This is a genomic window from Achromobacter sp. MYb9, assembly GCF_002975275.1.
Taxonomy (GTDB): domain Bacteria; phylum Pseudomonadota; class Gammaproteobacteria; order Burkholderiales; family Burkholderiaceae_B; genus Achromobacter.
In genome coordinates, this window is the sequence record NZ_PCOQ01000006.1 from 1 (window position 1) to 115,343 (window position 115,343).

93 protein-coding genes, 1 tRNA gene and 2 riboswitches are annotated in these 115,343 nt (G+C 65.7%); of the genes, 43 read left to right on the plus strand and 51 right to left on the minus strand.

The features are described from left to right. Window positions 1–76 precede the first annotated feature (76 nt). Window positions 77–2,284: a phosphocholine-specific phospholipase C gene (locus CQ050_RS11205; RefSeq protein WP_105556911.1), complete on the plus strand. Its 2,208-nt coding sequence runs from the start codon at window positions 77–79 to the stop codon at window positions 2,282–2,284. A gap of 104 nt (window positions 2,285–2,388) precedes the next feature. Here the strand turns inward: CQ050_RS11205 and ftsY are convergent, their stop codons facing one another. Beyond that, window positions 2,389–3,720, minus strand: coding sequence for a signal recognition particle-docking protein FtsY (gene ftsY, locus CQ050_RS11210; RefSeq protein WP_199196787.1), 1,332 nt, complete (start codon window positions 3,718–3,720; stop codon window positions 2,389–2,391). On the opposite strand from ftsY, the gene rsmD reads away from it, so the two are divergent. From rsmD to CQ050_RS11230, 4 genes are all read left to right on the plus strand, one after another. After that, window positions 3,719–4,285 carry a 16S rRNA (guanine(966)-N(2))-methyltransferase RsmD gene (rsmD, locus tag CQ050_RS11215; RefSeq protein WP_105556912.1) on the plus strand — a complete coding sequence of 189 codons (567 nt, stop codon included), beginning with the start codon at window positions 3,719–3,721 and terminating at the stop codon, window positions 4,283–4,285. The genes ftsY and rsmD overlap by 2 nt on opposite strands. A gap of 58 nt (window positions 4,286–4,343) precedes the next feature. Next, a complete protein-coding gene (gene coaD, locus CQ050_RS11220) occupies window positions 4,344–4,847 on the plus strand; it encodes a pantetheine-phosphate adenylyltransferase (protein ID WP_006227601.1) in 504 nt (167 codons plus the stop codon). Window positions 4,848–4,956: 109 nt separating this feature from the next. Beyond that, on the plus strand, window positions 4,957–5,208 hold the full coding sequence (locus tag CQ050_RS11225; RefSeq protein ID WP_006221659.1) for a YfhL family 4Fe-4S dicluster ferredoxin: 252 nt from the start codon (window positions 4,957–4,959) through the stop codon (window positions 5,206–5,208). After that, window positions 5,205–6,437, plus strand: coding sequence for a benzoate/H(+) symporter BenE family transporter (locus CQ050_RS11230; protein ID WP_105556913.1), 1,233 nt, complete (start codon window positions 5,205–5,207; stop codon window positions 6,435–6,437). The genes CQ050_RS11225 and CQ050_RS11230 overlap by 4 nt, the downstream gene beginning before the upstream one ends. Before the next feature lie 31 nt (window positions 6,438–6,468). Here the strand turns inward: CQ050_RS11230 and CQ050_RS11235 are convergent, their stop codons facing one another. Together CQ050_RS11235 and CQ050_RS11240 are read right to left on the minus strand one after the other, a co-directional pair. Then, window positions 6,469–6,855, minus strand: coding sequence for an MOSC N-terminal beta barrel domain-containing protein (locus tag CQ050_RS11235; RefSeq protein WP_105556914.1), 387 nt, complete (start codon window positions 6,853–6,855; stop codon window positions 6,469–6,471). Beyond that, complete coding sequence (locus CQ050_RS11240) at window positions 6,852–9,341, minus strand: AsmA family protein (RefSeq protein ID WP_105556915.1); 2,490 nt, start codon at window positions 9,339–9,341, stop codon at window positions 6,852–6,854. The genes CQ050_RS11235 and CQ050_RS11240 overlap by 4 nt, the downstream gene beginning before the upstream one ends. Window positions 9,342–9,738: 397 nt before the next feature. Here CQ050_RS11240 and CQ050_RS11245 point away from each other — a divergent pair, with 397 nt between their 5' ends. Next, entirely contained in the window at window positions 9,739–11,337 is a 1,599-nt protein-coding gene (locus CQ050_RS11245) for an MDR family MFS transporter (protein WP_105556916.1), read from the plus strand. Window positions 11,338–11,340: 3 nt separating this feature from the next. Next, the gene (locus CQ050_RS11250; RefSeq protein ID WP_105556917.1) at window positions 11,341–11,784 is read left to right on the plus strand and encodes a MarR family winged helix-turn-helix transcriptional regulator; all 444 of its coding nucleotides are present in this window, start codon (window positions 11,341–11,343) and stop codon (window positions 11,782–11,784) included. 57 nt (window positions 11,785–11,841) lie between these two features. Here the strand turns inward: CQ050_RS11250 and CQ050_RS11255 are convergent, their stop codons facing one another. Further along, window positions 11,842–12,780 carry a LysR family transcriptional regulator gene (locus CQ050_RS11255; protein WP_105556918.1) on the minus strand — a complete coding sequence of 313 codons (939 nt, stop codon included), beginning with the start codon at window positions 12,778–12,780 and terminating at the stop codon, window positions 11,842–11,844. An 89-nt stretch (window positions 12,781–12,869) separates the two neighbouring features. On the opposite strand from CQ050_RS11255, the gene CQ050_RS11260 reads away from it, so the two are divergent. The 3 genes from CQ050_RS11260 to CQ050_RS11270 are packed head-to-tail and all read left to right on the plus strand — an operon-like array spanning window position 12,870 to window position 16,125. Continuing rightward, on the plus strand, window positions 12,870–14,084 hold the full coding sequence (locus CQ050_RS11260; RefSeq protein WP_105557111.1) for a CaiB/BaiF CoA-transferase family protein: 1,215 nt from the start codon (window positions 12,870–12,872) through the stop codon (window positions 14,082–14,084). Then, window positions 14,084–15,136: an NADPH:quinone oxidoreductase family protein gene (locus tag CQ050_RS11265; RefSeq protein ID WP_105557112.1), complete on the plus strand. Its 1,053-nt coding sequence runs from the start codon at window positions 14,084–14,086 to the stop codon at window positions 15,134–15,136. Before CQ050_RS11260 ends, CQ050_RS11265 begins: the two co-directional genes overlap by 1 nt. 41 nt (window positions 15,137–15,177) lie before the next feature. Continuing rightward, complete coding sequence (locus tag CQ050_RS11270) at window positions 15,178–16,125, plus strand: tripartite tricarboxylate transporter substrate binding protein (RefSeq protein ID WP_105557113.1); 948 nt, start codon at window positions 15,178–15,180, stop codon at window positions 16,123–16,125. 72 nt (window positions 16,126–16,197) lie between these two features. Here CQ050_RS11270 and ychF read toward each other — a convergent pair whose 3' ends face one another. The 10 genes from ychF to CQ050_RS11320 form a co-directional block, all read right to left on the minus strand. Then, the gene (ychF, locus tag CQ050_RS11275) at window positions 16,198–17,289 is read right to left on the minus strand and encodes a redox-regulated ATPase YchF (RefSeq protein ID WP_105556919.1); all 1,092 of its coding nucleotides are present in this window, start codon (window positions 17,287–17,289) and stop codon (window positions 16,198–16,200) included. A gap of 95 nt (window positions 17,290–17,384) precedes the next feature. Then, window positions 17,385–18,164 carry a type II CAAX prenyl endopeptidase Rce1 family protein gene (locus tag CQ050_RS11280; RefSeq protein ID WP_105556920.1) on the minus strand — a complete coding sequence of 260 codons (780 nt, stop codon included), beginning with the start codon at window positions 18,162–18,164 and terminating at the stop codon, window positions 17,385–17,387. Continuing rightward, window positions 18,164–18,760, minus strand: coding sequence for an aminoacyl-tRNA hydrolase (pth, locus tag CQ050_RS11285; RefSeq protein WP_105556921.1), 597 nt, complete (start codon window positions 18,758–18,760; stop codon window positions 18,164–18,166). The genes CQ050_RS11280 and pth overlap by 1 nt, the downstream gene beginning before the upstream one ends. A gap of 100 nt (window positions 18,761–18,860) precedes the next feature. Then, on the minus strand, window positions 18,861–19,472 hold the full coding sequence (locus CQ050_RS11290; RefSeq protein WP_105556922.1) for a 50S ribosomal protein L25/general stress protein Ctc: 612 nt from the start codon (window positions 19,470–19,472) through the stop codon (window positions 18,861–18,863). Between the two features lie 146 nt (window positions 19,473–19,618). After that, window positions 19,619–20,569, minus strand: a complete 951-nt coding sequence (locus tag CQ050_RS11295; protein ID WP_006227587.1) for a ribose-phosphate pyrophosphokinase — start codon at window positions 20,567–20,569, stop codon at window positions 19,619–19,621. Between the two features lie 145 nt (window positions 20,570–20,714). Continuing rightward, window positions 20,715–20,791: transfer RNA gene (locus CQ050_RS11300), tRNA-Gln, on the minus strand. Between the two features lies 1 nt (window position 20,792). Further along, the gene (ispE, locus tag CQ050_RS11305; RefSeq protein ID WP_105556923.1) at window positions 20,793–21,692 is read right to left on the minus strand and encodes a 4-(cytidine 5'-diphospho)-2-C-methyl-D-erythritol kinase; all 900 of its coding nucleotides are present in this window, start codon (window positions 21,690–21,692) and stop codon (window positions 20,793–20,795) included. Between the two features lie 62 nt (window positions 21,693–21,754). Continuing rightward, on the minus strand, window positions 21,755–23,353 hold the full coding sequence (locus tag CQ050_RS11310; RefSeq protein ID WP_105556924.1) for a methyl-accepting chemotaxis protein: 1,599 nt from the start codon (window positions 23,351–23,353) through the stop codon (window positions 21,755–21,757). Window positions 23,354–23,604: 251 nt separating this feature from the next. Beyond that, complete coding sequence (lolB, locus tag CQ050_RS11315; RefSeq protein WP_233213994.1) at window positions 23,605–24,144, minus strand: lipoprotein insertase outer membrane protein LolB; 540 nt, start codon at window positions 24,142–24,144, stop codon at window positions 23,605–23,607. Window positions 24,145–24,203: 59 nt separating this feature from the next. Further along, window positions 24,204–26,090 (minus strand): lipopolysaccharide assembly protein LapB, encoded by a 1,887-nt coding sequence (locus CQ050_RS11320; protein ID WP_105556926.1) that lies wholly within the window; start codon window positions 26,088–26,090, stop codon window positions 24,204–24,206. Here CQ050_RS11320 and mutM point away from each other — a divergent pair. The 4 genes from mutM to CQ050_RS11340 all read left to right on the plus strand — a co-directional run bounded on the left by mutM (window position 26,089) and on the right by CQ050_RS11340 (window position 30,034). Then, window positions 26,089–26,916 carry a bifunctional DNA-formamidopyrimidine glycosylase/DNA-(apurinic or apyrimidinic site) lyase gene (gene mutM / locus CQ050_RS11325; RefSeq protein ID WP_105556927.1) on the plus strand — a complete coding sequence of 276 codons (828 nt, stop codon included), beginning with the start codon at window positions 26,089–26,091 and terminating at the stop codon, window positions 26,914–26,916. The two genes, CQ050_RS11320 and mutM, sit on opposite strands and share 2 nt — an antisense overlap. A 137-nt stretch (window positions 26,917–27,053) precedes the next feature. Next, a complete protein-coding gene (locus tag CQ050_RS11330) occupies window positions 27,054–28,007 on the plus strand; it encodes an MBL fold metallo-hydrolase (protein ID WP_105556928.1) in 954 nt (317 codons plus the stop codon). Between the two features lie 130 nt (window positions 28,008–28,137). After that, window positions 28,138–29,817: an FAD-dependent oxidoreductase gene (locus CQ050_RS11335; protein ID WP_105556929.1), complete on the plus strand. Its 1,680-nt coding sequence runs from the start codon at window positions 28,138–28,140 to the stop codon at window positions 29,815–29,817. A 19-nt stretch (window positions 29,818–29,836) separates the two neighbouring features. Next, window positions 29,837–30,034, plus strand: coding sequence for a DUF2783 domain-containing protein (locus tag CQ050_RS11340; protein ID WP_105556930.1), 198 nt, complete (start codon window positions 29,837–29,839; stop codon window positions 30,032–30,034). 4 nt (window positions 30,035–30,038) lie between these two features. On the opposite strand, the gene CQ050_RS11345 is transcribed toward CQ050_RS11340, so the two are convergent. After that, window positions 30,039–30,947: a LysR family transcriptional regulator gene (locus CQ050_RS11345; protein ID WP_105556931.1), complete on the minus strand. Its 909-nt coding sequence runs from the start codon at window positions 30,945–30,947 to the stop codon at window positions 30,039–30,041. Window positions 30,948–31,110: 163 nt separating this feature from the next. Between CQ050_RS11345 and hmgA the strand changes: the two genes are divergently transcribed. Together hmgA and fahA are read left to right on the plus strand one after the other, a co-directional pair. Then, on the plus strand, window positions 31,111–32,409 hold the full coding sequence (hmgA, locus tag CQ050_RS11350) for a homogentisate 1,2-dioxygenase (RefSeq protein ID WP_105556932.1): 1,299 nt from the start codon (window positions 31,111–31,113) through the stop codon (window positions 32,407–32,409). Between the two features lie 133 nt (window positions 32,410–32,542). Next, window positions 32,543–33,862, plus strand: a complete 1,320-nt coding sequence (gene fahA / locus CQ050_RS11355) for a fumarylacetoacetase (RefSeq protein ID WP_105556933.1) — start codon at window positions 32,543–32,545, stop codon at window positions 33,860–33,862. A 53-nt stretch (window positions 33,863–33,915) separates the two neighbouring features. Here fahA and CQ050_RS11360 read toward each other — a convergent pair whose 3' ends face one another. The 3 genes from CQ050_RS11360 to CQ050_RS11370 all read right to left on the minus strand — a co-directional run bounded on the left by CQ050_RS11360 (window position 33,916) and on the right by CQ050_RS11370 (window position 37,910). Continuing rightward, window positions 33,916–34,869 carry an acyltransferase gene (locus CQ050_RS11360; RefSeq protein WP_369868271.1) on the minus strand — a complete coding sequence of 318 codons (954 nt, stop codon included), beginning with the start codon at window positions 34,867–34,869 and terminating at the stop codon, window positions 33,916–33,918. Between the two features lie 138 nt (window positions 34,870–35,007). Then, complete coding sequence (locus CQ050_RS11365; RefSeq protein WP_105556934.1) at window positions 35,008–36,903, minus strand: LTA synthase family protein; 1,896 nt, start codon at window positions 36,901–36,903, stop codon at window positions 35,008–35,010. Window positions 36,904–37,181: 278 nt separating this feature from the next. Next, entirely contained in the window at window positions 37,182–37,910 is a 729-nt protein-coding gene (locus CQ050_RS11370; protein ID WP_105556935.1) for a FadR/GntR family transcriptional regulator, read from the minus strand. Window positions 37,911–38,041: 131 nt separating this feature from the next. Between CQ050_RS11370 and CQ050_RS11375 the strand changes: the two genes are divergently transcribed. The 5 genes from CQ050_RS11375 (at window position 38,042) to CQ050_RS11395 (ending at window position 42,722) form a co-directional block, all read left to right on the plus strand. Next, on the plus strand, window positions 38,042–38,893 hold the full coding sequence (locus tag CQ050_RS11375; RefSeq protein WP_105556936.1) for an NAD(P)-dependent oxidoreductase: 852 nt from the start codon (window positions 38,042–38,044) through the stop codon (window positions 38,891–38,893). A gap of 8 nt (window positions 38,894–38,901) precedes the next feature. Then, the gene (locus tag CQ050_RS11380) at window positions 38,902–39,780 is read left to right on the plus strand and encodes an SMP-30/gluconolactonase/LRE family protein (RefSeq protein ID WP_105556937.1); all 879 of its coding nucleotides are present in this window, start codon (window positions 38,902–38,904) and stop codon (window positions 39,778–39,780) included. Between the two features lie 119 nt (window positions 39,781–39,899). Continuing rightward, window positions 39,900–40,877 carry a TRAP transporter substrate-binding protein gene (locus tag CQ050_RS11385; protein WP_105556938.1) on the plus strand — a complete coding sequence of 326 codons (978 nt, stop codon included), beginning with the start codon at window positions 39,900–39,902 and terminating at the stop codon, window positions 40,875–40,877. Window positions 40,878–40,884: 7 nt separating this feature from the next. Beyond that, window positions 40,885–41,448 carry a TRAP transporter small permease gene (locus tag CQ050_RS11390; protein WP_105556939.1) on the plus strand — a complete coding sequence of 188 codons (564 nt, stop codon included), beginning with the start codon at window positions 40,885–40,887 and terminating at the stop codon, window positions 41,446–41,448. Next, window positions 41,439–42,722, plus strand: coding sequence for a TRAP transporter large permease (locus CQ050_RS11395; RefSeq protein WP_105556940.1), 1,284 nt, complete (start codon window positions 41,439–41,441; stop codon window positions 42,720–42,722). Before CQ050_RS11390 ends, CQ050_RS11395 begins: the two co-directional genes overlap by 10 nt. Here the strand turns inward: CQ050_RS11395 and CQ050_RS11400 are convergent. The 5 genes from CQ050_RS11400 to CQ050_RS11420 all read right to left on the minus strand — a co-directional run bounded on the left by CQ050_RS11400 (window position 42,715) and on the right by CQ050_RS11420 (window position 47,817). After that, entirely contained in the window at window positions 42,715–43,464 is a 750-nt protein-coding gene (locus CQ050_RS11400; RefSeq protein WP_105557115.1) for a phosphatase PAP2 family protein, read from the minus strand. The two genes, CQ050_RS11395 and CQ050_RS11400, sit on opposite strands and share 8 nt — an antisense overlap. A 65-nt stretch (window positions 43,465–43,529) precedes the next feature. Beyond that, complete coding sequence (locus CQ050_RS11405; RefSeq protein WP_105556941.1) at window positions 43,530–44,903, minus strand: HAMP domain-containing sensor histidine kinase; 1,374 nt, start codon at window positions 44,901–44,903, stop codon at window positions 43,530–43,532. Beyond that, window positions 44,900–45,613: a response regulator transcription factor gene (locus CQ050_RS11410; RefSeq protein ID WP_105556942.1), complete on the minus strand. Its 714-nt coding sequence runs from the start codon at window positions 45,611–45,613 to the stop codon at window positions 44,900–44,902. Before CQ050_RS11410 ends, CQ050_RS11405 begins: the two co-directional genes overlap by 4 nt. A gap of 47 nt (window positions 45,614–45,660) precedes the next feature. Continuing rightward, the gene (locus tag CQ050_RS11415) at window positions 45,661–47,076 is read right to left on the minus strand and encodes an FAD-binding oxidoreductase (RefSeq protein ID WP_105556943.1); all 1,416 of its coding nucleotides are present in this window, start codon (window positions 47,074–47,076) and stop codon (window positions 45,661–45,663) included. A 108-nt stretch (window positions 47,077–47,184) separates the two neighbouring features. Beyond that, window positions 47,185–47,817: a BPTD_3102 family carboxylase-like protein gene (locus tag CQ050_RS11420; RefSeq protein WP_105556944.1), complete on the minus strand. Its 633-nt coding sequence runs from the start codon at window positions 47,815–47,817 to the stop codon at window positions 47,185–47,187. 325 nt (window positions 47,818–48,142) lie between these two features. Between CQ050_RS11420 and CQ050_RS11425 the strand changes: the two genes are divergently transcribed. Next, window positions 48,143–49,537 carry a phosphomannomutase/phosphoglucomutase gene (locus CQ050_RS11425; RefSeq protein ID WP_105556945.1) on the plus strand — a complete coding sequence of 465 codons (1,395 nt, stop codon included), beginning with the start codon at window positions 48,143–48,145 and terminating at the stop codon, window positions 49,535–49,537. A gap of 7 nt (window positions 49,538–49,544) precedes the next feature. Next, window positions 49,545–51,098, plus strand: a complete 1,554-nt coding sequence (gene pgi / locus CQ050_RS11430) for a glucose-6-phosphate isomerase (RefSeq protein ID WP_105556946.1) — start codon at window positions 49,545–49,547, stop codon at window positions 51,096–51,098. A 23-nt stretch (window positions 51,099–51,121) separates the two neighbouring features. On the opposite strand, the gene CQ050_RS11435 is transcribed toward pgi, so the two are convergent. From CQ050_RS11435 to coq7, 10 genes are all read right to left on the minus strand, one after another. Further along, window positions 51,122–52,255 carry a glycosyltransferase family 4 protein gene (locus CQ050_RS11435; protein WP_105556947.1) on the minus strand — a complete coding sequence of 378 codons (1,134 nt, stop codon included), beginning with the start codon at window positions 52,253–52,255 and terminating at the stop codon, window positions 51,122–51,124. Continuing rightward, on the minus strand, window positions 52,252–53,409 hold the full coding sequence (locus CQ050_RS11440) for a glycosyltransferase (RefSeq protein ID WP_233213972.1): 1,158 nt from the start codon (window positions 53,407–53,409) through the stop codon (window positions 52,252–52,254). Before CQ050_RS11440 ends, CQ050_RS11435 begins: the two co-directional genes overlap by 4 nt. Then, a complete protein-coding gene (locus tag CQ050_RS11445) occupies window positions 53,406–54,521 on the minus strand; it encodes a glycosyltransferase family 4 protein (RefSeq protein ID WP_105556949.1) in 1,116 nt (371 codons plus the stop codon). Before CQ050_RS11445 ends, CQ050_RS11440 begins: the two co-directional genes overlap by 4 nt. A gap of 3 nt (window positions 54,522–54,524) precedes the next feature. Beyond that, a complete protein-coding gene (gene asnB / locus CQ050_RS11450) occupies window positions 54,525–56,456 on the minus strand; it encodes an asparagine synthase (glutamine-hydrolyzing) (protein ID WP_105556950.1) in 1,932 nt (643 codons plus the stop codon). 45 nt (window positions 56,457–56,501) lie between these two features. After that, the gene (locus CQ050_RS11455; protein WP_105556951.1) at window positions 56,502–57,644 is read right to left on the minus strand and encodes a glycosyltransferase family 4 protein; all 1,143 of its coding nucleotides are present in this window, start codon (window positions 57,642–57,644) and stop codon (window positions 56,502–56,504) included. Beyond that, the gene (gene murJ / locus CQ050_RS11460; RefSeq protein WP_105556952.1) at window positions 57,645–58,994 is read right to left on the minus strand and encodes a murein biosynthesis integral membrane protein MurJ; all 1,350 of its coding nucleotides are present in this window, start codon (window positions 58,992–58,994) and stop codon (window positions 57,645–57,647) included. 1 nt (window position 58,995) lies between these two features. After that, complete coding sequence (locus tag CQ050_RS11465) at window positions 58,996–60,021, minus strand: SDR family oxidoreductase (protein ID WP_105556953.1); 1,026 nt, start codon at window positions 60,019–60,021, stop codon at window positions 58,996–58,998. Between the two features lie 10 nt (window positions 60,022–60,031). Continuing rightward, window positions 60,032–61,309, minus strand: coding sequence for a Vi polysaccharide biosynthesis UDP-N-acetylglucosamine C-6 dehydrogenase TviB (tviB, locus tag CQ050_RS11470; protein WP_105556954.1), 1,278 nt, complete (start codon window positions 61,307–61,309; stop codon window positions 60,032–60,034). A 95-nt stretch (window positions 61,310–61,404) separates the two neighbouring features. After that, the gene (locus CQ050_RS11475; RefSeq protein WP_105556955.1) at window positions 61,405–62,511 is read right to left on the minus strand and encodes a glycosyltransferase; all 1,107 of its coding nucleotides are present in this window, start codon (window positions 62,509–62,511) and stop codon (window positions 61,405–61,407) included. 779 nt (window positions 62,512–63,290) lie between these two features. Continuing rightward, window positions 63,291–63,968 (minus strand): 2-polyprenyl-3-methyl-6-methoxy-1,4-benzoquinone monooxygenase, encoded by a 678-nt coding sequence (gene coq7, locus CQ050_RS11480; protein WP_105556956.1) that lies wholly within the window; start codon window positions 63,966–63,968, stop codon window positions 63,291–63,293. A gap of 124 nt (window positions 63,969–64,092) precedes the next feature. Here coq7 and CQ050_RS11485 point away from each other — a divergent pair, with 124 nt between their 5' ends. The 4 genes from CQ050_RS11485 (at window position 64,093) to CQ050_RS11500 (ending at window position 68,701) form a co-directional block, all read left to right on the plus strand. Further along, window positions 64,093–64,536, plus strand: a complete 444-nt coding sequence (locus CQ050_RS11485) for an OsmC family protein (RefSeq protein ID WP_105556957.1) — start codon at window positions 64,093–64,095, stop codon at window positions 64,534–64,536. Window positions 64,537–64,655: 119 nt separating this feature from the next. Next, complete coding sequence (locus CQ050_RS11490) at window positions 64,656–65,627, plus strand: thymidylate synthase (protein WP_105556958.1); 972 nt, start codon at window positions 64,656–64,658, stop codon at window positions 65,625–65,627. A gap of 426 nt (window positions 65,628–66,053) precedes the next feature. Then, complete coding sequence (locus CQ050_RS11495; RefSeq protein WP_105556959.1) at window positions 66,054–68,117, plus strand: bifunctional diguanylate cyclase/phosphodiesterase; 2,064 nt, start codon at window positions 66,054–66,056, stop codon at window positions 68,115–68,117. 101 nt (window positions 68,118–68,218) lie between these two features. After that, window positions 68,219–68,701 (plus strand): dihydrofolate reductase, encoded by a 483-nt coding sequence (locus CQ050_RS11500; RefSeq protein WP_105556960.1) that lies wholly within the window; start codon window positions 68,219–68,221, stop codon window positions 68,699–68,701. 8 nt (window positions 68,702–68,709) lie between these two features. Here CQ050_RS11500 and CQ050_RS11505 read toward each other — a convergent pair whose 3' ends face one another. Further along, window positions 68,710–70,128, minus strand: coding sequence for a PLP-dependent aminotransferase family protein (locus CQ050_RS11505; protein WP_105556961.1), 1,419 nt, complete (start codon window positions 70,126–70,128; stop codon window positions 68,710–68,712). Between the two features lie 161 nt (window positions 70,129–70,289). Between CQ050_RS11505 and CQ050_RS11510 the strand changes: the two genes are divergently transcribed. From CQ050_RS11510 to CQ050_RS11555, 10 genes are all read left to right on the plus strand, one after another. Continuing rightward, window positions 70,290–71,615 carry an aspartate aminotransferase family protein gene (locus CQ050_RS11510; protein ID WP_199196789.1) on the plus strand — a complete coding sequence of 442 codons (1,326 nt, stop codon included), beginning with the start codon at window positions 70,290–70,292 and terminating at the stop codon, window positions 71,613–71,615. A 116-nt stretch (window positions 71,616–71,731) separates the two neighbouring features. After that, on the plus strand, window positions 71,732–73,225 hold the full coding sequence (locus tag CQ050_RS11515; protein ID WP_105556962.1) for a CoA-acylating methylmalonate-semialdehyde dehydrogenase: 1,494 nt from the start codon (window positions 71,732–71,734) through the stop codon (window positions 73,223–73,225). A gap of 219 nt (window positions 73,226–73,444) precedes the next feature. Beyond that, window positions 73,445–74,953, plus strand: a complete 1,509-nt coding sequence (locus CQ050_RS11520) for a M81 family metallopeptidase (protein ID WP_105556963.1) — start codon at window positions 73,445–73,447, stop codon at window positions 74,951–74,953. 81 nt (window positions 74,954–75,034) lie between these two features. Further along, complete coding sequence (locus tag CQ050_RS11525; protein WP_105556964.1) at window positions 75,035–76,600, plus strand: ABC transporter substrate-binding protein; 1,566 nt, start codon at window positions 75,035–75,037, stop codon at window positions 76,598–76,600. Between the two features lie 27 nt (window positions 76,601–76,627). Continuing rightward, complete coding sequence (locus CQ050_RS11530) at window positions 76,628–77,569, plus strand: ABC transporter permease (RefSeq protein ID WP_105556965.1); 942 nt, start codon at window positions 76,628–76,630, stop codon at window positions 77,567–77,569. A gap of 9 nt (window positions 77,570–77,578) precedes the next feature. After that, a complete protein-coding gene (locus CQ050_RS11535) occupies window positions 77,579–78,484 on the plus strand; it encodes an ABC transporter permease (protein ID WP_105556966.1) in 906 nt (301 codons plus the stop codon). Between the two features lie 5 nt (window positions 78,485–78,489). Then, window positions 78,490–80,187, plus strand: a complete 1,698-nt coding sequence (locus tag CQ050_RS11540) for an ABC transporter ATP-binding protein (protein ID WP_105557117.1) — start codon at window positions 78,490–78,492, stop codon at window positions 80,185–80,187. 36 nt (window positions 80,188–80,223) lie between these two features. Beyond that, window positions 80,224–81,633: an amidase gene (locus tag CQ050_RS11545; RefSeq protein ID WP_105556967.1), complete on the plus strand. Its 1,410-nt coding sequence runs from the start codon at window positions 80,224–80,226 to the stop codon at window positions 81,631–81,633. Between the two features lie 28 nt (window positions 81,634–81,661). Then, window positions 81,662–83,137, plus strand: coding sequence for a M81 family metallopeptidase (locus CQ050_RS11550; protein ID WP_105556968.1), 1,476 nt, complete (start codon window positions 81,662–81,664; stop codon window positions 83,135–83,137). 287 nt (window positions 83,138–83,424) lie between these two features. Beyond that, the gene (locus tag CQ050_RS11555) at window positions 83,425–85,380 is read left to right on the plus strand and encodes a DUF945 family protein (RefSeq protein ID WP_105556969.1); all 1,956 of its coding nucleotides are present in this window, start codon (window positions 83,425–83,427) and stop codon (window positions 85,378–85,380) included. 117 nt (window positions 85,381–85,497) lie between these two features. Here CQ050_RS11555 and gcvP read toward each other — a convergent pair whose 3' ends face one another. The 8 genes from gcvP to CQ050_RS11595 all read right to left on the minus strand — a co-directional run bounded on the left by gcvP (window position 85,498) and on the right by CQ050_RS11595 (window position 96,387). Then, the gene (gene gcvP / locus CQ050_RS11560) at window positions 85,498–88,371 is read right to left on the minus strand and encodes an aminomethyl-transferring glycine dehydrogenase (protein ID WP_105556970.1); all 2,874 of its coding nucleotides are present in this window, start codon (window positions 88,369–88,371) and stop codon (window positions 85,498–85,500) included. A gap of 68 nt (window positions 88,372–88,439) precedes the next feature. Further along, window positions 88,440–88,817, minus strand: a complete 378-nt coding sequence (gene gcvH / locus CQ050_RS11565; RefSeq protein ID WP_006221737.1) for a glycine cleavage system protein GcvH — start codon at window positions 88,815–88,817, stop codon at window positions 88,440–88,442. A 99-nt stretch (window positions 88,818–88,916) separates the two neighbouring features. Continuing rightward, window positions 88,917–90,017, minus strand: coding sequence for a glycine cleavage system aminomethyltransferase GcvT (gcvT, locus tag CQ050_RS11570; RefSeq protein WP_105556971.1), 1,101 nt, complete (start codon window positions 90,015–90,017; stop codon window positions 88,917–88,919). 89 nt (window positions 90,018–90,106) lie between these two features. Next, window positions 90,107–90,231, minus strand: a riboswitch (glycine riboswitch). Window positions 90,232–90,266: 35 nt separating this feature from the next. Further along, a riboswitch (glycine riboswitch) is annotated at window positions 90,267–90,363 on the minus strand. 163 nt (window positions 90,364–90,526) lie between these two features. Then, a complete protein-coding gene (locus CQ050_RS11575) occupies window positions 90,527–91,420 on the minus strand; it encodes a ZIP family metal transporter (protein ID WP_105556972.1) in 894 nt (297 codons plus the stop codon). Between the two features lie 31 nt (window positions 91,421–91,451). Continuing rightward, on the minus strand, window positions 91,452–92,066 hold the full coding sequence (locus tag CQ050_RS11580) for a superoxide dismutase (protein WP_105556973.1): 615 nt from the start codon (window positions 92,064–92,066) through the stop codon (window positions 91,452–91,454). Between the two features lie 142 nt (window positions 92,067–92,208). Beyond that, entirely contained in the window at window positions 92,209–93,411 is a 1,203-nt protein-coding gene (locus tag CQ050_RS11585; protein ID WP_105556974.1) for an NAD(P)/FAD-dependent oxidoreductase, read from the minus strand. A gap of 22 nt (window positions 93,412–93,433) precedes the next feature. Next, on the minus strand, window positions 93,434–95,695 hold the full coding sequence (locus CQ050_RS11590) for an arginine/lysine/ornithine decarboxylase (RefSeq protein WP_105556975.1): 2,262 nt from the start codon (window positions 95,693–95,695) through the stop codon (window positions 93,434–93,436). Between the two features lie 239 nt (window positions 95,696–95,934). Next, window positions 95,935–96,387, minus strand: a complete 453-nt coding sequence (locus tag CQ050_RS11595; RefSeq protein ID WP_105556976.1) for a hypothetical protein — start codon at window positions 96,385–96,387, stop codon at window positions 95,935–95,937. Between the two features lie 112 nt (window positions 96,388–96,499). Between CQ050_RS11595 and CQ050_RS11600 the strand changes: the two genes are divergently transcribed. Further along, the gene (locus CQ050_RS11600) at window positions 96,500–97,018 is read left to right on the plus strand and encodes a GNAT family N-acetyltransferase (RefSeq protein WP_105556977.1); all 519 of its coding nucleotides are present in this window, start codon (window positions 96,500–96,502) and stop codon (window positions 97,016–97,018) included. Window positions 97,019–97,032: 14 nt separating this feature from the next. Here the strand turns inward: CQ050_RS11600 and CQ050_RS11605 are convergent, their stop codons facing one another. Continuing rightward, a complete protein-coding gene (locus CQ050_RS11605; RefSeq protein ID WP_105556978.1) occupies window positions 97,033–98,271 on the minus strand; it encodes a diguanylate cyclase in 1,239 nt (412 codons plus the stop codon). A 168-nt stretch (window positions 98,272–98,439) separates the two neighbouring features. Here CQ050_RS11605 and CQ050_RS11610 point away from each other — a divergent pair, with 168 nt between their 5' ends. After that, a complete protein-coding gene (locus CQ050_RS11610; protein WP_105556979.1) occupies window positions 98,440–99,291 on the plus strand; it encodes a GNAT family N-acetyltransferase in 852 nt (283 codons plus the stop codon). Window positions 99,292–99,295: 4 nt separating this feature from the next. Here CQ050_RS11610 and dcd read toward each other — a convergent pair whose 3' ends face one another. From dcd to apbC, 4 genes are all read right to left on the minus strand, one after another. Next, on the minus strand, window positions 99,296–99,859 hold the full coding sequence (gene dcd, locus CQ050_RS11615) for a dCTP deaminase (protein WP_006226186.1): 564 nt from the start codon (window positions 99,857–99,859) through the stop codon (window positions 99,296–99,298). A gap of 108 nt (window positions 99,860–99,967) precedes the next feature. Next, window positions 99,968–103,585 carry a translocation/assembly module TamB domain-containing protein gene (locus tag CQ050_RS11620; RefSeq protein WP_199196796.1) on the minus strand — a complete coding sequence of 1,206 codons (3,618 nt, stop codon included), beginning with the start codon at window positions 103,583–103,585 and terminating at the stop codon, window positions 99,968–99,970. Window positions 103,586–103,641: 56 nt separating this feature from the next. Continuing rightward, window positions 103,642–105,540 carry an autotransporter assembly complex family protein gene (locus CQ050_RS11625; RefSeq protein ID WP_105556981.1) on the minus strand — a complete coding sequence of 633 codons (1,899 nt, stop codon included), beginning with the start codon at window positions 105,538–105,540 and terminating at the stop codon, window positions 103,642–103,644. Window positions 105,541–105,543: 3 nt separating this feature from the next. Further along, complete coding sequence (apbC, locus tag CQ050_RS11630) at window positions 105,544–106,632, minus strand: iron-sulfur cluster carrier protein ApbC (RefSeq protein ID WP_105556982.1); 1,089 nt, start codon at window positions 106,630–106,632, stop codon at window positions 105,544–105,546. A 101-nt stretch (window positions 106,633–106,733) separates the two neighbouring features. On the opposite strand from apbC, the gene CQ050_RS11635 reads away from it, so the two are divergent. Then, complete coding sequence (locus tag CQ050_RS11635) at window positions 106,734–107,009, plus strand: hypothetical protein (RefSeq protein ID WP_050448114.1); 276 nt, start codon at window positions 106,734–106,736, stop codon at window positions 107,007–107,009. Window positions 107,010–107,189: 180 nt separating this feature from the next. Then, window positions 107,190–109,334 (plus strand): methionine--tRNA ligase, encoded by a 2,145-nt coding sequence (gene metG, locus CQ050_RS11640; protein WP_255410186.1) that lies wholly within the window; start codon window positions 107,190–107,192, stop codon window positions 109,332–109,334. Window positions 109,335–109,403: 69 nt separating this feature from the next. On the opposite strand, the gene CQ050_RS11645 is transcribed toward metG, so the two are convergent. The 3 genes from CQ050_RS11645 to CQ050_RS11655 all read right to left on the minus strand — a co-directional run bounded on the left by CQ050_RS11645 (window position 109,404) and on the right by CQ050_RS11655 (window position 111,707). Next, window positions 109,404–110,141, minus strand: coding sequence for a sulfurtransferase (locus tag CQ050_RS11645; protein WP_105556984.1), 738 nt, complete (start codon window positions 110,139–110,141; stop codon window positions 109,404–109,406). An 85-nt stretch (window positions 110,142–110,226) separates the two neighbouring features. Continuing rightward, window positions 110,227–111,024, minus strand: coding sequence for an META and DUF4377 domain-containing protein (locus CQ050_RS11650; RefSeq protein ID WP_105556985.1), 798 nt, complete (start codon window positions 111,022–111,024; stop codon window positions 110,227–110,229). A 152-nt stretch (window positions 111,025–111,176) separates the two neighbouring features. Then, window positions 111,177–111,707: an META domain-containing protein gene (locus CQ050_RS11655; protein ID WP_105556986.1), complete on the minus strand. Its 531-nt coding sequence runs from the start codon at window positions 111,705–111,707 to the stop codon at window positions 111,177–111,179. A 300-nt stretch (window positions 111,708–112,007) separates the two neighbouring features. Between CQ050_RS11655 and CQ050_RS11660 the strand changes: the two genes are divergently transcribed. Beyond that, the gene (locus CQ050_RS11660; RefSeq protein ID WP_105556987.1) at window positions 112,008–113,156 is read left to right on the plus strand and encodes an acyltransferase; all 1,149 of its coding nucleotides are present in this window, start codon (window positions 112,008–112,010) and stop codon (window positions 113,154–113,156) included. On the opposite strand, the gene CQ050_RS11665 is transcribed toward CQ050_RS11660, so the two are convergent. Then, window positions 113,137–113,532 (minus strand): helix-turn-helix domain-containing protein, encoded by a 396-nt coding sequence (locus tag CQ050_RS11665; RefSeq protein ID WP_255410184.1) that lies wholly within the window; start codon window positions 113,530–113,532, stop codon window positions 113,137–113,139. The two genes, CQ050_RS11660 and CQ050_RS11665, sit on opposite strands and share 20 nt — an antisense overlap. Window positions 113,533–114,256: 724 nt before the next feature. Between CQ050_RS11665 and CQ050_RS11670 the strand changes: the two genes are divergently transcribed. Next, complete coding sequence (locus CQ050_RS11670; protein WP_105556988.1) at window positions 114,257–115,069, plus strand: response regulator transcription factor; 813 nt, start codon at window positions 114,257–114,259, stop codon at window positions 115,067–115,069. Window positions 115,070–115,343: the final 274 nt, after the last annotated feature.

The following is a 115,343-nucleotide window of genomic DNA, read 5'->3' on the forward strand; positions in this document are numbered from 1 at the left end:
CCGCCGCCCGCCGCGTGCGCGTCGCACTGCGCCCCCTGAGCCCGTTCCCCTCCGACCTTCAACGACAGAGAAGCCAATGACGTTCGACGCCTCCAAAAGAAAATTCTTCAAGACCACGCTGGGAACCACCGCTGCCGTAAGCGCCTTGTCGATGTTCCCGCCCAGCATCCGCCGCGCGCTGGCCATTGAAGCCAGCAGCCCGACGGGCACCATCCAGGACGTCAAGCACGTCGTGATGCTGATGCTGGAAAACCGTTCTTTCGACGGCTACTTCGGCACCTTCCCCGGCGTGCGCGGCTTCGGCGACCGGTTCCCCATTCCGCTGGTCAACGGCAAGTCGGTATTCCACCAAACGCGCAGCGACGGCACCGAAGAGCTGCCCTATCACCTGGACACGACGCTGGGCAACGCACAGCGTGCCGGCAGCACGCCGCACTCCTGGCCCGATTGCCAGGCGGCCTGGGACCATGGCCGCATGAACAAGTGGGCAAGCGTCAAGCAGCCGCTGTCCATGGGCTACTACGAGACCGCCGAAGTCCCTTTTCACCGCGCGCTGGCCGACGCCTTCACGCTGTGCGACAACTATCACTGTGCGATGCACGCGGGCACCATCCCCAACCGGCTTTTCTTCTGGACCGGCACCAACGGTCCGTCGGGCGACAACGTGTCGGTCGTGATGAACGAAATGAACGATGGCGCCGATGTGGGCCCGTCCACCGAAGGCTGGACCTGGACGACCTACGCCGACCGCCTGCAGCAGGCGGGAGTGAGCTGGAAGGTCTACCAGAACATCCCGGACAACTTCGGCTGCAACGAGATGATGAGCTTCCGGCACTGGCGCGCCGAAATCGAAAAGATGCCGGCGGACCGGCAAGTGACCAACCAGGGCGGCCCGGCCTACAACCCCGCCATCGACGATCTCTACAGCCCGCTGGCCAAGGGCTTTGGCAACACCATGCCCGACGGCGGCTTTCTTCAAAGCCTGCGTGACGACGTGATGAACGGCACGCTGCCGGAAGTGTCGTGGATCATCCCGCCCGCCGCCTACAGCGAACACCCCGGCCCCTCCAGCCCCGCCAAGGGCGCGTGGTACATACAGGCCGCGCTGGACGCCCTGACGCAATCGCCCGAGGTCTGGAGCAAGACCGTATTTCTGGTGACCTACGACGAAAACGATGGCTTCTTCGACCACATGCCGACGCCGTCCGCGCCATCGCGCAACGACGATGGCACGCTGGCGGGCAAGTCCACGCTGACGGACGCCGAGATGGCGTTCGAGTACTTCACCTACCCGCCTGCCACGCCCAAGCAGTTGACCGCCGACGGCAAGCCCTACGGCCCCGGCATGCGCGTGCCGATGTGGGTGATTTCGCCGTGGAGCCGCGGCGGCTGGGTCAATTCGCAGGTGTTCGACCACACATCCGCGCTGCGCTTCCTGGAACAACGGTTCGGCGTCGTCGAACCCAACATCAGCGCGTTCCGGCGCGCGGTCTGCGGTGACCTCACCTCGACGCTGAATTTCGTATCGCCCAACAGTGCCGCCCTGCCGACGTTGTCGGGCCGCACGACCAAGACGGACGCCGACGGCCTGACCACCTGGCAGGAATCGCAGCCTGCCATCGCAATCCCCACGCAACAGACGCTGGCCAAGCAGGCGCCCGGCACCCGACCCTCGCGCGCGCTGCCCTACGAGCTGCACACGAGCGCCCGCGAAGAGCCGCGCGAGAACCGCGTCAGGCTGCTATTCGCCAACGCCAGCAACGGTCAGGCGGCCGCCGTCTTCCACGTGTACGACAAGCTGCATCTGGACCGCATCCCGCGCCGCTATGTGGTCGAGGCGGGCAAGTCGCTGGACGACGCCTGGGATGTGTCCGCCGACAGCGGCAAGTACGACTTGTGGGTGTTGGGGCCGAACGGCTATCACCGCGCCTTCGCGGGCGACTTGATGCAGACCGGCGGCGCGCAACCCGAGATCCAGGTGTGCTACGTGCCTTGCGACGACCCGCAGGTGCAAGTCAAGCTGCACAACAACGGCAACCAGGCTTGCACATTCACCGTCAGCGCCAAGGCATACCGCAGCGACGGCCCCTGGACCGCCACCGTGCAAGCCGGCCAGACCGGTGAACTGAGCTGGCCGGTAAGCGACAGCGGGCAGTGGTACGACTTTGCGGTGGCATGCGAAGGCTATGCCGCGTTCCAACGCCGCTTTGCCGGCCGCATGGAAACGGGCAAGGACGGGGTCAGCGATCCGGCGATGGGCCAGGTGCCTGACGCGACGGCCTGACGGTAGCGGCGCGGCTCACTTCGCGGATTTCCGCGGATATTGCGCGCAAATGGCAACGGGGCGGCGCTTGCGCACCGCCCCGTTGTGTCGGACCTGCTGGCGGATCAGTCCGCCAGCAAGGCCGCGGCGAATTCGTCCGCCACGAAAGGCTGCAGGTCTTCGAGGCTTTCGCCCACGCCGATCCAGTAGACCGGGATCGGACGCACCCCCTGGCTGCCTGCGGCAACGGCCGCCAGCGTGCCGCCCTTGGCCGTGCCGTCCAGCTTGGTCACGACCAGGCCTGTCAGCGTGATGGCCGCGTCGAACGCGCGGATCTGCGCCAGCGCGTTCTGCCCGGTGTTGCCGTCCACCACCAGCAGCACTTCGTGCGGCGCGGTGGCGTCGGCCTTGCCGATGACGCGGCGGATCTTCTTCAGTTCTTCCATCAGGTGCAACTGCGTCGGCAAGCGCCCCGCGGTGTCCACCATGACCACGCCCATGCCGCGTGCGCGGCCGGCGTTGACCGAGTCGAACGCCACGGCGGCAGGGTCGCCCCCATCCTGCGCAATGACGCTGACGTTATTGCGGCTGCCCCATTCCACCAGTTGTTCGCGCGCGGCGGCGCGGAAGGTGTCGCCTGCAGCCAGCAGGACGCTGGCGCCCTGGCGTTGGAACGTGTGGGCGAGTTTGCCGATGGAAGTCGTCTTGCCCGCGCCGTTCACGCCGGCGATCATCACCACCAGCGGTTTGGTGCGGGTCAGGTCGAACGCGCGCTCCAGCGGACGCAGGTGGTCGGCCAGCAATTGGCGCAGGGCCGTCTTCACCTTGGCCGGGTCTTCGATGCGTTCCTTCTTGACGCGCGCGCGCAGCGCGGTCAGCAGCTTCTCGGTGGCCTCCAGGCCCGCATCGGCCATAATGAGCGCCGATTCGAGTTCCTCGAACAGGTTTTCGTCGACCTTGACGCCGATGAAGATGCCGCCAATGCTCTGGCCGGTCCGCGACAGGCCCTGCTTCAACCGAGAGAGCCACGACGCTTTTTTGGGCGCTTCGGCGGGCACCGGTTCGACGGCCGGAGCGGGTTCTGGAACAGGTTCCGAAGCAGGAGCAGGTGCAGGTGCAGGCGCGGTGACCGCGACGGGCACGGCAGGCGCTGGCGCTGAAGTCGGAGCCGGCGCATCGGCGCGTGCGATCGGCGCTACAGTCGGAGCAGCCGGTGCTGTCTGCACGGTCGGTGCGACAGGCACAGGCGCGGGCTCCTGATCGGGCACCGACGCAGGCGTCGGCGCGGCAACCACAGGATTCGGAGCGGGTGCGGCCGGCGTGGCGGCCGGCGGAATCTCCGGCGCGGCGGCGGGCTTCGCAGGCGCGACGGCGGCGTCTACGACCTCAGGCGGCGGCGCGGGCTGAGCCGGCGCGGCGGGCGGTGGGGATTTTTTCTTGAAGAAGCGGCTAAACATGGGTAACAAGTATATTCGTATCGTCGGTGGCCAATACAGGCGCACCCCCATCGCCGTGCCCGACGTGGAGACGCTGCGCCCCACGCCCGACCGGGTGCGCGAGACACTGTTCAACTGGCTGAATCACCTGTGGGCCGGCGAATTCGCCGACAAACAGGTGCTGGATCTGTTCGCCGGCAGCGGCGCCCTGGGGTTCGAGGCAGCCTCGCGCGGCGTGGCGCATGTGCAGATGGTCGAGCGGGACAAAACCGCCGCGTCCGCGCTGCGGACACTGCGCGACAAGCTCAAAGCCGACATGATACGCATCCATGTGGGCGACGCGATGCAGGTCGCCGAACGGATGGATGCGTCCCGATTTGACCTCATCCTGTTGGATCCGCCATTTGGACAGGGCTGGCTACCGCGACTCTGGCCCATCCTGCCGGGCATTTTGACCGAGCGTGGGCTAGTCTATGTCGAGGCGGAAACCGCCATCGAAGCGCCCGAAGGATTCCAGATCTTGCGGCAGGACAAGGCAGGTGCGGTCCACTACCATTTGCTCGAATTTGCTGCATTGCGGAAATAGATCAATAATCCGAGCTTCGGAGGATGGTGTACACCACTAATAACGGTACGGAGCTCGCATGATCATCGCTGTATATCCCGGCACTTTCGACCCGCTGACCCGGGGCCACGAAGACCTGGTCCGCCGCGCGGCCACGCTTTTCGACAAAGTCGTGGTGGGCATCGCGCTTAGCCGCAACAAAAAGCCTTTCTTCAGCATCGACGAACGCGTGGAAATTGCCCGTGAAGTCCTGGGCCACTACCCCAACGTGGAAGTGCAGAGCTTCGGCGGCTTGCTGAAAGACTTCGTCCGCGACCAGGGCGGCCGTGTCATCGTCCGCGGCCTGCGCGCCGTGTCCGACTTCGAATACGAATTCCAGATGGCCGGCATGAATCGCCATCTGCTGCCCGACGTGGAAACGCTGTTCATGACCCCGTCGGACCAGTACCAGTTCATCTCGGGCACGATCGTGCGCGAAATCGCCCAGTTGGGCGGCGACGTCAGCAAGTTCGTGTTCCCGTCCGTCGAACGCTGGCTGCAGGAAAAAGCCAAAGAGCGCCGCGAACAGTCCTGGCCGGGCTGATCCGCCACGCGCCGCACCATCCCAGAAGGGCGCGATTTCGCGCCCTTCTTGCGCTTTCCGGCCCGGCAGTACAATGTGAGCCGCCCCTGGCTTTCCTCCGCTGCCCATCATGGCCCTGCTGATCACCGAAGAATGCATTAATTGCGACGTTTGCGAGCCCCAGTGCCCGAACGACGCGATTTCCATGGGCGACGACTATTACGTCATCGACCCAGACAAATGCACGGAGTGCGTCGGCCATCACGACGAACCCCAGTGCAAGGTGGTGTGCCCGGTGGAGTGCATTGAACTGCACCCGCAATGGAACGAAGGCCAAGAGCAGCTCATGGCCAAATACCGCCGCCTGACCGGTGCCGCATGAGCGACACGACGCAGACGGGCATCAACCTTCCCTCTCCGTCGCCAGCTCCCCACCACGCGCGCCGTGACGTGTCCGCCTCGGCGGTCGCCGCCGGCCTGGTCGCCGTGCTGGTCAGCTTCGGCGGCACCGCCGTCCTGATGGTGCAGGCCGGCCATGCCGCGGGCCTGAATTCGGCGCAGATCGGCTCCTGGATCGGCTCGTTGAGCCTGGCCTTCGGATTCGGCGGCGCGTTCTACAGCCTGCGCACCGGGCTGCCCATCGTCATGGCCTGGTCCACGCCCGGCGCCGCGCTGCTCGTCACGGCGCTGGTCGGCGTCCCCTTCAATGAAGCAATCGGCGCCTACGTGCTGGCCGCCAGCCTGACATTGCTCTGTGGGCTGTTTGGCTGGATCGATCCCATCCTGCGCCGGATCCCCGGCGAAATCGCCGCCGCCATGCTGGCCGGCGTGCTGCTCAACTTCGGCATGGGCATCTTCAGCAGCGTCGGCAAGCAGCCCGCGCTGGTCCTGGCGATGTGTGCCACCTATCTGGCCTGCCGGCGCTGGGCGCCGCGCTATGCCGTGCTGGTGGTGATGGTGATCGCCATCGCGCTAGCCTTCGGGCTGGACCTGATTCGCCTGGACTTGCTGGACTGGCACCTGACGGAATTCGTCTGGACCACGCCCACCTTCAGCGCCCAGGCCATCGTCAGCCTGGGTATCCCGCTGTTCGTCGTGGCCATGGCGTCGCAGAATCTGCCCGGCCTGGCGATCCTGCAAGCCGCCGGCTATCGCCCCCCTGCTTCGCGCATCGTGGCCGCCACGGGCCTGCTGGGTTTGCTGGCCGCCCCCTTCGGCGCGCACAGCGTCACCATGGGCGCCATCAGCGCGGCCATCTGCACCGGCCCCGAAGCGCACCCCGACCCCGCCAAACGCTATATCGCGGCGGCGACCTACGGGCTGGGCTATGTCGGGTTAAGCGTCGTGGCGGGCGCCGTGGCGGTGTTCTTCCAGGCCTTGCCCGCGGCGCTGCTGGCCGCGTTGGCCGGTCTGGCGCTGCTGGGCACGATCATGGGCGGCATGGCCGCCGCGATGGCCAACCCGCAACGGCGCGAAGCGGCGCTCATCACCTTGCTGGCAACGGCGTCGGGGTTCAGCTTCTGGGGAATCGGGTCGGCCTTCTGGGGCTTGGCCGCGGGCCTGCTGGCCCACACCGCATTCGAATACAAGCGCGCCAGGTTGGGCGCCTAGTCCGCCGGATGGCTCCGGCGGGTGATCTGGCTCAAGCGGGCCAGGCGGCCACGGGCGTGTCCGGGTGCACCTTCATGATGCGGCAGGGCACCTGCACGAAGTTCGAGATCCAGGCCGCGGCCAGCTCCCCTTCGTCGATCACGTCGATGGTCTGCTCACCCACCTTCATGCTGTAGCGCACGCTGTCGTCGTCTTCGATGACGTCCAGCGGAATATCCATGCGCAGCATGCCCGGCGCCTTCAGCACCAGATAACCCAGGCGCAGCTCAACCGACACGTCGGCAAGCCGGGGGCACAATTCGCGGTTCAACCACTGACCGGAATCGTTAGCAATCAGCCATTGCCGGTGATACGCGGCCGCGGCCGACTGCGACGTGACGCCGCATTCCGCGATGGGCTGGAAATTTTCGGTGCTCATTTGCCCAGCAATCCCTTCAAGGCCTTATCCAGCGGCGCGCCATTCTTGCCCTTGCCCGTGACGGCTTCCCGCAGCTTGTTTTCCAGGCTGCGTTTGAGGATGTTGCCGATGGCGTCCTTCCACAGCACGGTATAGGTCGGCTTGTCGAAATGGCCCTTCACGTGCACCGGGATCGTCACATCTTTCAGATCAATCAGTTCCTTGCCCTCGGGATCGGCAGCCGGATTGACGACGCGCGCGCGCGCCACCAGGTCCAGCTCGCTCTTCACGAAGTCGATGGTGGCCGGTTCGCCCTGCGTGACGCGCAGCAGCGGCGACACGACGTTCAAGCGCTTCACGGCGGCCACGCCCTTGGTGAAGGCCAGATCGGCGTCCATCTCCGAGAATTCGGTCTGCTTGCTGGTGTCGGCGGCCACGGTCTCGTCTTGCGACTCGGGCTTGAACGCCGCCTTCAACTCGCGCAGCGTCTGCGTCAGGTTGATACCCTTGACCGCGCCATCGCGCAGGCGCACCTGCACGGTGCCGCCCAGGCCGCTCTTCATTGCATAGACATTGGCGCCGCCCGTCTTCAGGTCCAGCGCCAGGCTGCCCGTGCCGCTCAGCACGTTCCGGTTCGCCAGGTCCATCAGCAACGGTTCGATGGCAATACCCGCCAACGACATCTTGGTGGCCAACTGGTTGCCCTGCGCGGCGTCCACGGACAACGCACCGGCCAGCTTGCCACCGTACAGGCCTGCGGTGAGGCTGGAGATGTCGAGTTTGCCCTTGTCCAGTTTGACCACCGCGGCAACTTCGTCGGCCTTCAGGCCGCGCACGACCAGCTTGCCGACCTTCAAGGTGCCGTTGACGCTGGGGCCCACCAGCGCGGACAGATCGATCGAATCGTCCACGGGCGCGGCGGGTGCCGCAGGCTTGGACTCGTCTTTCTTGCCTTCGGCGGGCGGCTTGGCCGGCGCTGCCGCGACGGGCGGCACCAGCTTGTCCAGGTCCAGCGTATCCACCGCCAGGGCGAACTTCACCATCGGCGTATCGGAAAGCTTGGTGATGTCGGCGCTAAGGTCGAACTTGCCGCCTTCCAGCACGGCGTTGATCTTGCTGCTGGCCTGGTCTTTCAGCAGGTCCACGGTCAGGCTGCCGATCACGGGAATCTGCAAGCTGCCCTTGGGCAACCCCGGGTCGGTAATGTTGACGTCGCCACGCAAGCCGGACAGGCCGCCACTGCGTTGCAGCAGGTTCAACGTCAGGGGCGAAGCAAAGTTCAGCTTCACCACGCGTTCGCCGTTCTTGGAGGTGCTGTCGACCTTGGCTTCCTTGATGTCCAGCTCGCCAGCGTTGCCGCTGATGCCGTTCAGGCCGAAGCTGGCGTCCAGGCCACTGAGGCGCACACGGCCGGTCAGCGCTTCGCCGGTGGCCGACGCGGGCGAGATATTCAGCGCAGGCGCGTCCACCGCCAGTTCAAACGGGCCGTCCGGGGAAGAGCCCTTGGCGCGCACCGCCAGCTTTTCGATCTGCAGCTGGCTCTTGTGCGGATCAATCGCCAGTTTGGGCATGGCCACGCTGGCTTCCACATTGGTGGCGCGCGCGGCGGGATCGGTGATGTCGCCTTGGAAAACCACTTCCAGGCCCGCCACGTCCAATGCCGACTTCTGGCCATTGAAGGCCAGGTTGCCGCGCATGGCCAGGCTCTTGGCCTCGGCGCCGGGCAGCTTGCCGTCCATGCGCAGATCCAGCTTCTGAGCCGCGTAGCGCTTGGCCGACGGGTCAAGCGTCAGCAAGGCCTGGCCGGTCAGGTTGGCGTCGACACGCGGGTTGCCGCCTTCGACGCGCGCCGTCAGGCGCACATCGAACGGCTGGTTGAACGTGACGCGGCCGGTGTTGGCGTTGATCTTCGTCACGGCCACGGCCATGCCCGAGATCGCGTCCTGCAACTGCACTTCGCCATCCTTCAGGTCCAGCCCGGCGATGTCGATCTGCATGTTGTTGCGGGTCTGCGGCAACGTGCCGCTGGTGATGGCCTGGGCCGCGGTCTGGGCCGCCCCCACCAACGCTTCGGCGGGATTGGCCGGCGCGGTCATGATCACGGGCGTGCCGCCGACGAGGTTGCTGAAATTGAACTGGCCGTCCTTGTCCCGCACCACGCGCGCCTTGAAGCCGCTGATGGCCACATGGTCCACCACGAAGCTGTTCGACAGCAGCGGCCATACCGCGACCGCCAATCGAGTGCTTTCGATGGAAGCGAAGGTGTCGGAGCTATTGGGCTCGGACAGCGAGACGCCCTGCACCGACAGGCCGATGCGCGGGAAGAGCGACAGCTCGATCTCGCCATCGATCGTGAGGGTGCGGTGATAGCGTTCCTGCACAAGCTCTTCCAGCTTGTACTTGTACGCGTTGGGATCGAATGTCAGCAAGAAGATGGCCAGGCCAACGACGGCCACGACAACCAACACCACCAGGCCTATCAAAATGCGCTTGAACCACGTTTTCATTGCCGCCCCGTCGGTACCTCGACTGGAAATCCTTGAATGCCGTCCACCGCGCCATGGCGCGGGGATGGTGCTAATAGCGGTGGAAAACCACGCGCCAATTGGAGCTGTGTGCCTTTTAGGGCGAGTCCTCGCTTCTGCCGGAAGCCTGTGGCTGCGGCGCCAAAAGAGAGGGTCTACCAAGGAAGGCCTGCTGAAGACGCCGGCATGACCAGCGTGCAGATTCCGCTATCGTAACAAATCGGGCCGGCTTCGCGATGCCAACCCGGCCGCGATGCCAAAAACCCGGGCGAATCGGCTGCCTTGCCCACCTTTGGCAAGGCCTGGAAGCTGACGGCTTTCTGTCTGGCGGATTGTAGGACTAGAATGATTGATCTATCAATCATTGACCCATCCAACAATGCCCGCCCCCGCCCCCAGCACTCCGCATTCGCCCGGCCAAGTGCTTCCTTTCCGCCAGACCTTGATGGCCATGCTGGGCATGTGCTTCGTCATGATGATGGTCGCCATCGACCAGACGGTGGTGGGTACTGCGTTGCCGACCATTGTGGCCGAACTCAAGGGCTTCGAACTGTATGCATGGGTTGCGACGTCTTACCTGCTGACCTCCGTCATCACGGTACCGATCTTCGGACGCCTGGGCGACTACTACGGCCGCAAGCCTTTCGTGGTGGCCGCGATCATCCTGTTCACGCTGGCCTCGGTGCTGTGCGGCGCGGCCGACAGCATGTTCACGCTGGTGCTGGCGCGGGCTTTGCAAGGCATTGGCGGCGGCATGCTGGTGGGCACCGCCTTCGCGTCGATCCCCGACCTGTTTCCCGACCCGCACGTGCGGCTGCGCTGGCAGGTCATGCTCAGTTCCGCCTTCGGCATCGCCAACGCCGTCGGCCCCACGCTGGGCGGCGCGCTGACTGAACACTATGGCTGGCGCTCGGTGTTCTACGTGAACCTGCCGATCGGCATCCTGGGCCTGTGGTTCGTGACGCGCTATCTGCCGCACCTGCGCAACCATACGTCGGGCAAAGTGCGGCTGGACTGGCAAGGCGCGCTATTGATCGCGCTGGCGCTGGGCAGCCTGCAGTTGCTGGTCGAACTCTTGCCCAAGGAAGGCCTTAGCGCCTTGATCGTGCTGCTGGGCGCGGGCAGCATCGCCGCGTTCGCGCTGCTGTATTGGTGGGAAAAGCGCTGCCCGCACCCGCTCTTGCCGCTGGACATGTTCCGCAACCGTGGCCTGGCCGCGCTCTTCACGCTGGCCCTGCTGGTGGGCGTGACGATGTACTCGCTGCTGTTCTACGCGCCCCTGCTGCTGCAAGGCGGCTTCGGCCTGTCGCCACAAGACGCCGGCCTGCTGATCACCCCCATGGTCGTCTTCATCACGGTCGGCAGCATCATCAACGGGCGCGTCATTACCCGCATCCGCAACCCCAACCGGATGCTCTACGCCGGCTTCCTGCTGATGGCCCTGTCCTGTTTGGGTATTGTTACCACCCATAGCTATACGTCACACGGGCTGATCGCGGTCTACATGCTGATGGCGGGCCTGGGCATGGGCTTCATCATGCCCAACCTTACCGTTTTCGCGCAGCAGACGGCCGGACGCACGCACCTGGGCATCGCCACGGCGCTGCTGCAATCCTTGCGCATGATCGGCGGCATGCTGGGCACGGCGGTGGTCGGCACGATGGTGAGCCACAGCTATTTCAGCGGCGTCGAATCCACGCTGCGCGGCGCCTCGGCGCAATGGCTGCCGGAACTGAACGATCCGCAGATGCTGGTGAATCCTGCGGCGCAAACGCAGTTCCTGGCACAATTGGCGCATCAAGGCCAGGACGGCACGTCGTTGATCGAGATCGCGCGCGTTGCGCTGGTGGGCGCCATCCACGAAGGGCAGCTCATCGCGCTGGCCGTCGCCATCTTCGCGCTGTGGTGCGTGCGGCGCGTGCCCCTGGTGCAATTGGCCCGGCCTCCGAAAGCGGAGCCCGCGGGCGTCGGAGAGTAGCTTTTGCCCAAACAACAACAAGGCCTGCAAGTCGTCCAGCACATGGGGCAGACGTACCGCGTGATGCAAAGCGCGTTCAGCAGCAAGGTGGGGCACGCCCTGCCCCGTTGGCGCATTCTGCTGGCGCTGCACGAATGCGGACAGTGCTCGCAAAAGCATCTGGCCGAACGCTGCCGCCTGGACCCCGCATCACTGACGCGCCAGTTGCAGGCCATGCAGAAACTGGGATGGATCTCGCGCGCGGTCGACCCGCAAGACAACCGCCTGACCAACGCCACCCTCACGCCGGCCGGGCAGGTCGTGGTGAACAACGCCCTGCCCAAGCGTGCGGCCTTCTTCGAGGAAGCGCTCAAGGGCTTATCGGTGGCTGATGTCGAGACATTGAACCGCGTGCTCAGCGTGCTGGAAGAAAACTTTCTGCGCGCGGCGGGCGGCAAGCCCGCGTAGCTCGTTCGCACAAGGACGGCCGCGGCGTGGGCCAGAGCCAGGCCCAGACCCAGGCCATCAAGCAGCGGCAACGCGCTGCCAATCGCCGCGATGCTGTTCGATATGTTCGCGCAGATGCTCCACCAATGTCCGCGTGGCCATCGACGGAAAACGATTCGGAGCGGTCAGCAAATAGATGGCGTTGCCCACGCCTTCCGGTTCCAGCTCGGGCAGAACCTCGACCAGCTCGCCGTCGCGCAGCTGGCTCCATACCGCGTAGCGGGGCAGCAGCGCCACGCCCAATCCGGCCATGACGGCATCGCGCAAGAAGGGATAGTCGCCGGACTGCACCCTTGGCGCCACACGCAGCAGCAGCGGGTCGCCATCTTCGCGCTTGCAGCGCAGATCAAAGCGCCGGCCCAGCGATTGCGGCGCGATCAACGAACAAAGGCCCAACTGCTCAAGCGTCGTCACCGGCCCTTGGCGGCGTAGGAAATCCGGCGTCGCGCACAGGCACCACTGGACGTCGCAAATACGCCGCGCCACATGGTCTTCCGGCGGCGCGGACGTGATCTTCAGGGCCATATCCACTTCGGCCGACACCAGGTCGCCGATGGCGTCATTGATGTGGACGCGCAATGAAATATCGGGATAGCGGCGCGTGAAGTCCAGCAGCACCGGCGCAAGATAAAGATGGCCCAGCCCCGTGGGCAGGCGTATCCGAACGTCGCCGCGCACGGTGCCATCCAGGCTATGGATGGAGGCTTGCGCCGTACGCATTTCATCCAGCAACCGCACGCCGTGCTGATACAGCAATTGCCCCGCCTGGGTCAGCTCCACATGTCGGGTGGTACGGCGCAAAAGCTGCGAACCCATCGCAAGTTCCAGCCGCTTCAACCGGTGCGACATGTTTGAACGGGTCATGCCGCAGCGCTCGGCGGCCGCGCTGAGGTTGCGCGATTCCACCATCGCGACGAACAGCCTGACCAGGTTCAGATCCAACTCTTTGTCAATCATTGTTCACCATTAAAGGAACAACTGCTTGGATTGTCCACCGGACGAGCCGAGTCTACCATCGGCCTATCAATCTCCCGCCCATGGATGCCATGAACCCTGCTGTTGATGCCGATGAGGCCTGCGGTCCCTTTTCCGGTTTGCGCGTGCTCGATATCAGCCAGGGCATCGCCGGCCCGTATTGCGCGCAGATGTTGTGGCAGCAAGGCGCCGAAGTCATCAAGGTGGAGCCGCCCGCCGGTGACTGGGGCCGCCATGTCGGCACGCAGCGCGACGGGCACAGCGCGCTATCGGTGGCCTACAACGCCGGCAAGCGCGGCGTGTGCCTGGACGCGCGCCATCCCGAGGGAAAAAAGGCGCTGCGCCGCCTTGCCGGAAGCGCCGACGTGTTGATCCAGAACTTCCGCCCTGGCGTCGCCGAACGCATGGGCGTGGGCTACGCAGACGTGCGGCAGCACGCGCCGGGCATGGTCTATGTGTCGATCAGCGGTTACGGGCCGGACGGCCCTTACGCCGGCGCGCCCGCGTCGGATTCGGTCATGCAAGCCGACAGCGGTCTCATGTACGCGAACCAGGACGAGGCCGGGACGCCGCGCCGCATGGGCATGCTGATGGCGGATATCGCCACCGCCCTGTATGCCGCGCAGGCCACGGCCGCCGCGCTGTACCGGCAAGCCAGGACGGGTCGCGGCAGCCATGTCGAGCTTAGCCTGTTCCAAGCGTGCGCCGCGCTGCAGGTGAATGACATCCTGGCCCACGCCATGGCGGGCGCGCGACGCGCCGGCCCGGTCAGCGCGCCCAACGGCGTGTTCGACACCGCTGACGGCAGGCTATCGGTGCTGGCGCTGAACAATGAGCAGTTCGCCCGCCTGTGCCGCGCGCTGGAACGGCCCGAATGGCTGCAGCAGCCCGCCTACGCGGACAACGCCGGCCGCATGGCGCGGCTGAACGAATTGCATGAGCAGATTGCGGCGCAGTTGGCCACCCGGCCTTCGGCGCACTGGATCGAACGGCTGGCGCGCGAAGAGGTTTTACACGCAACGGTGCGCGACTACGACGATCTGGCGGCGCATGCGCAGGCCGCGCACGTGGAACTGCTGCAGACGCTGGACCAGCCCGGCGTGGGCGCATTGCCCTATGCGCCGCTACCCGGCCTGGCGCGGCGGCGGCCGTTGACGCCGGCGCCGCGGATCGGCCAGCATTCCACCGAGGTGCTGCAAGACTGGGGGTGGAGCCAGGCCGACATTCGCGCGCTGATGACGGCGGGCGCGCTGCGGCAGGACGACACGCAACCGGAGCAGGCATGATGCGCGCCCTGCTCTGCGAACAGTTCGGCCCCGTGCGCGACGTGGCGTTGCGCGACGCGCCCGATGCTCGGCCACCGGGCCCGTCCGAAGTCATGATCCAGGTGCAATACGCCAGCGTCAGCCACGCCACCAAACTGCTGATCGAAGGCCGCTACCAGACCCGCCCACCCATGCCCTTCGTGCCAGGAACCGAGGCCGTCGGCCAAGTGCTGGCCTGCGGTAGCGCGGCGACACGGCTGCGCCCCGGCGACACCGTGGTGGCGCTGGCTCGCTGGGGCTGCTATGCGGAACGGCTGACATTGCCCGAGTACACCGTCTACGCCGTCCCGGACGGCCTGGAGCCGCTGCACGCGCTGCCCGTGCCTATTTCGTATGGCACGGCTTACTGCGGCTTGCTGTGGCGCGCGGCCATGCAGCCGGGCGAAACCGTGCTGGTGCTGGGCGCAGGCTCCGGCGTGGGTCTTGCCGCGGTGGAACTGGCCGCGCTGCTGGGCGCCCGCGTCATCGCCTGCGCAAGCACCGAGGCCAAGCGGCAAGCCGCGCTGGCGGCGGGCGCCAGCCACGCCATGCTGGCGGACGCCGACATGGCGGCGGCGGTCAAGGCGCTGACCGAGGGCCGCGGCGCCGACATCGTGTTCGATCCGGTAGGGGGAACGGCATTCGAGTACGGGGTGCGCGCGGCCGCCGCGAACGCACGCATGCTGTCCGTGGGCTTTGCCAGCGGCACCGTGCCGCAAGCGCCGCTGAACCTGCTGCTGGTCAAGAATATTGCATTGCACGGCTTTTTCTTCGGGCGCTACCTGGGCTGGACGCCCACCGACGAGCGCGTGGTCCATGCGCCTGCCATGCAGCGCGCCATGGCGACCCTGTTTGAATGGGCGCGCGGCAAGCGCATCCATCCCGCAGTAACGGCGGTCTATCCGATCGCCGAACTCGCCGCTGCGCTCGAAGCGCTGGAAAGCCGCCAGGTCGTGGGCAAAGTGGCACTCAAAATAATATCGGAGACAAGCCCATGCAATCCCCCACCGCCGCTTGCGGCGACCACGCCCTAAGCCCGCGCCAGGCACCGCGGCCCGCCTTCAACCGCCTTGCCATGCTGGCGCTGGCCTGCGCCGGCATGACCGCCGCGATGCCGGCAGACGCCGCCGACGCCTATCCCAACCGCCCAATCACGATGGTGGTGCCGTATCCGCCTGGCGGCCCCACCGACATCGTGTCGCGGCTCGTGGCGGCCGAAATGTCCAAGACGATCGGCCAGAACATCATCGTGGACAACAGGCCGGGCGCCAGCGGCATGATCGGCGCGGACCTGGTGGCGCGTGCCGCACCCGACGGCTACACATTCCTGGCCAATGCTTCGCTGCACGTCATCAACCCGTACATCTACCGGTCCATGCGTCACGACGCGTTCAAGGATTTCACGCCCATCACGCAGTTGGCGGACGTGCCCCTGGTGCTGGTGGTGCCGCAGTCCAGCCCCGCAAAGACCGTGCAGGACCTGGTGGCGATGGGCAAGACACAGCCGCTCAATTTCGGCTCGGCGGGCAGCGCGTCGGCGCAGCAATTGGCAGGGGAATCCTTCAAGACCCGCACGGGCCAGCCGATGCAGCACGTGCCCTACAAAGGGAGCGCGCCCGCGCTGACCGATCTGGTGGGCGGGCAGATCCAGCTCATGTTCGACTCCATGCCTTCGGCCACCCCGTTCATCAAGTCGGGCAAGCTGCGAGCGCTGGCCGTCACCGTCTCGCAGCGCGTGCCGGAACTGCCGGATGTTCCGACCATGGCGGAATCCGGTTTCCCTGGTTTCGATATCAGCACGTGGTATGGATTGTGGGCGCCCAAAGGCACGCCGCCCGCCATCACGGCCAAACTGGCCGAGCATGCGGCGCTGGCGCTCAAGCAGCCGAATGTGATCAGCCAATACGCGAGCATGGGGGCCAAGCCGGTGGGGTCGAGTCCGGCGGACTTCGCGCGCTTCAATCTGGCTGAAGGCCAGAAATGGCGAGAAATCGTCACCGCCGCCGGCATCGTGCCGCAATAGGGCCGCGCCGGGAACTGCCAAGCAAAGGAGCTTGCCTACGCCTGCAAGGCGGGCAAGCTCCGTTCGGTGGAGTTAGACGTTGAACAAGAAGTTCATCACATCGCCGTCCTGCACGATGTATTCCTTGCCTTCCGCGCGCATCTTGCCCGCTTCCTTGGCGCCCTGCTCACCCTTGTAGGTGATGAAGTCTTCATACGCGATCGTCTGCGCGCGGATGAAGCCACGTTCGAAGTCGGTGTGAATGACGCCAGCAGCTTGCGGTGCGGTGGCGCCGATGGCGACCGTCCAGGCGCGCACTTCCTTCACGCCGGCGGTGAAGTAGGTTTGCAGGCCCAGCAGCTTGAAGGCGGCGCGGATCAGGCGGTTCAGGCCCGGCTCTTCCATGCCCATGTCGGACAGGAAGGCTTGGCGATCGGCGTCGTCCAGGTCAACGATTTCGGATTCGATGGCGGCGCAGATGGCCACGACCGGCGCGTTGCGCGCGGCGGCGAATTCGGTCAGGCGGTCCAGCAGCGGGTTGTTCGTGAAGCCGTCGTCGGCCACGTTGCCCACGTACATGGCGCGCTTGGCGGTGATGAAGCACAGCTGGGCGATGTCGGCGTGTTCTTCCGTCGTCAGGTCCAGCGCGCGGATCGGCTTGGCTTCGTTCAGCTGGGCAATGCACTTTTCCAGCACGGCCACGATGCGCTGCGATTCCTTGTCGCCGGAACGCGCGGTCTTCTGGTGGCGCAGCAGGGCCTTTTCGGCGGTCTGCAGGTCAGCCAGCGCCAGTTCGGTCTCGATGACTTCGATGTCGGCGATGGGGTCGACCTTGCCGGCAACGTGAATCACGTTGGGATCTTCGAAGCAACGCACGACGTTGACGATGGCGTCGGTTTCGCGGATGTGCGACAGGAACTGGTTGCCCAGGCCTTCGCCCTTGCTCGCACCGGCGACCAGGCCCGCGATGTCGACGAATTCGACGGTGGCGGACAGGATGCGTTCGGGCTTGACGATTTCAGCCAGCTTCTGCAAACGCGGATCCGGCACCTCGACCACACCGACGTTGGGTTCGATGGTGCAGAACGGGTAGTTCTCGGCGGCGATGCCGGCGCGGGTCAGAGCATTGAAAAGTGTCGATTTGCCAACGTTGGGCAGGCCGACGATGCCGCATTGCAGAGCCATGGGAATCCTGTGTAAGTACGGTATTGATCGTTAACGTTCTAGTTTACCCCGGCAAGCGGCGGGTGCCCTGCCGCCGCGCCGGGGATGCGGCCCCGCTAACTGGCGGCGGTGGGCGCCCAGCGCATGACGGCCCAGATCATCAAAATGGGGCCGGCGTTGAAGGTGGCGTGCAGCAGGATGGCCGCGCCGATGCCGCGCCGCACGCGCATCCAGCCCAGCACCAGGCCGGTCAGCCACTGCGGCAGCACCAGCAGCGGCATCAGCCAGTATGGTGTCTTGCTGTAGACGAAGTTCGTCAGGTGCACGGCGGCAAAGGTCAGCGCCACCAGATGGAACACCAGGCCGAAGTGCTTCAGGTAATAGCGCCGCCAGGTCGTATCCCAGCCCTTCAGGGGCTCTGCGCGCTGGCGCGTCCCCCAGCATGCCAGCAGCACGAATGCGGCCAGCAGCAGGCCTGTCCACAGCTTGGGGCCGTACAACACGACGGGCATCAGGGCGGGCACCAGCCACAACACCTGCCGCGGACGGCGCAAGCCGTAGCGAAAGAGCATTTCCTCGACCAGCGGCGCCCACAGCACGGCGGTCAGCCATGGCAGGTTGGCCGGGTCGATACGGTGGGTCGCGCCTCCCAGGCCGGCCGCCATCACGGCTACCGGCCCCAGCGCGAACAGGTTCAGCGCCCACAACAGCCCGGCCCACGCCAGCAAACGCCCGGGACCGATGCCCGGCCACCAGTCGGCGGCAAGGCCGCCGCCGGCGAAGCGCCCGGACAAGCGCGCCACGGGACGCGGATGGCGGATGAAACGCCAGAAATCCGCGACCTCGCCACGAAAGCGCAGCTTGCCGCCGGAGGAGGACTGCGGGTTGACGGACATCAGGCGACGTTGCCGCTATGCAGTTGGCGCGTGGCCAGCGCGAAATCGCCGGCCAGCATGGCCGGCACGACGGCGCGGCAACGATCGATGACGGCTTCGATCTCTTTCTGTTCCTCGCGGCGCGGCGGATGCAGCACGAAGTCCGCCACTTGCTGAGCCAGGTTCAACGTGCGCGGATGGCCGATGCCGATGCGCAGGCGCCAGAAATTGGGGCTGCCCAGCACGGCCTGGATGTCCTTCAGGCCGTTGTGGCCCGCATGGCCACCGCCCTGCTTGAGCTTGACCTGGCCCGGCAGCAGATCCAGTTCGTCATGCAACACCAGCACCTGTTCCGGCTCCAGCTTGTAGAAGCGGGCCAGCGCGCCGACCGCCTGGCCGGATTTGTTCATATAGGTGATGGGCTTGAGCAGCAGCACGTTGTCCGCGCCCAGGCGCGACTTGGCCACCATGCCGAAAAAAGATTTCTCCAGCGCAAAAGAAGTGCGCAGGTCGTCCGCCAGGTGGTCGACCAGCCAGAAGCCGGCGTTGTGCCGGGTGGTTTCGTAGTCGGGACCGGGATTACCCAATCCCACGATGAGGCGTATGGGAATAGACATGATGGAGGGTGTTTAAACCAAAAAACCCTGCGCATGCAAATGCACACGCAGGGTTTCGGGCATAAGCCGCAAGGAAAGCCCGAAGGCCTTCCCGCAGAACTTAGGCGGCCGGAGCGGCGGCTTCGGCTTCGTCGGCGGCGGCAGCGCCGCCCTTGACGATGGCGGCAGCCAGCAGCGGGTTGTCTTCACCGCCGTGGGGGACGTACGTCACGCCCATGGGCAGCTTGATGTCGGCCAGGTGGATCGAAGCGCCAGCCAGGATGTTGGTCAGGTCGACTTCGATGAACTGGGGCAGAGCCTTCGGCAGGCAGGTGATTTCCAGTTCGGTCGTCACGTGGCTGATGATGGCGCCCGACAGCTTCACGGCCGGCGAGATTTCAGCGTTCACGAAGTGCAGCGGCACCTTGGTACGCAGGGCTTGGTTGGCGTCGACGCGCTGGAAGTCCACGTGCAGGACTTGCGGCTTGTAGGCGTGCCATTGAACCGAACGCAGCAGAACTTGCTCTTCCTTGGCGCCTTCGAGCTGCATTTGCAGGATCGATGCGTGGAATTCTTCCTTACGCAGGGCGTGGTAGATCTCGTTGTGGTCGAGTTCGATATTCAGGGGGGCAGCCGTACCACCATAGACAATGGCGGGAACGCGGCCCGCGCGGCGCAGGCGGCGGCTCGCACTCGAACCCTGGACGCTACGCGCAGTGGCGATAAATTTCATGGAAAACTCCAAAAACAAAATAAGGTGAAGAGGCTTCACCAGTTAACGGCACGGCGCGCAACATGCGCGCCGTGTTGATTGCGCCTTGCCGCGACCAGCAAGGTGCAAAAACTAGGGTAGGCGGTTGCCTGACCGACGCCTGGGCGTCAGTCGACGAACAGCGAGCTGACCGATTCCGCGTTCGAGATACGCAGGATGGTCTCGCCCAGCAGCGCGGCGCACGACAGCTGGCGGATCTTGCCGCTGGCCTGGCCTTGCTCGGAGAGCGGGATGGTGTCGGTGACGACCAGTTCGTCCAGTTCCGACGCTTCAATGCGGTCGATGGCGCCGCCCGACAGCACGGGGTGCGTGCAATAGGCGTAAACGGCGCCGGCGCCGCGGTCTTTCAGGGCCTGAGCCGCCTTGCACAGCGTGCCGGCGGTGTCGACCATGTCGTCCATGATGATGCAGGTGCGGCCGTCGACTTCACCGATGATGTTCATCACTTCCGACACGTTGGCGCGCGGACGACGCTTGTCGATGATGGCCAGGTCGGCTTCCAGCTGCTTGGCCAGCGCGCGTGCGCGGACCACGCCACCGATGTCGGGGGACACCACGACCAGGTTCGAGAAATTGCGGCGCCAGATGTCGCCCAGCAAGATCGGACCGGCGTAGATGTTATCCACGGGGATGTCGAAGAAGCCCTGGATCTGGTCGGCGTGCAGGTCCATCGTCAGGACGCGGTCGACGCCAGCCACTTGCAACATGTTGGCCACGACCTTGGCCGAGATCGCGACGCGCGCCGAACGCGGGCGGCGATCTTGGCGGGCATAGCCAAAGTAGGGAATCGCGGCGGTGATGCGGCCAGCGGAAGCGCGGCGCAAGGCATCGACCATAACCATGATTTCCATCAGGTTGTCATTGGTAGGGGCACAGGTGGGCTGCAGAACGAAGACGTCCTTGCCGCGCACGTTCTCGTTGATTTCGACCATCACCTCGCCGTCCGAGAAGCGACCGACGGTCATCTTGCCCAGGGACATATCGAGGTGGTTGACTACGTCCACGGCCAGCCGAGTGTTGGCCGTGCCCGTGAAGATCATGAAGCTATCGTTTGCCATGATGGATGATGCGATGGTCGTTGTAAGACACTAACGAGGTGATGCGGGGTGCTACGAGACACCAGCGGACCCGGAAAATAAAAAAGCTGCTGAACCCGGGCCAGTGTCTTACAGGCGTGTTCAACAGCTTTTTTATGTATTCGGTTGGCTGGGGAGGAAGGATTCGAACCTTCGCATGCCGGAATCAAAATCCGGTGCCTTAACCAGCTTGGCGACTCCCCAACTATCTTGCAATCCAATTCCGCAGTGGATGTTCAGTTAAACCAGTACATGCCTGCACTAACCGAAACCCTGGATGCGTTGTGCTGTTTGTTTTAACAGCGCCGCGCATTATAGCGGATATTTCTGCTTTTGCCAAAACGGCTTCGGAAAGTTCGGAAAACTCGGCGAATAAACACGCGCCTGATCCCGACATGCGAACAGGTATGCCCTGTTCAGCAAGCCACCGCGTTGCCCTGAGAACCTCAGGATAAAGACGGTGAACTACCGGCTCCAGATCATTTTTCCCGAAGGAAAAAGTTGGCGAAGCAAGAAAGTCCGCTATTGTGATGCAGGAAGAATCCCTTGTCAAATCGGGTGCGGAGAATATTCCAGCAGTCGGCACGCTGGTGTCGGGTTGCGCCACCAGATAAGCACGTTCTGGCAGCGCCACGGCGGTCAGGTCTTCACCCACGCCTTCGGCGAATGCCGACTGCCCAAAAACGAACACGGGCACATCCGCGCCCAGCGGCAAGGCCAGCGCCATGAGCTCGCGGCGCGTCAGCCCCGTCCCCCACAGTTTGTTCAAGGCGATCAGCACGGTCGCGGCGTCACTGGAACCGCCCCCCAGGCCGCCGCCCTGCGGAATGCGTTTTTCCAATGCAATCTGCGCGCCCTGGCGCGTGCCCGTGGCGCGTTGCAGCGCATGGGCCGCGCGCAACGTCAGGTCATCGACTTCGGCAACGCCGGGCAGTGCCGACGCCCGGCTGATGACGCCGTCGGCGCGTACCTCGAAATGCAGCGTGTCGCACAGGTCGATGAAACGGAAGACCGTCTGCAGCAAGTGATAGCCGTCGGCGCGGCGACCCACCACGTGCAGGAACAGATTCAGTTTGGCGGGAGCAGGAACGTCGTACAAAGTCACAGAAGACCACCGGTGCGGGACATCCTCACATTCTAGCCACGCACCGGCTGTCGCGTCCGGTCTCAGGCCAATTGCGGCGCGCCCGCGCCGGCAAGCCGCTCGGCCTGCGCGTCGATCACCTGCCCGGCCGGCAGCTTGAAGACGGACACAGCGCCCGCAAGCTGGCGGGCCTGCTCTTCCAGCGCCCCGGCGGCCGCGGCCGCTTCTTCCACCAAGGCCGCGTTCTGCTGCGTCACGCCATCCATCTGCGACACGGCGCGGTTGACCTGGTCGATGCCGCTGGCCTGCTCTTCGGAAGCCGCGGATATCTCGCCCATCAAGTGGGTCACGCGCTGCACGGAATCAACGATTTCGCGCATGGTGGCGCCGGCGCGCTCGACTTGTTCGGATCCCTTGCCAACGGTCTGCGCGGAGTCTTCGATCAACTGCTTGATCTCCTTGGCGGCAGCCGCGCTGCGCTGCGCGAGCGTGCGCACTTCGCTGGCCACGACGGCGAAGCCTTTGCCCTGCTCGCCCGCACGCGCGGCTTCCACCGCGGCGTTCAGCGCCAGGATGTTGGTCTGGAACGCAATGCCATCGATGACACCAACGATGTCGGCGATGCGCGAAGAACTGCCGGAGATGGCGCGCATGGTTTCCACCACGCCGGCCACGGCCTCCCCGCCACGCTGCGCGACCGCGGCGGACGTCGCCACCATGCGGTTGGCTTCGCGCGCGGTGTCGGCGTTCTGCTTCACGGTGGACGCCAACTCTTCCATGCTGGCGGCCGTTTCTTCCAGGGACGCGGCCTGTTCTTCCGTGCGGCTGGACAGGTCGGTGTTGCCCGACGAGATTTCACGCGCCCCCACATTGATTTCGTCCACGCCCCTGCGCACGGCGGACACGGTGCGCACCAGGCTGTCCTGCATGCCCTTCAAGGCGGCCAGCAATGCGCCGATTTCGTTCTTGCCACGATCGGCCACGCGGCGGGTCAGGTCGCCTTCGGCGATGCGGCGGAAGATCTCGCCAGCTTCCAGCAACGGACGCACGATCATGCGGCGGATCAGCACGTGCGCGCCCACGGCCATCAAGAGGCCCAGGGCCAGAATGCCGGCCAACAACGACGTGAACAGCGTGTGGAAAAGGGATATTTCGTTCATGGCGCCCTGCCCCGCCTCTTCGGCCCGGACCATGAAGGCGTCGCGTTCGCTGACCAGCAGCTCTTGCGCTTGCTGCGTGCCTTGCTTGAAATAGCTTTCCATGTCGCCCGCCTCCAGCACGCGGCCGACGCTTTGCAGATTCGCGCTGAGGTTGGCGTAGGCCTGGATCAGGTCCGCGGAAGCGGTCTTTTCGTCGGCCGACAGGCCGCTGGAAAAGCCCTGGAAAGCGCGGTCGCCCGCCGCGATGCGCTGGCGCGCCAGACGCAGCGCCGTCGTATCACTGAGGTTGCCTTGCGCGACGCGCGTGGCGTAGCGGCTTAAATCGGTGCGGGCCGCCACCAGCGACAGGGCAGCGGTGTTCACGGCGTTGACCTGTTGCGAGGACAGGCGATAGAGCTGGCCAACGTCCTGGTTGGTCTGGCGCAACGCGACAAAACCCATGCCGCCCACGAGCAGCTGAAACGTGAAAAATATCGCGATGATTCCCAACAGCATCGTCGCGATGCGCGTGTTCCTGAACATAGGGCATTCTCCAAAAAAGGCGGCGACAGGATTGGTCGCCGCCGCACTTGCGGTCCGCGCAAGGGGGTGGCCCCGCGCGGGCATGAGGAGAATTATTCAGTCCGGCCTGACTATTTCAAGCCGTAACACGACCGCCTTTGCCGCGTTTATTTGCCCGATTGCGGCAGGCCGGACGTGTTAAGGCCGGCTGCGGCAGGCAGGGATTGCGATACAAGCGGGAAAGCGACGGAGCGCGAACGGCTCCGTCAGGGTCAAGGCTGGTTGACGACCAGACGCACCGTGACGCGGCGTCCGGGTTCCTGGCGTTCCAGGACCAGCAATTGCGGCCCCAGCGTGTCGTAGCGCGACAGTTTGGCTCGCCAGCCGCCTTGCTCGAACGACGCGGGCCGGCCCAGCTCATCATGCGTGACGTCGGACGCTTCGGGTTGCGCCGGCAGCCTGCCGCGCAGCCAGTCGCGCAAGCCGGACACCGGCACGCTGCTGCCCAGCGCGTCTTCGGCCAGGGCATCGGGATTGTCGGCGACCAGGCGCGTGCCGTCGGCCTTGGTCAGGCTGGCAGCACCGGGCTGGCCTTCCACGCGGGCTTCGGTGGACCCCAACGGATTGGTCAGATCCAGCACATAGCGCCGGCCGTCGTCAGACCACGAGAAACCGCCCTGCACGGCGTTCTGCTTGCCGCTTTCTTCGTTCACGGTGATGGCGAAACGGCCGATGCGGGAAAACGCATCGGGGCTGGCGCCTTCGATAGGCTTTGGCGTGGTGGTGCAGGCGGCCAGCGTGAACGCCAGCATCGCCAGCAGCGCCCAGCGCAGCCAGCCGGACACATCAGCCAAGCGTTGCACCGCTACCGTCACAGACCCACTCCCAGACGCTTGACGACGTCCTGGACGGTCTTGTTCTTCGGATCCTTCATCAGTGCGGCGCGCAGCAGATCAGTCGCCTGGTCGCGCTTGCCCTGGGACCACAGCACTTCGGCCAGGTGGGCGGCGATGTCGGCTTCCGGGCGCACGCTGTAGGCGCGGCGCAGGTATTCCGCGGCGGACTCGGATTCGCCCATGCGGAACTTGACCCAGCCCATGCTATCCAGAATGAACGGGTCGTTCGGCGACAGCTCCAGCGCTTGCGTGATGAGGTCCAGCGCTTCGGGCAGGCGTTGGTTATGGTCCGCCAGCGTATAACCCAGCGCGTTGTAGGCGTGGGCGTGGTCCGGATCCAGCGCGATGACCTGTCGCAGCATCCGTTCCAGGTCGGCCAGGCGGTTCTGGCGTTCGTACAGCATCGCCAGTTCGTACTTGATCTCGACGGTGTCCGGCAGCGCCTGGTCGGCGGCTTCCAGCGTGGTCACGGCTTGCTGGAGGCGGTCGGCGTCGCGCAGTATCTGTGCCTTGGTCAGTACGCCCAGCGTGCGTTCTTCGTCGTCCTGCGGGCCGGCGCCATCGATCATGGCCAGCGCGTCGTCGACCCGGCCGCTCTTGGCGCGCAGGGCGGCCTGGCGCATGGCGACCGAATAGCGCAGCGTGGGGTCGTCGATACGGCCGAGTTCCTTGATGGCTTCGTCGTATTGGCCTTGGTCTTCGGCAATGCGCGACAGCAGGACGTGTGCGTCCGCCGCGGCGGCGCCGGCATCCGTGGCGCCCGGCACGGTAGCGCGCTGGCGCTGCTGCTGCACGTCCAGGTACTGCTGAAGCAGCGTCTTGGCTTGCGGCAACTGGCCCGCCTTGTAGGCCAATTGGGCCTGCATGAACAACAGGTCGAAGTCTTCGGGCGACCGGCGCGACATGGCTTGCAGTTCAGACAGCGCGCCGTTGTAGTCGCCGCTGTCGGCCAGTTGCCCGGCCAGCATCAGGCGAACCTTGCGGGCGCCGGGATTACGGTTGATATAGGCCCGGGCCTCGGTCATGGCGCGTTGCGGATCGACCTTCGAGCCGTATTCCAGCACGCGCTGGGCGGCGGCTTCGGACTTGGGATCGGCGGCCAGCGCCGCACGGGACTCCTGGGCCGCGCGCTCGTAGTCGCCCGAGGCAGAAGCCACGTCGGCCAGCGCCAGGTGGGCGGCCGGCAGCTTGCGCACGCTATCGCTCAGCGATTCGTCCAGGATGCGCAGCGCCAGGCGGCGGTCGTTCAGGCGGCTGAGCACGGCCAGAGCCTGGCCGATGGCGGCCGGCTTGTCGCGCGAGGCGTCGATGCGATTGCGCAGCGCCTGGGCCAGGCCCTTGGTCTGCCCGTTGGCGGCAGCCAACGCCAGTTCGGTGGAGCTGGCTTCGACGTCGTTGGGAGACAGGCGCGCCCAGACGCGGGCCGCCTCCAGCGCGCCGGGCAGATTGCCCCCGGCCAGCTGGAACTCCAGGCCGCGGCGGGCCAGACGGGGGTCGCCCGTGTCCCGGGCAAGGCCGATCATGGTGGTTGCAGCCGTGCCGTACATGCCGCGCTGGGCGGCGATCTCCGACGCGAGGACGCGATAGAAGATGTCGGCGGTGAGCGATACGTAGGGCAATTGGCCCGGACGCAGGCGGATCACCTCGGTTTCGGGCTGATGGTTCTGCGGCGCCATGCGGGGCCCGGTCGCATCACGCGTCCGGCTGTCGGCCGCCTGAGCCGGCAGCGCAAAACCTGTTGCCAGCGCAAGCGCAAGCGTGGCGATCCCGATATTCATTTGTTTGAAAGACGACTTCACGCGGCCCGTCCGGTTGATGGCACAATCTTCGTACACGCAATTGATGATCTTACACTGGCTCATGCCGGAACTGCCTGAAGTCGAAACCACGCGTCGGGGAATTGACGCCGTCATCACTGGCCGGACGCTCAAGCGCCTGGTCGTCCACGAAGCCCGCATGCGCTGGCCCATTCCGCCCGATCTGCCGTCGCTGATCGGCGGCCGCGCCGTCCTGGAATGCGCCCGCCGGGGCAAATATCTATTGTTGCGCTTCGAACATGGCACCCAGATCGTGCATCTGGGCATGTCCGGGTCACTGCGCAGCGTCGCCCCGGGTGAATTCCTGCGCAAGCATGACCACGTTGAATGGATTTTCGACGAAGCCGTGTTGCGCCTGCATGACCCCCGGCGATTTGGCGCGGTGCTGTGGCACCCCGGCGCCGACGGCCCCATCGAGACCCACCCCCTGCTGGCCAAGCTGGGCATCGAGCCCTTCGACCCGCGCTTTGACGGCGCCTGGCTGCACCGGCACTTCAAGAAGCATGGCGCCGCCATCAAACAGGTGTTGCTGGCCGGTCTGGCGGTCGTCGGAGTGGGCAATATCTACGCATCGGAATGCCTGTTCCGGGCGCGCATCAACCCGAAGACGGCGGCCAACAAGCTGTCGCCCGCCCGGTGCGACCGGCTGGCGGACATGGTCCGGGCCACCCTGGCCGACGCCCTGACCTCCGGGGGCAGCACGCTGCGGGACTACGTGGGCGCCACCGGCGAGCCGGGGGCCTACTTCGAAATCCATGCCGCCGTCTATGAGCGCGAGGGCCTGCCGTGCCGGGTCTGCGCCACGCCGATCCGGCGCTTCGTCCAGGGCCAGCGCGCCACTTATTACTGCCCGAAATGCCAACGGAACTAGCCCTGGCGCCTTGAAAACCCTGGGGAAATCCCTGCAAAAACAAGGACATTTGTTTATAGCAAACGTATTGCACAAACACTAACGCCAAGCTATATTCCTTTCACACACCTATTCCTAGAACAGTGGAAGGAGCCTCCATGAGCAAGCAATTCGCCTCGCACGCCGACCTGGACGACAAGGTCGTCTCGTTCGAAAAACTGTCCGACAACGCCTATGCCTACACGGCCGAAGGCGACCCCAACACGGGCGTGATCATCGGCGACGAGGCCGTCATGGTGATCGACACCCAGGCCACGCCGGTCATGGCGCAGGACGTGATCCGCCGCATCCGCGAAGTCACGGACAAGCCGATCAAGTACATCCTGCTGTCGCACTACCATGCCGTGCGCGTGTTCGGCGCCTCTGCCTACAACGCTCAAGAGATCCTGGCCAGCCGCGATACCTACGACCTGATCGCCGAACGCGGCGAACAGGACAAGGCCAGCGAAATCGGCCGCTTCCCCCGCCTGTTCCGCAACGCCGAATCGATTCCGCCGGGTCTGGTGTGGCCGACGATGACGTTCAAGGGCGAAATGACCGTCGACCTGGGCAACCTGGAAGTCAAGCTGCTGCAAGTGGGCCGCGGCCACACCAAGGGCGACACCATCGCCTGGCTGCCCGAACAGAAGATCCTGTTCGCTGGCGACCTGGTCGAATACCAGTCCACCCCGTACTGCGGCGACGCCTACTTCCGCGACTGGCCCAGCACGCTGGACGCGCTGTCGGGCTTCGAAGCCGAGAAAATGGTTCCTGGCCGCGGCCCGGCCTTGAAGAACGCCACCGAAGTCCGCCAGGGTCTGGCCGGCACCCGCGCCTTCCTGACCGACCTGTACGGCGCCGTGAACCGCGGCGTGGCCGAAGGCAAGGACCTGAAGACGATCTACCGCGAGGTCTACGACTTCATGAAGCCGCGCTACAGCGACTGGGTCATTTTCGACCACTGCATGCCGTTCGACGTGTCGCGCGCCTATGACGAGGCCAGCGGCCACACCCATCCCCGCATCTGGACCGACAAGCGCGATCTGGAAATGTGGGCGCAGCTGGAAGGCTAAGGCCAAACGGGCCAAGTCGGGCGCAGACCCGAGGCGGCCCGGACCGATATTGCAAGAACCGAAACTGCGCGCCGCCGACGGCGCGCGGCTTCGCGACATAAAAACAAAATGACCCACACAGGAGACAACCGTGGGAGACATCGACTTTCAGGCGATGGAGTTCGCCTATGAAAAGCACGCCGACCAAAGCGCCGGCGCACCGCCGCGGCACCAGGTCGTGGTCGTGGGCGCCGGCCCGGTCGGCCTGACCACCGCGCTGGACCTGGCCCGCCAGGGCGTGCGCGTCGTGGTGCTGGACGACGACTACCGCCTGTCCACCGGCTCGCGCGCCATCTGCTTTTCCAAGCGCACGCTGGAAATCTGGGACCGCCTGGGCGTGGGCCAGCGCATGATCGACAAGGGCGTGTCATGGAATGTCGGCAAGGTGTTCTTCCGCGAACAGGAAGTCTGGCGTTTCGACCTGCTGCCCGAACCCGGCCACCGCCGCCCCGCCTTCATCAACCTTCAGCAGTACTACGCCGAAGGCTACCTGTATGAACAGGCGCGCCAGGAACCCAACATCGACCTGCGCTGGAAAAACAAGGTCGCCGGCGTCGTTCAAGCCGAAGACGGCGTCGACCTGACGATCGAAACCCCCGAAGGCCCGTACACGTTGCACGCCGACTGGCTGGTGGCCTGCGACGGCGCGCGGTCGCCGGTGCGCAAGCTGATCGGCCAGGAAAGCCATGGCCGCATCTTTCGCGACCGCTTCCTGATTGCCGACGTGAAGATGAAGGCCGACTTTCCGACCGAACGCTGGTTCTGGTTCGATCCCCCCTTCCATCCCAACCAGTCCGTGCTGTTGCATCGCCAGCCCGACAATGTCTGGCGCATCGACTTCCAGCTGGGCTGGAACGCCGACCCCGTCGAAGCCGTCAAGCCCGAGAACGTGCTGCCGCGCATCCGCGCCCTGCTCGGCCCCGACGCGCAGTTCGACCTGGAATGGGTCAGCGTCTATACCTTCGCGTGCGAACGCATGGACAAGTTCCGCCATGGCCGCGTCGTGTTCGCTGGCGATTCCGCGCACCGCGTGTCGCCGTTCGGCGCGCGCGGCGCGAACAGCGGCGTGCAGGACGCCGAAAACCTGGCGTGGAAACTGAAACTGGTGGTGGCGGGCCTGGCGCCCGACACGCTTATCGATAGCTACAGCGCCGAACGCGAGTACGCCGCGGACGAGAACATCCTGAATTCGTCGCGCGCCACCGACTTCATCACGCCCAAGAGCGACATCAGCCGCAGCTTCCGCAACGCCGTGCTGAACCTGGCCAAGACGCATCCGTTCGCCCGTTCGCTGGTCAACAGCGGGCGTCTGTCGCTGCCGGCCACGTACGGCGGCTCGCCGCTGAACACGCCGGACACTGACGCCTTCACGGGCCGCATGGTGCCCGGGGCCGTCGCGCTGGACGCGCCGGTGGCATGCCGCAGCGAGCAAGACTGGTGGCTGGCGCAGCTGGATGGCGGCTTCGTGCTGGCGCTGTTCTGTGCCGACACGCTGCCTGGCGCCGACACGCTTCAGGCCTTGCAGGCCCTGCGCATGGCGCCCGTGCCCGTCAAGGCCGTCCTGGTCGTAGCCGCCCAATGCGACACGACCGGCCTGTCCGCCGACTTGCCCGTGGTAGCCGACACCGAAGGCTGCCTGGCCAAGCGTTATGACGGGCAGCCCGGCACCGCCTATCTGATCCGGCCAGACCAGCACATCGCCGCCCGCTGGCGGGCATTCAATGCCGATGCCGTGATCCGCGCGGTCCACCGGGCCACGGGCCACGCCTGAAGACAAAGGTCAACCCATCATGCTGATTACTGAAACGAACCTGAGCTCGCCGGACGACTTCTACGAAGCACTGATCGAAATGCACCGCGACCTGACGAATGAGCAAAGCCAGGAATTGAACGCGGCGCTGATCCTGCTGCTGGCCAATCACCTGGGCGACGTGGCGCTGCTGCGCGAAGCCTTGCAGCAAGCGCGCGCGTCGGTGGTGCAGGCGTAAGGCGTCACACGCCCACCGCGAACGTATTCACGATCAAGGCGCGCAACCACTGATTGCCGCCGTCGCGGTCCACCCTGCGCTGCCAGTACATATTGGTCTGCAGCGCGGGGACTTTCAGCGGTGGCGTCATGAAGCGCAGGCCGAACGGCGGCGCGGCGCTGGCGGCCAGCTTTTCAGGCACGGTCGCCAGCAAGTCCGTCGCGCTGACGATGTAGGGCACGGCCGAAAAGTGCGGCACGCTGAAATGCTCGGCCAGCTCCACGCCCGCGCGCTCCATCGACTGATTGACTTGCCCGTAAGGCGCGGCGCGCGACACGATCAAATGCCGCTCGGCGCGGAATGCCTTGATGCCCATGCCCGCGTGCGCCGAGGGATGCGCCTGACGGAACAAGGTCGCGTAACCCTGCCGGAACAGCATGCGCTGCAGCGTGCCCGCCCCCATTTCATCGAACGCGCCGATGGCCAGGTCCACCCTGCCCGACTCCATTTCGCGCGGCAGATCGGGCCCCTGCACACGCACCGAATCAATGCGCACATGCGGGGCCACTTGCACGCAGACCTCCATCAACCGGGGCATGAAGTGGATTTCGCCGACATCCGTCATGGCGACCCGGAAGCGGCGATTGCTGGTGGCGGCGTCGAACACGTCTTGATCCTTCAACGCCTGGCCCAGCATGGTCAGCGCTTCGCTGACGGGGCCGGCCAGCCGCTGCGCCCGGGGCGTGGGCAGCATGCCTTGCGCGGTACGCACGAACAGCTCATCGCCAAAGGCCTCGCGCAAGCGGCGCAGGGCATTGCTGACCGCGGGCTGCGTCAGGTCCATCCGCCGGGCCACGGCAGACAGATTGCGGTCTTCCAGCAGGTGCTGGAACAGGATCAGCAAGTTCAGGTCAACGTCGCGCAATTCGGCCATGCGGCCCCCTACTATTCACAAAATTTATAGTCTGTATTTTTGCATTCCCGTAGCCGTAATGGGCGTTTTTCCCGACAATATCGCATCGGCCCCGGGTTATCCCAGACCGCCCCCGAATACCGACCGCGCGGCCAAGCACCGCGCCGCCACCCAGGAGGATTCTATGGAACTGCAATATCAGACCGGCTTCGGCAACGACTGCGCGACCGAGGCGCTGCCCGGCGCACTGCCGGTGGGCCGCAATTCGCCGCAGCAATGCCCTTACGGCCTGTACGCCGAGCAATTGTCCGGCACCGCCTTCACCGCCCCGCGCAGCGAAAACCGCCGCTCGTGGCTTTACCGCGTCCGCCCGGGCGCGCAACACAAGCCATTCGAGCCCTTCGGCGGCGCGGCGGGCTGGGAAAGCACCTTCGGCCATGGCCCGGTCACGCCCAACCAGTTGCGCTGGAGCCCGATGCCGATTCCGGATGCCCCGACCGACTTCCTGGAAGGCGTGAAGACCTGGGGCGGCAACGGCGGCCCCGATGAGCAGGGCGGCGTGGCCATCCACATGTATGCGGCCAACCGGTCCATGCAAGGCCGCTATTTCTACAACGCCGATGGCGAACTGCTGCTGGTACCGCAGCAAGGCCGGTTGCGACTGGCCACCGAACTGGGCCTGATCGACCTGGAACCGCTGGAAATCGCGGTGATTCCGCGTGGCGTGCGTTTTCGCGTCGAACTGCTGGATGACACCGCGCGCGGCTACATGCTGGAGAACTTCGGCGCGGCCCTGCGCCTGCCCGAATTGGGCCCGATCGGCTCGAACTGCCTGGCCAATGCCCGCGACTTCCAGACACCGGTGGCCTGGTACGAGGACGTGGAGGGCGACTTTGAACTGATCGCCAAGTTCACGGGCGGATTCTGGCGCGCTTCCATCGACCATTCACCGCTGGACGTCGTGGCCTGGCATGGCACGCACGCGCCGTACAAGTACGATTTACGCCACTTCAACACCATCGGCTCGATCAGCTTCGACCATCCCGACCCATCCATCTTCACCGTGCTGACCGCGCCGTCCGACACCCCGGGCACGGCCAACATGGACTTCGCGATTTTCCCGCCGCGCATCCTGGCGATGGAAGACACGTTCCGCCCGCCCTGGTTCCACCGCAACATCGCCAGCGAGTTCATGGGCTTGATCCAGGGCGTGTACGACGCCAAGGCCGATGGCTTCGCCCCGGGCGGCGCCAGCCTGCACAATTGCATGAGCGGCCACGGCCCCGACGCCGAGACCTTCGAAAAGGCCTCGCGCGCCGACACCCACACCGCGCATTACATCCGCGACACGATGGCGTTCATGTTCGAAACGCGCCGCGTCATCCGCCCGACCGCGCAGGCCCTGGCGTCGGTAGAATTGCAGGGCGACTATTACCGGTGCTGGCAGGGCATCGTGAAGCACTTCGATCCCAAGAAGGCGTGACGGCAGTTTCCCGCTGATCCACGCCCACGGCGATGCGCGCAAGCGCATCGCCGTTTGGCTTTTGAGTTTTCCGGCGCCGCTGACCCGTCAGATCTGCCGGCCACCCATTCCATCATTAAAGAGACACGCAGCCATGACCACCACGATCAACGAAACCCACGATCCGTCCTTGCAAAGCTGGCTTGCCAGCGCCAACACCGGCACGTCGGATTTTCCGGTGCAGAACCTGCCGTATGGCGCGTTCCGCCGCAAGGGCTCGCAAGAGTCGTTCCGCCCCGGCGTGGCGATCGGCGACCAGATCCTGGACCTTGCCGCACTGGCCGCCAAGCAGCCGTTTGAAGGCCTGGCCGCCGAGGCGCTGGCCGCGTGCGCCGGCGACAGCCTGAACGCGCTGATGGCGCTGGGCCAGCCGCACTGGAGCGCCCTGCGCCTGGCGCTGTCGCGCGCGCTGCGCGAAGGCGCCGCCTTGCGCCAGACGGTCGAGCCGCTGCTGGTGGCGCAGGCCGATGCCGAATACACCACGCCCGCGCGCATCGGCGACTACACGGACTTCTATATCTCGGTGCATCACGCAACCGCGGTGGGCAAGCAATTCCGTCCCGACAATCCCTTGCTGCCAAACTACAAGTGGGTGCCAATCGGCTATCACGGCCGCGCGTCCAGCATCGGCGTGGACCAGAAATTCCCGCGTCCCGTTGGCCAGACGCGTCCGGCCAACGAAGGCGAAACGCCGCAATTCGGCCCTTGCGCGCGCCTGGACTATGAATTGGAGCTGGGCATTTTCGTGGGCGCCGGCAACGAGCAAGGCGAGCGCATCGGCTTGGCCGACGCAGACGCGCACGTGTTCGGCCTGTGCATCCTGAACGACTGGTCGGCCCGCGATATCCAAGCCTGGGAATACCAACCGCTGGGCCCCTTCCTGTCGAAGAACTTCGCGTCGACGATTTCGCCGTGGATCGTCACGATGGAAGCTCTGGAGCCCTTCCGCACGCAGTGGAACCGCGGCCCGTCGGAACCGCAGCCGATGCCTTACCTGGCCTCCGACGCGAACCGCGCGAAGGGCGCGTACGACGTGCAGTTGGAAGTGCTGATGACGACGCAGCAATCGCGTGAAGCCAAGCAACCCGCCGTGACGCTGTCGCGCAGCAATTTCCGCGATGCCTACTGGAACGTGGCCCAGCTGATCGCGCACCACACCGTCAACGGCTGCAATCTGCAACCGGGCGACATGCTGGGCACGGGCACGTTGTCGGGCCCCCAGGCATCGGAAGCCGGTTCGTTGCTGGAGTTGAGCAATGGCGGCAAGACGGCGATCGACCTGCCGTGGGGCGAGAAGCGGACGTTCCTGCAGGATGGGGATCAGGTGATCATGCGCGCCGCGTGCGTGAAGGAAGGGTACCCGCGGATCGGATTTGGAGAAAGCTCGGGCACCGTGCTGCCGGCCCGCGTCTGATTGCTTGAGAAGGACGCGCGCCCCGCAACCCGGGGCGCGCGGCATGCTGGCGGTTAGTCCGCGCGGCGCGCGGTCAACGCTTCGATCTCGTCGTCCTTGGCCTGCCACTGCTCTCCCAGCCAATGGTGGAACGTGGCACGGAAGGCTTTGTCCCGGGTGTAATCCGCAACGCAGAAGGCCGGCGGCACCGGCAACTGCCGCATGCGCACCAGCACGGGGCCCATGCGGCCGCAAGCCATGTCCCAGAAGCTGGGCGCGCCTTCCGGATAGGCGATAGTCACGTCGACCATTGATCGGAAGCGCGCCCCCATCGCGTTCAGCGCGACCGCCAGCCCGCCCGCCCTGGGCTTGAGAAGATGGCGATACGGCGAGGCCTGCGCGGCACGCTTGGCCTGGGTAAAGCGCGTGCCTTCGGCAAAGACCATCACGCTTGTCGGCACCAGCGAGAATTTCTCGCAGGCGCGGCGCGCGGCTTCCTGGTCCTGACGGCCCAGGGCGGGATTACGGCGCAACGCCGCCTTGCCGTGACGCTTCATGAAAGGAAAGTCCAGCGCCCACCACGCCAGACCGATCACCGGCACGTAAATCAACTGCTGCTTGAGGAAGAATTTCAGCAGCGGAATCCGCCGGTTCAGCGCGCGCTGCAGCACAAAGATGTCCACCCAGGACTGGTGATTGCAGTTGACCAGATACCAGTCCGCGTAACGCAACCCCGTATGGCCCTGCACGTCCCATGGCTCCGCCTGGATGCGCGCGAACCAGCCGGCGTTACCGGAAACCCACGCCGTCGCAATGCCGTTGAGGACGGGGTCGACGCGCCGCCTGACCGCAGCGAAGGGCAGCACAAGCTTCAGCAGCGCAATCGGAAGCAGCAGCAGGCACCAGAACACCGTGCTGACAACCAGCAGCGTGACGCTGAATACGCCGGTCAGCCACGCAAGGCGGCCGCGCAACACGGGAAACGCGCGTTGGCGCGATGCGGGCCGATCAGATTCATGCTTGCTCATTTGAGCCTCGGAGACGGCCCGGCTTGCGCCGGTGGGAAGGTCTGGAACAGTCATGGTCGCCAGTTTGCTGGGCGTCGGGGGAAATCCGCTTGCGCAAGATCAACCCCCGCATTCGCAAATTCCACCAAGGAAACGCCATCATGGCAGCCGGTATTTCTCTTCACGGTACACCCACGACGCCCACAAGGCATGGGCCAGCGCTTCTTCCGTCAATCCGGGATCCGCAGGCTCCACCGGGGCATAGACTTCGTCGCTTCCCACCGGGGCCGCCGTGTATCGGAACTCCCTGGGCGCCTTGGCCGGTTCCAGCACCAGCAACTTGTCGCCTTGCAAATACCCGAAGTTGTCCGCGTATTGCATGATCGCCCGGTTCGGATCGCGTTGCGTCAGATCCGCGCCCAGCATCGGGTTCACGTTGTCCAGACCGATCAAAGACAACAGCGTCGGCGCCATATCGATCTGGCTGACAAGCCGTTCGTCCTGGCGCGGCGCGATGCCCGCGCCCAGGAACAACGCGGGGATCTGGAAGTGGCGCACCGGCACCGGAATCGACCCGTACACGCGCGAATCGTGATCCGCGATGACCAGGAACACCGTGTTGTCCCAGTACGGGGCCTTCTTGGCCTTTTCAAAAAACTGGCCCAACGCCCAATCCGCGTAGCGGACCGTGTTGTCCACCGTGGCCGGGTCGCCGACGGGTTGGATACGGCCTTCCGGATACTCCCACGGCGAATGGTTCGTGACCGAGAACGCCAGTGTGAAGACGGGCTTGTCGCCGTCGGCACGCAGCAGACGGTCGACCTGATTGAACATGTCTTCGTCCGATGCGCCCCACGACCCTTCAAACACCGGGTTGACGAACTTGGGGCGGTCCACGACTTCGTCGAAGCCGTTGCCCAGGAAGAACGCGCGCATGTTGTCGAAGTGCGATTCGCCGCCGTAGACGAAGCGCGAGTGATAGCCGTGCTTGCCCAGCACCTGGGCCAGCGTGAAGAAGCCGGTCTGCGAGCGAGGCAGCTTGACCACGGCATCGGCCACGCTGGGCAGGAAGCCCGCCGTCACCGCTTCGATGCCGCGCACGGATCTCGTGCCGGTGGCGTAGGCGCGGTGGAACATCCAGCCTTCCTTGGACAGACGGTCGATGTTGGGGGTCAGGTCGCGGCCGCCCAGGCTGCCCACGTATTGCGCGCCCAGGCTTTCCTGCAGGATGATCACGACGTTCAGCGGCTTGTCGCGACGCACGGTGGCTTTCTGCTCGTGCAGGCTGGGATAACGCGGATCCAGCGGCGCGCCCGTCAGGCCGGCCTTCTCGCGAACGATGGCGTTCATCTGGTCCACCGGCATGTTGGGATACATCGCCGCGGATGAGCGTTCGTCGCGCATGCGGTAGGCCGCGTCGAACACGCTGTACAGCGAATTCAGCGCCAGCGCATTGACCATGGCATCCGAACTGAAAGCCACCTTTGCGGGATTGATCGGGCGATGCTCCAGCGTGCCGCGTGCACCCAGCACCACCAGCGCAAGGATCACGAAGGACGCGATCGGGCGCTTCCACCATGCCATGAAGGAATCACGCGAGCGCACCGAGAACAGCTTGACCGCCAGCCAGGCCGCCAGCACCAGCACCACGAGGGCGGCAAGCAGCACGCCCTTGTAGCCTTGCCAGAGCATCGAGCCCACTTCCTTCGGGTTCAGCAGATAGATGAAATACAGCCGGTTCGGCCGCGTGTCGTATTCGGCGATGAATTGCGGCGTGGAAACTTCCAGCAGCACATACAGCATCCACCAGACGCGGAACCACCACGCGGTGATGCCCGCCGCCAGCGGCCGATGGCCGAACCAGGGCGACAGCACGGCCGGCAGCGCGATCACCATCGACAGCAGGCACACGTCGATGCGCAGTCCGCCGAAAAGCACGGGCCACAACCCGCCCGCGGCCTGGACGCGGTCCCACATCCAGAAGGACAGGCCCAGACGCGACAGCGTCAGCATCACCAGAACGGCGACGACGAACCGGAGTGTCAGGCGGCGCATGCGGCGGCCCCCCAAGGGCGGCGCGAATCCGCCTGTTCAAATGAAAGGGTCCCGCCTGATGTGCCGAGCAAAGCCATGCCGCCTCGTTGTCCGGAAATGAAAACGGGCCAAGGTTAACGCGGTTTCGGGGGAGTTGGCAGCGAGAGGGGCTGCTTTAAGCGTTGTACGACATCATATTTCAAACGCTTCGAGCATGAACGCGCGCGGACGCGACCGCACAGACGCACGCAGGCCCGAACACACAGACGCGCCAACCCGCCGGGCGCGCCGCCCGCCGTCTATTGTGCGCGGCGCAGGCGTTCGCGGCTATTGCTCAGATGCGTGCGCATGGCTGCGCGGGCGCTTTCGGCATCTTGCCGCATGATCGCGCTGTAGATGTCTTCGTGTTCCAGGTTCACGCGCGCCAGGTACGCCGCGCGGTCTTCGTGTGCGAACTTGGCGGAATTGATACGGGTGCGCGGAATGATGGCCGAGCCCAGATGCGACATCAGATCCGCGAAGTAGCGGTTGTCGGTGGATTGCGCCACCAGCAGATGAAACTGGAAATCGGGGGTGATCGTATCGCCGCCGCTTTCCAGCGCACTGCGGAACACGTCCAGCGCGCGGCGCATCTCTTGCAACTGCACCTCGCTGCGGCGGATGGCGGCCAGGCCTGCGGCCTCGCTCTCCAGGCAGATGCGCAACTCTAGCAGCACCAGCACGTCGCGCACGGTGGCGATGTCGGCCGGATCCACGCGGAAGTCGCCGCTGCCGCTGGGTTCCAGCGCATAGGTGCCAACGCCGTGATGCGTTTCGACCAACCCCGACGCCTGCAGGCGCGACAGCGCCTCGCGCACGACCGTGCGGCTGACGCCGAACTGACGCATGATCTCGGACTCGGTGGGCAGCTTGTCACCCGGGCGAATATCGCCGCCTCGGATGCGTTCGGAAATGTTCTCGACCAGGCCTTGGGCCAGGTTCCGGGGACGACGCTGCGGCAAGACGGGGGTATCGACAGGAGCGTTCATCAGGGATTATCCGAAGGCGGTTGCGCAAAGCTTGACGCTGAAATTTGGCGCTCATTATACTTTGCTCAAGTTGTACGATAACGTACCAGATAAGTCTACTCCCCACGCGCCCTCTCACCGAGCATTGCGTCATGAGCCGAACTGTCAACACCCTGCCCGCCTCGTTTCGCTGCCGTCGTTTGCTATTGACCGGCGCAGCCGGCAACCTGGGCCAGGTACTGCGTCCCCGGTTGAAGGCCCATGCGGAGGTACTTCGCGTTTCCGACATTGCCCCGCCCGCTGCCGCCGGCCCCGGGGAAGAAGCGATTGCCTGCGACCTGGCCGACCCCGCCGCGGTATCCCGGCTGGTGCAAGACGCGGATGCCATCGTCCACCTGGGTGGCGTATCGGTAGAGCGGCCATTCGACGAGATCCTGCCCGCCAACATCCAAGGCATCTACAACTTGTACGAGGCGGCCCGCATCCATGGCGTGCGGCGCGTGGTGTTCGCCAGTTCGAACCACGTCATCGGCTTCTATGAGCAGGGCAAACAGCTGGACGCGGACGTGCCGCTGCGCCCGGACGGCTATTACGGCTTGAGCAAGGCCTACGGCGAACACCTGTCGCGCTTCTACTTCGACCGCTACGGCATCGAAACCGTGTGCTTGCGCATCGGCTCTTCGTTCCCCGAACCCAAGGACCGCCGCATGATGGTCACGTGGCTTAGCTACGACGACCTGACCGACCTGGTCACGCGCTCGCTGTTCACGCCGGATGTCGGCCACCTGATCGTGTACGGCGCATCGGCCAACCGCGACCGCTGGTGGAACGACGACGCCGCCAGGATATTGGGCTTTGTCCCCCAGGACTCCTCCGAACGCTTTCGCGCGCAGGTCGAGGCGCAGCCTCCGCTAGCCGCCGACGATCCCGCCGCCCGCTATCAGGGCGGCGCTTTCGTCAAGGCGGGTCCCTTTCCCTTCCCCACGCCCTCATCGGCCGAGTAACCGCCACCATGCCCGCAACCGTCGAACGTATCGGGAACATGCTGTGCGGCGTAGGAGAAAGCCCGGTCTGGCGCGCCGCCGATCAGGCGTTCACCTGGACCGACATTCCGGGCAAGACCCTGTGGCGCTGGTCGCCGGCAAGCGACGACATCGCGCACTGGGCACTGCCGCAGATGGCCGGCTGCATCGCCATGCGAGGGGCCGGCTGGCTGTTGGCGATGGAAGACGGCCTCTATGCCTGTGACCCGTTGCGGGCCGGGCAACCCTGCGAACCGCGGCCGCTGGTTTCCGTCGCGCACGCGGCGCCCGGCATGCGCTTCAACGATGGCCGTTGCGATCGGCAAGGCCGCTTCCTGGCGGGCACGATGGTCATGGACATGGGGCTGGCGCAACCTGCCGGCCAGTTGTACCGCTACGACGCCCAAGGCCTGGCCGTGCTGCTGGACGACCTGATCGTGCCCAACGGCATGGCCTTCAGCCCCGATGGCAGGACGATGTACCTCTCGGACTCCCACCCTTCGCGCGCCATGGTCTGGGCGTTCGAGTACGACATCGACACGGGCACGCCGCATAACCGCCGCCCCTTCATTTCCGCTTTGCCCGCCGGCCGCCCGGACGGCGCGGCCGTGGACACCGACGGCGGTTACTGGATCTGCGGCAACGAGGCCGGCCGCGTCTACCGCTACACGCCAGAGGGTCGACTGGACCGGACCCTGGACGTCCCCGCCGCCCGGGTCGCAATGTGCGCGTTCGGCGGCGCCGGCATGGACACGCTGTTCATCACGTCGATCCGCCCGCCATCCGCGGCGCCCGGCAGCCTTGAAGGCGCCGTGTTTGCCCTGCGCCCCGGCGCGCAGGGCCTGGAGGAAACCGCAAGCGCCGGTTAGCACCCGACCGGGGCGGCCGTCGCGCGGCCCCAAGCGAAGTAAGTAGGCCCGTCCATATCAAAGAGCTTCGAGGCCGTCCTGGCCACTGACGAAACGCCGTACTCCAACCGGAGGTAGACATGCTGCGCCCCACCCTGACCCGCGCCATTTTGGCGGCGGCTGCCTTGCTGACGCTGATTCCCGCCACTCATGCCGCCGAACTGCGCTCGGCGGACATCCATCCCGACGACTATCCCACCGTGCTGGCCGTGCGCCACTTCGGCGAACTGATCAAGCAACGCACCAATGGGCGCTTCACCGTCAAGGTATACGCGGGCGGCGCGCTGGGCAACGAAGACGACTCGATCGAACAGGTCAAGCTGGGCGCCCTGGCCATGGCCCGCGTTTCAAGCGCCGCCATGCACAACATCTGCCAGACGACCCGGGTACCGTCGCTGCCCTTCCTGTTCCGCTCCAAGCAGCATCTGCACAAAGTGCTGGACAGCGATATCGGCGACCAGATCCTGCGCTCGTGCGAAGGCGCGGGCTTTGTCGGCCTGGCCTGGTACGACAGCGGCGCGCGCTCGATGTACACGCGCAACAAACCGATCAAGACGCTGGCCGACGCGAAAGGCCTGAAGATCCGCGTCCAGCAATCCGACCTATCGGTTGCCATGGTCGAGGCGATGGGCGGAAACGCCACGCCAATGCCCATGGGCGAGGTCTACACGTCGCTGAAAACGGGGCTGGTGGACGCCGCCGAAAACAATTTCCCCAGCTATGAAAGCGCGCACCACTACGAAGTCGCGAAGTTCTACGCGATGACCGAACACACGATGACGCCGGAGATCCTGATTTTCTCCAAGCGCCAATGGGACAAGCTGCCGCCCGACGACCAGAAGATCCTGCGCGAAGCGGCGCGCGAGTCCGTACCCTACATGCGCAAGTTGTGGGACGAGCGCGAACAGAAGTCGCGGTCCGTGGTCGAACGCGCCGGTTCGCAAATCGTGGAGGTGGACAAGACCTCGTTCCAGAACGCGATGAAGCCCGTGTACGAGCGTTTCGTCACCACGCCCGAAATGAAAGACCTGGTCGCGAAGATCCAGGCCGTCCAGTGAGGGCACCATGTTGGCCACACCCACGAATGAAACCGATGTCGTCGCGGGGGGCCGGGCGCAAGCCCTGGCTGCCCCGCTGGATGCCTATACCCGAGGCTGCGCGGCGCTAGCGCGGTTCTGCATGTGGACCAGCGTGTTCGGGCTGGTCTGCCTGATCATCGCCGTGACCTTGCAGATCGTCGGCCGTCACGTACTCAACAGTACCCCGACCTGGGCCGAGAGCCTGGCCCTGCTGCTGGTGCTGTACGTGACCATGCTGGGCGCGGCCGTCGGCGTGCGCGATGCGGGCCACATCGGCTTCGAATCGCTGCTGGATGCGTTGCCCAAGGCCGGCCAACGCCGGCTGCGTATCTTCATCCACCTGCTAGTGCTGCTGTTCGGCGTGCTGATGGCCTGGAACTGCGGCGTGCTGGCTGAATCCGTCGCGGCCTACAAGATCCCCAACCTGGGCATCTCGAACGCCTGGAAGTACATCCCCGCAACCTTGTCGGGCACCTTGATCGCGCTCTTCTCCATCGAGCACATCATCGCCATCCTGCGCAACCATAAGGTGGTACCGGCATGGCGCTGACACTGCTTTCGTTTACGTTCATGGGATTCCTGGTGATCGGCGTGCCGGTCGCGTTCGCCATCGGCCTGTCGTCCATCACGGCCATCATGGTCGAGGACCTGCCGCTGGCGGTGGCCTTCCAGCAGATGACCTCGGGCATGAACGCGTTCTCGTTCCTGGCCATCCCTTTCTTCATCTTCACGGGCGAGCTCATGCTGTACGGCGGCATCGCCGACCGCATCGTGGCGTTCGCCAAGTCGCTGGTCGGACATGTGCGCGGGGGGCTGGGCATGTCCAACGTGGTGGCCTGCACGCTGTTCGGCGGTGTGTCGGGGTCGCCCGTGGCGGATGTATCGGCGATGGGGTCCGTGATGATCCCGATGATGAAGCGCGAGGGCTACCACGCGGACTATGCCGTGAACGTCACCACGCATGCCGCGTTGGTCGGCGCGCTGATGCCCACCAGCCACAACATCATCATTTACACGCTGGCGGCGGGCGGCAAGGTGTCGATCGCGGCGCTGATCGCGGCGGGCGTCGTGCCGGCGGTGATCCTGACCCTGTGCAACCTGGCGGCCGCGTATTTCGTGGCGCGCAGCCGGGGATATCCGGCGGGCACCTTCCCGGGCTGGGGCATCGTGCTGCGTTCGCTGGTCGCGGCGGCGCCGGGCCTGTTCGTGGTGGTGCTGATCATCACGGGTATCCTCAGCGGCGTCTTCACCGCGACGGAATCCGCGGCGGTCGCGGTGCTGTATGCGCTGGCGCTGACGATCTTCGTATATCGGTCGCTGACCTGGGATCAGTTCGTGCGGGCGGCCAGCAAAGCCGTCAAGACGACTGGCGTCGTGTTGCTGCTGATTGGCATTTCAGCCACCTTCGGCTACCTGATCAGCTTCTACGGCGTGGCGGAAAAAACCGGCGAACTGATGGCGTCGGTGTCGACCAGCCCGTGGGCCATCTTCCTGATGGTCAACATCATCCTGTTCGTGCTTGGCACGTTTCTGGACATGGCCGCCACCATCCTGATCTGCACGCCCATCTTCCTGCCCATCTGCATGCAGTACGGCATGGGGCCCGTGCAATTCGGGATCGTGATACTGCTGAACTGCGCGTTGGGGCTGAATACACCGCCGGTGGGGACGACGCAGTTTGTCGGCTGCGCCATCGGCGGCGTATCGGTGGGCACCGTGATGCGCACGATCTGGCCGTTCTACGGCGCCCTGCTGGCGGCGCTGGCGCTGGTGACCTACGTGCCGGCCTTTTCGCTCTGGCTGCCCGGCGTGCTGCTCAACTGACGGGCGGAATCGCGGGGCGGACCGCACGCGCGGCCCGTCCCGCGATCACCGGATAGAAGAACAGCGCGGCAAGAAACCACAACAGCGCGGCGGACCAAAGCGTCTGGCTCAGGAAATGGGCGCCCTGCAGAATGCGCACCCCCGAAAAGCCGGCGCCCGCGGCCCCGCCCACGGCCAGCCCCCACCAGCGCCAGGCCGGTCGGCCGAGGGCCCAGCCCACGAAGTACAGGGTCAGCATCGAATAGCCCGCACCTGCGTGACCGCTGGGCAAGGCGCCCCCGGCGCGCGCACGCGCCCAGGTCCACCAATGCAGCGGATACGGTGTGTAGCCGCCCAACGTCTGCAAGTCGTAGGGCCGCGGAAGCGTTGTGTAGTGCTTGAGCTGGTTGACGACCAATTGACCCACGAGGCAGGTCGCCGCCAGGGCCACGGCCGGCCCGCGCCATGCGCGCCAGGCCGGGATGCGGAAACTGGCCGCCGCCACGCCCACGGCCGCCAGCGCCACGCCGATCGGCAAGGCCAGCACCATGCGATGCCCCAGCAGGTCCAGCCAACGGTTCACACGCAGCGGAAAGTCGTCCAGGACAGGATCGAACAGCGCCCGGGCAATGCGCAGGTCCAGGCCCGAGGCATTGGCCCACCAGGCCAGGCAGGCCAGCGCCAGCGTCACGCCGATCAGCTGGCTGCAGAGATACCAGACAGGCGACGGCGCACGCGCCGCAGGCAGCAAAGGGGACGACATGGGTCGATAGACCAGGGACGCATCGGACAAGCGACGAGCTTAGTTCGCCGAGAGTCGAAATTTCGTCAAATTCGGCCCTGTTTCGCCGGCGCAACACCACCGGCCGCCGCGCCCGTCGGGGCCGCGAGGCCCGCATCGAAACGGAGGGAAAAGCGGGTTCCCCGGGTCTCCGGTTCGCGCGACGATTCGACGGTCAGCGACCAGCCTTGCATGTCGCAGACGCGCTTGGCGATCGCCAGCCCCAGGCCACGGGCCGTCTCGTCGCGATCGCCGGCATTGGAATCCCGCATCCGTCCGCTGTAGTAGCGGCGGAACAGGAACGGCAAATCGTCGGCGGCGATTCCCTTGCCGTCGTCACTCAGTTCCAGGGTGTCCGGCGCGCTGAAACGGGTCGTCAGCGTCGCCGGGGCGGCGTGCTCCACCGCATTGCGCACCAGGTTGCGCAGCACGGTCAGCAACGCATAACGGTCCAGCGTCAGGACATGGCCGGGCGCGATCTGGTTGTCCCAGCGCAATTGGGCTTGTCCGGCCTGCGCCTCGTAGCCTCGCCACGCGTCTTCCATGCACTCGGCCACGTCCACGGGCGCGGGTGGCAGCAGCTGGTCACGAGCCATCGCCCGGGCGCTTTCCAGGCATACGATCACATCGTCCACGTTATCCACCACGCGGGTCAGGCGCTGGCGCTGGTCCGGCGTCAACGCCTGGGTAAGCAGCATCAGTTCACTGTCTGAACGGATGGCAGCCAGCGGCGTGCGCACCTCGTGGCTCAGGTTGCCCGCAAACTCGCGTTCGCGGGCGATCGATCGGTCCACCTGGTTTTGCACGCGGTTGAAGGCTTCGATCAGCCGGCCCGCCTCGTCGTCGCGCGTCACCGCCATGTCGGGCGATCCCGGCGCCCAGGTGGACAGACGGTCGGTCAGATCCAGCAACGGCCCCACCGCCACCGCCGCCACCCGGCGCGACAACGCATAGGCGCCGATCACACAGATGGCGCCGACGCCCAGCACAATCAAGCCGAAGTCGTGCACCCGTTCTTCGTTATCGGTGGCGTCGTACAACAGATAAACCTTGCCCCGTCCAGTGTCGGCCACCATCACGTGCCAGGTATAGGCCCCGGGTTCGATCAGGTGCAGCCCGCTCTCCAACCCCAGGACTTCATCGGGGATGCCAGCGGGGCGTTGGCCGTCGACGCTCATCCATGCCCGCATGGAACCGCCCAGTTCGCGCGCGCCCTGGCGCGGCATGAACTCGTCGCTGGCGCGCGCATGTTGGACCAATCGGTCCATTTCCGTATTCAGGATGTCGTTGACCAGATCGTCTTCCATCTGGTCGAAAGTCAGATAGGCCAGCAAGGCCAGCGCCGTCACGAACAACGCGACCGTGCCCGTCAGCGCCCACACCACCCGCTGGGTCAATGTGCCGCCGGCCGCGCGTGTCATGGCGCGTCCCCGGGCAACACCAGCCTCCAGCCGGTGCCGTGCAGGGTCTCGATGCCGTCGAAGCCGGCATCGGCCAACGCGCGCCGCAGCAGATGGACCTGGCTGCGCAGCGCATCGGAAGACGGCGGCTCGTTGCCCCACAGCACGGACTCCAGTTCTTCGCGCGCCACCACCCGGCCCGGATCGCGCATCAGGGCCTCCATGATGAGGCCGGCCTTTCGCGTCAGGTGCACGGGCGTGCCGTTGACCGATACGCCGCGGCTGCGCGTGTCGTACTGCAGCGGGCCAAACTGGCGCACGGAATCCACCGTGTCGCCTTTCGCGCGCTGGATCAGGGCCAGCAGGCGAGCCTCGACTTCCAGCAGGGCAAAGGGTTTGGTGAGGTAATCGTCCGCGCCGTGCGAAAACCCCGTCAACTTGTCTTCGAGGCTGTCGCGCGCCGTCAGCATCAGCACCGGCGCCGACATCCGCATGTCGTTGCGCAGGATGTGCAGCACCGCGTTGCCGTCCATGCCGGGCAGCCCGATGTCCAGGATGACGGCGTCGAAACGCTGCGCTTTGGCGCGTTCCAGCGCGGCATGGCCGGTGTAGGCCACGTCCGGCAGGAAACCGCGCGCTTCCAGGAAGGTGTATAGATTGCCGGCGATGATGGGATCGTCTTCGACGATCAGGATCCGGTTGTTCGCACCTGCCGCGGGGCTGGCAGCCATAAGTTGAAGTTCCTTGTTGGAATCGGGATCGGTGCGCGTTGCCGGACTCAGGCTTGCAGTACCTTGCCGGGATTCATCAGCCCCTGCGGGTCCAGCGCGCGCTTGATCCGCCGCATCAGCGCCAGTTCGACGGGGCTCTTGTAGCGCGGCAGTTCATCGCGCTTGAGCTGCCCCACGCCGTGCTCGGCGCTGATGGAACCGCTGTGCGCGTGCACGCTGTCATGCACCACGCCATAGATTTCGCTTTGCAGCGCCAGCAGTTCGCTTTCGGTCTGGCCGGCCGCGTTGGCCACGTTGTAGTGCAGGTTGCCGTCGCCCAGATGGCCGAAGATCACGTGCCGCACGCCCGGAAAACGCGCTTGGAGCAAGGCATTGGTCTTGTGAACGAACCCGGCAATGGACGAAATGGGGATGGATACGTCGTGCTTGACCGATTTGCCCAGTTCGGCCTCGGCCAGCGGGATGCTCTCGCGCAAGTGCCACAGCGCCTTGCTCTGCGCCACGTTGGCGGCAATGGCGGCATCGCCGATCAGGCCCGCATCGATGGCATCGCCCAGCACGGCCTCGAAGCGTTCGCGCGCATGCGCCTCGCTTTCGCTGTCGGACAGTTCCAGCAGCGCGAACCAGGGCGATTCGGCCGAATCCCCTTCGAAGGGCAGGCGCTGCTGCGGGAACAGGCGCACCACGGCCTGGAGGCAGGCGCCGCTCATGAGTTCAAAGCCGGTCAGCGCGGCGCCAAACCCCGAACGTGCGCGTGACAGCAGGTCCACCGCGTGGTCGATCGTGTCCACCGTCAATAGCGCCGTGCAAGACGCCACGGGCCGGGGAAACAGCTTCAGCGTGGCGGCGGTGATGATGCCCAGCGTGCCTTCGCTGCCGATGTAGAGATCGCGCAAGTCGTAGCCGGTGTTGTCCTTGCGCAAGCCGCGCAGGCCGTCCCACACTTCGCCTTCCGCGGTCACCACTTCCAGGCCTAGCGTCAGGTCGCGCGTGTTGCCGTAGCGCAGCACCTGCGTGCCGCCGGCGTTGGTGGCCAGATTGCCGCCGATCGTGCAGCTGCCCTCGGCCGCGAGGCTGAGCGGAAACAGGCGGTCGGCCCCCGCGGCGGCTTCTTGAACGGCCTGCAAGATGCAGCCTGCCTCTACCGTGATGGTGTCGTTCGCGGTATCCAGATTGCGCACGGCGGTCAGGCGGGCCGTGGACAGCACCACGGCACGGCCGGATTCGTCCGGCGTGGCGCCGCCGCACAAACCAGTATTGCCGCCTTGCGGCACCACCGGCACGCCATGGTGCCGGCACAGTTTCACGGCGTCGGCGACCTCTTGCGTCGAACCCGGGCGAATAACCGCCAAGGCGGTGCCACGGTAGCGCCTGCGCCAATCCTGCACGTAGGGTTCGGCGTCAGCGCCGGTCAACACATGGGAGAACCCCAGCAGGGACTGTAGATTGCTCAGCAAAGTCATAGGCGCCGCACAAGAAAGGCCTGGTGTCGCCCAGGCGCAGGTCAAGGGATATGCGGACTATTGTAGGGGCGGAATCGCCCGCCCCGCAGGGTAGGCAAAGCCCGACGTCTAACCGACGGCCTGGTCCAGCCGTGTGCCGGTCAGCCCGGAGCAGTAGGCCCGGGATGCGATGCGGTTCATCAGGAACGCCCGGTCGACGCCTGCGGGTCCCGGCATTTCGGACAGCGCGCGATAGGCGCGGCGCAGGGCCTCGCCGCGCGTCGCGCCGCACACCAAGAGGCGCGTGCAGGGCAGGCGGCGGTCGACGCAGCCGTCGATGCGCATTTCCAGCGCATGGGCGGCATCGGGATCATGGCCGGCAACGGGCGAGCCGGCGGCGTTCGGCTGCGCCTGGGCGCCCGACACCCGGAAAACCCCGCTGCGATCGTCCAGCGAAAAGGCCACCGTGCCCATCCCCTGCCACCCGCGGTCGCGGGCGACATCGGCGGCAATCACTCGCAACGCGGCCTCGACGGAAGCCGGCAGATGCGGCGCCGGGCATTCGGCGATCAGCACCCGGGCGTCGCGCCAGACGCAGCGCTCCCAGGCGCGGCCGGTGGCCAGTTCGCCGGTTTCCGATACGAATACATGGATATCAAGCCGGCGTTCGCGACCGGCGGCCGGCCCGGCATAGTCCGTGGGGGGGCCGCGCCTGCTGGTGGCTCCCCTTGACGACATGACAGTAGAAACTTTGGCACCCATGGCCCCTCCCGGTCTTTCTGCTTGCATAGCAAGCGTATCACCTTCGGATGACGAGCAATTTCCATGCCATGCGCCGCCCTCTGGCAAAGGCCCTTTCGGCCGTCTCGGGATCCGCACCGGATCAATGCGATCCGCCCCCGCATGCACCAAACCAGGGCGCGCGCCAACCCTTAAGATGCCCTACTCCGCCCGCGGGATGAGGCCCTACCCGCCAATGGAGGATAATTCCACCTTGACCCTCTTGCCAGCCGGGTTTCGATGCGCGGGTTTTCACCATGTCGCCCCGTCGAACACCCCGCTGTAACACCGTTATCAAGGAATCGTCGTGGGTAATAACAAGTCGCAATTTCCTGCCTCGGTCTTCAAGGCCTATGACATCCGCGGCACCGTCCCGGACCTGATCGACGCCACCTTCGCCCGCGCGTTGGGCGGGGCGCTGGCTGCCCGCGCCCGGGCTGAAGGCGTGCAGACGCTGGTGGTGGGCCGCGACGGCCGCCTCAGCAGCGAGATGCTGTCGACGGCGCTGCAAGAGGGCATGCTGGAAGGCGGCGTGGACACGGTCGACATCGGGATGGTACCGACCCCCCTGGTCTATTTCGCCACGCACATCATGCAGTGCGGCTCGGGCGTGGCCATCACGGGCAGCCACAACCCGCCCAAGTACAACGGCTTCAAGATGATGATGGGCGGACGCGCGCTATACGGCGACGACGTGCAGGCCCTGAGCGCCGCGATGAACGGCGGCGCTGCCGCCCCGGCGGCCCAGGCCGGCGTTCGCCGCCAACTGGACCTGGTCGCGGCCTACATCGCGCGCGTGGCGTCCGGCGTCAAACTGGCACGCCCCATGAAGATTGCGATCGACTGCGGCAACGGCGTCGCAGGGGCGGTTGCGCCCCAGTTGTTCCGCGCGCTGGGCTGCGAGGTGACCGAACTGTTCTGCGAAGTCGACGGCACCTTCCCCAACCACCATCCCGACCCCGCCGAACCCAAGAACCTGCAAGACCTGATCAAGTGCGTGGCGGAAACCGACTGCGAACTGGGGCTGGCTTTCGACGGCGACGGCGACCGTCTGGGCGTGGTCACGAAATCCGGCCAGATCATCTGGCCCGATCGCCAATTGGTGCTTTTCGCCCGCGACGTGCTGGAACGCAATCCCGGCGCCACCATCATCTATGACGTGAAGTGCAGCCGCCACGTGGGCCTGTCGGTCGACGCCGCCGGCGGCGAGCCGCTGATGTGGAAGACGGGCCATTCACTGGTCAAGGCAAAGCTGGCTGAAACCGGCGCGCCGCTGGCAGGTGAAATGAGCGGCCATATCTTCTTCAAAGAGCGCTGGTACGGCTTCGACGACGGCCTGTACACCGGCGCCCGCCTGCTTGAAATCGTGTCGCGCTTCGCCGATGCGTGCGCACCGCTGGAAGCCTTGCCGCAAGACGTGTCCACGCCCGAGCTGAAGCTGGAAATGGAAGAAGGCCAGCCCTTCGCCCTGGTCCAGGCATTGCAGGACCAAGGCCAATTCCCCGACGCCCGCCGTGTGATCACCATCGACGGCGTCCGTGCGGAATACGCGGACGGCTTCGGCCTGGCGCGGCCGTCGAACACCACGCCTGTGGTCGTGCTGCGTTTCGAAGCGGAAACGACCGAGGCGCTACAACGCATCCAAGCCGATTTCCGCCGCGAACTGGGCAAGCTCGCGCCGGAAGCCAAACTGCCTTTCTGAACCGTCCATGTCTCTTCCCAACAGCCCGGCCTGGCAACAATTCACCGCGGCGGCGAACTCCGCCTCGCGACGCGGCGAGCAATTGCGGCTGATCAACGCTCCGGGGCTGCGCCTGGACCTGAGCGCGCAGGCGCACTCGCCCGCCTTGCAGGAAGCATCGGCGGCATTGCTGGCGCAGCAGGGCTTTGACGCCGCCCGCGCCACGCTGTTCGACGGCGGCAACGCCAACTGGACGGAAGACCGCGCCGCCTGGCACACCGCCTTGCGCGCGCCGCAGCCGCCCGCCGCGGTGGCCGGCGCCGTGCTGGCCGAACGCGAACGCCTGCGCGAATTCGTGCGCGAGGCCGACGCGGCGGACCGATACGGCTACGTGCTGCATCTGGGCATCGGCGGCAGCGACTGGGGACCGCGCCTGGTAACGCGCGCCCTGCGTCATGGCGGCGCGAAACGGGAAGTGCGCTTTGCCTCCAACGTCGACTCGCACTCCGTCGCCGACGCCATGAGCCGGCTGGATCCGCACGACACGCTGGTCATCGTCGCCTCAAAATCCTTCACGACCACCGAACCGCTGGCCAATGCCGAAGTCGCCATGAACTGGCTGCGGGAAGCCGGCGTGGCCGATCCCATCAAGCAGGTCGTGGCCATCACGTCCAACGTCGAAGCCGCGTTGAACCTGGGGATCTTGCCCGACCACATTTTCCAGATCTGGGACTGGGTTGGCGGCCGCTATTCGCTGTGGTCGGCGATCGGCCTGCCGATCGCGCTGGCGCTGGGCAACGACGCGTTCGACCAGCTGCTGGCCGGCGCGGCGGCCATGGACGAGCACTTCCGCACCGCCCCGATCGCGGAAAACGCCCCGGTGCAGCTGGCGCTGGCCGGCGTGGTCAATCGCAGCGTGCTGGGCTATGACTCGATGGTCATCGCGCCCTACGACTCGCGGCTGTACCACATCGTGCCATGGGCGCAGCAACTGGAAATGGAGTCACTGGGCAAAGTGGCCACCGCCGACGGCAGCCCCGCAGGCGTGCCGACCGGGGCTGCGATCTGGGGCATGTCGGGCACGGACTGCCAGCACACGTTCTTCCAATGGCTGCACCAGGACACCATGGGCGCGCCGGTGGATTTCATCTTGTGCGAACAACCCGACCACGACTATGCCCGCCACCATGAACTGCTGATCGCCAATTGCCTGGCGCAACGTTCCGCGCTGCTGCGCGGCAAATCTTTCGACGAGGCGCTGGCGGAAACCTCCGCCACCGAACGCGATCCGGCCCGCGCGCGCCTGCTGGCGCAACATCGGGTCCACCCGGGCGGACGCCCTTCTTCGCTGATCGTGCTGCCCAGACTGGAAGCCTATACGCTGGGCGCGCTGCTGGCGCTGTACGAACACAAGGTCTTCGTGCAGGGCGTGATCTGGGGCATCAACCCGTTCGACCAATGGGGCGTGGAATTCGGCAAGGTGCTGGCCAAGAACATCATGCGCGAGCTGGACTCGCCGCAGACCAGCCAGCAGGACCCGTCCACCCGCTTCTGGATCGACGCGATCTCGCGCCGCCACTAGCCGGCCGGCGCGGCCGCAAGCCGTCAGGCGCTTAGCGTGTCGTAAAGCGCCACATGAATACGGGCGACCTGCTCGATATTGAACTCGCGTTCGGCCAGCGCCCGGCCCGCCTTGCCCATCGCCTGCCGCAACGTCGCGTCTTCGGCCAGGCGGGCGATGGTGTCGGCCAAGGCCTGTGCATCCCGCACCGGCACCAGCAAACCCGTTTCACCGGGTTCGATCGCATCGCGGCAGCCGGGCACGTCGGTCGTCACGACGGCGCGTGCGCAAGCGGCGGCTTCGATCAACGACTTGGGCAGGCCTTCGCGGTACGACGGCAGCACGGCGATATGGGACGCCGCATACAGCTCGGGCACATCCGAACGCTCGCCCAGCGCCTGGACCGCCCCCTCGCGTTGCCAGGCTTCGACCTCATCCTGCGTCGCCGACGCGGGGTTGCCCGCATCCACGCCGCCGACCAATTGCATCGTCACCGGCACGCCCCGCTGGCGCAGCATGCCTGCGGCCTGCACGAACTCCTGCACGCCCTTGTCACGCAACAAGCGGGCCACCATCGTGACCACGACCGGCGGCGCAGCCGGCTCGGGCAATGCGCGATAGGCGTCCAGGTCGACGCCAGCGCCACGGATCATGACCACCTGCCCGTCTCGCACCGCGCCCAGTGACTTGAGCAGGTCGCGGTCATTGGCGTTCTGGAAGATCACGCGGCTGTTGGGGTGGCCCAACGCAATCCGGTACAGCCTGGCCACCACCGAGCGCACCAGCCGCATCTTCAGCGTGTCGGACAGGAACACGAAGCCCAGCCCCGAAATCGCAGCCACCATGCCCGGCACGCGAGCCAGGCGCGCGGCAATGCCGCCGTAGAGCACGGGTTTGATGGTGACCAGATGCACCACGTCCGGACGCACGCGCCGGAACAAGCGGACCAGGGCCAGCAATGTGCCCAATTCCTGCAAGGGGTGCTTGCCGCTGCGCGTCATCGGGATCGCGTGGTGCGTCATGCCCAGCGCCTCGATGTCGGCCACGGCAGGCCCGTCCATCGTGGCCACATGCACGTCGTAGCCCGCGCGCTGCGCGGCTTGCGCCACCGGCACGCGATGCGACATGAAGAATGCCGGGTTGTTGACGACGAACATCAGGCGACGGCCTGCGGTCATGCCTGGACTCCAGAAATACGGCGCCATACGGCGAGGTAACGTTGCACCATCCGGGCAAGGTCGAAATTTTCAAGCACGCGGGCACGTCCGGCTTCGCCAGCGCGTCCGCTGCCCCGCGCGGCCACGTCGCAGAGGGCGGTCTCGATGCCGCGCGCCAGCGCCTCGGCCTGCTCGGGCGGCACCACGACACCGGTGTCGCCGACGATAAAGGCGGCGTCGCCCACGTCGGTCACCACGCAGTAGACGCCGCAGGCCATCGCCTCGGCGACCACATTGGGAAAGCCTTCCGCGCAGCTGGACAACACATGCAAGTCCAGCCCGTTCATCACCGCGGGCACGTCGTCGCTGGGGCCAGCCAGGATCAGCCGTTCGCGTAGCGAAAGCTTGTCGATCAGCGCCGCCAGCTCGGTGTTGTCCGCCGTCATGCCGCGCCCGACCAGCACGCAGCGCAAGCCCCCGTCGCGGCCGTCGCGCACCAGCGCGGCCACGGCACGCAGCAGGTTGGCGTGGTCCTTGAGCGGATCCCAGCGGGCCACGCAACCGATCACGGGCGCGTCTTCGGACAGGCCCCATTGCGCCCGCATGCGTGCGCGGGCCTGCGCGTCAGGCGCATAGCGCGACAGGTCATAGCCGTTCGAGATCACCACCATGCGGTCGCGCCGGTAGCCCTTTTCGGCGTGGCGCTCGGCGGCGTTCTGCGCGGCGCAGATGATCGCGCGAGGCACGCTGCCCGACAGCAGCGCACACGCCCGCAGCACCAGGCGTGCCGAGCGGCTGCTGCGTTCCAGGTGCGCGCCCGAATTGCGGATGCCCCAGGCGACGGCGCGCACGCCCGCCAGGCGGGCAGCCAGGCCGCCGATCAGATCGGCGTGGTACATCCAGGTCTGCACGGCATCGGGGCGGCTGTTTGCAATCAAACGGCGCAAGGCCAGGAAGCCGCCCAGACTCACGCGGCCGCGCTTCATGCCCAGCGCATGCACGGCCACGTCGGCCGCGCGCAGGCGCTCTCCATAGATGCCTTCATCGGTCAATGACACGACGATATGCTCCACGCCGGATTCGGGGTATGTCGCCAGGCGCAACAGCACGGATTCCGCACCGCCCTGCCCCAAGCCGGTAATGACGTGCAGGACGCGCATTGCCGGGGTGCTCATCGCCCCTCCTGCACCGCTTCGAACAGTTCATCCCATTCAGATAGCACGCTGGCCAGCGCATAGCGGTGGCGCACCGCCGTTGCGCCGCGTTCGCCCAGTTGCCGGCGCAAATTCAGATCGCCCATGATGCGTTGCAACGCGTCGCGCAAGGCGCCGCGGTCGCCCGCCGGCACAAGCAAAGCATCTTGCCCGTCGCGCGTCATCTCGCGCGGGCCGCTGGGGCAGTCGAACGCCACGCTGGGCAGGCCCAGCGACATGGCTTCGAGGAGAACATTGGGAAAGCCCTCGACCAGCGAACTCAGCACGAAGGCCTGGCCCCGGGCCAGTTCGTCCCAGGGCGCTTCCGTGCGACCGGGCAGACTGATCCGAGATTGCAGGCCCAGTCTCGCGATCTGCGCTTCAAGCGCGGCGCGCTCGGGGCCTTCACCCCAGATGCGCAGGTTCCAGTCGGGATTCAACGGCGCCAATTGCGCGAAGACATCGATCAGCAGGTCGAATTGCTTGTCCGTCACGAGGCGGCCCATCGCCAGCAGGTCGCGCGGGCCGTCCCCGTCGCGCTGCATCACGCGCGGGGCGTTCAGCAATGGGGCGGGCAACGGATTGGGAATGACGGCCAGACGCTTGATGCCGGGCACCTGGCGCGAAAACGGACCGGCGGTGTCTTCCGCCTGCACCGTCACCATGTCGGCGCGCGGATACAGCAGGCGGCGCAGCCTGCGCCACACCGTTCCTGTCGTGGTCTCGGCGACCGGGTTGGTGCGCTCGCAGACGATAAGCGGCACGCCCAGGCCGCGCGTCGCGAGGATGGCGGCCACATTGACGTTGGTCAGGAACGACACCACCACGTCGGGCCGGGTGTCGCGGATATGTTTGCGCAGCGCCAGCAGGCGCTTGAACGCGGCCATCCCGCCCGACTCGCGCGTGCCCGCAAGGTCTGCCAGCCAGGCCAATTCGACCTTGTCCGACAATGGATAAAAGCAGGTGCCCTTGGACGAGTAGGTAGGCGTCAACGTGACGGAATCGCCGCGTTCGGCCCATGCATTGACCAGCGTGGCCGCGACCCGTTCGGCGCCGCCCGCATGCATGGAACTGACCAGCATCAATATTCTCATTCGTCAGAGACTCCCAATCGATCCCCCTTGATCCGATCCTGTCCGATAACGGTCCAACCAGGCCTGCATCATCAAGACGCCCCACAAATGGCTATCCCAGTTGCGATGGCCCGACGTATGTTCACGCCACTTGCGCAGGATGGGTTCGGGTTCGAACCAGCCTTCCTGGCGCAGTCGCGTGGGGTCCAGCAGTGCGTCCGCCCATTCCCGCAAGGGGCCGCGCAGCCAAGCCGCCAGCGGCACCGCGAAGCCGCGCTTGGGGCGATCCACCAGCGCTTGCGGCACGTGGCGATGCAACACCTGGCGCAGCAACCACTTGCCCGTGTTGCCGCGCACCTTGTACTGGTGCGGCAGGCCCCACGCGAATTCATAGACGCGATGGTCGATCAGAGGCACGCGCGTTTCCAGGCTGACCGCCATGGCCGCGCGGTCCACCTTGACCAGGATGTCGTCGGGCAGATAGGTCACTGTGTCCAGCTTCATCATGGACTCGAACGTGGAACCCTGCATGGCCCGCGCAAATTCCGAGACCGGTTCCACGCCGCCCTTGACCACCTTGGACGGCTCGGCCCAGTACGACACGAAGTGGCGATAGAAATCGCCGCGCGAGTCCGTGCGCAGCAATTCACCCAGCTTGCCGACCTTGCCGCGCCACGCGCCGCGCCCCGGCAGATGCGTGGACGCCGAGAGCAGCGCGCCCGCAGGCTTGCGCAGCAGCGCAGGCACGCGCTCGCACTGTTGCCACCAGTTGTTCACGCGGAAATAGCGCGAATAGCCGCCGAAGAGCTCATCGCCACCGTCGCCCGACAGCGCCACGGTCACGTGCTGGCGTGCCATTTTCGTGACCAGCGACGTCGGGATTTGCGACGAGTCGGCAAACGGTTCGTCGTACATGTCCGCCAACGAAGGCACCACGGCCAATGCGTCCGCCGCGGTTACATAGAGTTCGGTATGGTCGGTGCCCAGGTGCGTGGCCACGGCCTTCGCGTGCTGCGCCTCGTCGTAGCCCTTTTCGTGGAAACCGATCGCGAAGGTGCGCACAGGTTTGGCGCTTTGCGCCTGCATCAGGGCCACGATGGTGGACGAATCGATGCCGCCCGACAGGAAGGCACCCAGGCTGACGTCGGCCAGCATCTGGCCGCCAACCGCCTTGGACAGCACGCCTTCCAGCGCTTCGGTGGCTTGCGCGTCCGACTCGAATTTCAACAATGATCTGGCGGCAGTGTCGGCCGCGTCGCGCGCCGACCAGTACACGCGCGGTTCCGGCATGCGGCGGCTGCGAGCGTCGTCGGCCGTGAATTCGACCCAGGTTCCCGGCGGCAGCTTGGCGATGCCTTCATAGATGGATTGGGGCGCCGGAATGTAGTTGTGCCGCATGAACGACGCCAACGCATTGCGGTTCAGGTCGCGGCCAAATCCGGGGATGGGCATCAGCCCCTTCAATTCCGAAGCGAACACCAGCTCGGCGCCCGAATAGCCGTAGTACAGGGGCTTTTCGCCCATGCGGTCGCGCGCCAGCACCAGTTTGCGCGACGCACGGTCCCACAGCGCGATCGCGAACATGCCGACCGCGGCCTGCAAGGTCGCCTCGATGCCCAGCGCGGTGAAGCCCGCCAACAGGGTTTCGGTATCCGAGTGTCCGCGCCAGGACGGCGCCAGCGCGGATTGCTCCAGCTGCTTGCGAATGTCCAGGTGGTTGTAGATCTCGCCGTTGAAGACCATCACATAGCGCCCGCATGCGGACGCCATGGGCTGGTGGCCCGCTTCGGTCAGGTCCAGGATCGCCAGGCGGACGTGCGCCAGGGCCAATTCGGCGCCGGCGTCTTCCCAGAAACCGTTGCTGTCCGGCCCGCGGTGGCGGATGCGGCGGCAGCTTTCCGCCAGCACGCGCTCCTTGTTTCCGAGGGGGCCCCAAATTCCGACTATTCCACACATGATGTAGTTCTCGTGGTCACCGTAGCAACGGCGCGCCGCGCGGGCCTACCGGCCCGATGCGCGCACGCCGTCAAAAAGTTCTTGCCATTGTTGCAGCACGCGCGTGGCCGAAAATCGGTCACGCACGTCAGTCGCCGCCTGCCCCATGCGTTGGCGCGCGGCATCATCGCTCATGACGTCCGCCAGCGCCTTGCACAGCGCGGGCACATCGCCGTTGGGCCGGACCAGCACGCCGTCGATACCCTCCCGCACGATTTCACGCGGGCCGGTATCGCAATCGAAAGACACGGCCGCCAAGCCGCTGGCCATCGATTCAAGCAAGGTGTTGGACAGCCCCTCAAAGCGGGAGGTCAGCACGTATAGGTCGGCGCTCTTGTACCAATCGCCCACGTTGCCGGCGCGTCCGGGCATCGACACGCGCGGCGCCAGGCCGGCCTTGTCCACCTGCGCTTGCAGGGCCGCGCGTTCCCCGCCTTCGCCAAGGATAACCAGATCCCAGTCCGGATGCGATGGCGCCAGCGCGGCGAACGCCTGGACCAGCAGGTCGAAACCCTTGTCCGCATGCAGCCGGCCGACCGCCAGCAATCGCTTGCGTCCGTCGCCCGACACCGGGATCAGCAGCGGTTCGGCGCGCGGCAAGGGCCAATGCACCGGGTTGGGAATGACCGCCAGCCGGGAGCCGGGCACGTGCTGTTCAATCCAGTCGGCCGTGCCGCGCGTCAGTGCAACGACACGAGCGGCGCGCGGATAGGTCAGCCGGCGCAAGCGCAGCCACAGGCCCGACAAGGTCTGTGACGGCGGATGCGTATGTTCCGTGGCGATCACGCGGCAGCCCAGGCCGGTACTGGCCAGCACGGAAAGCACGGATGCCGTGGTCATCATGCCCAGCACGATGTCCGGCCGGAACGCCTTGATCACCCGGCGCAACGCGCGCACGCGCTGCACGTTGCTCCAGATGCCGCGCAGGCCGCCGCCCTCGCCTGCCGTATGCAGGACTTCGCGGCGGACCTTGGGGTGCAGGGCATAGACGTCGCCTTCGGCGCCGGCCTGCGTCACCACCATCACGTCGCGCCCCATCTCGGCCCAGTGGGCGCTCAGGTCGGCGGCAACGCGTTCAGCGCCGCCGCCATGCAGCGAATGGATGAAAAGCAGGACGCGCAGGGCACGGCCGGAATCGGCTTGGGACATTCAATCGGCCTCCTTGGGTTCGGCCTTGCGCATGGCCACCACCAGGTAGCACGCGAAGGACAGCACATACATGAGGCTGGTCGCCAGCATGATGCCGGCCGCGCCCATCTTGGGCGCCAGCACGGTGTTCAATACCGCCTTCAGCGCAAAATTGGCGACGGCGATGGCGGCCATGATGCGATAGCGGTTCTGGCTGGCCAGCAACTGCACCAGGATCAGCACGCCAAAATAGAAAGGCAATTGCAGCAGGCCCCAGCGCAACACATGCGCGACGGCCTCGGTGTTTTCAGCAGTGAAGGCGCCGCGCTGGAACAGCACCGACACGCCCCACGGGGCCAGCACCCAGCCGATCGCGACGGCGACGGCGCCCGCGCCCACCATCAGCACCGACCATTTCAGCGCCATGCCGCGCGCGCGGCCGGTGTCGCCCCGCGCTTGCACGTCGGCCAGCACCGGCAGCGCGGCGCGGCCCACCGACACGGCGCCGATGCCCAGCAGCAAGGAAAGCAGCCGGCTGGCGTAGCCCAGCGTCGCGTTCGCGTTGGCGCCCAGGTTGGCCGCGGCGTACTGGTCCAGCGGGCCGACGAAGCTCATCGCCACCTGGCCGATCAGCATCACGCCCGCGGCGCCCATCAGTTCAGGCCAATGCGGCGAACGCAGCGTCAGGCGCGGCGCGCCCCAGAACCCGTTGTCCGCCCGCGCCGCCAGCCAGGCCAGCCAGACCGTCTGGATGGCATAGCCGACCAGCGTGCCCCATAGCAAGGGCCCGACGCCATCGGCGCTGACGGCCAGCATCACCCAGGCCAGCGTCGCCACGGCGGGCACGCTGTCCAGCAACGTATTGACGTGGCGTTCATGGGCGCGCAAGCGCGCAGCGCTGATGCCGGCAATCAGCAGCAGCGCCGACACCGGGGCGAAAGCGACGAGCAGGTCGCCCGTCATGCCGCGCACGCGATCCGGCAGGCCCTTGCCCAGCAAGTCCAGCACATACGGCCAGGCGAACCAGGTGGCGATGGCCAGCGCGATGCCGGCCGCAGCCACCCAGCCCTGGAGTTCTTTGATGAATTGGTCGCGTTCGGCGTCTTCCGCGCGGCGCAACCGCACAAGCACCGGGATCAAGACCACCGACAGCACGCCCACGATCGTGACCGGCAGCCACGTGGCCATGGTCATCGTGAATTGGTAGGCATCCACGGCGTCGCTGACGCCGTACCGGTAGGCCACCGCCATCTCTTTGATGGCGCCGGCGGCCTTGCCCAGCAGCAGGAACACGGCCACCCGGAAAGCGCCCTTGAAGATGCGCTGGTGGTCCGGGTGGATGTTGCCGAGTTTGCGGACGAGTGCTTTCAAATCAACGCAGGAATTGCGTGTACCAGGGCATGGCCACTTCCAGGCCCTGCAGCACCGTATGCGACGGCGCATAGCCCAGAAGACGGCCCGCCTTGCTGACGTCGGCCTGCGAATGGCGCACGTCGCCCGGGCGGAAGTCGGCATAGACCGGCTTCTTGCCGTAGTTCACGTTCTCGTTGCCCAAGGCCTTGACCAGGAAGCCGAACAGGTCGTTCAGCGTGCTGCGGCCGCTGACGGCCACGTTGTAGACCTGGTTGCGGCCTTCCGCCGGGGCCATCGCGGCCAGCAGGTTGGCCTGCACCGCGTTGTCCACGAAGCAGAAGTCGCGGCTGGTTTCGCCGTCGCCATTGATGGTGACGTCGTCGCCCTTGATCATCGCGGCGGTCCACTTCGGGATCACGGCGGCGTAAGCGCCGTCCGGATCCTGACGCTTGCCGAACACATTGAAGTAGCGCAGGCCCACGGTTTCGAACCCGTACGAACGCGCAAACACATCGGCGTACAGTTCGTTCACGTACTTGGTCACGGCGTAGGGCGACAACGGCTTGCCGATGTTCTCTTCGACCTTGGGCAATGCCGGATGGTCGCCGTAGGTGGAGCTGGACGCCGCATAGACGAACGACTTCACTTCCGCGTCGCGCGCGGCAACCAGCATGTTCAGGAAGCCGCCGATGTTCACCTCGTTGGTGGTGATCGGATCCTTCAATGAACGCGGCACGGAACCCAGCGCGGCCTGATGCAACACGAAGTCCACGCCCTGAACGGCGCGGTGGCAGGCGTCCAGGTCGCGAATATCGCCTTCCACGAAGGTGAAGCGCGCCCATTGCTCGGCCGAGACCGATGCGCGGACTTCGTCCAGGTTGCGCTGGTGGCCGGTGGCAAAGTTGTCCAGGCCGGTGACGGTCTGGTTCAGCTTCAGCAGGGTCTCCAGCAGGTTCGAGCCGATGAAGCCGGCGCATCCGGTCACGAGCCACTTGCGCGGCGCGGCGGTCAGTTCCTGCTTGATGGTGTCAAAACGCGTCGTCATATCTGAATCCTTACAGGCGCAAATCGGATTCGGCAGCCGACAGCACGTATTTCAGGTCATAGAGAATATGTTGGGCCTTGCCCAGCTTACGGATGCCTTCGGCGCCCAGGGCCTTGAACTGGTTGTGCGCCACCGCCAGGATCACGGCGTCGTACTTGCCTTCTTCAAGCTTGGCCACCGGGGTCAGGCCGTACTCGTGCATCGCCTCTTCCGGGTCAACCCACGGGTCGTAGACGTCCACGTCGACGTTGTAGTCGCGCAGTTCGCCAACAATGTCCACGATGCGCGTGTTGCGCAGGTCGGGGCAGTTTTCCTTGAAGGCCAGGCCCATGACCAGCACGCGCGCGCCTTGCACATGGATGCGTTGCTTGGTCATCGCCTTGACCAGCTGCGACACCACATACCCCCCCATGGAGTCGTTCAGGCGGCGGCCCGCCAGGATGATCTCGGGGTGATAGCCGATCGATTGCGCCTTGTGCGTCAGGTAGTACGGGTCCACGCCAATGCAGTGGCCGCCCACCAGACCCGGACGGAACGGCAGAAAGTTCCACTTGGTGCCGGCGGCTTGCAGCACGGCTTCGGTGTCGATGCCCATCTTGTTGAAGATCAGGGCCAGTTCGTTGATCAGCGCGATGTTGACGTCGCGCTGCGTGTTCTCGATCACCTTGGCGGCTTCGGCGACGCGAATGCTGGACGCCTTATGCGTGCCGGCGGTGATGATCTCTTTGTACAGCTGGTCGACCAGCTCGGCGACTTCGGGCGTCGAGCCCGAGGTGACCTTCTTGATCGTGCTGACACGGTGATCCTTGTCGCCCGGGTTGATGCGCTCCGGGCTGTAGCCTGCGTAGAAGTCCACGTTGAACTTCAGGCCCGACACGCGTTCCAGCACGGGCACGCAGTCTTCTTCCGTGGCGCCCGGGTAAACGGTGGATTCATAGATGACGATATCGCCGCGCTTGAGTACCGCGCCGATGGTCTCGCTGGCTTTGACCAGCGGGGTCAGGTCAGGCTGCTTGTACTCGTCGATGGGCGTCGGCACGGTCACGATGAACACGTTGGCCTGGCCCAGCTCGGCGCGGTCGGCGGTGTAGCGCAGCTGAGCGGCTTCAGCCAGCTCTGCGTCGCTGACTTCCAGCGTGTGATCGTGCCCGGCCTTCAATGCGTCGATGCGGCGCGTATTGATATCGAAACCGATGACCGAGCGCTTCTTGCCGAACTCCACCGCAAGCGGCAGACCGACGTAGCCCAGGCCCACGACAGCGAGTTTCACATCCTGAATTCGCAACATAACTCTCCCTTCACCGTAGAACGATTACGGCATTTTAAAGATGGTCGGGTGATAGATAACCGAGCCCCCGGCGGCATTCGCCGGGGCACTCAAACCTAATCCGTGGTTTTCAAAACGGACGGCAGCAGCAGCCATCCCGGCCGGCGCCAGGAGACCAGCCGCGCATACAGCCAGATGTAGACGCTGGCGAACACTACGAGGCTGGCGCCGAGCGCCCACGCGTTGTCCCACCAGATCGTGGCCGGCACCAGGCCGATCAGCGCCAGCACCCACATGTAGGGCGACGCCATCGCATTGCACAACGCGGGCACCGCATGACGGCGGCCGCGGCTGAACGTCACGCGGACCAGCCGGCGGAATACCAACTGATGCAGGTGCAAGGCATCCGGCTGATCGACCGGGACGCCGCGCTTGAAGCGCCGGCGCCAGATCGAAAAGCCGGTTTCGAATACGGGGTAGAACAGCACGGCCAGCGCGTAGAACGGCGACACCGACGGATTGCGGACCACCAGCAGCACGGCCAGTTCAGCCAGCATGAAGCCCAGGAAGTACGCGCCGCCGTCACCCAGGAACACGCGTCCGAACGGGAAGTTCCAGACCAGGAAGCCCAGGGTGGCCGACGCCAATGCGGCCGAAATCAGGAAGATCGGCACGTCGCCCACTTGCATGGCCACCAGGCTGATCGACACCGCCATCAAGGTGGCGACCATGCCGGCCAGGCCGTTCATGCCGTCCACGATGTTCAGCGCATGCGTACAGCCGCCCACCGCGAACATGGTGAACAGCAGCGACACCGGCCAGAACGACAGGACGTAGTCCACCGGCGCCATGCCGACACGGCTGACGCCGCCCAGCAGCCACCAGGCGATGGCCGCCGACAGGAAGGCCGCCAGCAAACGCTTGCTGGCGCCGATATCTTTTGTGATGTCTTCCAGCAGGCCGGCCACGAACACCGGCAACGCGGCGACGAACAACGCCGGCCACAACCACGTCAGTGTCATGTTGGCGGGGCCCAGCACCAGCAGGCCCAGCAAAGTGCCGGCAAGCACGGCCAGGCCGCCGACGCGCGGCGTGGCGCGGGAATGGTTTGCTTGCGGCTTGTTCAGATCGCTGTCGCCGGTAAACCGGCCGTGCCAGCGCTCCGACCACACGATGAGTCCGCCCACCATGAACGCGACCACGCAGATATACAGCCAGGTCACAGAATCACCTCTGGTTGGTCTATCGAGACAGGCCCGCCATTATCGGAGGCAGGTGTAACGCCCATATATGGGAGGGATAAGGAAGTGCAATTCACGGGCACGAAACGTAACACCCCGAGCCGGGCCGTTCGTCCACAGCCAGACCGCTGGTTGAAGGGGGCTGTTGCAACGAAACCGCGGGTGCGCGGAAGGACGGATTTCATGCGGTGATTGTAGAGCTTTCCGTCAGGCAACACCCGAAATATCCCAGGGAAAACGCGGAGACCGCCATAGGGAGGAAACGCTCCAGGCCAACCGGCTCCGGCATATCTTGCAACAAAATAGGGACGGATTGATTCAGGACAAAAAAAAGCCCGAGATCGTGAGATCTCGGGCTAAATCCACCAAAGGAGGAGGGTGGAGGAGACAACCGTGGCATGTTGGGAGCTGGCCTTCTGCTCGCTACGCGTTCGGGGTTTTGCACCGCGCCGACTGCGTTTCAACATCCGATGAGTGAATAGTACCGAGGTTTTTTGTGCGATGCAAGAATTTTTTTAATCTCTTTGGAAGGCGCGTTTTCGCGTTGCATTTTCGCCGCAAATTCCGGCAGCACCCCCTGGAGACCCGCGGCTATCAACGACCTTGCCGAAAAAAGGGTTTTTGCCAAACGGGTAAACCCATTGCGGACTAACCCTAGACGGTATCGGGTAATCCCACCCTGTTATTTGCACCGTATTGGTGCGCCTTGCACCAGCATGCGGCCGAATTTGCGCACTGCAACATTTCGGCTACAGGCCCTGTCAGATCCAGTAAGCCGTCGTCGTCATCACCTTGGACATCGCCCGCATTGCGGCCTTTACGGGGCCTGGCAGGGGCACGCCCCCTGCCCGCTCGGCGCTGGCGCGGTGCTCGGCTTCGTCGTCCTTCATCTTGCGAACGATCTCGCGCGATCGCTCATCGTGCACCGGCAAGGTGCGTAGATGCTCTTCCAGATGCGCCTCTACCTGGCGTTCGGTCTCGGCCATGAAACCAAGGTTGCGGGGAACGCCCGCATAACTGGCCAGCACGCCCAGGGCAAACGAACCGGCGTACCAGACCGGATTGAGCAAGCTGGGCCGGCTGCCCAGCTCGGTCAGGCGCTCGTTGCACCACACCAGGTGGTCGACTTCCTCGGAGGCCGCGTTCAGCAGTAGTGCCCGCGGCGCGGCTTCGCGGCAAACCGACGCCTGCCCGCGGTATAGCGCCTGCGCGCAGATCTCGCCCACATGGTTCACGCGCATCAGGCCGGCCGCATGCCGCTTTTCCTGCGCGGACAGGGCGGTAAGCGGTTCTTCGGCTCTGGCCGGGTACGGCCTGCTGGCGGTCGCGCTGTTGGACAGCACCCTCAGTGCGCGGTCCGCTTCGGCCAGCAACGCATCCAGGGGGCTGGTCCGGCGCAGGAAAGAAACGGGGCCGGATTTTGACAGGGCGGTGGACATGGGCAACTCCTTGGCGAAACAGGCGCCACACACCCCTGATGCGGGGCGGGGCTCTCATGCCTGGAATTGTACGCAACAGGTATCATCAATCATTGACTGCGCTCAACGCTCAAGGACACACAACATGGAATGCACGATCGACTGGGGCGGCCCGAACGGCATGCTCTTTACCGCCAGCACCGGCAGCGGCCACGTGGCCGTGATGGACGGCGCCGTGGATGGCGGCGGACACAACCTGGCGCCCCGCCCGATGGAAATGCTGCTGGCCGGTACCGGCGGCTGCACGGCGTACGACGTCGTCCTGATCCTCAAGCGCGGCCGCCATGCGGTCACCGGCTGCAGCGTCAAGCTCCAGGCCGAGCGTGCGGATGCCGATCCCAAGGTTTTCACCCGCATCCACTTCGCTTTCACGGTCACGGGCCGCAACCTGCCGCAGGCCGCGGTCGAGCGCGCCGTGCAGTTGTCCCACGAAAAGTACTGCTCTGCCTCGGCCATGCTCGAGAAAACGGCGGCACTGACGTTTTCGGTTGAAATCGTCGATACCCAGGAAACGCCGGCGGCCGCCTGAGGCACGCTCGCGTGGTGTAATTCGCCCTATCCCTTCTTCTCTATCTTGATAAGCGCCGCCGCGTCGCACGCGGCGGCCAATTTGCGTCACCCGCGGGGCGGGCGAACACAAGGACCGCCATGAAACAATACCTGGACCTCGTTCAATCCATTCTGGACACCGGCGCGTGGCAGGAGAACCGGACGGGCATACGCACGCTCAGCATGCCGGGCGCCTCATTGCGGTTCGACCTGCAAAAGGGCTTTCCCGCCGTCACCACCAAAAAATTGGCGTTCAAGTCCGCCATCGGCGAAATGGTGGGCTTCATGCGCGCCTCGCGCAGCGCCGCCGAATTCCGTGAGCTGGGCTGCAAGGTCTGGGACCAGAACGCCAATGAAAACAGCCAATGGCTGGCCAACCCGTATCGCGAAGGCCCGGACGACCTGGGCCCGGTCTATGGCGTGCAATGGCGCCAGTGGCCCGCCTACAAGTTGCTGGACGCCAGCCGCCCGGCGCAAATCGACGACGCGCTGGCGCGCGGCTATGCCAAAGTGGCCGACCTGGAAGAAGGCGGCGTCCCGAAGGTGCTGCTGTACAAGGCGGTGGACCAGTTGCGTCAATGCCTGGACACCATCCACGAGCGCCCGGGCGACCGCCGCATCCTGTTCCACGGCTGGAACTGGGCCCAGATCGAAGAAATGGCCCTGCCGCCCTGCCATTTGCTCTACCAGTTCCTGCCCAACGCGACCACCCGCGAAATCTCGCTGTGCCTGTACATCCGTTCCAACGATGTCGGCCTGGGCACGCCCTTCAATCTGACCGAAGGCGCCGCGCTGCTGCATCTGGTGGGGCGCCTGACCGGCTACACCCCGCGCTGGTTCACGTATTTCATCGGCGATGCCCACATCTACGAGAACCACCTGCCGATGTTGCGCGAACAGCTCAAGCGCGAGCCGTACGAATCGCCCAAGCTGGTGCTGTCCGACCGCATTCCCGATTTCGCCGTGACGGGCCGCTACGAACCCGAATGGCTGGAAAAAGTGGAGCCGGGCGATTTCTCGCTGTCCGGCTACACGCATCACGCCCCGCTCACCGCGCCCATGGCCGTGTAAGATCGCGCCCGGCGCGCCAACTCCGGCGGGCCGGGATGCGCGCAGGCGCCGCCGCAGTCCTTGCCGCAGGCCGACACGCCGCGCCTGCCGGCATAAGTGAAGATTGGTGAGCATCTGGAAGCGCGATTTCGGTATAACCCATCCCTTAGCCTCGGACGCGCGTCCATAATGCGCTGCGCGCCGCGGCTGCCGACCGGCCCATGCCGAGCCGCGCGTACCGCCAGCCGCGCAGCCGCGCGGCCCATCCGGCAGCGCCGACCGCAGGCATCGCCCGCCCGCCGCATCCCCCTTCCCGACAAGAGAGTAGGTAAATCGCCAGCGTCGACAGCAGGAATTGTCTTGCGACCGAATTGCAACTGTTGACTACTAATTGATTTGATTTGAGGCCGGCGCGATCGCAGCAAGCGCTCAGGACAGGACCCACACATGCTCGTTGGAACTTATAACCCTTCGCTCGTCCTCGTATCCTTAGGGGTCGCCATTCTGGCGTCATACACGGCGTTGGGCATGGCCAATCGCGTGCGGGCGTCGAACGGGCTGCCGGCTGCGCGCTACTGGCTGGCGGGCGGCGCGCTTGCCATGGGCATCGGCATCTGGTCCATGCACTTCGTCGGCATGCTGGCCTTCAACCTGCCCATTCCCATGGGCTACGACCTGCCTCTGACCGTCCTGTCGCTGGGGATCGCCATCGGCTGCTCGGCCTTCGCCCTCTGGATCGTGTGCAAGGACGAGCTGCCTTGGCGCAGGCTGGTGGCCGGCGCCCTGCTGATGGGCGCCGGGATCGCCGCGATGCACTACCTGGGCATGGCCGCGATGCGCATGACGCCCGGCATCGTCTACGACACCCTGTGGTTCTCGCTGTCCATCCTGATCGCCGTGGCCGCCTCCGGCGCCGCGCTCTGGATCACTTACCGGCTGCGCCAGGACGGGCCTCGCATGGCCTGGTCCCGGCCCCTGGCGTCGGGGGCCATGGGCCTCGCCATCGTCGGCATGCACTATTCAGGCATGGAGGCCGCGGGCTTCCCGGCCGGCAGCATCTGCATGGCCGCCGACGGCGGTATCTCGGCCGGCTGGCTGGCCATCGCCGTCACCGCCGTGACGCTCAGCGTGCTGGCCATCGCGCTCGTCGTCGCCGTGCTGGACAACCGGCTGGAGGCGCGCACGTCGGCGTTGGCCTCGTCGCTGGCCGAGGCCAACGAAGAATTGGTGCAACTGGCGCTGCACGACACGCTGACCAAATTACCCAACCGCATCCTGCTTGAAGACCGGATGGAGCAGGCGATCGAAAGCGCCAGCCGCCGCAAGGGCTACTTCGCCGTGCTCTTCTTCGACCTGGACGGTTTCAAGGCGGTCAATGACGCTTACGGCCACCACACCGGAGACGCCCTGCTGATCGATCTGGCGCAGCGCATCCGGCAAGCCCTGCGCACGCAGGATACGGTGGCGCGGCTGGGCGGTGACGAATTCATCGTGCTGAGCGAAGTCATCGAGCCCACCGACGGCGCGAACGTGGCCGACCGGCTGATCGAAGCCATCGCCCGCCCGGTCATGGTCTACGGGCACGAAGTGCTGGTGACGTCCAGCGTGGGGATCGCAATCTACCCCAACGATGGCGAAGACACCCACAGCCTGCTGACCAACGCCGACGCCGCGATGTACCACGCCAAGCGTCTAGGCGGCACCGGCTACAGCTTCTTCGAGCCATCCATGAACGCGGACGCGCACGAACAGATCGAACTGCTGCACGACCTGCGCCTGGCGCAGGAGCGCGACCAGTTCGTGCTGCACTACCAGCCCAAGTACGAGGCGCCCGCCGGCCCCATCATGGGCGCCGAAGCGCTGCTGCGTTGGAATCACCCGACCCGCGGCCTGGTCGGTCCGGACCAGTTCATTCCCATCGCCGAAAAGACGGGTTTGATCCTGCCGATCGGGGAATGGGTCATCAATGACGCTTGCCGCCAGATGCGGGAATGGATCAACGCCGGCCAGGGCCACTGGACCATCGCCGTCAACATTTCGGCGCTGCAGTTCGCCCACGCCGGCCTGGTGGAAACGGTGCGCGCCGCCCTGGCGCGGCACGACGTGCCGCCCGCGTGCCTGACGCTGGAAGTGACCGAGTCCACGGCCATGCGCGACGCCGAGGCCAGCCTGGCCGTGCTCAAGCGCCTGTCCGGCCTGGGCGTGACCATCTCCATTGACGACTTCGGCACGGGCTATTCCAGCCTGCTCTACCTGAAACGCCTGCCTGCGACCGAGTTGAAGATCGACCGCGGCTTTGTGAACCAGCTTGAAAACGACAACGAAGACGCTGCCATCGTGTCGGCCATCGTCGCGCTGGCGCAGCAACTGAACCTGCGGATCGTCGCCGAAGGCGTCGAGACAGCGGCGCAGCAGAAATTCCTGACCGGGCTGGGCTGCGATTCCCTGCAGGGCTTCCTGCTGGGCCGCCCGATGCCCGCGACGGAATTCCTGGAACACGCGGCCGGATAAAGGGCGGCGGGATAAAGGGTGGCCGGCTGGCTTCGGCGGAATTTGCTACGCTTACGCCGTCCGATCGGCCGACTCCCGGCCGTCCCCACCGTTGCCCCCGCATGCCCGCCAGCCTGACCCTGATCGTTGCCTATTCCGACAACCGCGTCATCGGACGCGACAACGCCTTGCCCTGGAAACTGCCGGGCGATCTGGCGCATTTCAAGCGCAGCACGCTGGGCCATCCCATCGTCATGGGCCGCAAGACCTGGGATTCGCTGGGCCGCCCGCTGCCCGGCCGCACCAACATCGTGATCAGCCGCAACCCGGATTTCATCGCCTCCGGCGCGACCGTCGTCCCCACGCTGGACGCCGCCATTGCCGCTTGCGGCGACGTGGACCAGGCCTTCGTGATCGGCGGCGCGCAGATCTACGCGCAAGCACTGCCGCTGGCGCAACGCGTGCTGGCCACCGAAGTCCACGCCCAGGTGGATGGCGACGCCTTTTTCCCGCTGCTGCCTGCCTTCGAATGGAAGGAAACGGCGCGCGAACCCCAGCCCGCCGAGAACGGCTACGACTACGACTTCGTTACGTACGAACGCTGAAGCCCCCCTCAGGCGGCCCCCGCATCCCTCATGAACCGCCACAGCGCGGGCGCCTCGGAATACGCCACGTTGAATCGCACCCAGGGCGTATCGGCTTCGTCCACTTCGAAGTACGAACCCGGCGCCAGCCAGATTCCGTCCTTCAACGCCAACTCGGCCAAGCCGTTGGCGCCGCGTTCGCGCCACTGCCCGGCCACCTTGGCCCACAGGAACAAGCCCCCTTGGGGCCGTCCGTAAATCTCGAACCCGTGCTGCTGCATCCGCCCGGCGACGACGGCATGCGCCTCGGCCAGCCGCTCGCGGGTCCGCGCGATGTGCGCGCGGTAGCGCCCCTCGCGGATGACCTGGTGCACGATGCGCTCCATGATTTCGGGCGACGTCAGACCCACCGCCATCTTGGTCCGCGCGAAGTCGCGGGTCAGGTCGCGGTGCGCCACCACGTAGCCCACCCGCACCGACGGGCTGATGACCTTGGAATAGCCGCCCAGGTAAATCACCCGCCGGGCACCGTCCAGCGCGGCCAACATCGGCGTCACGCCCGGCGCCAGGTCGCGGGAAATGTCGTCCTCGATCACCCACAAGCCATGCCGCTCGGCCACTTGCAGGATGCGAAACGCATTGGCCATGCCGATGCTGGCGCCCGATGGGTTCTGCAATGCCGTATTGATGTACAGCGCGCGTGGCTGATGCTGGGCCACGACGCGTTCCAGGGCTTCGCAATCCAGCCCGTCGGCCGTGCGCGGCACGGCTACCACGCGCAGGCCCAGCAGGCGCAGCAGCTGCAGCAGATTCGCGTAGGCGGGCTGCTCCACCACCACCGTGTCGCCCGGCCGCAGCAGCGTGCGGCTGACCATGTCCAGCCCATGCGACACGCCCTGGGTCAGCAGCACCTGTGAAACTTCCACCTCCATGCCCTGCGCGCTCAGGCTGGCCGCGATCGTCTCGCGCAACGGCGCGTAGCCATAGGGGTGACCGTAATTGGCGATGCGCATCGCCGGCACGCGCCCCATGTGGCGCAGCGCCAGGTGCATGCCCTCTTCGTTCAGCCATTCCCCAGGCAACCAGCCGCACCCCGATTTGATGGGGATGGAGTGATCCGCGAAGATGTCCGACAGCAGCCAGCCGGCGTTCAGGCGCGGCGGCTCCCAGGACAGGGGCTCGCTTTGCCGCGCGGGCGCGTCCGGCGATGCCACCCGGTAGCCGGCGCCGGGCCGCGCCGCCAGCCAGCCCAGCGACACCAGGCGGCTATAGGCGCTGGCCACCGTGAATGTGCTGACACCGTACTGGCGGGCGAATTCACGGACCGAGGGTAGGGACATACCCGGACGCAGCGTCTGCGCTTCGATGGCGCGCAGGATGGCGTTGACCAGCTGCTCGACCAAGGTCGGCGCGAGTCCACGGGCGCGGTTGGGCTGGAAATCGATCACGAAGAAAACTGTACAGTTAGACCACCTGCAACTATACAGTTAGCGGCATTTGCGCAGATCGTATATTTTCATTCCCTGCGCGACGTACCAGAATCATTCGAATCCCGGTGGTTGCGCCCTTTCCATGCAGACCCGCCGGTTGTCCATTCTCTGGAGCCGCCATGAACGCCCCCGCCAACTTGCCCGATTTGTCCCATCTCTGGATGCCCTTCACTGCCAACAAGCAGTTCAAGGCACACCCGCGCATGTTGGCAACGGCCAAAGGCATGCACTACACCTCGGCTGATGGCCGCCAGATCCTGGACGGCACGGCCGGCCTGTGGTGCGTCAACGCCGGCCACGGCCGCCAGGAAATCGTCGATGCGATTTCCCGCCAGGCCGGCATCATGGACTACGCGCCCGGCTTCCAACTGGGCCATCCGCTGGCTTTCGAAGCCGCCACGGCCGTCGCCGGCTTGATGCCGCAAGGTCTGGACCGCGTTTTCTTCACGAACTCCGGCTCTGAATCCGTCGATACGTCCCTGAAAATCGCCCTGGCCTATCACCGCGCTCGTGGCGAAGGCCAGCGCACCCGCCTGATCGGCCGGGAACGCGGCTATCACGGCGTGGGCTTCGGCGGCATCTCGGTCGGCGGCATCTCGACCAACCGCAAGACCTTCTCCGGCGCGCTGCTGCCCGCCGTGGACCACCTGCCGCATACCCATAACCTGGAACAGAACGCCTACTCCAAGGGCCAGCCGGCCTGGGGCGCCAACCTGGCCGACGAACTGGAACGCATTGTCGCGCTGCACGACGCCTCCACCATCGCCGCCGTCATCGTGGAACCCATGGCCGGCTCCACGGGCGTCCTGATCCCGCCCAAGGGCTATCTGGAAAAGCTGCGCGAAATCACGTCCAAGCACGGCATCCTGCTGATTTTCGACGAAGTCATCACCGCCTATGGCCGCCTGGGCGCCGCCACCGCGTCCGAGTTCTTCGGCGTGACGCCGGACATCATCGCCATGGCCAAGGGCGTCAGCAACGCCGCGGTGCCGGCAGGCGCGGTCGCCGTCAAACGCGAAGTCCACGACGCCATCGTCAATGGCCCCGCGGGCGGCATCGAGTTCTTCCACGGCTACACCTATTCGGCGCACCCGCTGGCTGCCGCCGCCATTCTGGCGACGCTGGACATCTACCGCCGCGAAGACCTGTTCGCCCGCGCCCGCAAGCTCTCCGGCGCCTTCCAGGAAGCCGTGCACGGCCTGAAGGGCGCGCCGCACGTCATCGACGTGCGCAACCTGGGCCTGGTGGCCGGCATTGAACTGTCGCCGCGCGCAGGGGCGCCCGGCGCCCGTGCCAGCGAAGTATTCCAGAAGTGCTTCGACAGCGGCCTGATGGTGCGTTATACCGGCGACATCATTGCCGTCTCGCCGCCGCTGATCATCGAAGAGGCCCAGATCGGCCAGATCTTCGAACAGATCGGCAAGGTCCTGAAAGAGGTCGCTTGAGCGGCATCGCAAGCCCCTTGCCGCGGCAGCGCCGTGCGCATTGACCCAGCTTCGCGGGCGGCCGATGGCCGCCCTCGGACGTTTTTGAAGAATCCCGCTTTTCGAGCTTCCACACCATGAAGAAGATCTCCCATTTCATCAACGGCCAGCACTACGAAGGCCGCAGCAGCCGCTACGCCGATGGCTTCAATCCCGCTACCGGCGAAATCTGCGCCTCGGTGCCGCTAGCCTCCACGGAAGACGTGGCGGTGGCCGTCGCCGCCGCCAAGGCCGCCTTCCCGGCCTGGTCCGAGACCCCCGCGCTCAAGCGCGCCCGCATCCTGTTCAACTTCAAGGCGCTGCTGGACCAGCACCAGGACGAATTGGCTGAACTGATCACGCGCGAACACGGCAAGGTCTTCTCCGATGCCAAGGGCGAGGTCATGCGCGGCATCGAAATCGTCGAATTCGCTTGCGGCATCCCGCAACTGCTCAAGGGCCAGTACTCCGACCAGATCGGCGGCGGCATCGACAACTGGAGCATGCGCCAGGCGCTGGGCGTGGTGGCCGGCGTGACCCCGTTCAACTTCCCGATGATGGTGCCGTGCTGGATGTTCCCCGTGGCCATCGCCTGCGGCAACACCTTCGTGCTCAAGCCGTCGGAACGCGACCCGTCCGCCTCGCTGCGCCTGGCCGAACTGCTGACCGAAGCCGGCCTGCCCGGCGGCGTCTTCAACGTGGTGCATGGCGACAAGCAGGCCGTGGACGCCCTGATCGCGCATCCCGACATCGAAGCGTTGTCGTTCGTGGGGTCGACCCCCATTGCTGAATATATCTACTCCGAAGGCACCAAGCGCGGCAAGCGCGTGCAGGCCCTGGGCGGCGCCAAGAACCATCTGGTGGTGATGCCCGATGCGGATCTCGACCAGGTGACCGATGCGCTGATGGGCGCGGCGTACGGTTCGGCCGGCGAACGCTGCATGGCGATTTCCGTGGCCGTTGCCGTGGGCGACGTGGCCGACAAGGTCGTCGAACGCCTGATCCCGCGAGTGAAGGCGCTGGTCGTCAAGGACGGCATGCAGCCGGATGCGGAAATGGGCCCGCTGGTGACGGCGCAGCATCGCAACAAGGTCATGGGCTATATCGAAGACGGGATCGCCTCCGGCGCCGACATGGTCGTGGACGGCCGTGGCCTGACGGTGCCCGGCAACGAAAAGGGCTTCTTCCTGGGTGGCACGCTGTTCGACAACGTCAAGCCTTCCATGAACATCTACCGCGAAGAGATCTTCGGCCCGGTGCTCTGCGTGGTGCGCGTGCCGGACTTCGCCAGCGCGGTCGAATTGATCAACGCGCATGAATTCGGCAACGGCGTGGCGTGCTTCACGTCCGACGGCGGCGTGGCGCGCGCCTTTGCCCGGCAGATCAAGGTGGGCATGGTTGGCATCAACGTGCCGATCCCCGTGCCCATGGCCTGGCATTCGTTCGGCGGCTGGAAGCGTTCGCTGTTCGGCGACCATCATGCTTACGGCGAAGAAGGCATCCGCTTCTATTCCCGCTACAAGAGCGTGATGCAGCGCTGGCCGGACAGCATCGCCAAGGGCGCGGAATTCACCATGCCCGTGGCGAAGTGAGCCCACCCCCGAAGCGCTGCGCGCTTCCCCCTCGAGGGGGCGCCGCTGCGGACCGGCAGAGCCGGATCCGCGCGGCCCCGCTCGGGAAGGTTTTGCCAGATTGCGGCGCTGCGCCCGATCCGTGGATCGCGGGGTGTGCGCCGGCGCCAGGGGAGTACTGAACCAGGCGCGGTGTCGTCCCCGCGCCTTCCGAACACTAAGACGACAAGGGGATGCCAGATGCGCATCGGGATTGGCGGTTTTCAGCACGAGACCAATACGTTCGCGCCCTCGCGCGCCACCTGGGAAGACTTCGCCGAGAAAGGGGGAGGCTGGCCACGCCTTGTCAGCGGGCCCGCGATGTTCGCGGCCGTGGCGGGCGCGAACATCCCCGTGGCGGGCTTCATCGAAGCCATGGCGCATCACACCCTCATACCCACCACCTGGGCCGCCGCCAGTCCGTCAGGACTCGTGACCAAAGACGCGTTCGAACGCATCAGCGCCCTGATCCTGCAAGGCCTGTCCGAGGCGATGCCGCTGGACGGCGTGTACCTGGACCTGCACGGCGCCATGGTCACCGAACACGTGGACGACGGCGAAGGCGAACTGCTCAAGCGCGTGCGGGCACTCGTCGGACCCGACGTGCCTGTCGTCGCCAGCCTGGACCTGCACGCGAACGTCACCCGCGCCATGGTGCGCCACGCCGATGCGCTGGTCTGCTACCGCACCTACCCCCACATCGACATGGCGGAAACCGGACAGCGCGCCGCCGCGCTACTGTCGCTACGACTGGCCGGCGTGCCGCGGCCCTATGCGTCGCTGCGCGCCCTGCCCTATCTGATTTCGCTTTGCTGGCAGTCCACCGATATCGAGCCCTCGCGCAGCCTGTACCAACTGGTGGGCGAGATCGAATCGCGCGGCGTGACCAGCCTGTCGTTCGCCACGGGTTTCCCCGCTGCGGACTTCCCCGAATGCGCGCCTACCGTGTGGGCCTACGGCACGACACAGGCCGACGCCGACGCGGCGGCCGCGGAAATGGCGCGCGCCGTGCTGAACGCCGAGCGCGACTTCGGCGGCAGGCTATACAGCCCGGACGAAGCCGTGCAGGAAGCCATCCGGCTGTCGCAGGACGCCCGCAAGCCCATCGTCATCGCCGACGCGCAAGACAACCCTGGCGCGGGCGGCAGTTCCGACACCACGGGTGTGCTGCGCGCGCTGATCCGCCACGATGCGCGCGACGCTTCCATCGGTCTGATTGTGGACCCGGCCGCGGCCCTGGCGGCGCATCGCGCGGGCGTCGGCAACAAGGTGCGGATTGCACTGGGTGGACACTCGGGTATTCCCGACGACGAACCGCTGGACAGCGAATTCATTGTCGAGAAAACTTCAGACGGGCGCTTCGACACGCATGGCGCGTTCTACCGCGGTTTCCACATGGACCTGGGCCCCAGCGCCTGCCTGCGCATCGGCGGCGTGCGCATCATCGTCGCCTCGAACAAGGTGCAGATGGCCGACCAGGAGATGTTCCGGTTCGCAGGGGTGGAGCCCACGCGCGCCGCGATTCTGGTGGTGAAGAGTTCCGCGCACTTCCGTGCGGATTTCACGTCGATCTCCCATACGATTCTGGTTTGCGCAGCGCCAGGCTCCATGCTGATGGATGCGGCAAAACAACCATGGACACGGTTGCGTCCCGGTATCAGAATGGCGCCTTGCGGACCGGTGTTTTCCGGCCGGACCGCGACCGCCTGACCCTCGCACGCCGCCCTCGCGCGGCGCGTTAACGACGTAGCGGCCGACAGTGCCGCTCACTACGCTTCAAGGGGAATCTCCATGCTCAAGTTTGTCCGAGCGGCCACGCTGGCCGGTGCAACGCTGATGATGGCCCACGGCGCTTACGCCGAAACCGTCATCAAGTCCGTCATGCACTCGCCGCTGCGGTTAACCGATCCGCACGCCACCACTGCGTACATCACGACGTGGCACGGCTACATGATCTACGACACGTTGCTGGCCACCGACGCCGACAACAAGATCCAGCCGCAGATGCTTGAGAAGTGGGAAGTCTCGCCCGATGGCAAGACGTACACGATGACCTTGCGCGACGGCCAGAAGTGGCACGACGGCAAGCCCGTCACGTCCGAAGACTGCGTGGCCTCGATCAAGCGCTGGGCCGCCGGCGACGGCATGGGCCGCACGCTGCTGAAGTTCACCGACAAGATCGAAGTCATTGACGACAAGAATTTCCGCATCGTCATGAAAGAACCCACCGACCTGGCGTTGCGCGCCCTGTCCAAGCCGACCGGCACCGCGCCGTTCATGATGCCCAAGCGCATCGCCGAACAGGCCATCGGCCAGCCCATCACCGACATGACCGGTTCGGGCCCGTTCAAGGTCATCGAATTCAAGCCGGGCGTGAAAACGGTGTATGCCAAGAACACCGATTACGTGCCGCGCAAAGAGCCCGCAAGCGCCCTGGCTGGCGGCAAGGTCGTGAACGTGGACAAGGTCGAATGGGACGTCATGCCTGACGCCCTGACCACCGCCAACGCGCTGCTGGGCGGCGAAATCGACTTCGTAGAGCAGTTCCCGTATGACCTGTTGCCGATGATCGAAGGCAACAAGGACTTGAAGGAAGAGTCCCTGAGCCCGGTCGGCTACTTCACGATGTACCGCTTCAACTTCAAGTATCCGCCGTTCAACAACAAGAAGATCCGTCAGGCCGCGATGTACGCCATCGGCCAGGAAGACGTGATGAAGGCGCTGGTCGGCAATCCGAAGTACTGGAAGACCTGCGCGTCGCTGTGGGGCTGCGGCACGCCGATGGAAAGCGACATCGGCAAGGAAGTCGTGGTGCCGGCGAACATCGAAAAGGCCAAGGCCCTGCTGAAGGAAGCGGGCTACGACAACACGCCCATCCTGGTCATGCACGCCACCGACGTGGGCACGCTGTCCGCGCAACCCGTGGTGATGGCACAAGCGCTGCGCAAGGCCGGCTTCAACGTCAACCTGGCCGCCATGGACTGGCAAAGCGTGGCCACGCGCCGCGCATCCAAGGCCGCGCCGGCTGAAGGCGGCTGGAACATCCACAACACCAACTGGTACGCCACCGACGTGATGGACCCGGTGCGTTCCGCGCCCGCCGCCGCCAACGGCGACAACGCCTGGTTCGGCTGGCCCGACATGCCGCAAGTGGAAGAACTGCGCACCAAGTTCGCGCTGACTTCCGACCCCGCCGAGCAAAAGAAAATCGCCGACGAATTGCAGCGCATCGGCATCGACGAAGGCCTGTACGTGCCGCTGGGCCAGATGTCCGTGCCCACCGTCTACTCGACCAAGCTCTCCGGCCTGGTGCATGCACCGGTCTTTGCGTTCTGGAACGTCAAGAAAGCTCCTTAAAGGGGCAAGCAGTTCAGGGGGAAATACATGCTGGCATTCGTCTCACGCCGGCTCCTCGCGACCATCCCCGTTCTGGTGATGGTCGCGGTGGTGGTCTTCGCGATATTGCGTTTCAGCCCGGGAGATCCGGCCATCATCATGGCCGGCGACGGCGCCACGCCTGAACGTATCGTCCAGATACGGCAGACGATGGGCCTGGACCAACCGGTCATCAAGCAGTTCTTCATCTGGGGCGGCAAGCTCCTGCAAGGCGATCTTGGCACTTCGCTCATGTCTGGCGTGCCGGTCACCAAACTGATCGTGCAACGTCTTGAACCGTCGATGAGCCTGGCGGTGCTGACCCTGCTGTTCACGCTCGTCGTCGCCATTCCGCTGGGCATCCTGGCGGCATGGCGGCAAGGCCGACTGCTGGACCGCGCCGTGATGGGCTTTTCGGTGCTGGGCTTTTCAGTGCCGGTGTTCGTCACGGGCTACCTGCTGATCTGGCTGTTCGCCATCAAGCTGGGCTGGTTCAACGTGCAGGGCTACGCGCCGCTGGCCAAGGGCTTCTGGCCCTACCTGCACCGGCTCATCCTGCCGTCGCTGGCCTTGTCCACGGTCTACGTGGCGTTGATCGCGCGCATCACGCGCACCAGCGTCATCGAGGTCATGGGCGAAGACTTCATCCGCACGGCCCGTTCCAAGGGCCTGGGTGAAACCGGCGTGCTGCTGGGCCATGCACTGCGCAATGCCGCCGTGCCCATTGCCACGGTGGTGGGGCTGGGCATCGCGCTCTTGATCAGCGGCGTGGTCGTGACCGAATCAGTATTCAACATCCCCGGCCTGGGCCGGCTGGTGGTGGAAGCCGTGCTGGCACGCGACTATCCGGTCATTCAGGGGCTGACGCTGTTCTTCGCGTTCGTCTACGTATTCATCAATCTCGTTGTCGATTGCGCCTACACGGTGTTCGACCCGCGTATCCGATACTGAGGCCGCCCGATGCAAACGCCAACCGACGCCGCCGTGCAGGCGGCAGCCGACCTTCCCGGAGGCGGCAACCCTCAAGTCACCGCCTGGCGGCAAATCCGCCAGGGCTTGAAAAGCTGGCCCGTCATGCTGGCGCTGGTGGTGCTCGTCACCATCATCGCCATCGCGCTGTTCGCGCCGTTGCTGGGCACGGTCGACCCCACCCTCATCGACCCGGGCGCGCGGCTCAAACAGCCCTTCACCGACTATCTGTTCGGCACCGACGCCTTCGGGCGCGACGTCTGGTCGCGGGTGGCCTACGGCGCCCGCATCTCGCTGATCGCCGGCTTGGGCGCCGCGGTCGTCAGCGTCGTCATCGGCCTGGTGATCGGCGTGATCGCCGGCTGGTTCCGTTCGCTGGACGGGCTGATCATGCGCACGATGGACGCCATCATGGCGATCCCCGGCATCCTGCTGGCGATCGCCCTGGTCTCGGTCACCGGCGCCAGCATCACGACCGTGCTGGTCGCCATCACCATCCCCGAAATACCCCGGGTGGTGCGGCTCGTGCGCGGCCAGATCCTGACCGTGCGTGGCGAACCCTACGTCGAGGCCGCGCTGGCGCTCGGCACGCCGCTGCCGCTGCTGCTGTGGCGTCACATGGTGCCCAGCACCATCGCGCCGCTGACCGTTCAGGGCACCTACGTGTTCGCATCCGCGATGCTGACCGAAGCCATCCTGAGCTTCCTGGGCGCGGGCATCCCGCCCGAAATCGCGTCCTGGGGCAACATCATGTCCGAAGGCCGCATGTACTTCCGCATGCTGCCCGGGCTGATTCTCTTTCCCGGCCTGTTCCTGTCGCTGACCGTGCTTAGCGTGAACATCCTGGGCGACGCCCTGCGCGATGCGCTGGACCCCAAAATGGTTCGCAGGATCTGATGCCCATGACCTATTCCCCCACCCCTCCCGCGGGCGATACGTCGTCCGCCATCCTGGCCATCCGCAACCTGTCGGTGGAAGTCGGCGGCGCGGGCAACCGCGTCGTGCGCAACCTGAGCCTGGACGTGCATGCCGGCGAAACGGTGTGCGTGGTCGGCGAGTCCGGCTCGGGCAAGTCCGTCACGTCGCTGGCCGTGATGGGCCTGCTGCCGCCGGGCATCCTGTCCATCAGCGCCGGCTCCATCCGCGTCGAAGGCGAAGACGTGGCCACCGCCTCGCAACGCCGGCTGCGCGAGATGCGCGCCACCCGCATGGCCATGGTGTTCCAGGAACCCATGACCGCGCTGAACCCCGTGCATACGGTGGGCAAGCAGGTCGACGAAGTGCTGCGCCTGCATCGCAAGAGCATGAGCGCGGCCGAACGCCGCGCCAAGGTGCTGGACATGTTCCGCTCGGTGCACCTGCCGGACGTCGAACGCATTTTCGACGCCTATCCGCACCAGTTGTCCGGCGGCCAGCGCCAGCGCATCGTGATTGCGATGGCGCTGATCCTGGAACCCAAGCTCCTGATCGCCGACGAGCCCACGACCGCGCTAGACGTCACCACGCAGAAACAGATCCTGGCGCTGATCAAGGAATTGCAGGTCAAGCACCAGACCGCCGTGCTGTTCATCACGCACGACTTCGGTGTGGTCGCCGAGATCGCGGACCGCATCGTGGTGATGAACCGCGGCGACCTGATCGAAAGCGGCACCCGCAACGAGATCCTGGCCGAACCCAAGCAGTCCTACACCCGGCGGCTGGTGTCGTCCGTACCCAGCCTGGTGCCAACCCGCCGGGAGGCGCCCGACGGCCAGCCCGTGCTGCACGTCAAGGGCCTGGGACGCACCTACGCCGGCAAGAGTTCGCTGTTTTCCCGCAAGGCGGCGCAGAACGTCATCGCCGCCACCGACGTCAACCTGACGCTGCGCAAGGGCGAGATCCTGGGAATCGTCGGCGAGTCCGGCTCGGGCAAGTCCACGGTGGCGCGCTGCATCGTGCGCCTGATCGAACCCACCGCCGGCCACATGATGATGGGCGGCGAAGACCTCAGCACGCTGTCCGGCTCCGCGCTGCGCCCGGTTCGCCGCCGCATCCAGATCGTTTTCCAGGACCCCTACCGCTCGCTCAATCCGCGCCGCACGGTAGGTGAATCCATTATCGAAGGCTTGCTCAATTTCGGCATGCCGCGCGACCAGGCCTTGAAGCGCGCGGGCGAAACCCTGACCGTCGTGGGGCTCAGCCCGGACGCCATGCGGCGCTATCCGCACCAGTTCTCCGGCGGCCAGCGCCAACGCATCTGCATTGCTCGGGCGCTTGTCATGGACCCTGAAATCCTGGTGGCGGACGAAGCGGTCTCGGCGCTGGACGTGTCGGTGCAGGCGCAGGTGCTGGAACTGCTGGAGCAGGTGCGCCAGCGCACCGGCGTCGGCGTGCTGTTCATCACGCACGACCTGCGCGTGGCCGCGCAGATCTGCGACACCATCATGGTGATGCAGCGCGGCAAGGTCGTTGAAACCGGCTCCGCGGAAACCGTGCTGACCGAGCCCCGCCACGAGTACACGCGCGCCCTGATCGACGCGGCGCCGGGGCGCGACTGGGACTTCCGCAATTTCCAGCCCGTCGCGGCCACGCTGGCGCACGCCCACGCGCCCACGCCTTGACGCCCTGAATGCCTCCATCCGCACACTGGAACCAAGATGTCACAACCGCATGAATTGTCCGCCCAGGAATTGCTGCACGCCTACCGCGACAAGTCGCTTTCGCCCGTTGAAGCCACCCGCGCCGTGCTGGGACACATCGAACGCTGGGAACCGCACCTGAAAGCCACCTATGCGCTGGATCCCGACGCCGCGCTGGCGATGGCGCGGGCATCGGAAGCCCGCTGGATGAAAGGCGAACCGCTGTCCTCGGGCGGTTACACGCTGGACGGCGTGCCCGCCACCATCAAAGAGAACATCGCCACCCGTGGCACGCCCATTCCGCTGGGCACCGCCGCCACCGACCTGACGCCGGCCGCCGCCGACGCGCCCCCCGCCGCCCGCATGCGCGAAGCTGGCGCCGTGCTGCTGGGCAAGACCACCATGCCCGATTACGGCATGCTGTCCTCGGGGCTGTCGAGCTTTCACGAACTGACGCGCAACCCCTGGGATCTTTCCAAGAATCCCGGCGGTTCCAGCGCGGGCGCGGGCGCCGCTGCCGCCGCCGGTTACGGGCCTCTGCATATCGGCACCGACATTGGCGGTTCCGTCCGCCTGCCGGCCGCCTGGTGCGGCATCGCCACGCTGAAACCCAGCCTGGGCCGCATCCCGATCGACCCGCCGTTCATGGGCCGCTGCGCCGGCCCCATGACGCGCACCATCACGGACACGGCGTTAATGATGGGCGTGCTGTCGCAGCCCGACGCGCGCGACCACATGAGCCTTCCCTTCCAGGACTTCGACTGGCTGAACCTGGCGCAGGACGTGCGCGGCCTGCGGATCGGCCTCTTGATGGACGCCGGCTGCGGCCTGCCGCTAGACCCCGAGGTGCGCGACGCGGTGCAGGCCGCCGCCCAAGCCTTCGAGGCCGCCGGTGCCGTCGTCACCCCGATGCTGCCCTGGATGACGCCCGACATGCTGGACGGCGTGGACCGCTTCTGGCGCACGCGTTCGGCGATCGATCTTGCCGCGCTGCCCGAAGCGCGCCGCGCGACAATCCTGCCCTTCATCCGCGCCTGGGCGGAAAGCGGCGGCGGGCAGTCTGGCGAAGCCGTCTTCCGCAGCTACTACGAAACCCTGAACGTGCGTGCCAAGACCGTGGCGGCCTGCGCCCCGTTCGACTACGTGCTCTCGCCCGTGGCGCCCGTGGTGGCCTACAACGCCGAATGGCCGTCGCCCACCAATGAAGTCGCCACCACCATGCACCACATCGGCTTCACGCTGCCCTTCAACATGAGCGAACAGCCAGCCGCGTCCGTCAATTGCGGCTATACGCGGGCGGGCCTGCCCATCGGGCTGCAGATCGCCGGCGCGCGTTTCGACGATCTGGGCGTGCTGCGCGTGGCGCACGCCTGGGAACAGATGCGTCCCGCGCAGCATCCGTGGCCCCAGCCGCCCCAAGCGAACTGACTTTCCACAGCAACCCACAGGAATTCCCATGCGTTGGCTTTTGGCAATGATCAAGCACGAAACGAATACCTATTCGCCCGTGCCGACCCCGCTGGAACGCTTTTTCCGCGGCAATCCCGAAATCCTGGCCGGCGAACGCGCCATCAAGGCCTACGAGAACACCGATAGCGGATTGGGCGGGTATATCGAAGTGGCCCGCCGCGAAGGCGCCGACATCGTCGTGCCCGTCGCGGCCGAGTCCTGGCCAAGCGGCCCCGCCAGCGCCCAGACGCATGAACAACTGTGCAAGCTGGTCCTGGACCAGGTCAAACTGGGCGGCTTCGACGCCATTCTGCTGGACCTGCACGGCGCGATGGTGGCCGAAGGCGTAGAAGACGCCGAGGGCGACCTGCTGCGCCGCCTGCGCGAAATCGACCCCAAGACGCCGGTCGCCGTCACGCTGGACATGCATGCCAATGTCTACGACGACATCGTGGACAACGCTACCGTCATCAGCGGCTTCCACACCTATCCCCATGTTGACATCCGCGAAGCCGGCGTGCGCGCCGCCAACGTGATCGTGCGCACGCTCAAGGGCGAAATCCACCCCGTCATGAGCTGGGCCAACAAGCCGATGCTGCCGCACATCATGTGCCAAGGCACGCACGCCGCGCCGAACAAACCCTTGCAGGAACGCTGCAAGGAGCTGGAGGCCAACGGCGTGCTGGCGGCTTCCGTGTTCGTGGGCTTCCCGCATGCCGACATCCGCGAAGCCGGCCTGAGCGCGGTCGTCTGTACGGACGGCAAGCCGGACGAGGCACGGCAATACCGTGACGAACTGCTGGAACGCGCCTGGGCCGGCCGGGCGGACTGGGTATTCCACCCCGAACCGCTGGCGCCCACCATTGCCCGCGCGAAGACGATCGAACAGGGCCCCGTCGTGCTGCTGGACCACTTCGACAACACCGGTTCGGGCGGCACCATGGACACCACGGCCGTGCTGGCCGAAGTGCTGCGCCAGGAATTGGACAACGTCGTCTTCTACGCCATTTGCGACCCCCAGGCCGCGACCGAAGCCGCCGCCGCCGGCGTGGGCGCCACCGTCACGCTGAAATTGGGTGGCAAGCTGGCCATGCCCGCCATCAAGGAAGCCAGCGAACCGCTGGAAGTGACCGGCCGCGTCAAACTCGTGTTCGACGGCGTCTACCTGAGCCGCGGGCCGATGTACCGGGGCGTGCGCAACGACACCGGCCTGACCGTCGTCATCGACACGGGCCGCGTCGAAATCGTGGTGGTGTCGCGCCACCAGGAGCCCTTCGACATCAATTGCCTGCTGTCGGCCGGCATCGATCCGCTGCAAAAGCGCTATGTCGTCCTGAAAAGCCGCGTGCACTGGCGCGCGGGCTTCTCGGACATGGCGACCGAAGTCATCGAATGCACGGGCGTGGGCGTCACCACCTCCGACTACAGCCAATTGGATTTCAAGCACGTCCGCCGTCCGATTTACCCGCTGGATCCGCTGTAATCCAGCGCCAAGCCGTCATATTGCAGGGATAAGTCCCCGCCGCGCGCGCTTTGCGCGCCTGTTACCTCCGGTAGAAGGCCGGCGCTTGTGCGCTGGCCTTTCATTTTGAAATCTTCGGTAACTGCGCGCACGCTCAGGTTACGGCGCGCCTCGGTATACTCGCCGCGGGCCCTTACAGGCCGATGAATACGTGTATACCGACGGCGGCTGCTGGCCGCCAAGGCGCGATGGCAATAAACGCCTCGCCTGTCGGATATGACTCGATAATCAACGAAAAAAGCAGAACGATGAAAAAGAGCGTAGCGATCACCCTCGGCGTGGTCATAGTGGGAGCGGGAAGCTGGGTAGGCGCCACGTGGTACACCGGCAAACGTATTGAGGAAAGCTCGCAGCGCCATCTGGCCGAAGCCAACGAAAAACTGGCCAAGCTGACGCCGCTGTTCGGCCTGCGCATCGATCAGCTGAAGTACGAACGCAGCCTGTTCTCGACTCAGGCGCGCTATGGCTTGTCGCTCGTCAAGAACGACAAGAGCCCGGACGCCATGCCCGCCGGCATGATCGAATTCGACGCCGTCGTCGAACACGGCCCCTTCCCCAAGAGCGCCCTGGCAACCGGCGCCCTTGCGCCCAAGCTGGCTTACGTCCATGCCGAAATGGCCAAGACGGACAACCTGAAGGAAGTGTTCGAACTGACCAAGGGCGTATCGCCGCTGATCAGCGACGCCACCATCAGCTACAGCGGCGTCACCAGTTCCACGTCCAAGATCGCCCCGGTCAAGATCACGCATGAAGGCACCTCGGTGGATTTCAGCGGCATGGTCGTGACCGGCGACTTCGATCGCAATCTGCAAGGCGTGACCGCGCGCGGCGTGATGGACACGCTGACGATCGACGCCTCGAAGAGCAGCGACCCGGCCAAGGTTTCCATCGCCGGCATGACGATCGACGCCAACAGCCGCGTAGGCAAGTTCGGCGTGTCGATTGGTGATTCCGACCTGAAGATCAAGCGCATCGACGTCACCCGCCCCGAAGACGACATCAAGCTGTCGCTGGACAACTTCGGCTACGGCGTGAAGCTGTCGGAAGACGACAAGTCGATCAACGTGCAAGCCGCCTACCAGACCGGCGACATCATCGTGAACGACGTCGCGCTCGGCAACGGCCAGGCCGTGATCAAGCTGGCCAAGCTGGACGGCCAGGCCGTCAAGCAATTGTCGGACACCTACAACCAGTTGGTGCGCCAGTACATGGCGAGCACCGAAGACGAAGGCCTGAAAGACGAGCAGATCCAGGTGCTGCTGGACAACGCCGGCAAGCTGCTGGCGGGCAACCCGTCGTTCAGCATCGATCCGCTCAGCTGGAAGACCGGCAAGGGCGAAAGCAAGCTGAACTTCACGCTGGACCTGGCCAACCCCGCCGACGTCAAGAACCTGACGCCGCAGGAAATCGCGGTTCAAGCCATCAAGCGCATCGACGCCACGCTGATCATCTCCAAGCCGATGGTCAAAGACCTGATGACGCAGTACGCCGTCAAGAAGGATGGCATGGCCGCCGACAAGGCTGCCGAAGAAGCCGAACAAAACGTGCGCCAGATGTCGGGCATGGCTGAAATGTTCAACGTCGGCAAGAACGAAGGCGACAACATCGTCGGCAAGTTCACCTTCGCCGACGGCATGGGCGACCTGAACGGCAAGAAGATCCCGGCCGACGAACTCTTCTCGGGCCTGCTGGGTGCAGCCGGCATGGATTCCATGGATGAGGAACCCGAAGAAGAAACGATGCCGGGCCAGGAAGAGCCCGCGGTGACCGACACCCCGACCGCCGGCATGATGCAGAACTTCGACCTGGACATGGTCAGCAGCATGCTCGACGACATGGGTTACACCGTGAAGAAGAGCGACGGCGACGAAGGCCCGGTGCTGGTGCTGGATACCGGCACCACCGGTGCCAGCGACCTGCGCCTGGAATTCCTGTGCAACGACTTCACCGAGAAATGCCTGGACCTGGTCGTGACGGCCACCTACAAGACCAAGAAGCCGATGGCCTTGAAGGCCATCAACACCTGGAACCAGGAATACCGCTGGACCCGCGCCTACCTGGACGACAAGAACCAGGCCGTGCTGCAGATGGACATGAACGCCGAAGGCGGCATCGGCAAGGAAAACCTGCAGATCCTGCTGAACACCTTCATCAGCATCGCCGAAGACTTCGGCACGCTGAGCAAGGGCACGGCGGCCAAGTAAACCTGCGTCGCCCCGCCCAAAGAAAAACCCCCATCGAAAAAAGATGGGGGTTTTTTATTGCCTGCGGGATCCGTCACATCAGGATCCATGCCCGGCTTGCGCCGGGCAATCATGCCATCAGGCGTAGGCTTCGATCGGCAGGCACGCGCACACCAGGTTGCGGTCGCCGTAGGCGTTGTCCACCCGGCCCACCGGCGGCCAGTACTTGGCCTCGCGCAACGACGCCACCGGATAGGCAGCTTGCTGGCGCGGGTAGTCGTGCAGCCATTCTTCGGCCATCAACATCTGCGCGGTATGCGGCGCGTTCTTCAGGACGTTGTCGTCGCGATCACGTTCGCCGCGCTCGACCTGGGCGATTTCCTCGCGGATCGAAATCATCGCGTCGATGAAGCGATCCAGCTCGGCCACGCCTTCGGATTCCGTCGGCTCGACCATCAGCGTGCCCGCTACCGGGAAGCTCATCGTCGGGGCATGGAAACCGTAGTCCATCAGACGCTTGGCGATGTCTTCGGCACTGATGCCACTGACTTCCTTCAGCGGCCGCACGTCCAGGATGCACTCGTGCGCCACGCGGCCATTGCGGCCCGCGTACAGGACCGGGTAGTGGTCACGCAGACGGGTCGCGATGTAGTTGGCGTTCAGGATGGCGACTTCCGTCGCGCGGCGCAGGCCATCGGCGCCCATCAGCGAGATGTACACGAACGGAATGGGCAGGATGCCGGCGGAGCCAAACGGCGCGGCCGAAACCGGGCCGACCTTTGCGTCGCCGGGCAGCTTGCCCTGCTCGTTCACCACGCCCGGCAGGTACGGCGCCAGATGCGCGCGCACCGCCACGGGGCCCACGCCGGGGCCGCCGCCGCCGTGCGGAATGCAGAACGTCTTGTGCAGGTTCAGGTGGGAAACGTCCGACCCGAACTTGCCCGGCTGAGCCACGCCAACCATCGCGTTCATGTTGGCGCCGTCCAGGTAGACCTGACCGCCGGCCTGGTGGACCAGGTCGCAGATTTCGGTCACGGCTTCTTCGAACACGCCGTGCGTGGACGGGTACGTGATCATCAGCGCGGCCAGCTTGTCGCCGACCTGTTCGATCTTGGCGCGCAGGTCGGAAAGATCGACGTTGCCGTTGGAATCGGACGCCACCACCACCACATCCATGCCGGCCAACTGCGCCGACGCGGGGTTGGTGCCGTGCGCGGACGACGGGATCAGGCAGACGTTGCGCTGATGCTGGCCGTTGGCCTGGTGATAGCCGCGAATGGCCAGCAAGCCGGCGTATTCGCCCTGCGCGCCCGAGTTGGGTTGCAGGCTGATGTTGTCGTAGCCGGTGATTTCGCACAGCGCGGCGGACAGACGGTCGATCAGCTCGTTGTAGCCCTGGCTTTGCGAAGCGGGGGCAAACGGGTGGATCAGCGCGAATTCGGGCCAGGTGATGGGAATCATCTCGGCCGTGGCGTTCAACTTCATGGTGCACGAACCCAGCGGGATCATCGTGCGGTCCAGCGCCAGGTCCTTGTCGGCCAGGCGGCGCAGGTAGCGCAGCATGTCGGTTTCGGATTGCACGCTGGAGAAGACGGGGTGCTTCAGGATGGCGCTTTCGCGCGCCACCGATGCGGGAATGCCGCTGGCGGCGGCCGCGTCCAGCGCGTCGATGTCCAGTTCGACATCATCGCGTTCCAGGCCGGCGGCAAACACGTTGACCAACGCTTGCAGGTCGGCAACGGTGACGGTTTCGTCCAGCGACACCGCCAGGCGCGCGCCGTCGACGCGGCGCAGGTTGATGTGCTCGCAATCGGCGGCCGTCAGGATGGCCGGGGTGGCGGCGCCCGTTTCCAGCAGCAGCGTGTCGAAGAACGTGTCGTTCACGACCTTCACGCCCAGCTTGATGAGTTCCCCGCGCAGGATGGCGGTGCTGCGCTGCACGCGCTGCGCAATGCGGCGAATGCCCTCGGGGCCGTGCCAGACGGCGTACATGCCGGCCATCACGGCCAGCAGTACCTGCGCGGTGCAAATATTGGACGTGGCCTTTTCACGGCGGATGTGCTGTTCGCGCGTTTGCAGCGCCAGACGCATCGCGGGATTGCCTTGCGAGTCCTTGGACACGCCGACCAGGCGGCCGGCCATGTTGCGCTTGAAGCCGTCCTTGCAGGCCATGAATCCGGCGTGCGGGCCGCCGAAGCCGAACGGCACGCCGAAGCGCTGCGCCGAACCGATGGCGATGTCCGCGCCCCACTCGCCCGGAGCGGCCAGCACGGCCAGCGCCAACAGGTCGGTCGCGCACGCCACCACGGCGCCTTGCGCATGGGCGGTTTCAGTCAGTTTGCGGTAGTCGGCGACGGAACCCGTGCTGTGCGGGTATTGCAGCAGCACGCCGAAGCACTCGGGCAGGCCTTCAGCCTCGTCGCCCACCGCGATTTCCAGCCCCAAGCCTTCGGCGCGCGTGCGCACGACTTCGATGGTCTGGGGGTGCACATGGCGCGAAACGAAGAACACCGGGCTTTGCGACTTGGCGCCGCGGCGGGCCAGCGTCATGGCTTCGGCGGCAGCGGTGCTTTCATCCAGCAGCGAGGCGTTGGAGATGTCCAGCCCGGTCAGGTCGGCGACCATGGTCTGGTAGTTCAGCAGGGCTTCAAGGCGGCCCTGCGAGATTTCCGGCTGGTAAGGCGTGTAGGCCGTGTACCAGGCGGGATTCTCAAGGATATTGCGCAGCACGACGTTGGGCGTCTGCGTGCCGTAGTACCCCTGGCCGATGTAGTTGCGGTAGACCTTGTTGCGGCCCGCGATCTGCTTCAGTTCGGCCAGCACGTCGGTTTCGCTGCGCGAGGGCGGCAGCGCCAGCGGGGCCTGGCTGCGGATCTTCGAAGGCACGACTTCTTCGATCAGGGCGTCCAGGCTGGGGCTGCCGATCACGTTCAGCATGGCAGCCTGGTCGGCGTCGGAGGGGCCGATGTGGCGGGGAATGAAGTCGGTATGGGTGTCTAGGGCGCGCGACATGGAGAATCTCGGGTGGTAAGTGCGTCAGGGCGGGCGCGGCGCACAGGCCGCACCCGCCTCGGACCGCTTTAGCCGTTGGCGACGGCTTCGTAACCGGCAGCGTCCAGCAGCTTGTCGGCATCGGCGGCGTTAACCGGCTTGATCTTGAAGATCCAGGCGGTGAAGGCCGATTCATTGATCAGGCTGGGGTTGTTTTCCAGCTCATCGTTGAAAGCGACGATTTCGCCGGCCACGGGCGCATAGATGTCCGAGGCGGCCTTGACCGATTCGACCACGCCAGCGGTTTCGCCCGCGTTCAGCTTGGCGCCGACCTTCACGTCGCCAACGAAGACCAGATCGCCCAATTGATCCTGGGCGGTGTCGGTAATGCCGACGACGAACACGTCGCCTTCAGCTTTGACCCATTCGTGGGACTGGGTGTACTTGCGATCGGTGGGCAGACTCATGGGAACTCCTGAGGGAATGCGGGTAGATGAATGGTGTTGCGCGCCTCGCGCGGGCGACGCTTGCCCAGACCGGGCCGGTGCACGCGCGAAGCTTCGAGTTTACGAGTGTTCGACGGCTTTGCCGTTACGGACAAACGGCAGTTTGCAGACCTGGGCGGGCACCCATTTGCCGCGGATATCGACCTCGACCGTATCGCCCGGACGCACGCCTTGCGGCAGGCGGGCAAAACCGATCGACACGCCCAGCGTGGGCGACATCGTGCCGCTGGTGAGCTCGCCCGTGCCGGCCGGCGTGCGCACGGCCATGTGGGCGCGCATCACGCCGCGCTCTTGCAGCTTCAGGCCGATGAAGGTGGCGGGCGTGGCGAACTGCTCGAGTGCGTCGCGGCCGATGAAGTGGCGCTCGGCATCCTTCAGGGACACCGTCCAGGTCAGGCCGGCCTGGTTGGGGTGGGTCAGCTCGTCCATGTCCTGGCCGTACAGGTTCATGCCGGCTTCCAGGCGCAGCGTGTCGCGCGCGCCCAGGCCCGCCGGACGCACGCCCTGGGCAGCCAGATCGCGCCACAGTTGCACGACATCGGCTGCGGGCAACACGATTTCAAAGCCGTCTTCGCCGGTATAGCCGGTGCGGGCGACAAGCGTGTCGTCGCCCACGATGGCGGCGACGAACGGGGTCAGCGGTTCCGTGGCGGCTTGCCATGCCGGGCGGGCGGCCCAGACCTTGGCGCGGGCGTTGGGGCCCTGCACGGCCACCATGGCCAGGTCGCGGCGCGGGGTGACGGTGACATCGAAATTGCCGGCCTGCTTCACGCGCTGCATCCAGGCCATGTCTTTGTCGGCCGTGCCCGCGTTGACCACCACGCGCCATTCATCCGCGGCGAAGAAGTAGACGATCAGGTCGTCGATGACGCCGCCCTGCGGGTTCAGCATGCAGGTGTACAGCGCCTTGCCCGGCACGGTCAGCTTGGCCACGTCATTGGCGACCAACCGCTGCAGGAAGGCAAAGGCGTCCGGGCCGACGACGTCGGCGTTCAGCATGTGGGACACGTCGAACATGCCGGCGTCCTGGCGCACCGCGTGGTGCTCTTCCAGTTGCGAGCCGTAGGCCAAAGGCATGTCCCATCCGCCGAAATCGACCATTCGGGCGCCGGAGGCGATATGTTCTTCGGCAAGCGGGGTGCGTTTGAGGGTTGCGGACATGCGCGGAAACTCCGGGACGGCAGTGTTGCCAGGGTTACGGAATGCCGGTCGCGGCAGGCGGACGACGCCCGCGCGGCTACGGCTGAATCTTCCGCCCCTCTGTCCTTTTGCCTGAGAGTTGCCCCGCGCGTGGCGGGTTTGCACCTTCGGCGCCTGGGCTACGCGCTATGTCCCTAGTTCAGGGGCGGCGCCAGGTCTCTCCAGAGTACTGTTTTGCCCCGTCCACACGGCAAGAAGGCCGGGACAGGGCAAGCATGTGCGATATCGGTTACCTGAGCGATTCTGGGCGAATTGCGCCTTCGGCGGCGGCCCGTATTGATAGGCCGCTCTCTCCCGCAAACATGCGTGACAGCGGCGCCAAGCATACAACGAAAAGAAGTCCTCCGGAAAGGCCCCCACGCCGCGCACGCTACGCGTGCTTGCTGCCCCCCGAGGGGGCTTTTTCCCCTTGGGGCGGCCCGGCGGGGAGGCGCTGCCCCCAACGCCGCCCCTTCTGCCACATGGCCGGGTCAGCCCAACGCCGTGTCCAGCAGCATCATCAACACGAAGCCGATCATCAAACCGCAAGTGGCATAGACCTCGTGCCCTTTGCGGTGCGATTCGGGGATGATCTCGTGGCTGATGACGAACAGCATGGCGCCGGCGGCGAAACCCAGGCCCCAGGGCAGCATTGCCGCGGAGAACCCGACGATGGCGGCGCCGATCACCGCGCCCAGCGGTTCAACCAGCCCGGACAACATGCCCAGCGCCACGGCAAAGGCGCGTTTGTAGCCGGCGGCCAGGAGCGCCACGGCCACCACCAGCCCTTCCGGGATGTCCTGGATGGCGATGCCGGTGGCCAGCGCCGTGCCGCGCACGGGGTCGCTGCCCGCATAGCCCACGCCGATGGCCAGGCCTTCGGGCAGGTTGTGCAGCGTGATGGCGAACACGAACAGCCAGGTACGGCGCAGGCGATGGGCCTCGATGCCTTCGCGGCCCTTGATGAAGTGCTCGTGCGGCAAGGTCCGGTCCATGACGAGCAGGACCGCGGCCCCCAGCAGGATGGCGGCGCCCACCGTCAGGCCGGCGCCCCACGGGCCCATGCCCTGGGACTCGGCCGCCTCGATGCCCGGCGCCACCAGCGAGAATGCGCTGGCCGCCAGCATCACCCCGGCGCCGAAGCCGAACATGCTGTCCTGCACTTTTTGCGGGATGGTGCGGGCGAACAGAATGGGCAAGGTGCCCAGCGCCGTGGCGGCCGCGGCCACCAAGCCGCCCAGCAGGGCATCCGCCACATGCGGCGCCCGCACGTCCAGGTACGCCCAGAGCTGATGCAACGCCAGGCAGGACACCAGGACGGCAAGCGTCCACACGCTGATGCTGGTGGCCGCGGGCCGCACGCGATGACGGCTGAAAGTGTTCATAGGGCCGCTACCCTCCTTGAGAGAGATGGCGTTAGCCCTTCGCGGCCGCATAGCGGCGAGCCACTTCGGGCCAGTTCACGACATTGTAAAAGGCGCCGATGTATTCCGGGCGGCGGTTCTGGTACTTCAGGTAGTAGGCATGCTCCCACACATCCAGGCCCAGGATGGGGGTGTTGCCCTGCATCAACGGGCTGTCCTGGTTGGCGCTGCTTTCGACGACCAGCTTACCGGCTGGCGTCACGGACAACCAGGCCCAGCCGCTGCCGAAGCGGGTCAGCGCGGCCTTGGTGAACGCTTCGCGGAAGGCGGCCAGGCCGCCCAGTTCGGAGTCGATGGCAGCCGCCAGCGCGCCGTCGGGCTCGCCACCGCCTTCGGGCGACATGACCGACCAGAACAGGCTGTGGTTGGCGTGGCCGCCGCCGTGGTTGCGCACCGCGCCGCGGATGGATTCGGGCAGTTGGTCCAGCCGCGCCACCAGCGCTTCGACGGGCTCGTCGGTGCTGATCCCAGCCCCGTCCAGCGCCGCGTTCAAGCTGGTGACATACGTTTGATGGTGCTTGCTGTAGTGGATCTCCATCGTCATCGCGTCGATGTGAGGTTCCAGGGCGTCATAGGCGTACGGCAGGGTCGGAAGGGTGTAGGCCATGCATGTCTCCGGTGGACCCGCCCTCCAGAGGGAAGGCGCAAGTCAATATCGAAAACATAAATGATATGTATTTTTATTTGATATCACAATGGTATTGTCGCAATTCGTGCCATAGCGCCCGGCTATGCGCCGGGCGCCAGTCCTACAGCGCTTTGCCGCAGGCCACGCCCGATGCCCAGGCCCACTGGAAGTTGTAGCCGCCCAGCCAGCCGGTGACGTCGACCGCTTCGCCGATGAAATACAGGCCCGGCGTGGTTTTTGCCTGCATCGACTTTTGGTCCAGCCCGCGCGTGTCCACGCCGCCGCGCATGACTTCGGCCTTTTTGTAGCCAGCGGTGCCGCTGGGCACCAGCGACCATTGATGGATGTCCTGCGCCAGCGCACGCAGCGTCTTGTCTGGCGCGTCGGCCAGGCGCAACGCGGCCAGGCCCGGCTTGCCGCCCTGCTCCGCCAGATGCAACCAGCGATCAGCCAGCCGCTTGGGCCACAGGCCCGCCAGCACCGTGTGCAGTTGCTGCCGGTTGCCCGACTTGGACGCCAGCAGTTCTTCGGCCAGGTCGCGGCCCGGCGCCAGGTCGATCACGATGGGTTCGCCGGGTTTCCAATAGCTGGAAATCTGCAGGATCGCCGGCCCGGACAGCCCGCGATGGGTGAACAGCAGGTCTTCCAGGAATTCGCCGCGCGCCTTGCCCTGCCCCGTGTGCAGGCCGACTTCCAGCGCCACGCCCGACAGCTCGGACAGCGGCTGCCATTGCGCGGGGTCGAAGGTCAACGGCACCAGCGCGGGCCGGGGCTCGACCACTTTCAGGCCGAACTGCCGCGCGATCTTCAGGCCGAAATCCGTGGCGCCCAGCTGGGGAATCGCCATGCCGCCGGTCGCCACGACCAGCTTGGCCGCGCGGATCACGCCCTGGCCGGTGCGCAGTTCGAAGCCCGCGTCGCCGTGCCCGATCTCGGACACCGGGCAGCCCATCCGCCATTGCACATTGCCCGCGTCGCATTCGGCGCGCAGCATGTCGATGATGGATTCGCTGGAATCGTTGCAGAAGAGCTGGCCGCGGTGCTTTTCGTGCCAGGCGATATGGTGGCGCTTCATCAGCGCCAGGAAATCCTGCGGGGTATAGGCCGATAACGCCGAGCGGCAGAAATGCGGATTGTCGGACAGGAAATTGGCAGGTCCGGCGCCGATGTTCGTGAAATTGCAGCGTCCGCCGCCCGAAATGCGGATTTTCTCCGCCAGGCGGTCGGCATGGTCGACCAGCACCACGCGCAAGCCGCGCTGGCCGGCCACCGCTGCACACATCATGCCAGCGGCGCCGGCGCCGAGTACGGCTACATCAAACATCAGGACTCCAGACCCGCAGGTCTTACTCTTCGATCAGGCAATCGACGTAGTAGCGCTTTTCGCCATTCGGGCCCACTTCGTCGGCCAGGCCGTGGATGTAGGTCTCGAAGCCGGGGAAGCGCTCGTTGAACTCGCGTGCGAACTGCAGGTACTGCACGATCGTGCGGTTGAAGCGTTCGCCCGGGATCAGCAGCGGGATGCCCGGGGGATACGGCGTCAGCAGCACGCCGGTCACGCGGCCTTCCAGCTTGTCGATGTCGACGCGTTCGACTTCGCGGTGCGCCATGCGGGCAAAGGCGTCCGACGGCTTCAGCGCCGGCACCATGTCGCTCAGGTACATCTCGGTGGTCAGGCGGGCGACGTCGCGCGCGCGGTAGGCCTCGTGGATCTCCTGGCAGAGATCGCGCAGGCCCATGCGCTCGTAGCGGCGATGGACCTTGCAGAAGTCCGGCAGGATGCGCCACAGCGGCTGGTTGCGGTCGTAGTCGTCCTTGAACTGCTGCAAGGCGGTCAACAGCGTGTTCCAGCGGCCCTTGGTGATGCCGATGGTGAACAGGATGAAGAACGAGTACAGGCCAGTCTTTTCGACCACGACGCCGTGCTCGGTCAGGTACTTGGACACCAGCGCGGCGGGGATGCCGGTTTCGCCGAAGCTGCCCGACATGTCCAGCCCCGGGGTGATGACCGTGGCCTTGATCGGGTCCAGCATGTTGAAGCCTTCGGCCATTTCGCCGAAGCCGTGCCAGTGGTCGTTGGCTTCCAGGATCCATTCGTCGCGGTTGCCGATGCCTTCGGACACCAGGCGGTTCGGGCCCCAGACCTTGAACCACCAGTCGTTCTTGCCGAACTCGGATTCCACCTTGCGCATGGCGCGGCGGAAGTCGAGCGCTTCGCGGATGCTTTCCTCGACCAGCGCGGTGCCTCCGGGCGGTTCCATCATGGCGGCGGCCACGTCGCACGACGCGATGATCGCGTACTGCGGCGAGGTCGACGTGTGCATCAGGTACGCCTCGTTGAAGACGTTGCGGTCCAGCTTGCGGGTCTCGGATTCCTGCACGATGATCTGCGAGGCCTGCGAGATGCCGGCCAGCAGCTTGTGCGTCGAGTGCGTGGCGAAGACCATCGCGTCGTGGCTGCGCGGGCGGTCCTGGCCGATGGCGTGCATGTCTTGATAGAACTCGTGGAACGAGGCGTGCGGCAGCCACGCTTCATCGAAGTGCAGCGTGTCGACATAGCTGCCGAGCTGCTCCTTGATCATTTCCACGTTGTAGATGACGCCGTCGTAGGTGCTTTGCGTCAAGGTCAGGATGCGCGGATTCTTGTTCACCGCTTCGCGCGCGAAGGGGTTGGCTTCGATCTTCTTGCGGATGTTGTCCGGGTGGAATTCTTCCAGCGGGATCGGGCCGATGATGCCCAGGTGGTTGCGCGTGGGGCGCAGGAACACCGGGATCGCGCCCGTCATCGTGATGGCGTGCAGGATCGACTTGTGGCAATTGCGGTCCACCACCACCACGTCGCCGGCAGCGACGTTGGCGTGCCAGACGACCTTGTTGGACGTGGACGTGCCGTTGGTGACGAAGAAGCAATGGTCCGCATGGAAAATGCGCGCGGCGTTCAGTTCGGACTCGGCGATGGGGCCGGTGTGGTCCAGCAACTGACCCAGTTCGTCCACGGCGTTGCAGACGTCGGCGCGCAGCATGTTCTCGCCGAAGAACTGGTGGAACATGCGTCCGACGGGGCTCTTCAGGAACGCCACGCCGCCGGAGTGGCCGGGACAGTGCCAGGAATACGAACCGTCTTGCGCGTACTTGACCAGTTCGCGGAAGAACGGCGGCGGCAGCGAATCCACGTAGCTGCGCGCTTCGCGGATGATGTGGCGCGCCACGAATTCGGGGGTGTCCTCGAACATGTGGATGAAGCCGTGCAGCTCGCGCAGGATGTCGTTCGGGATGTGTTCCGACGTGCGCGTCTCGCCATACAGATAGATGGGGATGTCGGCGTTGCGGAAGCGCAGTTCGCCGATGAACATGCGCAGGTTCTTGATCGCGCTGGCCACGTCCTCGGGCGAATCCACGTCGAACTCTTCATCGTCAATCGACAGGATGAAGGCGCTGGCGCGGCTTTGCTGCTGCGCAAACGAACTCAGGTCGCCATAACTGGTCACCCCGATCACCTCGACGCCCTCGGCCTCGATCGCTTCAGATAAGGCACGGATACCCAAACCGGACGCGTTCTCGGAACGGTAGTCCTCGTCGATGATGAAGATGGGGAAGCGGAATTTCATGCAGGCGCTCCTGGGGCAAGACGGGATCGGACGCTTATCGCGGCGCGAATGTACTTCTAGTAAAAATCCGCCTGATGACAGACGGCGCGAGCACCCGCCGGGGAGGCGGGAATGGCGGAATTGTAGGGCTGTTTTTCTTACAGTCCTAAGGGAAATCCCCAGAAGGCCTGAACAGCCGTTGTCATCGCGCCAAAAGCGGGCGCTTTCAGCACAGCGGCAACGGCGGCGGGGGAGCAAACCTAGCGGATCGTCTGGGCTTCGCCCGTCTGCAGGGCCGCCGTGAACAGCTCGAAATAGGCGGGGATCGCCTCGGAGGCGCCGTACCGGATGCGCCGTTCGACCTTGGCAATGGCGCCAAAACAGACTTCGAACCCGGGGTCGCCGCAAACCAGCACGACCGGGTCTTCGTCGTCGCAGACCTCGTAGAGGCCACCGTGCGCGCGGCGCCCGATCTCGTAGAGGTAGGCGGCGGCGCCGACAGTCTGCATGGGGGTAAGAGGCAAGGTCCCGACGTGGGCGGCCTCGAGCGCGTCATCCAGCGCGTGGACGCTGGACAGGGAATAGTCCAACACCGCGCCCGTGGAGCTGGCGGCTTGTACAAAGTCTTGCGCGGCATCCGCCACACGAGCGACGAACTCTTCCTGCACTTCGTCGCGCTTGGCGTCCTGGTTTATCTTGAGGAAACCGAACATCATTGGCTCCTTTGTGAAAACCGCAAGCGGCAATGTACCCATTATAGGCAACCGGCCCGCCTATACTGCCCGAATCCCCCTCGACCGTTCCGTATTCCCAACACTTACGCCCATGCCCGCCCCGCTTGTCAGACGCTTGACCGCCCCGGATGCCCCGTCCCTGCGCCGTTTGCGCCTGGACGCCTTGGTGGAAACACCCGAATCGTTCGGATCAAGTTACGAAGAGGAACACACGCTGACACTGGAAGATATCCGGGGGTGGATCACGCCGCTGGATGACGGCGCGATGTTCGGGGTGTTTGCCGACGACGCGCTTGCCGGCATGGTCGGCGTGGGCCGCCAGCGCAAATTGAAGATGCGCCACAAAGCGCACATCTGGAGCATGTACGTCGCCCCCGCCCAACGCGGGCACGGCCTGGGCCGGCTGCTGATGCATGCGGCCATCGCGCATGCGCAGACCATGCGCGGCATCCGGCAGGTGCAATTGAGCGTGACCGCCAACAACGTCGCCGCGGCGGCGCTTTACGCCAGCCTGGGCTTCATGGAATACGGCACGGAACGCGAAGCGCTTTGCGTGAACGGGCAACTCTACGACGAAACCCTGATGGCGCTGGCGTTGTCAGGCAGGTAGCGCAGCGCCTTGATTCAGGCCCCGGCCTTGCGCCGGATACCGTACGCGCACACCTGGTTGCGGCCGCCGTCCTTGGCCTTGTATAGCGCCTGGTCCGCCGCCTTGATCACCGCGTCCGGGGCCCGCAGCGCGTCGCCGCGCTCGGCCACGCCGATGCTGACCGTCACCCGCAACGGACGCGCGTTGCGCCCTCCCCGCGACCCGCGCCGGCGTTGGCCCGCCTGGTCCGCCTTGGGGCGGGCCGGCCTGTCGCGCAGCCGCATTTGATAGGCCTCGATGGCGCGTCTGACGGTCTCCAGGTGCGGCATGCTTTCCGCCGCGGTCTTGCCGGGAAACACCAGCGTGAACTCTTCCCCGCCGTAGCGGTACGCCTGGCCGCCGCCGGGAACGCGACGCAATTGCGACGCCACCATGCGCAGCACCTGGTCGCCTACATCGTGCCCGTGCGTATCGTTGAAGACTTTGAAGTGATCCACATCCGCCATTGCCAGCGTGTAGACGCGGCCCATGCGCTGCAGACGTTCATTCAGCGCACGCCGGCCCGGCAAGCCGGTCAACTCGTCACGGAACGCCATGTGGAAGCCTTCATGTGCCAGCGAAATGCACAGCGCCGTCAGCGCCGCGGCCGACATCAGGGCCAGTTCGACCGGATGCTCCGCACCGCGCGGCAACGCCCACGCCATGCAAACGAAGCCCAGCCATTGCCCGGCTTGCTGGGGACGCCCGTAACGCAACAGCAGCAAGGTCAGCGTCAGCCCCGTCAGCAGCAGCGCCACCAGGGCTTCGACCGGCACGCCCAGCCGCGCCAGCTTTCCCTGCACCGCCAGCGTCACGAAGACGTCGGCCAGACCGTCCTGGCCGACCAGCGCGATCACCGCCACGCCCGCCGCCATCAGCCCAAGGCGCGCGGCCATGTCCAACAGCATGCTTGACCGCTCGGACCACAGCGCGTTGATCGTATAGGCCACGGACCACCACGCCAGCGCCGGCCCCAGCGCCCACGGCGCTTCCCGCGCCAGCGTCGGCCAGACGGCGGCGGCGGCCAGCGCGCAGAGCATCAACGCCAGGGTTTGCGAACGCTGGTACATCAGGCAGATGGCCGCGCCGATCAGCGCCATCACCCACGGCACGAATGGCACGATCAGCGTCAGCGCCGGCGGCCAATCGCGCCACAGCATCAGGCCAACCGCGGCCGCCACTGGCAGCGCGGGATAAAACAACAGGGGCAGCCAGGGAATATGGGGGTAACGCACGGGGTCGGGCCTTGCTCAGCTTGCAGAGATGACGTCGCCAAATCGGCAAACACATATATTCTTTTTACGGCCAAGCCAGTGGATTTCTTTAGCGCGCGCCGCGGCTCGGCCGGGCCGCATGCCGCAGCGGGCCCGTGATATGGTTTCTACCCCCTTGAAGGAACACCCATGCGTATCCTGATCAACATCGACGTCCCCGATCTTGAACACGCCATCGGCTTCTATCAGCGCGCTTTCGGATTGACCTTGCATCGGCGGCTGGGCCCGAACGCGGCGGAAATGCTGGGCGCCGATGCGCCCATCTATCTGCTGGAAAAGGCCGCCGGCACGCCTGCGGCCAGCGCGGCGCGGCAGACGCGCGACTACGCGCGGCACTGGACGCCCGTGCATCTGGACGTGGTGGTGGAAGACGTGGATCGCGCCGTGGAGCAGGCGGTCGCGGCCGGCGCCCACCTGGAAGATCCGGCCGTCTCGCACGCCTGGGGCCGCATCGCACATTTGAGCGACCCGTACGGCCACGGCATCTGCATCCTGCAATTCCTGGGCCGGGGCTACGACGAACTGGCAGGCGGCGCAACGCAGTACCGGCCGGTGTCGGAAGCGGACTTCGACGCCCTGGCGAACCTGCGGATCGACGCCATGCGGGACAGCCTGACGCGCCTGGGCCGCTTCGATCCGGAACGGGCGCGGGCCCGGCTGCGCAGCACCTTCGACCCCGAACATACCTGGGCGATCGAGCACGACGGACAACGGGTGGGGTTCTACGCCCTGCGGCCGGACGGCGAGGGCTTGCGGCTGGACCACCTGTACGTGGCGCCGTCCGCGCAAGGAAAAGGCCTGGGCAGCGAGGTCATGCGCCGGATCCTGCAGAATGCCGACAGCCGGGGGCTGCCGGTATCCGTGGGCGCGCTGCGCGGCAGCGACTCCAACCGCTTCTACCTGCGGCACGGGTTTATCCAGGCCGGTGAAACCGAGTGGGATATCGACTACCTGCGCCCGGCGCCCGGCCAGGGCGCCTGACGGATCAGGTGCGCGGCAGCGTGACGCCGCGCTGGCCCTGGTACTTGCCGCCGCGGTCGGCGTAGGACGTCTCGCACACTTCGTCGCTTTCCAGGAACAGCATTTGCGCGCAGCCTTCGCCGGCGTAGATCTTGGCGGGCAGCGGCGTGGTGTTCGAGAATTCCAGCGTGACGTGGCCTTCCCATTCGGGTTCCAGCGGCGTCACGTTGACGATGATGCCGCAGCGCGCGTAGGTGCTCTTGCCCAGGCAGATCGTCAAGACGCTGCGCGGAATACGGAAGTATTCGACCGTGCGGGCCAGGGCGAACGAGTTCGGCGGGATGATGCAGACATCACCCTTGAAGTCCACGAACGAGCCTTCATCGAAATTCTTGGGGTCGACGATGGTGGAATTGATGTTCGTGAAGATCTTGAATTCGTCGGCGCAACGCACGTCGTAGCCGTAGCTGCTGGTGCCGTAACTGACGATGCGCCCGCCATTGGCCGTGCGGACCTGACCCGCTTCAAAGGGTTCGATCATGCCGGCTTCGGCCTGGCGGCGGATCCAGCGGTCGCTTTTGATGCTCATGGTGGGAATGGTGCTAAGGGGAAGGAATGGGCCTCATTTTATCCCGAGCGCGCCCGACCCGCCGGCGGACGGGGCGGGACGCCTTTATCCCGCCCCGCCCGCCGGCGTTCAGTTCCCCCAGAAAGTCCGGTAGACCAGCGCGATACCGTTGACGGAACCGCCCTTCAGGTCCACGGACAGGCCACGCGCCAGCCGGTAGCTGGCCCGTCCGACCGTGTCGCTGCCTGCCAGCGCCTGTTCGACGCTCAGCGTGATGCCGTTGGCGAACGACTTGCTGGCCACCAGGAACTGGGTTGCCAACTGGCTGTCGCTGTCCCGATTGACGTCGCCGGCGACGGTACGGTCCGGCAGGATGCTGCCGGAACTGCCGATGTTGCCGGTCCGCACGCTGACATCGTCCAGCCCGAATTGCTTGTAGAACGGCTGACCGCCCCCCAGCAGCGCCGTGCCGACCGACACCAGCAGGGCCGCGTCGCTGCCGCTTTCGTCCGGGCCCCGGCCGAGCAACAGCCAAGAGAGCTTTTCCACGTCGCTGACGTCCGGGTACGACACCAGGTCGATCCGGGGACGTTGCGCGGTGCCCACGACCTTGACGCCCGCCTCCACCTGTTCACCGGTGCGCAGCGCCTCGATGTCCAGCAGGGGATTGTCCAAACGCCCCTGGAAGGTCAGCGTGCCCCGGCTTAGCCGCAACTTCTGGCCATATGCCTCGATGCCGCCGCCCCGCGTGCGTAGCTGGCCAACGCCGGTCAAGCGGCCCTCGTTCAGCAGGATCTGGATCGACCCCAACAAACCGGCGTCCAGCCCCATGCCGGTGATATAGAAGCGCGGCCCCATGTCGAACTTCAGGTTCATGCTGGTCTGCAACGGCGTCGACACCGCGGCCGGGTCCTGCCCGGCCCGGACCACCTTGACGTCGTCGTCCAGCGAGGGCACGCCTTGCAGGATCTCCAGGCTGAACCAGCCCGCGTCCGCCTTCAGGTCGCCCACGATCTCGATGCGGGGCATGGCCGCCTTCAGGTCGATGACGCCGGACACCATGGCGTAGCGGTCCGAGCGCTGCAGCGCCGGGAACCGGTGCAAGGTCAGCTTGATATCGCCGCCGCCGTCGATGATGTTCCACTGGCCGCGGGCCTCGGCATAGCCGCCCTTGGCCTCGGGATTGGTGGTGATCCATTCCTTGGTGCGCCATTCCGCGGGCATCACCCGCAGGGATGCCGGAAAACGCAGGCTGTCCAGCACCAGCCGGTCGCCGTCCAGACGCGCGGACAAAGTGCCGTCGATCAGGCGCACGCCATCGTCGATGCGCACCACGCGCAGCTTGTCGCCCCGGATCGTGCCGCTGGCGGCCCACTTTCCCGCCAGGGTGCCCTGGGCCTCCAGGTTGGCCTTGACCGTGCCGCCGACCTCCATCGAATCGCCCACGAACAGGCCGACCCAGGCCAGGTCGGCGATATCGGCATCCAGCTTGGCGCGCAGGGGCTGGCGCGCGTCCAGCGCCATGCCGCCCTTGGCGTCCACGACCAGCACGGCCGAACCGGTGCCGTTGACGGTGCCCATCTTGTTGGTCGCCAGATTGATCGTGGCGTCCAGCCGGCTGGCGTTTGCCGAGGTGGGCGTGGCGGTCACGTCCAGCACCAGCGCCTTCACCCCCAAGGGGATGGGGGGATCGCCCGGAATCAGCAAATCGCCATCGCGCCGCGCGATGCGTGCCTTGCCACCCAGCCGCCCGTCGAATTTCAGGTCCCACAGCACGTCCAGCGCGATGCGGCGCTGGCCCTCGGGAACCATCGCGTTCACGCGGCTGGGCCCCTTGCCCAATTTCGAGGCCGACTCGGGATCGACGGCGGTGATTACCTGGCGGGCCATGGCGGCCGTGATGACCAGGTTATCGGCCTGGCCAGCCGTTTCCCAGCGCTTGCCGCCGCCGCGCGACCCCTGGTGCGCCAGGGTCAGGCGTTCCTTGCCAGGCAAGGTCAGGCTCAAGGCGGTCTGGCCGACCTGCCATTGCCACTGCGGCGCCACGGCCGACGGCAGATAGGCCAGCGTCACGGGCCGGTCCGCCGTCACCGTAAAGCCGGCGGTGTCGGCCGTCAGCTTGGAAAATGCCCCGCGCCACCCCTGCAACGCCGCATCGGGTTGACCGGCGGCGCCCTTGCCCCAGGCGCCGGTAAATACGATGTTGGCTTTGGCCGGCGCCTGCCCCAGCACCCCGGCACGCGGCTTGGCGGGTGTGTAGCCGGCGGTCACCTCGCCGCGATGCGCGCTCATGGTGCCCGCCAATTTGGCTTTGACTTCAGCGCCGCCCGGAATGCCGGGCCAGAAGGCGTCCAATTGGGGCGCCTGGGCGTCAAGGGCCAGGGAACCGTCCTTGGCGTCCAGTTCGCCCTTGGCCTGAATCCGGTTGCGGCCCAGCTTCACGTCCACGTCCAGCCCGTGAATGCGCAAGCCGGCCAGCGGATCCGGCTCGGCACTACCGGCAGGCGTCGCCGCGCCCGGCGTCGGGGCCTGCGGCGCGGCAAGGTCGACCTGCGCCTTCAATGCCCCGGTCAGGGGCTGTTTGTTCCAGCGCGTGCCGTCTTCGAAACGCAAGTCGACGGCGGCGTGCCGCAACTGGCTCAGGTTTTCAATATCGGCCTGCACGTCGCCGCGCACGGTCAGCACGGCGGGCGGAATGGCCTCGCCCAGCCAGGGCGCCAGATCCAGGCGCTGGGCGCTGATGGTGCCCACGATGCGGTCGCGGCCCGCGCCCTGGGCAGCATCGGACTGCAGATCGAGTTGCGCGGCAAGCGTTGATTTATCGGGCAGTTGCGCATTGGCGCGGGCACTGCGCAACACCAGCGCCGTGCGTGGCGCCAGGTCGGCAACCACCTCGAGCAGCAACCCGGAACCCACGCCGTCCAGCTTGGCCTGGATGCCGTCCAGGGAACCCGCGGCGTCCGCGCGCAGCAGTACCTGGCAAGCGGGCGCGGGCGGGCCGACGGGCTCGGACGGCTTGGCGGCCTTGGGATCGGGCTTGCCCTTGGGGTCGGCTTTGGTCTTGGGGTCCGCCTTAATATTGGCGTTTGCCGGGCGCGCGTCGAACACACCGCTCAGCTTGTCCGCCTGGCACAGCGGCGAATCCGGCCCCGAACCCCGGGCGGTCACATCCAATCGCGCAGTGAACGGCCAGGGATCGGCCATGCCCTGCAGGTCGGCCTGGCCCGACACCTCCGCCTGTCCGACCTCATGGCCCACGCGCAGGGTGGCAATGCGCAACTGCGCTCCCTGCTTGCCCGCCGCGAAGGTGGCGTTCAGATCGCCCAACGTGACGGGTAGCGGCTGGCCGTCCTGATCCAGTTGAAAGTCGCCTAGCGCCACGCGGTCCACGGCGATGTCCACCGGCAGCGACGGCAGCGTGAACGGCGTGCCGTCGTCTTCCTCGGGCGGCGTCTCGGGCGACGCGCTCAGCGTCACGTGCACCGACCCCGCCGAGACGTCGCGCACATGCAGCAGGCGGTCGCCCAGCGCACGCCAATGCACGTCCAGATGCAGATCGGTGATGTCGATCCGGGTGCCGCCCACATCCAGGTCCAGTTTGCCCACCGACACGCCGCGCAACAACGAACCGTTCACCGCCAGCGCCTGCCCGTTCAATTGCTGGGCAGCCGTCGTCAACAGCAGACGAGTGCCGTTCTGGGACCCCACCAGCCAGAACAGGAATCCGCTGGCCAGCAGCGCCAGCATCGCCAGGCCCGGCAACCACCAAACCAGGATCTGGCGCAGGAGTTTGCGCAACACCTTCAAAACGCGATCCCCAACGAAAAGTGCAGACGCAGGTCCCGTTCACGCTGGCCGTAGGCCAGGTCCAGGAACAACGGGCCCGCCGGCGTGCGCACCCGGGCGCCCACGCCATAGCCGACCGCCATCGACATGTCGCCAAACGATTCCGCGGCATCCCCGGCGTCCACGAACACGCCCATGCCCCAACGTTCATTGAAATAGTGGTCGTATTCGACGCTGCCCACGACGAGCGTGGGCGCGCCCACGACGGCGTTGTCGCGCTGCACGCCGATGCTCTGGTACTTATAGCCCCGGATCGACCGCGCGCCGCCGGTACGGAAGCCGAAATCGTCCGGCACCTGCACCTTGCTGCTGGACCAGACCCGGCCGACTTCCCCCCGCACGGTCAGCACGTCGAGCTTGCCGATCGGCCACCATTTCTGGGCCCGCAACCGGGCCCGCGTGTAGGGCTCGCCCGTGTCCAGCGTCACGCCCACGCCGCCGCCCACCGCGATCAGGTGGCCTTCGCGCGGGTCATACTTGTTATCCACATCGCGGCGCAGCCACTCGGCCGTGGCGGTCAGCGTCGGCAAGGTGTATTCGTCGCCGCCGTCGATCTTCACGTGATCCTGCGCCAGCAGCAGGCCCCAGCGGGTTTCGTATTCCACCCGGCTGTCGCCCGCGCCCTTGCGTTCTTGCAGGCGCGTCGCGCCCAGTGCGTAACGCGTGACGTCCAGGCCCTGGATATCGGAATGGTCGGCCAGCACGCCGAAGGAATCCTTGTAGCCGCGCGCGGTGGGCGGCAACAGGAAGTCGGCATAGGCGCGTTGGCGCAGCCGGTCCACGCTGAAACCCGTCTCCATGGTGACCGGCTGGCCAAACACCACGTTCTGCCGGTACAGCGATTCCACGCGCACGCCCGCTTCGTCGTCCACGCCCAGCGACGCCGTGAAACGCTTGGGCGGCGCTTCGACCACGCGCACCTGCACGGGAAGCGTCACCTCGCCGTCGGAATCATAGGCGGCGGGGGGCGGCGGCACGGCGCCGGACACGGACGGGTCGCCTGCGGGCGTCGCCGCGGCCAGATCGGTCGAGCCCGGCGCGCGGGCCCGGTCCGATTTCACGTCTTGCGCCGGTTGCTGCTGCGCGCCCCCCGGTTGTTCGAGCGAGACGAACGCGCCACGGAAAAACGCGGTGGACTGCAAGTCTTGCTGCCAGGTGTCCAGCCGGTTCTGGTCGTAGGCCGAGCCCACGGAATAGCGCACGTAACGCTGGACGAGTGTGTCGGGCACCCGCTTCAGGCCCTCGGTATTCAGTTCGCCCATGCGGACCTGCGGCCCGCTGTCGATCGTGACGCGCAGCACGGCCGACGCCGTATCCGCCTGGATGTCTGCCTGTGATGCGGTCATGCGCGCCAGCATGAAGTCGCGCGTCGAGACCTGGTCCAGCAGGCTCGATTTGGCCTTGTTCCAGTCGCTGTTGATGAACGGCTGCCCCGCCTTCAACTGCCAATCGTCGCGCAGCTTCTGCACGCGTTGCGCGAATTCGGGGCGGGTGATGCGGCCCGTGAACGTCAGGTCCACTTCCGACACCGTGGTGCGCTTGCCGGAGACGATGCCGATATCCCAGGTTTCCCCGCCAATATCGGTGCCGGATTCCAGCGTTACCGTGGGCGAAAAATAGCCCTGGGTTGCCAGGGCCGCCAGCGTCGCGTCGCGCGCGCGCCGGCGCAGCCGGTTGATTTCACCGCCATCCTGGTCTTCGGCCAGCCGCGCGATCGCGTCCACCGCCTCGGTGATCGCTTGCAGCGCGGCCGGCGGCACGCCGCCGGGGTCCACGATGATCTCCGGACGTTTGGCCAGCGCCTCGCCCGATACCACGCAAAGTCCAGCCAAGAAGGCGCGGGCTGCCCACCGCATGCGTCAGGTCGGTTGCTGTACGACGATGGACGGGAATTTTCCGGCCATGTCGCGCGGTAGCGCCGCGACGCCCGCTGCCAGCTTCCGGGCAATGCCCCGATACAGCGAGGCAGCTTCGCTGCCCGCATCCGACACCACGGTCGGGGTGCCGGCGTCCGTCTGCTCGCGGATCGCCAGCGTCAACGGCAGGCTGCCCAACCACGGCGTCTGATATTGCTCGGCCATGCGTTGGCCGCCGCCTTCGCCGAAAATGTGCTCGGCATGCCCGCATTGCGAGCAGATATGGATGGCCATGTTCTCGACCACGCCCAGGATCGGCACGTCGACCTTCTGGAACATGCGCAAGCCCTTGCGCGCGTCCAGCAGCGCCACGTCCTGCGGCGTGGTGACGATGACGGCGCCCACGACCGGCACTTTCTGCGCCAGGGTCAGGGCCACGTCGCCGGTGCCCGGCGGCATGTCGACGATCAGGTAATCCAGGTCGCGCCAATTGGTCTGGCGCAGCAGCTGCTCCAGCGCCTGCGTCACCATGGGGCCACGCCAGATGGCGGGCGAATCGGCGTCGATCAGGAAGCCGATGGAATTCGCTTGCAGGCCGTGGCCGGTCAGCGGCTCCATGCTTTTGTTGTCCAGGCTTTCGGGACGGCCGGAAATACCCAGCATGGTCGGCACGCTGGGGCCATAGATATCGGCGTCCAGCACGCCCACCTTGGCGCCTTCGGCGGACAGCGCAAGCGCCAGGTTCACGGCGGTGGTGCTTTTGCCCACGCCCCCCTTGCCTGAGGCCACTGCAATAATGTTGCGCACGTTCGGCAGCGGCTTCAGGCCCTTCTGCACGGCATGGGCGGCGACTTTCCAGGTAACAGTGACCTGCGCGTCGGCCACGCCAGCGGCCGCCAGCGCCGCCACGGCAATATCGCGGACCTGATCGCGCACGCTGTCGGCCGGATAGCCGAGTTCCAGCGTCAGGGCGGCCCGGCCGCCCGTGAGTTGAATGTCACGATCTTTTACAGAAACGCCTAGGTCCAGTCCGGTGTTGGGGTCGTGCGCGGCGCGCAAAGCGGCGCGGATGTGTTCTATCGTTATACTCATGTCACTATGGTTCCGTAGGCAGCGCGGCTTCTGCGGGCCGCCGTCCCCTAAAGGATAGCGGATACACGGGAACCTTTCGCTGCGTTTTGCATCCGACCTTCATGACCAACACACTTATCCGCTTCTTCCGTGCCGTCCTATTCGCCGCCTTGGCCTTGATCGGCATGGCGATGGCGCTGGTCTTCATGCTGTCCACGGCTCTCGCCGTGGCGATCCTGTACGTGGTCGCCAAGGTGCGCGGCAAACCTTTCGGCGTTCGCGCCTATTGGAGCCAGCGCCAAGGCGCCCGACCGGGTCCGTTCCAGTCCGCCACCGCCCCCTTCGCCACGCAACCGCGCGGCGATGTGATCGACGTCGAAGCCCGCGAAATCCGCTGACGGCGGCTTTGCGTGAGCGCTTGCGCCGCCCTGCGGCGCAAGCCGGCCAATGCATGGCGTGTCGCCCGGGCGTCTGCGTCCAGACCGCCAGCGCCCGGCCTGTAACCGCATTCCTTCAACCCGCCTCCTTCGCAGCGTTGCGATAGGCGGGTTGCGTCGTTTTCGGGCACCGGCGCGCCCCTGGCCGGGCAAGTCGTCTCCGTTGCCCTAAAATGGCCGGCCAACACCCCTTTTTCCCCTCAACCTCTACTGACAACCATGTCTCGCACCCTATTTGTCACCACTGCGCTGCCCTACGCCAACGGATCTTTCCACATCGGCCACATCATGGAGTACATCCAGGCCGATATCTGGGTCCGTTCGATGCGAATGGCAGGCCACACGGTGCACTTCGTAGGGGCGGATGACGCGCACGGCGCGCCCATCATGTTGAAGGCCGAAAAAGAAGGCATCACGCCGCAGGCGCTGGTTGCCCGCTACGCCGCTGAGCGTCCGCAATACCTGAACGGCTTCCACATCCGTTTCGATCACTGGCATTCCACGGACTCCGCCGAGAACGTCGCGCTGTCCCACGATATCTATCGCGCCCTGAAGGCCCAGGGCCTGATCGAAACGCGCTCGATCGAACAGTTTTACGATCCGGTCAAGGGCATGTTCCTGGCCGACCGTTACATCAAGGGCGAATGCCCCAAGTGCCACGCCAAGGACCAGTACGGCGATTCCTGCGAAGTCTGCGGCGCCGTCTACGCGCCCACCGAACTGATCAACCCGTACTCGGCGCTGACTGGCGCCACGCCGGTGCTGAAGTCGTCGGACCACTTCTTCTTCAAGCTGTCCGACCCGCGCTGCGTGGAATTCCTGCAGCAATGGACGACGGGCTCGAACGCCCACGGCGGCAAGCACCTGCAACCGGAAATGCTGGCCAAGACCCGCGAATGGCTGGGCGCCGAAGACGGCGAAGCCAAGCTGGGGGACTGGGACATTTCGCGCGATGCGCCTTACTTCGGCATCGAGATTCCCGACGCGCCGGGCAAGTACTTCTACGTGTGGCTGGACGCGCCGGTGGGTTACCTGGCGTCGCTGAAGTCGTATTGCGAGGTCAAGGGCCTGGATTTCGACGCCTTGCTGGACCCCGACGGCACGACCGAGCAAGTCCACTTCATCGGCAAGGACATCGTGTACTTCCACGCGCTGTTCTGGCCCGCAATGCTGAAGTTCGCCGGACGCAAGACGCCGGACGCCGTGAACGTGCACGGGTTCATCACCGTCAGCGGTGAAAAGATGTCCAAGAGCCGCGGCACCGGCATCTCGCCGCTGCGCTACCTGGAAATCGGCATGAACGCGGAATGGCTGCGCTATTACATCGCCGCCAAGCTGAACGCGCGGGTCGAAGACATGGACTTCAACCCCGAAGACTTCATCGCGCGGGTCAACAGCGACCTGGTCGGCAAGTACGTCAATATCGCCAGCCGCGCCGCCAGCTTCATCACCAAGCACTTCGACGGCGCACTGGGTTATTCGGGCGACACCGCTGCGCTGTCCGCCGAATACGCCGAACAGGCGGAATCCATCCGTGCCGCCTTCGAAGCGCGCGAATACAACCGCGCCATCCGCGAAATCATGGCCTATGCCGACGGCATCAACCAGGCATTCGACACGGCGCAGCCGTGGGTCCTGGCCAAGGGCATCGCTACCGCCGACGACGCACAAAAAGCCGCGCTGCAGGACATCTGCTCGCGTTCGCTGGCGGGCTTCAAGGCCCTGTCCGTGATGCTGGCCCCTGTGTTGCCGTCGCTGACCGAGCGCGTGGCGCTGGAACTGTTTGGCGCCCAGGCCCCGTTCACGTGGGCCGACGCCGCCGTGCTGCCGCAGCGCGTCGCGCCGTTCAAGCACCTGATGCAGCGCGTCGAACCGCAGATGCTGGAAGACCTGTTCGAACCGCCCGCCGCCCCGGTGGTGGTGCCTGGCGGCGAGCCGGTGGCTGAAACGATCTCCATCGACGACTTCGCCCGAGTCGACCTGCGCATCGCGCAGATCGTCAATTGCGAACACGTCGAAGGCTCCACCAAGCTGCTGCGCCTGACGCTCGACGTGGGCGAAGGCCGCCACCGCAACGTGTTCTCGGGCATCAAGTCGGCCTACAAGCCCGAAGACCTGATCGGCAAACTGACCGTCATGGTGGCCAACCTGGCCCCGCGCAAGATGAAATTCGGCGTATCCGAAGGCATGGTGCTGGCGGCCAGCCACGCTGACGAAGCCGTGGACGCCGGCATCTACGTGCTGGAACCGTTCCCGGGCGCCAAGCCCGGCATGCGCGTGCGCTGATCGCGCAACCCGCGCAGCGAGTACAAAGCCCACCAAGAAATTGGTGGGCTTTTTGTTGGGCGACCGGACTTAAGCCTTGCTGGGCGCCAACCCCGGGTCCAGCGAATGCCGCTCGTCGAACACGAAGCACTTGCCTTCGTAGCCCGGGCCGCCGGTCTCCTCGAAGTACTTCAGGATGCCGCCATCCAGCTGATACACGTTCTGGATGCCGGCTTCGTTCATGTAGATGGCTGCTTTCTCGCAGCGGATGCCGCCCGTGCAGAAGCTGACGACGGTCTTGCCTTCGAGTTCGGCGCGGTGCGCCTGGACGGCGGCGGGGAATTGCGTGAAGCGGTCGATGCGCCAATCGATCGCGTTTTTGAACGTGCCTTCATCCACTTCGAACGCGTTGCGGGTGTCGAGCATCACGACGGGGCGGCCGGCATCGTCCATGCCCTGGGCCAGCCAGCGGGCCAGCGTCTGCGCATCCACGCCCGGCGCACGGCCGGCCTCGGGCCGGATCGCGGGGTGATCCATGCGGATGATCTCGCGCTTGATCTTCACCAGCAGCTTGCGGAATGGCACGTCTACGCTGTGGCTGAACTTGACCTCAAGGTCGGCGAAACGCGCGTCCGCGCGCAGCGTTTGCAGAAAGTGGTCGATGCCCTCGGCCGAACCGGCCAGGAACAGGTTGATGCCCTCTTCGGCTAACAGGATGGTGCCCTTGAGCGCGGCGTCGCCGGCCAAAGCCAGCAGGCGGGCGCGCAGGTCGGGCAGCGAGTCCAGCGAAACGAATTTGTAGGCGGCGATATTGACGACGGAAGTCATGGCAAAGCGAAGAAAAGCGGACGGCGAAGCCCGTAATAGTAATCGGTGGGCGCGTTGCGCCGCCTCCCGCCCGCCTTGATCCGGCTCAACGATTAACGATTTCCTGCTCGATCACGGCGTCCAGCACCCAGCGCATGGACGAACCGTTGGCTGGCGGATTCGGGTCGGCGACCTCGACCACGCGCAGGCGGTAGCGGATGCCTGGCTGGAAATTGAAGCCGGTGATGTCCCCGTACCAGAACTGCCACGGCTGCGCGGCGCTATCGCGCACCTGATAACACAGGGTGCGGCCCGCGCCGGCGTTGCAGGGCACGCGCTCCGAATTCACATAGACCAGCTTGGTCGGCCCCGCCTGGCCGCCCGCCACCGGGTCGACGCGACGGCCGAAGTCCAGCGTATCGCCCGTGCTGAGCACCCACGTCATGCGCTGTGGGTTATTGGTGTTGTCCAGCGACGTGGCGGTGATGCGGGTCAGGCCGTCCAGGAAGGCGCGCTCCAGCGCCATGTTCTGCGCAGCGCAGGCCATCATCGTTGCCACCGGATTCGCCTGCACGATCAACTGGCCGTTGGCCACGGTATAGGGCGCGTTGTACTGGTTGCATCCCGCGAAGCCGGACATGCGGGGGGAGCCCCGGTCGTGGATGAAGGTAACGGTCAGGGGCCGCGACCCCGAGGACGGATGCGGGATGGTGCGCAACCCGCCGCCCGGCTGCGTCCACCGCGCCAGATCCCAGCTGGTTTGCGCCAGGATGTCCGACGCCGAGGCGGGCTGATAACGGGGATCCTGCCCGTCGGCGGTGCGCTGCGGCGACGACGCGCAAGCGGCCAGGCCAATGGATAGCAGGCATGGCGCCAGCCAGCGCAAGGAAGCGGTAAAGGGCATGGGGGTCTCCCGGAATCTCAGCAAGGAAAGGCCCGGCCCCGCGCTAGGCTGCCAGGATCGGGCAGCGCCATTGTAGGCGTGCCCCGACCCTGTTTTCACCCCGAAAACACGCTGAAACGGCTATCCGCGGCGTCGCGTCGCCGCGCCGGGCGTTACGGCGTGGGAGGATCCTGGCGCCGCTCGAATTCCAGGACATCGCCGCCGCGCAGGTTGAACGTCAGGTGCCGCGGCGCCCCGCCGTTATCCAGCGTGAAGGTATCGATGGCCGTCAGGCCGCGCAGATAATCCGCTTCCAGTTTGGCGCGTTCAGGCGCCGGGCAAGCCATGCGGGTCGAGGCCGGCGCATTGATGAAGAGTTTGCCGCGTTCCAGCTTGTACGAACCCATGTAGCGATTGCAGCCCGAAAAGCCGTTCACCTGGTACTGCTTGCCCTGGGCCAGGAACGTCAGGCGCACCGGTTCGCCATTGTCGCCATGCGGAATGTCCCGCAACGCGCCGCCGGCTTGCGTCCAGCGCACCAGTTCCCAACTGGTCTGGGCCAACGAATCCGCGCTGCTGGCCGCGTTGGCCGCCGCGGCGCCTTCCGGACGCGCGCCCCCTGTGGACCCCGCGCAACCCGCCAATGCGACAGTCAGAAGGCTCAGGCACAGCGCCCGGCCGCGCGAAGACAAATGGGTAAGCATGGATGGCACTCCTAAAAAAATCACACCCCCGACTGTAACCGGCACGAGGCCAGGACGTCCTTTCCTCCCCCCTACAGCCGTATCCAAAAGCAGCAAAGGCGGGCCGGTATCCACGCCGATGATGCAGGGTCCTGCATCGAATGCCGCATGGCGGCACTGCCGGGCGACGCGCAGAATCGTTGCAGACCACATTTCCGGCAAACCCCAGCAACATGGGGAAACGCCGTCGGTCTTATACATACCGCAGACGCAGGTGTCCGGCTCATGGGGCCAACAATAAAACGACGGGGAGACACGGCGATGGGCTTTTTAAGAACGTTATTGGCGCTATCAGTGGTGCTGGACCACTTGGGCGGCGGCTATGCCGATCACCTGGTCGGCGGCCGGCTTGCGGTGCAGCTGTTTTATGTGATTTCCGGCTTCCTGATTTCATTTGTCCTGACTACGACGGACAACTATCAGGGCGCCACTGGCAAGTTCTACGCCAATCGCTTCCTGCGGCTCTTCCCCATCTATCTGGCGGTGGCGGCCCTGACGCTGATGGCGCACGTGCTGAGCGGCGGCGCGTTCTTTCGCATCTACGAGGCCCTGCCCTTTTCCGCCGAGCTGTTCCTGGCGCTGGCAAACGTGCTCATCCTGGGCCAGGACTGGCTGATGTTCTTCGGGATCGAACATGGCGCGCTGGCGTTCACGGGCAACTTCGCGCGCAGCGAAGTGCCCTTGTATCAGGGGCTGCTGGTGCCGCAGGCGTGGACGCTGGGCGTGGAGATGAGCTTCTACCTGGTGGCTCCCTTCGTGCTGCATTCCCCGCGCCGGCTGATGGCGCTGCTTGTGGCATCGATGGCGTTGCGCGCAGTGCTTGTAGCGACCGGCATCGGCATGACCGACCCCTGGACCTATCGCTTCTTCCCGACGGAACTTGCGCTGTTTCTGGTCGGCTCGTTGTCCCACCAAGTGCTGCTGCCGCGCTGCAAAGCCTGGACCCGGCGGTTCCCTCGGCTACCCGAAGCCGGCACCGCGGTGCTGGTCGTTTATTGCCTGTTGCACTTTTCGATCGGACTGAACCACAACGTGCGCGATGCGCTGGCGGTGCTGCTGTTCGCAGCCCTGCTGCCGCTGGCGTTCCTGTTTCAGTCGCGCCACCGGCTGGACAAGGCGATCGGGGAATTGAGCTACCCGATCTACATCTGCCATTCACTGGTGATCATGTTCTTCAGTTGGCTGCTGAACGACGTCGAAACGAATCAGCCCATGCTCTTTACGGCGCTGGTGGTCACGGGCTGCATCGCGTTTTCGGCGCTGCTTAACGGCTTGATCGCGGATCCGGTGGAACGTCTACGCAGCCGGTTGCGCAGCGACCCGCCAAGCGGCGACAAGATTCCGGCGACGAACCCGCGACGGCCCGCGCAACCGGGCCAGGCGTTGGGCTCTATTCACCGCGCGCCTTGATATAGGCGGCAAGCACCAGCTCGATCTGCCGCTTTTCTTGCGAACTCAACCGCGAATAGGTGGCGTACGACACGGATTCGAACGGCCAGGCCGGCGGGTGGGCGATATCGCCCACATTGACGGCTGGCCCGGAATAACCGGAATTCAACATCGGCCCCTCGCCGGTGCTGAGCCACATCGGGCTGATCCGCAATGCGCGGGCCAACTTGATGAGCGCATCGCTGGAGGGTTGCTGGCGTTGCCCGCTTTCGTAGTTGCCGATGGCGCTTTGCGACAGGTTGCTTGCGACCGCCAAGTCCTTTTGAGTCCATCCCTGAAGCACTCTTGCGTTGCGCAGACGATGGCTAAACGTGTCCAATCGATCAACCTGAGACATTAATATGAATTTATTTATTTGATTAAAACATCTCAATACTGGCGCCAAATAAACGGACTACACCCCAATTTGCGGGTTAATCCATAAATCGCAACATTCACCTGCTTGGGCGCTTTATCTGTTGACCCGCAAGGGCGCGACATTCCTGGCGTAATCCAGAAAAAACCCATACCTGCCATTGACTTACCAAGAAATATCAAAATGCGGACGGCCTTATCGGGCCATCGCGGCCAGCGCCCGCCAGCAAAAATCCGCCCCAAGTTTATGGGCAATCCGACATCAAAAATAGAAAATAATGTATCGGTAATACTAAATAATCTATCGTCGCCACAGCCTCGATGAACAGCGGTTCAACCGCTTGCCGCGATTTTGGCCAGGACGCTAAGTTACCATCAGAAACTACAGAAACGTATCTTCACAAAAAAACACGCCCGTGTTTAAATGAAACACGGGCGTGACTTCCATGCGGGTCGAGTCACCGGCGGCCCGGGGCGATAACGCCGCAGCCACGCAGCCGGACAAGGTCCCGGCCCGGTCAGGCTGGCCGCTAGCGCATAGAACCTGGACAAGCGTCCAGACCTTCCGCCCACATTCAAACAACACCGCCAGACGGTCCCGTCATGGCGCGCAGCTTAGAAAGGGAAGCCATGCCAGGACTGCCGAGGCCGACGCGCTTCGCTTTCAAGCACCGCGCCCATGCGGCGCCACCTCATTGGAAGCATCAATGAACAACACGCTGGATGTCATTTTCCTGGGGCAGGACGACGCCAGGCATGCCAGGCTGGAAGACGCCCTGTCGCATCTGGGCTTCAGCGTCCGCCGTTGCTACGACCTGGTGGATGTCTATGACCGGTACTCCCGCAGGCCCAGCCCCTTGGTGGTGCTGGAAGCGCCGCTACCCGACATCCACAACGCCGCGGTCCGGCTGCGCGCGGTGGAGCGCGGCCTGGGCATTGTGGCGATAGCCACGTTCGCCGATACCGAAAGCCGCATCCGCACGCTGCTCTGCGGCGCGGACGCCTGCCTGCCGCCCGACGTAAGCGGGCTGGAACTTGCGGCGGTGCTGCAGGCGCTGGTGCGCCGTGCGGTAGGGCTGGACGGCATGGACGCCGCGTCGGACACGCACGCGGAAGAACCCGCCCTGGAAACCTGGCGGCTGGCCAATAAAGGTTGGACGCTGGTCCACCCCGGCGGCCGCACCCTGGGCCTGACGACGGGCGAGCGCGACTTTCTATCGCGCCTGGTGGCCGCCCCCGACCGCAAGATCAGCCGCGACGCTTTCTATGCCGATGGCGCGGAAGACGCCGATAGCGGCATCACGCGCCGCCGCTTCGTGGATGTGATGATCAGCCGCCTGCGTCGCAAGGCCGCTGCCAATCAGATGACGTTGCCGATCCGCGCCGTGCATGGCTGGGGCTACATGTTCGCCGCGGACATCACGCTGGACGTGGACTATCGGGATACGGGGGATGACAGCCGCATGGACGGGCTGGAGGACTGGCGCCGCGAGACGGCGGACGCAAGCGCGTCGACATAAGGCGAATCGCAACCCATGGGGCGATTCGCAGCCGCGATGGCCGGGCGATGTTGCCCGCGTGCCTGCGACAGGCGAAAAAAACGCGGCGCTGCCCCCGAGAGGTAAGACGCCGCGCTAAAACAACACGTGAACCCGGAGTCATCAGCCGGCACTGATGCCTTCTACCTGGATCACGCGATTCCAACATTCGTGCCTCATACTACTCACGCACGGTCCGACCGTGAACCTGAGCGGGGTCTCTAGTCCCCGCTCAAGCTGCAACGTGATCAACGCC

What these genes read in the sequence shown, in the direction of transcription:
- CQ050_RS11205 (WP_105556911.1), top strand. Translation starts at nt 77, where the DNA reads ATGACGTTCGACGCCTCCAAAAGAAAATTCTTCAAGACCACGCTGGGA.
- rsmD (WP_105556912.1), top strand. Translation starts at nt 3,719, where the DNA reads ATGGGTAACAAGTATATTCGTATCGTCGGTGGCCAATACAGGCGCACC.
- ftsY (WP_199196787.1), bottom strand. Translation starts at nt 3,720, where the DNA reads ATGTTTAGCCGCTTCTTCAAGAAAAAATCCCCACCGCCCGCCGCGCCG.
- coaD (WP_006227601.1), top strand. Translation starts at nt 4,344, where the DNA reads ATGATCATCGCTGTATATCCCGGCACTTTCGACCCGCTGACCCGGGGC.
- CQ050_RS11225 (WP_006221659.1), top strand. Translation starts at nt 4,957, where the DNA reads ATGGCCCTGCTGATCACCGAAGAATGCATTAATTGCGACGTTTGCGAG.
- CQ050_RS11230 (WP_105556913.1), top strand. Translation starts at nt 5,205, where the DNA reads ATGAGCGACACGACGCAGACGGGCATCAACCTTCCCTCTCCGTCGCCA.
- CQ050_RS11235 (WP_105556914.1), bottom strand. Translation starts at nt 6,855, where the DNA reads ATGAGCACCGAAAATTTCCAGCCCATCGCGGAATGCGGCGTCACGTCG.
- CQ050_RS11240 (WP_105556915.1), bottom strand. Translation starts at nt 9,341, where the DNA reads ATGAAAACGTGGTTCAAGCGCATTTTGATAGGCCTGGTGGTGTTGGTT.
- CQ050_RS11245 (WP_105556916.1), top strand. Translation starts at nt 9,739, where the DNA reads ATGCCCGCCCCCGCCCCCAGCACTCCGCATTCGCCCGGCCAAGTGCTT.
- CQ050_RS11255 (WP_105556918.1), bottom strand. Translation starts at nt 12,780, where the DNA reads ATGATTGACAAAGAGTTGGATCTGAACCTGGTCAGGCTGTTCGTCGCG.
- CQ050_RS11260 (WP_105557111.1), top strand. Translation starts at nt 12,870, where the DNA reads ATGAACCCTGCTGTTGATGCCGATGAGGCCTGCGGTCCCTTTTCCGGT.
- CQ050_RS11265 (WP_105557112.1), top strand. Translation starts at nt 14,084, where the DNA reads ATGCGCGCCCTGCTCTGCGAACAGTTCGGCCCCGTGCGCGACGTGGCG.
- CQ050_RS11270 (WP_105557113.1), top strand. Translation starts at nt 15,178, where the DNA reads ATGCTGGCGCTGGCCTGCGCCGGCATGACCGCCGCGATGCCGGCAGAC.
- ychF (WP_105556919.1), bottom strand. Translation starts at nt 17,289, where the DNA reads ATGGCTCTGCAATGCGGCATCGTCGGCCTGCCCAACGTTGGCAAATCG.
- CQ050_RS11280 (WP_105556920.1), bottom strand. Translation starts at nt 18,164, where the DNA reads ATGTCCGTCAACCCGCAGTCCTCCTCCGGCGGCAAGCTGCGCTTTCGT.
- pth (WP_105556921.1), bottom strand. Translation starts at nt 18,760, where the DNA reads ATGTCTATTCCCATACGCCTCATCGTGGGATTGGGTAATCCCGGTCCC.
- CQ050_RS11290 (WP_105556922.1), bottom strand. Translation starts at nt 19,472, where the DNA reads ATGAAATTTATCGCCACTGCGCGTAGCGTCCAGGGTTCGAGTGCGAGC.
- CQ050_RS11295 (WP_006227587.1), bottom strand. Translation starts at nt 20,569, where the DNA reads ATGGCAAACGATAGCTTCATGATCTTCACGGGCACGGCCAACACTCGG.
- CQ050_RS11310 (WP_105556924.1), bottom strand. Translation starts at nt 23,353, where the DNA reads ATGTTCAGGAACACGCGCATCGCGACGATGCTGTTGGGAATCATCGCG.
- lolB (WP_233213994.1), bottom strand. Translation starts at nt 24,144, where the DNA reads ATGCTGGCGTTCACGCTGGCCGCCTGCACCACCACGCCAAAGCCTATC.
- mutM (WP_105556927.1), top strand. Translation starts at nt 26,089, where the DNA reads ATGCCGGAACTGCCTGAAGTCGAAACCACGCGTCGGGGAATTGACGCC.
- CQ050_RS11320 (WP_105556926.1), bottom strand. Translation starts at nt 26,090, where the DNA reads ATGAGCCAGTGTAAGATCATCAATTGCGTGTACGAAGATTGTGCCATC.
- CQ050_RS11330 (WP_105556928.1), top strand. Translation starts at nt 27,054, where the DNA reads ATGAGCAAGCAATTCGCCTCGCACGCCGACCTGGACGACAAGGTCGTC.
- CQ050_RS11340 (WP_105556930.1), top strand. Translation starts at nt 29,837, where the DNA reads ATGCTGATTACTGAAACGAACCTGAGCTCGCCGGACGACTTCTACGAA.
- CQ050_RS11345 (WP_105556931.1), bottom strand. Translation starts at nt 30,947, where the DNA reads ATGGCCGAATTGCGCGACGTTGACCTGAACTTGCTGATCCTGTTCCAG.
- hmgA (WP_105556932.1), top strand. Translation starts at nt 31,111, where the DNA reads ATGGAACTGCAATATCAGACCGGCTTCGGCAACGACTGCGCGACCGAG.
- fahA (WP_105556933.1), top strand. Translation starts at nt 32,543, where the DNA reads ATGACCACCACGATCAACGAAACCCACGATCCGTCCTTGCAAAGCTGG.
- CQ050_RS11360 (WP_369868271.1), bottom strand. Translation starts at nt 34,869, where the DNA reads ATGAGCAAGCATGAATCTGATCGGCCCGCATCGCGCCAACGCGCGTTT.
- CQ050_RS11365 (WP_105556934.1), bottom strand. Translation starts at nt 36,903, where the DNA reads ATGCGCCGCCTGACACTCCGGTTCGTCGTCGCCGTTCTGGTGATGCTG.
- CQ050_RS11370 (WP_105556935.1), bottom strand. Translation starts at nt 37,910, where the DNA reads ATGAACGCTCCTGTCGATACCCCCGTCTTGCCGCAGCGTCGTCCCCGG.
- CQ050_RS11375 (WP_105556936.1), top strand. Translation starts at nt 38,042, where the DNA reads ATGAGCCGAACTGTCAACACCCTGCCCGCCTCGTTTCGCTGCCGTCGT.
- CQ050_RS11380 (WP_105556937.1), top strand. Translation starts at nt 38,902, where the DNA reads ATGCCCGCAACCGTCGAACGTATCGGGAACATGCTGTGCGGCGTAGGA.
- CQ050_RS11385 (WP_105556938.1), top strand. Translation starts at nt 39,900, where the DNA reads ATGCTGCGCCCCACCCTGACCCGCGCCATTTTGGCGGCGGCTGCCTTG.
- CQ050_RS11390 (WP_105556939.1), top strand. Translation starts at nt 40,885, where the DNA reads ATGTTGGCCACACCCACGAATGAAACCGATGTCGTCGCGGGGGGCCGG.
- CQ050_RS11395 (WP_105556940.1), top strand. Translation starts at nt 41,439, where the DNA reads ATGGCGCTGACACTGCTTTCGTTTACGTTCATGGGATTCCTGGTGATC.
- CQ050_RS11400 (WP_105557115.1), bottom strand. Translation starts at nt 43,464, where the DNA reads ATGTCGTCCCCTTTGCTGCCTGCGGCGCGTGCGCCGTCGCCTGTCTGG.
- CQ050_RS11405 (WP_105556941.1), bottom strand. Translation starts at nt 44,903, where the DNA reads ATGACACGCGCGGCCGGCGGCACATTGACCCAGCGGGTGGTGTGGGCG.
- CQ050_RS11410 (WP_105556942.1), bottom strand. Translation starts at nt 45,613, where the DNA reads ATGGCTGCCAGCCCCGCGGCAGGTGCGAACAACCGGATCCTGATCGTC.
- CQ050_RS11415 (WP_105556943.1), bottom strand. Translation starts at nt 47,076, where the DNA reads ATGACTTTGCTGAGCAATCTACAGTCCCTGCTGGGGTTCTCCCATGTG.
- CQ050_RS11420 (WP_105556944.1), bottom strand. Translation starts at nt 47,817, where the DNA reads ATGGGTGCCAAAGTTTCTACTGTCATGTCGTCAAGGGGAGCCACCAGC.
- pgi (WP_105556946.1), top strand. Translation starts at nt 49,545, where the DNA reads ATGTCTCTTCCCAACAGCCCGGCCTGGCAACAATTCACCGCGGCGGCG.
- CQ050_RS11435 (WP_105556947.1), bottom strand. Translation starts at nt 52,255, where the DNA reads ATGACCGCAGGCCGTCGCCTGATGTTCGTCGTCAACAACCCGGCATTC.
- CQ050_RS11440 (WP_233213972.1), bottom strand. Translation starts at nt 53,409, where the DNA reads ATGAGCACCCCGGCAATGCGCGTCCTGCACGTCATTACCGGCTTGGGG.
- CQ050_RS11445 (WP_105556949.1), bottom strand. Translation starts at nt 54,521, where the DNA reads ATGAGAATATTGATGCTGGTCAGTTCCATGCATGCGGGCGGCGCCGAA.
- asnB (WP_105556950.1), bottom strand. Translation starts at nt 56,456, where the DNA reads ATGTGTGGAATAGTCGGAATTTGGGGCCCCCTCGGAAACAAGGAGCGC.
- CQ050_RS11455 (WP_105556951.1), bottom strand. Translation starts at nt 57,644, where the DNA reads ATGTCCCAAGCCGATTCCGGCCGTGCCCTGCGCGTCCTGCTTTTCATC.
- CQ050_RS11465 (WP_105556953.1), bottom strand. Translation starts at nt 60,021, where the DNA reads ATGACGACGCGTTTTGACACCATCAAGCAGGAACTGACCGCCGCGCCG.
- tviB (WP_105556954.1), bottom strand. Translation starts at nt 61,309, where the DNA reads ATGTTGCGAATTCAGGATGTGAAACTCGCTGTCGTGGGCCTGGGCTAC.
- coq7 (WP_105556956.1), bottom strand. Translation starts at nt 63,968, where the DNA reads ATGTCCACCGCCCTGTCAAAATCCGGCCCCGTTTCTTTCCTGCGCCGG.
- CQ050_RS11485 (WP_105556957.1), top strand. Translation starts at nt 64,093, where the DNA reads ATGGAATGCACGATCGACTGGGGCGGCCCGAACGGCATGCTCTTTACC.
- CQ050_RS11490 (WP_105556958.1), top strand. Translation starts at nt 64,656, where the DNA reads ATGAAACAATACCTGGACCTCGTTCAATCCATTCTGGACACCGGCGCG.
- CQ050_RS11495 (WP_105556959.1), top strand. Translation starts at nt 66,054, where the DNA reads ATGCTCGTTGGAACTTATAACCCTTCGCTCGTCCTCGTATCCTTAGGG.
- CQ050_RS11500 (WP_105556960.1), top strand. Translation starts at nt 68,219, where the DNA reads ATGCCCGCCAGCCTGACCCTGATCGTTGCCTATTCCGACAACCGCGTC.
- CQ050_RS11510 (WP_199196789.1), top strand. Translation starts at nt 70,290, where the DNA reads ATGAACGCCCCCGCCAACTTGCCCGATTTGTCCCATCTCTGGATGCCC.
- CQ050_RS11515 (WP_105556962.1), top strand. Translation starts at nt 71,732, where the DNA reads ATGAAGAAGATCTCCCATTTCATCAACGGCCAGCACTACGAAGGCCGC.
- CQ050_RS11520 (WP_105556963.1), top strand. Translation starts at nt 73,445, where the DNA reads ATGCGCATCGGGATTGGCGGTTTTCAGCACGAGACCAATACGTTCGCG.
- CQ050_RS11525 (WP_105556964.1), top strand. Translation starts at nt 75,035, where the DNA reads ATGCTCAAGTTTGTCCGAGCGGCCACGCTGGCCGGTGCAACGCTGATG.
- CQ050_RS11530 (WP_105556965.1), top strand. Translation starts at nt 76,628, where the DNA reads ATGCTGGCATTCGTCTCACGCCGGCTCCTCGCGACCATCCCCGTTCTG.
- CQ050_RS11535 (WP_105556966.1), top strand. Translation starts at nt 77,579, where the DNA reads ATGCAAACGCCAACCGACGCCGCCGTGCAGGCGGCAGCCGACCTTCCC.
- CQ050_RS11540 (WP_105557117.1), top strand. Translation starts at nt 78,490, where the DNA reads ATGACCTATTCCCCCACCCCTCCCGCGGGCGATACGTCGTCCGCCATC.
- CQ050_RS11545 (WP_105556967.1), top strand. Translation starts at nt 80,224, where the DNA reads ATGTCACAACCGCATGAATTGTCCGCCCAGGAATTGCTGCACGCCTAC.
- CQ050_RS11550 (WP_105556968.1), top strand. Translation starts at nt 81,662, where the DNA reads ATGCGTTGGCTTTTGGCAATGATCAAGCACGAAACGAATACCTATTCG.
- CQ050_RS11555 (WP_105556969.1), top strand. Translation starts at nt 83,425, where the DNA reads ATGAAAAAGAGCGTAGCGATCACCCTCGGCGTGGTCATAGTGGGAGCG.
- gcvP (WP_105556970.1), bottom strand. Translation starts at nt 88,371, where the DNA reads ATGTCGCGCGCCCTAGACACCCATACCGACTTCATTCCCCGCCACATC.
- gcvH (WP_006221737.1), bottom strand. Translation starts at nt 88,817, where the DNA reads ATGAGTCTGCCCACCGATCGCAAGTACACCCAGTCCCACGAATGGGTC.
- gcvT (WP_105556971.1), bottom strand. Translation starts at nt 90,017, where the DNA reads ATGTCCGCAACCCTCAAACGCACCCCGCTTGCCGAAGAACATATCGCC.
- CQ050_RS11575 (WP_105556972.1), bottom strand. Translation starts at nt 91,420, where the DNA reads ATGAACACTTTCAGCCGTCATCGCGTGCGGCCCGCGGCCACCAGCATC.
- CQ050_RS11580 (WP_105556973.1), bottom strand. Translation starts at nt 92,066, where the DNA reads ATGGCCTACACCCTTCCGACCCTGCCGTACGCCTATGACGCCCTGGAA.
- CQ050_RS11585 (WP_105556974.1), bottom strand. Translation starts at nt 93,411, where the DNA reads ATGTTTGATGTAGCCGTACTCGGCGCCGGCGCCGCTGGCATGATGTGT.
- CQ050_RS11590 (WP_105556975.1), bottom strand. Translation starts at nt 95,695, where the DNA reads ATGAAATTCCGCTTCCCCATCTTCATCATCGACGAGGACTACCGTTCC.
- CQ050_RS11595 (WP_105556976.1), bottom strand. Translation starts at nt 96,387, where the DNA reads ATGTTCGGTTTCCTCAAGATAAACCAGGACGCCAAGCGCGACGAAGTG.
- CQ050_RS11600 (WP_105556977.1), top strand. Translation starts at nt 96,500, where the DNA reads ATGCCCGCCCCGCTTGTCAGACGCTTGACCGCCCCGGATGCCCCGTCC.
- CQ050_RS11610 (WP_105556979.1), top strand. Translation starts at nt 98,440, where the DNA reads ATGCGTATCCTGATCAACATCGACGTCCCCGATCTTGAACACGCCATC.
- dcd (WP_006226186.1), bottom strand. Translation starts at nt 99,859, where the DNA reads ATGAGCATCAAAAGCGACCGCTGGATCCGCCGCCAGGCCGAAGCCGGC.
- CQ050_RS11620 (WP_199196796.1), bottom strand. Translation starts at nt 103,585, where the DNA reads ATGCTGGCGCTGCTGGCCAGCGGATTCCTGTTCTGGCTGGTGGGGTCC.
- CQ050_RS11625 (WP_105556981.1), bottom strand. Translation starts at nt 105,540, where the DNA reads ATGCGGTGGGCAGCCCGCGCCTTCTTGGCTGGACTTTGCGTGGTATCG.
- apbC (WP_105556982.1), bottom strand. Translation starts at nt 106,632, where the DNA reads ATGAGTATAACGATAGAACACATCCGCGCCGCTTTGCGCGCCGCGCAC.
- CQ050_RS11635 (WP_050448114.1), top strand. Translation starts at nt 106,734, where the DNA reads ATGACCAACACACTTATCCGCTTCTTCCGTGCCGTCCTATTCGCCGCC.
- CQ050_RS11645 (WP_105556984.1), bottom strand. Translation starts at nt 110,141, where the DNA reads ATGACTTCCGTCGTCAATATCGCCGCCTACAAATTCGTTTCGCTGGAC.
- CQ050_RS11650 (WP_105556985.1), bottom strand. Translation starts at nt 111,024, where the DNA reads ATGCCCTTTACCGCTTCCTTGCGCTGGCTGGCGCCATGCCTGCTATCC.
- CQ050_RS11655 (WP_105556986.1), bottom strand. Translation starts at nt 111,707, where the DNA reads ATGCTTACCCATTTGTCTTCGCGCGGCCGGGCGCTGTGCCTGAGCCTT.
- CQ050_RS11660 (WP_105556987.1), top strand. Translation starts at nt 112,008, where the DNA reads ATGGGCTTTTTAAGAACGTTATTGGCGCTATCAGTGGTGCTGGACCAC.
- CQ050_RS11665 (WP_255410184.1), bottom strand. Translation starts at nt 113,532, where the DNA reads ATGTCTCAGGTTGATCGATTGGACACGTTTAGCCATCGTCTGCGCAAC.
- CQ050_RS11670 (WP_105556988.1), top strand. Translation starts at nt 114,257, where the DNA reads ATGAACAACACGCTGGATGTCATTTTCCTGGGGCAGGACGACGCCAGG.